107 protein-coding genes, 1 tRNA gene, 1 other RNA gene and 1 pseudogene (1 of these 110 running past the window's edge) are annotated in these 115,343 nt (G+C 30.0%); 35 read left to right on the plus strand and 75 right to left on the minus strand.

Annotation, left to right across the window (positions count from 1 at the left end):
- Nucleotides 1-60: 60 nt before the first annotated feature.
- Nucleotides 61-461: a transfer-messenger RNA gene (gene ssrA, locus ETU08_RS04020) on the minus strand.
- Between the two features lie 363 nt (nt 462-824).
- Here ssrA and ETU08_RS04025 point away from each other — a divergent pair.
- From ETU08_RS04025 to ETU08_RS04040, 4 genes are all read left to right on the plus strand, one after another.
- A complete protein-coding gene (locus tag ETU08_RS04025) occupies nt 825-1,265 on the plus strand; it encodes a BT0820 family HAD-type phosphatase (protein WP_146261736.1) in 441 nt (146 codons plus the stop codon).
- Nucleotides 1,262-2,071, plus strand: a complete 810-nt coding sequence (gene map / locus ETU08_RS04030) for a type I methionyl aminopeptidase (protein ID WP_146261737.1) — start codon at nt 1,262-1,264, stop codon at nt 2,069-2,071. Before ETU08_RS04025 ends, map begins: the two co-directional genes overlap by 4 nt.
- Nucleotides 2,072-2,092: 21 nt before the next feature.
- The gene (locus ETU08_RS04035; RefSeq protein ID WP_146261738.1) at nt 2,093-2,875 is read left to right on the plus strand and encodes a class I SAM-dependent methyltransferase; all 783 of its coding nucleotides are present in this window, start codon (nt 2,093-2,095) and stop codon (nt 2,873-2,875) included.
- A gap of 125 nt (nt 2,876-3,000) precedes the next feature.
- Entirely contained in the window at nt 3,001-3,546 is a 546-nt protein-coding gene (locus tag ETU08_RS04040) for an RNA methyltransferase (protein WP_146261739.1), read from the plus strand.
- Between the two features lie 228 nt (nt 3,547-3,774).
- Here the strand turns inward: ETU08_RS04040 and ETU08_RS04045 are convergent.
- The 9 genes from ETU08_RS04045 to rsfS form a co-directional block, all read right to left on the minus strand.
- Nucleotides 3,775-3,848, minus strand: a tRNA-His gene (locus ETU08_RS04045).
- A gap of 38 nt (nt 3,849-3,886) precedes the next feature.
- Nucleotides 3,887-4,603: a bacillithiol biosynthesis deacetylase BshB1 gene (bshB1, locus tag ETU08_RS04050; RefSeq protein ID WP_146261740.1), complete on the minus strand. Its 717-nt coding sequence runs from the start codon at nt 4,601-4,603 to the stop codon at nt 3,887-3,889.
- Between the two features lie 19 nt (nt 4,604-4,622).
- Entirely contained in the window at nt 4,623-4,931 is a 309-nt protein-coding gene (locus ETU08_RS04055; protein ID WP_146261741.1) for a hypothetical protein, read from the minus strand.
- Nucleotides 4,932-5,076: 145 nt separating this feature from the next.
- Entirely contained in the window at nt 5,077-5,328 is a 252-nt protein-coding gene (locus tag ETU08_RS04060; RefSeq protein WP_146261742.1) for a type B 50S ribosomal protein L31, read from the minus strand.
- Nucleotides 5,329-5,395: 67 nt separating this feature from the next.
- Complete coding sequence (locus ETU08_RS04065) at nt 5,396-6,049, minus strand: phosphatidylserine decarboxylase family protein (protein ID WP_146261743.1); 654 nt, start codon at nt 6,047-6,049, stop codon at nt 5,396-5,398.
- Nucleotides 6,046-6,900 (minus strand): phosphatidate cytidylyltransferase, encoded by an 855-nt coding sequence (locus ETU08_RS04070; RefSeq protein ID WP_146261744.1) that lies wholly within the window; start codon nt 6,898-6,900, stop codon nt 6,046-6,048. Before ETU08_RS04070 ends, ETU08_RS04065 begins: the two co-directional genes overlap by 4 nt.
- 5 nt (nt 6,901-6,905) lie before the next feature.
- Nucleotides 6,906-7,490 carry a hypothetical protein gene (locus ETU08_RS04075; protein WP_185145277.1) on the minus strand — a complete coding sequence of 195 codons (585 nt, stop codon included), beginning with the start codon at nt 7,488-7,490 and terminating at the stop codon, nt 6,906-6,908.
- Nucleotides 7,491-7,600: 110 nt separating this feature from the next.
- Nucleotides 7,601-9,598, minus strand: a complete 1,998-nt coding sequence (gene ftsH / locus ETU08_RS04080; RefSeq protein WP_375762809.1) for an ATP-dependent zinc metalloprotease FtsH — start codon at nt 9,596-9,598, stop codon at nt 7,601-7,603.
- A 40-nt stretch (nt 9,599-9,638) separates the two neighbouring features.
- Nucleotides 9,639-10,010 carry a ribosome silencing factor gene (gene rsfS, locus ETU08_RS04085; protein WP_146261747.1) on the minus strand — a complete coding sequence of 124 codons (372 nt, stop codon included), beginning with the start codon at nt 10,008-10,010 and terminating at the stop codon, nt 9,639-9,641.
- Nucleotides 10,011-10,128: 118 nt separating this feature from the next.
- On the opposite strand from rsfS, the gene ETU08_RS04090 reads away from it, so the two are divergent.
- From ETU08_RS04090 to ETU08_RS04105, 4 genes are all read left to right on the plus strand, one after another.
- Entirely contained in the window at nt 10,129-10,830 is a 702-nt protein-coding gene (locus tag ETU08_RS04090) for a biotin--[acetyl-CoA-carboxylase] ligase (RefSeq protein WP_146261748.1), read from the plus strand.
- Nucleotides 10,831-10,921: 91 nt separating this feature from the next.
- Nucleotides 10,922-12,277 (plus strand): tetratricopeptide repeat protein, encoded by a 1,356-nt coding sequence (locus ETU08_RS04095; protein WP_146261749.1) that lies wholly within the window; start codon nt 10,922-10,924, stop codon nt 12,275-12,277.
- Nucleotides 12,278-12,300: 23 nt separating this feature from the next.
- A complete protein-coding gene (locus ETU08_RS04100; protein ID WP_146261750.1) occupies nt 12,301-12,939 on the plus strand; it encodes an acyl carrier protein phosphodiesterase in 639 nt (212 codons plus the stop codon).
- A complete protein-coding gene (locus ETU08_RS04105; protein ID WP_146261751.1) occupies nt 12,936-13,343 on the plus strand; it encodes a thiol-disulfide oxidoreductase DCC family protein in 408 nt (135 codons plus the stop codon). The genes ETU08_RS04100 and ETU08_RS04105 overlap by 4 nt, the downstream gene beginning before the upstream one ends.
- Here ETU08_RS04105 and ETU08_RS04110 read toward each other — a convergent pair.
- The 4 genes from ETU08_RS04110 to ETU08_RS04125 form a co-directional block, all read right to left on the minus strand.
- A complete protein-coding gene (locus ETU08_RS04110) occupies nt 13,340-15,166 on the minus strand; it encodes a chloride channel protein (protein ID WP_146261752.1) in 1,827 nt (608 codons plus the stop codon). The genes ETU08_RS04105 and ETU08_RS04110 overlap by 4 nt on opposite strands.
- A 17-nt stretch (nt 15,167-15,183) precedes the next feature.
- Nucleotides 15,184-16,005 carry a hypothetical protein gene (locus ETU08_RS04115; protein WP_146261753.1) on the minus strand — a complete coding sequence of 274 codons (822 nt, stop codon included), beginning with the start codon at nt 16,003-16,005 and terminating at the stop codon, nt 15,184-15,186.
- Nucleotides 16,006-16,092: 87 nt separating this feature from the next.
- Entirely contained in the window at nt 16,093-16,668 is a 576-nt protein-coding gene (locus ETU08_RS04120; RefSeq protein ID WP_146261754.1) for an SPOR domain-containing protein, read from the minus strand.
- 126 nt (nt 16,669-16,794) lie between these two features.
- A complete protein-coding gene (locus tag ETU08_RS04125) occupies nt 16,795-18,921 on the minus strand; it encodes a DUF5686 family protein (RefSeq protein WP_146261755.1) in 2,127 nt (708 codons plus the stop codon).
- 147 nt (nt 18,922-19,068) lie between these two features.
- On the opposite strand from ETU08_RS04125, the gene ETU08_RS04130 reads away from it, so the two are divergent.
- From ETU08_RS04130 to ETU08_RS04155, 6 genes are all read left to right on the plus strand, one after another.
- Complete coding sequence (locus ETU08_RS04130) at nt 19,069-19,986, plus strand: ABC transporter ATP-binding protein (protein WP_146261756.1); 918 nt, start codon at nt 19,069-19,071, stop codon at nt 19,984-19,986.
- Nucleotides 19,987-19,988: 2 nt separating this feature from the next.
- The gene (locus ETU08_RS04135; protein WP_146261757.1) at nt 19,989-21,299 is read left to right on the plus strand and encodes an ABC transporter permease; all 1,311 of its coding nucleotides are present in this window, start codon (nt 19,989-19,991) and stop codon (nt 21,297-21,299) included.
- A 4-nt stretch (nt 21,300-21,303) separates the two neighbouring features.
- Complete coding sequence (locus ETU08_RS04140) at nt 21,304-21,786, plus strand: VanZ family protein (RefSeq protein WP_146261758.1); 483 nt, start codon at nt 21,304-21,306, stop codon at nt 21,784-21,786.
- A gap of 1 nt (nt 21,787) precedes the next feature.
- Nucleotides 21,788-22,651, plus strand: a complete 864-nt coding sequence (dapF, locus tag ETU08_RS04145; RefSeq protein ID WP_146261938.1) for a diaminopimelate epimerase — start codon at nt 21,788-21,790, stop codon at nt 22,649-22,651.
- A 195-nt stretch (nt 22,652-22,846) separates the two neighbouring features.
- On the plus strand, nt 22,847-24,967 hold the full coding sequence (locus ETU08_RS04150; RefSeq protein ID WP_146261759.1) for a fibrinogen-like YCDxxxxGGGW domain-containing protein: 2,121 nt from the start codon (nt 22,847-22,849) through the stop codon (nt 24,965-24,967).
- Nucleotides 24,968-25,393: 426 nt separating this feature from the next.
- The gene (locus tag ETU08_RS04155; RefSeq protein WP_146261760.1) at nt 25,394-27,514 is read left to right on the plus strand and encodes a fibrinogen-like YCDxxxxGGGW domain-containing protein; all 2,121 of its coding nucleotides are present in this window, start codon (nt 25,394-25,396) and stop codon (nt 27,512-27,514) included.
- A gap of 194 nt (nt 27,515-27,708) precedes the next feature.
- Here the strand turns inward: ETU08_RS04155 and ETU08_RS04160 are convergent, their stop codons facing one another.
- From ETU08_RS04160 to ETU08_RS04185, 6 genes are all read right to left on the minus strand, one after another.
- Nucleotides 27,709-28,281, minus strand: a complete 573-nt coding sequence (locus ETU08_RS04160) for a hypothetical protein (RefSeq protein WP_146261761.1) — start codon at nt 28,279-28,281, stop codon at nt 27,709-27,711.
- Nucleotides 28,274-29,290 (minus strand): VanW family protein, encoded by a 1,017-nt coding sequence (locus ETU08_RS04165; protein WP_146261762.1) that lies wholly within the window; start codon nt 29,288-29,290, stop codon nt 28,274-28,276. The genes ETU08_RS04160 and ETU08_RS04165 overlap by 8 nt, the downstream gene beginning before the upstream one ends.
- A complete protein-coding gene (locus ETU08_RS04170) occupies nt 29,277-30,467 on the minus strand; it encodes an aspartate aminotransferase family protein (RefSeq protein WP_146261939.1) in 1,191 nt (396 codons plus the stop codon). Before ETU08_RS04170 ends, ETU08_RS04165 begins: the two co-directional genes overlap by 14 nt.
- Before the next feature lie 80 nt (nt 30,468-30,547).
- Nucleotides 30,548-32,077, minus strand: coding sequence for a hypothetical protein (locus tag ETU08_RS04175; RefSeq protein WP_146261763.1), 1,530 nt, complete (start codon nt 32,075-32,077; stop codon nt 30,548-30,550).
- The gene (locus ETU08_RS04180) at nt 32,077-34,632 is read right to left on the minus strand and encodes an Hsp70 family protein (RefSeq protein ID WP_146261764.1); all 2,556 of its coding nucleotides are present in this window, start codon (nt 34,630-34,632) and stop codon (nt 32,077-32,079) included. The genes ETU08_RS04175 and ETU08_RS04180 overlap by 1 nt, the downstream gene beginning before the upstream one ends.
- A gap of 19 nt (nt 34,633-34,651) precedes the next feature.
- A complete protein-coding gene (locus ETU08_RS04185; RefSeq protein ID WP_146261765.1) occupies nt 34,652-34,963 on the minus strand; it encodes a hypothetical protein in 312 nt (103 codons plus the stop codon).
- A gap of 354 nt (nt 34,964-35,317) precedes the next feature.
- Between ETU08_RS04185 and ETU08_RS04190 the strand changes: the two genes are divergently transcribed.
- Nucleotides 35,318-36,175 (plus strand): hypothetical protein, encoded by an 858-nt coding sequence (locus tag ETU08_RS04190; RefSeq protein ID WP_260391061.1) that lies wholly within the window; start codon nt 35,318-35,320, stop codon nt 36,173-36,175.
- Between the two features lie 71 nt (nt 36,176-36,246).
- Here the strand turns inward: ETU08_RS04190 and ETU08_RS04195 are convergent, their stop codons facing one another.
- The 11 genes from ETU08_RS04195 to ETU08_RS04245 form a co-directional block, all read right to left on the minus strand.
- Nucleotides 36,247-37,524, minus strand: a complete 1,278-nt coding sequence (locus tag ETU08_RS04195; protein ID WP_146261767.1) for a TolC family protein — start codon at nt 37,522-37,524, stop codon at nt 36,247-36,249.
- Between the two features lie 5 nt (nt 37,525-37,529).
- Complete coding sequence (locus tag ETU08_RS04200; protein ID WP_146261768.1) at nt 37,530-40,619, minus strand: efflux RND transporter permease subunit; 3,090 nt, start codon at nt 40,617-40,619, stop codon at nt 37,530-37,532.
- A 19-nt stretch (nt 40,620-40,638) separates the two neighbouring features.
- Nucleotides 40,639-41,754 (minus strand): efflux RND transporter periplasmic adaptor subunit, encoded by a 1,116-nt coding sequence (locus tag ETU08_RS04205; protein WP_146261769.1) that lies wholly within the window; start codon nt 41,752-41,754, stop codon nt 40,639-40,641.
- 120 nt (nt 41,755-41,874) lie between these two features.
- Nucleotides 41,875-43,242, minus strand: a complete 1,368-nt coding sequence (locus tag ETU08_RS04210) for a sensor histidine kinase (RefSeq protein ID WP_146261770.1) — start codon at nt 43,240-43,242, stop codon at nt 41,875-41,877.
- A gap of 4 nt (nt 43,243-43,246) precedes the next feature.
- Nucleotides 43,247-43,933: a response regulator transcription factor gene (locus ETU08_RS04215; protein ID WP_146261771.1), complete on the minus strand. Its 687-nt coding sequence runs from the start codon at nt 43,931-43,933 to the stop codon at nt 43,247-43,249.
- A 929-nt stretch (nt 43,934-44,862) separates the two neighbouring features.
- A complete protein-coding gene (gene aspS, locus ETU08_RS04220) occupies nt 44,863-46,617 on the minus strand; it encodes an aspartate--tRNA ligase (RefSeq protein ID WP_146261772.1) in 1,755 nt (584 codons plus the stop codon).
- A 97-nt stretch (nt 46,618-46,714) separates the two neighbouring features.
- On the minus strand, nt 46,715-48,253 hold the full coding sequence (locus tag ETU08_RS04225) for a dicarboxylate/amino acid:cation symporter (protein ID WP_260391062.1): 1,539 nt from the start codon (nt 48,251-48,253) through the stop codon (nt 46,715-46,717).
- Between the two features lie 25 nt (nt 48,254-48,278).
- Nucleotides 48,279-48,932 (minus strand): DedA family protein, encoded by a 654-nt coding sequence (locus ETU08_RS04230; RefSeq protein ID WP_146261773.1) that lies wholly within the window; start codon nt 48,930-48,932, stop codon nt 48,279-48,281.
- A gap of 248 nt (nt 48,933-49,180) precedes the next feature.
- Nucleotides 49,181-49,870 (minus strand): superoxide dismutase, encoded by a 690-nt coding sequence (locus ETU08_RS04235; RefSeq protein WP_146261774.1) that lies wholly within the window; start codon nt 49,868-49,870, stop codon nt 49,181-49,183.
- Nucleotides 49,871-49,938: 68 nt separating this feature from the next.
- A complete protein-coding gene (locus ETU08_RS04240; RefSeq protein ID WP_246118426.1) occupies nt 49,939-50,925 on the minus strand; it encodes a homocysteine S-methyltransferase family protein in 987 nt (328 codons plus the stop codon).
- 121 nt (nt 50,926-51,046) lie between these two features.
- Entirely contained in the window at nt 51,047-51,613 is a 567-nt protein-coding gene (locus ETU08_RS04245) for a YceI family protein (RefSeq protein WP_146261776.1), read from the minus strand.
- A gap of 225 nt (nt 51,614-51,838) precedes the next feature.
- Here ETU08_RS04245 and ileS point away from each other — a divergent pair, with 225 nt between their 5' ends.
- Genes ileS through ETU08_RS04260 form a run of 3 tightly spaced genes read left to right on the plus strand, consistent with a single transcriptional unit; the run spans nt 51,839 to nt 56,266 of the window.
- A complete protein-coding gene (gene ileS, locus ETU08_RS04250) occupies nt 51,839-55,234 on the plus strand; it encodes an isoleucine--tRNA ligase (RefSeq protein WP_146261777.1) in 3,396 nt (1,131 codons plus the stop codon).
- Between the two features lie 5 nt (nt 55,235-55,239).
- On the plus strand, nt 55,240-55,620 hold the full coding sequence (locus tag ETU08_RS04255; RefSeq protein WP_146261778.1) for a TraR/DksA family transcriptional regulator: 381 nt from the start codon (nt 55,240-55,242) through the stop codon (nt 55,618-55,620).
- A 1-nt stretch (nt 55,621) separates the two neighbouring features.
- Nucleotides 55,622-56,266 carry a lipoprotein signal peptidase gene (locus ETU08_RS04260; protein ID WP_146261779.1) on the plus strand — a complete coding sequence of 215 codons (645 nt, stop codon included), beginning with the start codon at nt 55,622-55,624 and terminating at the stop codon, nt 56,264-56,266.
- On the opposite strand, the gene ETU08_RS04265 is transcribed toward ETU08_RS04260, so the two are convergent.
- The 6 genes and pseudogenes from ETU08_RS04265 to ETU08_RS04290 all read right to left on the minus strand — a co-directional run bounded on the left by ETU08_RS04265 (nt 56,258) and on the right by ETU08_RS04290 (nt 63,405).
- Nucleotides 56,258-57,226: an acyltransferase family protein gene (locus ETU08_RS04265; RefSeq protein WP_185145278.1), complete on the minus strand. Its 969-nt coding sequence runs from the start codon at nt 57,224-57,226 to the stop codon at nt 56,258-56,260. The genes ETU08_RS04260 and ETU08_RS04265 overlap by 9 nt on opposite strands.
- 195 nt (nt 57,227-57,421) lie before the next feature.
- A complete protein-coding gene (locus ETU08_RS04270) occupies nt 57,422-57,952 on the minus strand; it encodes a KdsC family phosphatase (protein ID WP_146261781.1) in 531 nt (176 codons plus the stop codon).
- Nucleotides 57,939-58,718: a Rossmann-like and DUF2520 domain-containing protein gene (locus ETU08_RS04275; RefSeq protein WP_146261782.1), complete on the minus strand. Its 780-nt coding sequence runs from the start codon at nt 58,716-58,718 to the stop codon at nt 57,939-57,941. Before ETU08_RS04275 ends, ETU08_RS04270 begins: the two co-directional genes overlap by 14 nt.
- Before the next feature lie 10 nt (nt 58,719-58,728).
- Nucleotides 58,729-61,146, minus strand: a complete 2,418-nt coding sequence (gene pheT / locus ETU08_RS04280) for a phenylalanine--tRNA ligase subunit beta (protein WP_146261783.1) — start codon at nt 61,144-61,146, stop codon at nt 58,729-58,731.
- Between the two features lie 82 nt (nt 61,147-61,228).
- The gene (dnaN, locus tag ETU08_RS04285) at nt 61,229-62,344 is read right to left on the minus strand and encodes a DNA polymerase III subunit beta (protein WP_146261784.1); all 1,116 of its coding nucleotides are present in this window, start codon (nt 62,342-62,344) and stop codon (nt 61,229-61,231) included.
- Nucleotides 62,345-62,532: 188 nt separating this feature from the next.
- A pseudogene (locus ETU08_RS04290) lies at nt 62,533-63,405 on the minus strand (IS982 family transposase).
- Between the two features lie 280 nt (nt 63,406-63,685).
- On the opposite strand from ETU08_RS04290, the gene rpsO reads away from it, so the two are divergent.
- Nucleotides 63,686-63,955: a 30S ribosomal protein S15 gene (gene rpsO, locus ETU08_RS04295; protein ID WP_146261785.1), complete on the plus strand. Its 270-nt coding sequence runs from the start codon at nt 63,686-63,688 to the stop codon at nt 63,953-63,955.
- Between the two features lie 253 nt (nt 63,956-64,208).
- The gene (pnp, locus tag ETU08_RS04300) at nt 64,209-66,362 is read left to right on the plus strand and encodes a polyribonucleotide nucleotidyltransferase (RefSeq protein WP_146261786.1); all 2,154 of its coding nucleotides are present in this window, start codon (nt 64,209-64,211) and stop codon (nt 66,360-66,362) included.
- Between the two features lie 86 nt (nt 66,363-66,448).
- On the opposite strand, the gene ETU08_RS04305 is transcribed toward pnp, so the two are convergent.
- From ETU08_RS04305 to putP, 6 genes are all read right to left on the minus strand, one after another.
- Nucleotides 66,449-67,165, minus strand: a complete 717-nt coding sequence (locus ETU08_RS04305; RefSeq protein ID WP_146261787.1) for a toxin-antitoxin system YwqK family antitoxin — start codon at nt 67,163-67,165, stop codon at nt 66,449-66,451.
- Nucleotides 67,166-67,167: 2 nt separating this feature from the next.
- Nucleotides 67,168-67,845 (minus strand): hypothetical protein, encoded by a 678-nt coding sequence (locus tag ETU08_RS04310; RefSeq protein ID WP_146261788.1) that lies wholly within the window; start codon nt 67,843-67,845, stop codon nt 67,168-67,170.
- Nucleotides 67,846-68,036: 191 nt separating this feature from the next.
- The gene (locus tag ETU08_RS04315; RefSeq protein ID WP_146261789.1) at nt 68,037-68,573 is read right to left on the minus strand and encodes an O-acetyl-ADP-ribose deacetylase; all 537 of its coding nucleotides are present in this window, start codon (nt 68,571-68,573) and stop codon (nt 68,037-68,039) included.
- Nucleotides 68,574-68,577: 4 nt separating this feature from the next.
- Complete coding sequence (locus tag ETU08_RS04320; protein WP_146261790.1) at nt 68,578-69,105, minus strand: RNA 2'-phosphotransferase; 528 nt, start codon at nt 69,103-69,105, stop codon at nt 68,578-68,580.
- A gap of 107 nt (nt 69,106-69,212) precedes the next feature.
- The gene (locus tag ETU08_RS04325) at nt 69,213-70,211 is read right to left on the minus strand and encodes a bile acid:sodium symporter family protein (RefSeq protein WP_146261791.1); all 999 of its coding nucleotides are present in this window, start codon (nt 70,209-70,211) and stop codon (nt 69,213-69,215) included.
- Nucleotides 70,212-70,505: 294 nt separating this feature from the next.
- Complete coding sequence (gene putP / locus ETU08_RS04330; protein ID WP_146261792.1) at nt 70,506-72,017, minus strand: sodium/proline symporter PutP; 1,512 nt, start codon at nt 72,015-72,017, stop codon at nt 70,506-70,508.
- Between the two features lie 133 nt (nt 72,018-72,150).
- Between putP and xrtF the strand changes: the two genes are divergently transcribed.
- A complete protein-coding gene (xrtF, locus tag ETU08_RS04335; RefSeq protein ID WP_146261793.1) occupies nt 72,151-72,705 on the plus strand; it encodes an exosortase family protein XrtF in 555 nt (184 codons plus the stop codon).
- Complete coding sequence (locus ETU08_RS12100; protein WP_146261794.1) at nt 72,689-73,147, plus strand: exosortase F system-associated membrane protein; 459 nt, start codon at nt 72,689-72,691, stop codon at nt 73,145-73,147. The genes xrtF and ETU08_RS12100 overlap by 17 nt, the downstream gene beginning before the upstream one ends.
- On the opposite strand, the gene ETU08_RS04345 is transcribed toward ETU08_RS12100, so the two are convergent.
- Together ETU08_RS04345 and rlmB are read right to left on the minus strand one after the other, a co-directional pair.
- Nucleotides 73,122-73,400 carry a hypothetical protein gene (locus ETU08_RS04345; RefSeq protein WP_146261795.1) on the minus strand — a complete coding sequence of 93 codons (279 nt, stop codon included), beginning with the start codon at nt 73,398-73,400 and terminating at the stop codon, nt 73,122-73,124. The two genes, ETU08_RS12100 and ETU08_RS04345, sit on opposite strands and share 26 nt — an antisense overlap.
- A 41-nt stretch (nt 73,401-73,441) precedes the next feature.
- Complete coding sequence (gene rlmB, locus ETU08_RS04350) at nt 73,442-74,173, minus strand: 23S rRNA (guanosine(2251)-2'-O)-methyltransferase RlmB (RefSeq protein ID WP_146261796.1); 732 nt, start codon at nt 74,171-74,173, stop codon at nt 73,442-73,444.
- Nucleotides 74,174-74,256: 83 nt separating this feature from the next.
- Between rlmB and ETU08_RS04355 the strand changes: the two genes are divergently transcribed.
- The gene (locus tag ETU08_RS04355) at nt 74,257-75,357 is read left to right on the plus strand and encodes a hypothetical protein (protein WP_146261797.1); all 1,101 of its coding nucleotides are present in this window, start codon (nt 74,257-74,259) and stop codon (nt 75,355-75,357) included.
- Nucleotides 75,358-75,411: 54 nt separating this feature from the next.
- Here the strand turns inward: ETU08_RS04355 and ETU08_RS04360 are convergent, their stop codons facing one another.
- Nucleotides 75,412-75,705, minus strand: a complete 294-nt coding sequence (locus tag ETU08_RS04360) for a DciA family protein (RefSeq protein WP_146261798.1) — start codon at nt 75,703-75,705, stop codon at nt 75,412-75,414.
- A gap of 104 nt (nt 75,706-75,809) precedes the next feature.
- On the opposite strand from ETU08_RS04360, the gene ETU08_RS04365 reads away from it, so the two are divergent.
- On the plus strand, nt 75,810-78,305 hold the full coding sequence (locus ETU08_RS04365) for a M1 family metallopeptidase (protein WP_146261799.1): 2,496 nt from the start codon (nt 75,810-75,812) through the stop codon (nt 78,303-78,305).
- 94 nt (nt 78,306-78,399) lie between these two features.
- On the plus strand, nt 78,400-78,888 hold the full coding sequence (locus ETU08_RS04370; protein WP_311388679.1) for a dihydrofolate reductase: 489 nt from the start codon (nt 78,400-78,402) through the stop codon (nt 78,886-78,888).
- 1 nt (nt 78,889) lies between these two features.
- Here ETU08_RS04370 and ETU08_RS04375 read toward each other — a convergent pair whose 3' ends face one another.
- Genes ETU08_RS04375 through ETU08_RS04390 form a run of 4 tightly spaced genes read right to left on the minus strand, consistent with a single transcriptional unit; the run spans nt 78,890 to nt 81,624 of the window.
- A complete protein-coding gene (locus tag ETU08_RS04375; RefSeq protein WP_146261801.1) occupies nt 78,890-79,480 on the minus strand; it encodes a hypothetical protein in 591 nt (196 codons plus the stop codon).
- Nucleotides 79,481-79,534: 54 nt separating this feature from the next.
- Nucleotides 79,535-79,843: a CD225/dispanin family protein gene (locus ETU08_RS04380; protein WP_185145064.1), complete on the minus strand. Its 309-nt coding sequence runs from the start codon at nt 79,841-79,843 to the stop codon at nt 79,535-79,537.
- Between the two features lie 25 nt (nt 79,844-79,868).
- On the minus strand, nt 79,869-80,849 hold the full coding sequence (locus ETU08_RS04385; RefSeq protein WP_146261803.1) for a Gfo/Idh/MocA family oxidoreductase: 981 nt from the start codon (nt 80,847-80,849) through the stop codon (nt 79,869-79,871).
- A 25-nt stretch (nt 80,850-80,874) separates the two neighbouring features.
- Complete coding sequence (locus ETU08_RS04390; RefSeq protein WP_146261804.1) at nt 80,875-81,624, minus strand: RDD family protein; 750 nt, start codon at nt 81,622-81,624, stop codon at nt 80,875-80,877.
- Between the two features lie 47 nt (nt 81,625-81,671).
- On the opposite strand from ETU08_RS04390, the gene ETU08_RS04395 reads away from it, so the two are divergent.
- Genes ETU08_RS04395 through ETU08_RS04440 form a run of 10 tightly spaced genes read left to right on the plus strand, consistent with a single transcriptional unit; the run spans nt 81,672 to nt 92,617 of the window.
- The gene (locus ETU08_RS04395; protein WP_146261805.1) at nt 81,672-82,652 is read left to right on the plus strand and encodes a stage II sporulation protein M; all 981 of its coding nucleotides are present in this window, start codon (nt 81,672-81,674) and stop codon (nt 82,650-82,652) included.
- Nucleotides 82,630-83,607, plus strand: a complete 978-nt coding sequence (locus ETU08_RS04400) for a DUF7847 domain-containing protein (RefSeq protein WP_146261806.1) — start codon at nt 82,630-82,632, stop codon at nt 83,605-83,607. The genes ETU08_RS04395 and ETU08_RS04400 overlap by 23 nt, the downstream gene beginning before the upstream one ends.
- Nucleotides 83,591-84,376, plus strand: a complete 786-nt coding sequence (locus ETU08_RS04405) for a hypothetical protein (RefSeq protein WP_146261807.1) — start codon at nt 83,591-83,593, stop codon at nt 84,374-84,376. Before ETU08_RS04400 ends, ETU08_RS04405 begins: the two co-directional genes overlap by 17 nt.
- A 10-nt stretch (nt 84,377-84,386) precedes the next feature.
- Entirely contained in the window at nt 84,387-85,583 is a 1,197-nt protein-coding gene (locus tag ETU08_RS04410; protein WP_146261808.1) for a DUF4350 domain-containing protein, read from the plus strand.
- Nucleotides 85,584-85,589: 6 nt separating this feature from the next.
- Nucleotides 85,590-86,573, plus strand: a complete 984-nt coding sequence (locus ETU08_RS04415; RefSeq protein ID WP_146261809.1) for an AAA family ATPase — start codon at nt 85,590-85,592, stop codon at nt 86,571-86,573.
- Between the two features lie 2 nt (nt 86,574-86,575).
- A complete protein-coding gene (locus ETU08_RS04420) occupies nt 86,576-87,910 on the plus strand; it encodes a DUF58 domain-containing protein (protein ID WP_146261810.1) in 1,335 nt (444 codons plus the stop codon).
- A gap of 12 nt (nt 87,911-87,922) precedes the next feature.
- Nucleotides 87,923-89,095 (plus strand): ABC transporter ATP-binding protein, encoded by a 1,173-nt coding sequence (locus ETU08_RS04425; protein WP_221410536.1) that lies wholly within the window; start codon nt 87,923-87,925, stop codon nt 89,093-89,095.
- Nucleotides 89,096-89,115: 20 nt separating this feature from the next.
- Nucleotides 89,116-90,453 carry a hypothetical protein gene (locus ETU08_RS04430; protein ID WP_146261811.1) on the plus strand — a complete coding sequence of 446 codons (1,338 nt, stop codon included), beginning with the start codon at nt 89,116-89,118 and terminating at the stop codon, nt 90,451-90,453.
- Between the two features lie 42 nt (nt 90,454-90,495).
- The gene (locus ETU08_RS04435; RefSeq protein WP_146261812.1) at nt 90,496-91,929 is read left to right on the plus strand and encodes a sensor histidine kinase; all 1,434 of its coding nucleotides are present in this window, start codon (nt 90,496-90,498) and stop codon (nt 91,927-91,929) included.
- The gene (locus ETU08_RS04440; RefSeq protein WP_185145279.1) at nt 91,922-92,617 is read left to right on the plus strand and encodes a tRNA1(Val) (adenine(37)-N6)-methyltransferase; all 696 of its coding nucleotides are present in this window, start codon (nt 91,922-91,924) and stop codon (nt 92,615-92,617) included. Before ETU08_RS04435 ends, ETU08_RS04440 begins: the two co-directional genes overlap by 8 nt.
- Here the strand turns inward: ETU08_RS04440 and ETU08_RS04445 are convergent.
- The 25 genes from ETU08_RS04445 to ETU08_RS04565 form a co-directional block, all read right to left on the minus strand.
- Complete coding sequence (locus tag ETU08_RS04445; RefSeq protein WP_146261814.1) at nt 92,612-92,974, minus strand: YraN family protein; 363 nt, start codon at nt 92,972-92,974, stop codon at nt 92,612-92,614. The genes ETU08_RS04440 and ETU08_RS04445 overlap by 6 nt on opposite strands.
- A 1-nt stretch (nt 92,975) precedes the next feature.
- Entirely contained in the window at nt 92,976-93,350 is a 375-nt protein-coding gene (locus ETU08_RS04450) for a ribosomal maturation YjgA family protein (RefSeq protein ID WP_146261815.1), read from the minus strand.
- Between the two features lie 11 nt (nt 93,351-93,361).
- Nucleotides 93,362-96,454, minus strand: coding sequence for a UvrD-helicase domain-containing protein (locus ETU08_RS04455; RefSeq protein ID WP_146261816.1), 3,093 nt, complete (start codon nt 96,452-96,454; stop codon nt 93,362-93,364).
- Between the two features lie 176 nt (nt 96,455-96,630).
- Nucleotides 96,631-97,284 (minus strand): ABC transporter ATP-binding protein, encoded by a 654-nt coding sequence (locus tag ETU08_RS04460; RefSeq protein WP_146261817.1) that lies wholly within the window; start codon nt 97,282-97,284, stop codon nt 96,631-96,633.
- 8 nt (nt 97,285-97,292) lie between these two features.
- Nucleotides 97,293-97,970: a molybdate ABC transporter permease subunit gene (gene modB, locus ETU08_RS04465; RefSeq protein ID WP_146261818.1), complete on the minus strand. Its 678-nt coding sequence runs from the start codon at nt 97,968-97,970 to the stop codon at nt 97,293-97,295.
- Nucleotides 97,971-97,977: 7 nt separating this feature from the next.
- Nucleotides 97,978-98,772, minus strand: a complete 795-nt coding sequence (gene modA, locus ETU08_RS04470) for a molybdate ABC transporter substrate-binding protein (RefSeq protein ID WP_260391063.1) — start codon at nt 98,770-98,772, stop codon at nt 97,978-97,980.
- Nucleotides 98,756-99,664 carry a bifunctional molybdenum cofactor biosynthesis protein MoaC/MoaB gene (gene moaCB, locus ETU08_RS04475; protein WP_146261819.1) on the minus strand — a complete coding sequence of 303 codons (909 nt, stop codon included), beginning with the start codon at nt 99,662-99,664 and terminating at the stop codon, nt 98,756-98,758. The genes modA and moaCB overlap by 17 nt, the downstream gene beginning before the upstream one ends.
- Before the next feature lie 76 nt (nt 99,665-99,740).
- The gene (locus ETU08_RS04480) at nt 99,741-100,439 is read right to left on the minus strand and encodes an MOSC domain-containing protein (protein WP_146261820.1); all 699 of its coding nucleotides are present in this window, start codon (nt 100,437-100,439) and stop codon (nt 99,741-99,743) included.
- 1 nt (nt 100,440) lies between these two features.
- Nucleotides 100,441-100,890, minus strand: a complete 450-nt coding sequence (locus ETU08_RS04485) for a molybdenum cofactor biosynthesis protein MoaE (protein ID WP_146261821.1) — start codon at nt 100,888-100,890, stop codon at nt 100,441-100,443.
- 13 nt (nt 100,891-100,903) lie between these two features.
- Entirely contained in the window at nt 100,904-101,986 is a 1,083-nt protein-coding gene (locus ETU08_RS04490; protein WP_146261822.1) for a HesA/MoeB/ThiF family protein, read from the minus strand.
- A gap of 23 nt (nt 101,987-102,009) precedes the next feature.
- Nucleotides 102,010-102,240: a MoaD/ThiS family protein gene (locus ETU08_RS04495; protein WP_146261823.1), complete on the minus strand. Its 231-nt coding sequence runs from the start codon at nt 102,238-102,240 to the stop codon at nt 102,010-102,012.
- Nucleotides 102,230-102,805 (minus strand): molybdenum cofactor guanylyltransferase, encoded by a 576-nt coding sequence (mobA, locus tag ETU08_RS04500; RefSeq protein ID WP_146261824.1) that lies wholly within the window; start codon nt 102,803-102,805, stop codon nt 102,230-102,232. Before mobA ends, ETU08_RS04495 begins: the two co-directional genes overlap by 11 nt.
- On the minus strand, nt 102,795-103,121 hold the full coding sequence (locus tag ETU08_RS04505; RefSeq protein ID WP_146261825.1) for a winged helix-turn-helix domain-containing protein: 327 nt from the start codon (nt 103,119-103,121) through the stop codon (nt 102,795-102,797). The genes mobA and ETU08_RS04505 overlap by 11 nt, the downstream gene beginning before the upstream one ends.
- Nucleotides 103,109-104,296 carry a molybdopterin molybdotransferase MoeA gene (locus ETU08_RS04510; RefSeq protein WP_146261826.1) on the minus strand — a complete coding sequence of 396 codons (1,188 nt, stop codon included), beginning with the start codon at nt 104,294-104,296 and terminating at the stop codon, nt 103,109-103,111. The genes ETU08_RS04505 and ETU08_RS04510 overlap by 13 nt, the downstream gene beginning before the upstream one ends.
- A gap of 39 nt (nt 104,297-104,335) precedes the next feature.
- The gene (gene moaA / locus ETU08_RS04515) at nt 104,336-105,319 is read right to left on the minus strand and encodes a GTP 3',8-cyclase MoaA (protein WP_146261827.1); all 984 of its coding nucleotides are present in this window, start codon (nt 105,317-105,319) and stop codon (nt 104,336-104,338) included.
- Nucleotides 105,312-105,587 carry a DUF6755 family protein gene (locus tag ETU08_RS04520; RefSeq protein WP_146261828.1) on the minus strand — a complete coding sequence of 92 codons (276 nt, stop codon included), beginning with the start codon at nt 105,585-105,587 and terminating at the stop codon, nt 105,312-105,314. The genes moaA and ETU08_RS04520 overlap by 8 nt, the downstream gene beginning before the upstream one ends.
- Nucleotides 105,588-105,590: 3 nt before the next feature.
- A complete protein-coding gene (locus ETU08_RS04525) occupies nt 105,591-106,088 on the minus strand; it encodes a QcrA and Rieske domain-containing protein (protein ID WP_146261829.1) in 498 nt (165 codons plus the stop codon).
- A 21-nt stretch (nt 106,089-106,109) separates the two neighbouring features.
- Complete coding sequence (locus ETU08_RS04530; protein WP_146261830.1) at nt 106,110-106,679, minus strand: 4Fe-4S dicluster domain-containing protein; 570 nt, start codon at nt 106,677-106,679, stop codon at nt 106,110-106,112.
- Nucleotides 106,680-106,690: 11 nt separating this feature from the next.
- Nucleotides 106,691-108,913, minus strand: coding sequence for a molybdopterin oxidoreductase family protein (locus ETU08_RS04535; protein ID WP_146261831.1), 2,223 nt, complete (start codon nt 108,911-108,913; stop codon nt 106,691-106,693).
- A 30-nt stretch (nt 108,914-108,943) separates the two neighbouring features.
- Nucleotides 108,944-109,999: an MFS transporter gene (locus ETU08_RS04540; RefSeq protein WP_146261832.1), complete on the minus strand. Its 1,056-nt coding sequence runs from the start codon at nt 109,997-109,999 to the stop codon at nt 108,944-108,946.
- Between the two features lie 20 nt (nt 110,000-110,019).
- The gene (locus ETU08_RS04545) at nt 110,020-111,375 is read right to left on the minus strand and encodes an MFS transporter (protein WP_146261833.1); all 1,356 of its coding nucleotides are present in this window, start codon (nt 111,373-111,375) and stop codon (nt 110,020-110,022) included.
- A 21-nt stretch (nt 111,376-111,396) separates the two neighbouring features.
- Nucleotides 111,397-112,878 (minus strand): MFS transporter, encoded by a 1,482-nt coding sequence (locus tag ETU08_RS04550; protein WP_146261834.1) that lies wholly within the window; start codon nt 112,876-112,878, stop codon nt 111,397-111,399.
- A 27-nt stretch (nt 112,879-112,905) separates the two neighbouring features.
- Nucleotides 112,906-113,328, minus strand: a complete 423-nt coding sequence (locus ETU08_RS04555; RefSeq protein WP_146261835.1) for an RrF2 family transcriptional regulator — start codon at nt 113,326-113,328, stop codon at nt 112,906-112,908.
- 421 nt (nt 113,329-113,749) lie between these two features.
- The gene (locus tag ETU08_RS04560) at nt 113,750-114,754 is read right to left on the minus strand and encodes a cytochrome d ubiquinol oxidase subunit II (protein ID WP_146261836.1); all 1,005 of its coding nucleotides are present in this window, start codon (nt 114,752-114,754) and stop codon (nt 113,750-113,752) included.
- Between the two features lie 3 nt (nt 114,755-114,757).
- Nucleotides 114,758-115,343 carry the end of a cytochrome ubiquinol oxidase subunit I gene (locus ETU08_RS04565; protein ID WP_146261837.1) on the minus strand. The gene runs 758 nt beyond the window's last position, so 586 of the gene's 1,344 nt are visible here — the last part of the coding sequence; its start codon lies off the right edge, out of view; its stop codon occupies nt 114,758-114,760.

Consider the following 115,343-nt stretch of genomic DNA (forward strand, 5'->3'; position numbering starts at 1 on the left):
TATCTAATCTGTTGATTTTTAGCAACTTTAATGATAATTAAACTTAAGTAAAAACCAGCATAGTGGAGCTGGAGGGATTCGAACCCTCGTCCAAACAAGCAATACATAAGCTTTCTACATGCTTAGTGAATTATTGATTTTCGTTTGTAAGCTGAGAATTCACACCCCAATTACAACTTAGTATCTTAATTTTTAAATGAAATCCGATACCTACCTCATTCTATCTCTACCTTCCTGTGCCTCTAAATCAAACGCCGTAGAGAAAGGCTTTTGAGAGACATTTAGCTTCCCTGCCTTGCAGGGAAAATGCTTGGACTTACTGTAATTCAGTCGGATTAAGCAGCTAAAGCGTATTCTTCGTTGCCAGTTAAAGGTTTGTAACACTATTTTTACGAGATATTGTTACGTGGCTCGGCATGCTTACCTACCCATTGATCTTGCTGTCGAAACCAGTCAGCCCCAATAAAACTTTGCAAAAGTAAGATTTTTCTACCTATTTGTCTTAATTTAAAAAACAATTTTTTAATTTTTTAATTTTTTAAATCTACTAAATTCAATTTTATTAATTATTCATACAAATAGGAAATTTAATTATATAAAACTTTACTAAATTTTAATTAAAAATTATTCAAATAACATACTCCAATTCCTATTTATATTTTCAAATACAGATAATTATATTTAAATTAGGAATTGACTTTTTAGTAATGTTTTTTATAATTTTAAATGGGATTGTGTTTAGTGGGATAATATCTATTTTATAATATTAAACCTTAAAGAATTTATTTACATTTGTAATAATATTTGATTACGAAGCTTAAAGTATGAATAATAAGATTATAGCCATTGATTTTGATGGCACTATCGTAGAAGATAACTATCCTGAAATTGGTAGGCCCCTGCTTTTTGCTTTTGAAACTATGCAAAAATTACAATCCAAAGGCTATAGATTAATACTATGGACCTATCGTAGTGGTAAAGCATTGGAGGAAGCTATTGAATTTTGCAGGAAAAATGGCATTGAATTTTATTCTGTAAATTCTAGCTATGAAGGAGAAGTTTTCGAAGAATCTCAGAGTAGAAAAATAAATGCTGATTATTTTATCGACGATCGTAATTTAGGTGGTTTCCCTGGTTGGGGGGAGGTTTATCAAATTATAAAAGAGAAGATAGAATTTGGTATAGAAGGAAGACAAATCATCCCTTATTCCAAAAAAAAGCATAGAAGAAAGAAAAGTTTTTTATCAAAATTATTTGGATCATGATACAACTAAAAACGAAAGAAGAAATAAAATTAATGTATGAAAGTGCCCAAATAGTTTCAAAAACTTTGGGAATATTAACAAAAGAAATTTCCCCGGGGGTATCTTTAATTCATTTAGATAAAATAGCGGAAGAATTTATTAGAGATCAAGGTGCAGAACCGGGTTTTTTAGGCTTGTATGATTTTCCTAATACTTTATGCATGTCTCCGAACGATCAGGTGGTTCATGGAATTCCGAATAACTATACCCTTAAAGAAGGGGATATTATCTCCATTGACTGTGGGGCATTAAAAAATGGTTATTATGGAGATCAGGCCTATACCTTTTCCGTGGGTGAAGTTGATTCTAGTATACAAAAAATGATGGATATTACCAAGCAAAGTCTTTATGCTGGTATAAAAAAATGTAAAAAAGGGAATTGTATTGGTGATATAAGTTTTGCCATTCAACTAATTTGTGAAAATGCTGGTTACGGTGTTGTTAGAGAATTGGTTGGACATGGTTTGGGTAAATCCATGCATGAAGATCCACAAGTACCTAATTATGGAAGAAAAGGTAGTGGAGCTAGAATAGATGATGGTTTGGTGGTAGCTATTGAACCTATGATAAATTTAGGTACTCATAAAGTAAAATTTCATAAGGATGGATGGACGGTAACCACTCAAGATCATAAACCTTCTTGTCATTTTGAACATGATGTTGCTGTGGTGGATGGAATGCCTAAACTTCTCACCACTTATAAATACATTTACGATGCCTTGGGCGTTTATTCTAACGAAGAGGATGAATTTATCTTTAATCCTTAATCCATTCTTCCAATATTAAGAATGAATAAAAAAATTTTTAAATATTTTTTAAACTTATTTCCTAGACCTATTCTGATTAAATTTAGCTATGCCATTGCTCCGATAATTTCAATCTATTATAAAGGAAATAAGTATACGGACCCTATTGATGGGAAATCTTATCGTAAATTTCTTCCTTACGGCTATGGAAATGTTAGAAACAATGTCTTAGCACCTGGAACATTGTCTTTAGAAAGACACCGTCTTATGTGGTTGTATTTACAAAGGGATACCAATTTTTTTACTTCTAAATTAAAAGTTTTAAGTATTGCCCCCGAGCAATGCTTTTTAAAAAGATTTAAAAGTCTTACGAATATAGATTATATTACTGCGGATTTATACTCTCCCATAGTTGATGTTAAAGCTGACATATTAAATCTTCCTTTTAAAGATAATGAATTCGATGTGATTTTTTGTAATCATGTATTGGAACATATTGAAGATGATGCCAAAGCTATTTCTGAACTTTATAGAACCATGAAACCTGGAGGATGGGGCATTTTTCAAGTCCCTATGAGATCTAATGAAAAATATACTTATGAAGACTTTACCATAACTAAAAAAGAAGATAGAAAATTACATTTTGGGCAGTATGACCACGTCCGATGGTATGGTTTGGATTATTTTAAACGATTAGAGAAAGGTGGTTTTCAAGTTGAACAAGTAAAGTACTACCAAATTCTATCTTTAGAGGAAATTGATAAATATGCATTGTCTCGGAATGAAATTTTACCCGTAGTTAGAAAACCTAAATTAGTTTTATAAAATTTCAATAATCATATATTATTATTGAAATCTATAAATAAGTTTTATTTTATTAGTACGAATTATTTATACAATTTCACATAACATCCTTTAAATTGTTTTATTTTATAAATTACAAATATTATATGTCTTTAGAAAAAAAAACAGAAAAACTTAAATTAGATGCTTTAAATAGAAAATCTATTGAAGAATTCAAAACAAGTGAAAAAATTCCTGTAGTTGTATTACTGGATAATATTCGCTCCATGAATAATGTAGGTTCAGTGTTCCGAACTTCTGATGCTTTTTCTATTAAGAAGATATTTTTGTGTGGTATAACTCCTTGTCCACCTCACAGAGAAATACAGAAAACTGCTCTTGGGGCAACTGAAAGTGTTGATTGGGAATTTTATGAAGATATATTACAACTAATTAAAAATTTAAAAAAGGAAGGTTATTTACTTGTTGGTATAGAACAAGTAAAAGATAGTATTCTATTACAAGATTTTACTATTAACTGTAAAAATAAGTATGCTTTGATTCTTGGCAATGAAGTCGATGGAATTACAGATTCAATTCTGGATGAAATTGATCTGTTCGTTGAAATTCCTCAATCCGGAACTAAACATTCATTAAATGTTAGCGTTTGTTCGGGTATAATTTTATGGGAATGGTACAAGAACTTCATTTAATCAAATTTTTGCTAATTCATAGTGCTTATATAGCTCTTTAATTAAAATTTTTCTTGTAATTTTTAAAAATTTTAATTTTATATAAGTAATCACTATCTCATAAAATAGTTTCTCCAAATAATAATCTTATGTAATCATAGCATTCAATCATTTTTTAAAAAATTTTATTATTATTTGTATTTATAAACAAAAAGTGAGATTTATTTTATAAATCTCACTTTTTAGTAGGGTGACCAATGGGTCTCGAACCCACGACCTTCGGAACCACAATCCGACGCTCTAACCAACTGAGCTATGGTCACCATTTAGGATTGCAAATATATAAATAGATTTCTTATTATCAAATAAAATTATCAAAATCTTTTAATCCTATCCAGCTTGCACTGGTAAAACCCTCCCCAGCATCACAACCCACTAGCCTACCCAAATTTTCAGCTCTGTAAATAATACTTTTTTTAAAATTTAATGAGGTTATAGGTGTATCTAATTCTTTTGATTCTGGATCATAAAATTGGGTTTTATATGCTAAACATGCTTGGACTTTTATATCTAAAAACCCAGAAATATCAATAACAAAATCTGGTTTTAGTTCCTTCCACTGGATATAGTTGAACGTATGCTTAGGTCTCCACCTCTCTTGAAAATTTCCATCCAATATCGTTTCAATTTTAGCCAGTCCCGATAAAAAAATTGAATCATTTACCAGCTTAGCAGCCTTTCCATGGTCTGGATGTCTATCTTCTATAGCATTAGCAAGTATAATGTTGGGGCGATATTTTCTAATAATCTTTATAATCTCAAGTTGATGAAATTCATCGTTCGTAAAGAAACCATCTTTAAATTTAAGATTATCTCTATAAAATACACCTAAAATACGACTGGCTAAATCAGCTTCAGATTTTCTTGTTTGATAAGTTCCTCTAGTACCTAATTCTCCTTGAGTTAAATCTAGAATACCTACTTTATAGTTTTGAGAAATCATTTTTGCTAATGTTCCTCCACAACCTAGTTCTACATCATCCGGATGGGCTCCTATAGCCAAAATATCTAATTTCATTCAAATATGTTTAAATTATCTATAAAATAGATTTAACTTTATTCATCAATCTTTCTACTCTAATCTTAATTTCAGGATTATCAGATATTTGCCAAGCACTTATACTAAAAGAATTGCCCTTAGTTCTAATCATAAGTCCAAAATCAGAGTTATTTGATGTCCATATACCTGGTGAAGAGGGTTCGCCAAATTCATTCTTTACCATATTCTCAATTAGAAGTATTTTATCATTTGTTGACTGTATTTCTTGTCTATACTTATAACGATCTTGAGCAAAGGTTATCATTGAAAGTAAAGCGAAAAATATGATAAACAGTTTTTTTTTCATAAATACATTTTTTGTTAGTTATATACAAATTTCAAAAAATATGGAAAAATTTTGTACCTTTATTTTAAGGTCAATAGTTATGCCATAAAAAACCCATTGTTAATTTTATAACAATGGGTATAAATTTTATTTTAATTGAATAAAGCTATTTTTTATAACTTTTATATTTGTTAAAAAACTTATCAACTCTACCAGCTGTATCAACCAATTTAACTTTTCCTGTGTAAAAAGGATGAGAAGTACTTGAAATCTCCATTTTTATTAAAGGATATTCCACACCTTCATATTCAATTGTATCTTTTGTATCTGCAGCAGATCTACAAAGGAACATTTCTTCATTACTCATGTCTTTAAATACAACTAATCTATAATTATCTGGGTGAATTTCTTTTTTCATCTTTACTACGAATTTGGAATGCGAAATTATACTTTTTTTTATATATATACAAATACTATTTTAAATTTTATTTTAAACGTGCGATAATTTTCTCACCTCCATTCGGAATTTTATCACCAACCTTAACTAAAATATCTGTTCCTAATGGTAGAAACACGTCTAATCTTGAGCCAAATTTTATAAAACCATAATCATTTCCTGCAACAGCAGTATCTCCTATTTTAGGGTATAAAACTATTCTTCTAGCCATAGCCCCTGCTATTTGCCTAAATAAAATTTGCTGATTACATTCATTTTGTACCACAACTGTTGTTCTTTCATTTAACTCAGATGATTTTTCATGCCATGCTACTAAAAATTTCCCTGGATGATATTTGGTATAAATAACCTCACCACTTACCGGATATCTACACACATGAACATTCAAGGGCGACATAAATATGGAAATCTGAATACATGAGGTTTTTAAAAACTCTTTTTCATAAACTTCTTTTACAACAACAACTTTACCATCAACAGGTGCTACAATTTCATTGTTATTAGCTTTAATAAATCTTTTGGGATTTCTAAAAAACCATAGAATAAAAGCCAAGAGTGCAAGTGTTATTATAAAAATAATTACACTCCAGTATTTAAATAAATAGATTGAAACTAAATTTATTATTAGAAATAGAATAACGCTTATTGTTATTATTTCTGTCCCTGCTTTATGAAACCTCATATTTTAGATAATATTAAATAATAGGTAAATACTACTGGAACACAAATAATGTAGCTATCTAATCGATCTAGAAGCCCTCCATGTCCTGGCATTAATTTGCCTGAATCTTTTACCTTAAATACTCTTTTTAACTTTGATTCTGCTAAATCTCCAATGGGTGCAAATATAGATATTAATAAACTAATCACTATCCAATTTCCTTTTAATATTTTTAAATTGTATTCAATTAATATTCCCGCAACAAGTGTAAAAAATATGCCCCCTAACAATCCTTCAATTGATTTATTGGGAGATATTTTAGGAAATAACTTTCTCTTTCCAAATTTACTTCCTATTATATATGCAAAACTATCACTAACCCAAATTAGTAAAAAAATATAGAATACCTCAGAAGTGTAGTCTCTATAGCTGTTTGGCAATGCTAGTGATAAACCAAAAGGAACCCCTAAATAGGCTAAGACAAAAATTAATTTGGATGAATCTGAATACAGTTCATTGGAATACTTAAAAATAGTAACAATAGATAAAAAAAACAACAAGAGAGTTAACAAATAACGTATATACAATGACGATATGTAAAAACTATGGTTGAAATAATGGATGGATGAATAATAATATAATATGAATACAACTGCTATTGTCAATAATTTATAGATAAATGTTGAATACTTTAATAGTTTTATACATTCTACTAAACAACAAAGTAAAAACAGAGAGTTCAATATATAAAATAATAAACCTGCATTTATCTTAATATTAAAATATGTATATGAAAAATCCGAAAATATATTATTTGAACAAATAAAAATTAGGAATATATATATTAATCCTGAAAAAGTACGCGTTAACATTTAATTTAAGCTATATATGATTCTTCAACTAATAACAGATATAATTTTCGTGTGGTTGATAAACCACTAAATCCTTGAACTTGATTCCCATGTATTGTTGTAATGTTTGAGGGCAATTTTTGTTTTTTAGAAACTCTAATCTTTTCCAATCCTTCACTGGAAGAACTAATTATTTGGTCTGGACTTGCCCACACTATAATTTTATTAGGAAGATCTGATTTTTTTAGATGTGAAATTTGATCTGATGATACCATTACTGAACCATCTAAAGTTACTAAATATTCACAATTTATAAATGCTATGTCTTGCTTTCCATTACATATTGGGGTATTATTACAATCCAACACATTTAACATTGATATAAGTTTAGGATTCAGACATAATACTTCACTTATATCTTCAACGATTAATATATTTTTTAATGTTTGTAGTGCTTCACTTTCATCATCGTTATAAAAAAACATTCCTCCAGCACTTTTAAATTTTTCAACAAATATTACAGATTGATCTTCTTCTTGATTATCAATATTCCAGTCTAAAATTTCCTCTTTTTTTTTCTTTCCAAATATTTTATCTAAAAAACCCATCAATCCTGCAATATTTAATCTAAAAACTTAGTTTTCTAAATTTATATCATAAATTCATTAACCTTAACTATAAAATCTTTTACTGATACTTATAGAAAAGGTTAACGATATATTTATATATGGTAATCTGAAGAATTATTATTTTCTTTAGTTGTATTATTATCTTCTATTTCCTGAGAAAAGGTTTCATCTTCAAATTTTCTTTTACCAAAGATTTCTTCTAGATCATCTTTAAAAATTACTTCTTTTTCAAGCAATTTATTAGCCAATTCAGTTAGCTTATCCTTATTCTCAAGAAGTATTTCTTTGGCTCTTTCGTATTGATTTTCAATAATTCTTGAAATTTCTTTATCAATAATCTCGGAAGTTACTTCAGAATAAGGTTTAGTAAATCCATATTCATTCCCTGAACTGTCATAATAAGAAATATTGCCTATTTTTTCACTTAATCCATAAATAGTTACCATAGCGTTGGCTTGTTTAGTAACTTTTTCTAAGTCAGATAATGCTCCGGTAGAAATGTCACCAAATATTACTTCCTCTGCTGCTCTACCTCCTAATGTAGCACATATTTCATCAAACATTTGCTCTGTAGTTGTCAATTGTCTTTCCTCCGGAAGATACCATGCAGCTCCTAGTGAACGACCTCTAGGCACAATAGTTACTTTTAATAATGGCGCAGCGTGTTCAACCATCCAGCTAATTGTAGCATGACCGGCTTCATGGAAGGCTACTCTTTTTTTCTCGTGCGGTTTTATAACTTTATTTTTCTTTTCCAATCCTCCAATAATTCTATCTACAGAATCTAAAAAATCTTGTTTACCTACGCTTTCTTTACCCTTTCTAGCTGCTATTAAAGCTGCTTCGTTACATACATTTGCTATATCTGCTCCACTAAACCCAGGAGTTTGTTTAGCTAAAAATTCTATATCTAAATTTTCATCTAGCTTTAGTGGTTTAAGATGAACTTGAAATATTTCTCTTCTCTCGTTCAAGTCTGGCAAATCTACATATATAGATCTATCAAAACGCCCCGGTCTTAATAAAGCTTTATCTAGAATATCCGCTCTATTTGTTGCCGCTAAAACAATCACACTTGTGTGGGTTCCAAAACCATCCATTTCAGTCAATAACTGATTTAATGTATTCTCCCTTTCATCATTAGAACCGGTAATATTATTTTTCCCACGTGCTCTACCTATAGCATCTATCTCATCAATAAAAATTATGGCTGGGGATTTATCTTTGGCTTGTTTAAACAAATCTCTAACTCTAGAAGCTCCAACGCCTACAAACATTTCCACAAAGTCTGAACCTGATAATGAGAAAAAAGGAACATTGGCTTCACCTGCTACAGCTTTCGCCAATAAAGTTTTACCTGTTCCTGGAGGACCTACTAATAGCGCTCCTCTAGGTATTTTACCTCCTAATTTGGTGTATTTTTCAGGTGTTTTAAGAAAATCTACGATTTCTTCCACCTCTTCTTTTGCTCCTTCTAATCCTGCTACATCTTTAAAAGTTACTTTTGTATTATCATTCTCATCAAAAAGTTTGGCTTTGGATTTTCCTATACTGAAAATTTGACCTCCCGCTCCGGCGCCACCGCCCGCCATTCTCCTAAATAAGAAAAACCAAATTAATCCAAAGAATAATATTGGTATCAATAATTGTAACAAAATTCCGCTCCAAGGGCTAGAGTTTTCAAATTCAATTTTAGTTTTAAGACCTAATTTATCTACATCTTCATTGAATTGTTTTTCAAACAATTGTTTATCTCCTGCTACAAATGTAAATTGTGGACTGTCTGAGATTTGACCAAAGGGATTTAAACTTTGACTTTCCTTTCCTACAACTTCTGGATTTTTTTTAGCTTCATCGGTTAAATAAACTTTTACTTCTGATGTGGCATTAAGAAAAACCACACGACTTACAAACCCTTTTTCTAAATAGTTGAAAAATTTTGCTTGATCAATTTTTGTGTCTCTCCCAGAAAATAAAAATTCTTGCGAAAGCAATAAAACTGCAAAAACTATTAAAATCCCATAAAACCAATTAAATGTAAATGGCTTTTTATTTTTATTATTTTTTTTATTTTTATTTGTCTCCAAAATATTAACTAATTTTTAACTGTGCTTAAATAATTATAAAATGCTAATTTTCAACTGATATTTTCTTAACTTCCACATCTCCCCATAAACTTTCTAAATCATAATATTCTCTAAATTCAGGCTGAAATATATGGACTGCAATAGATACATAATCCATCAACACCCACTGTAAATTATCTTTTCCCTCAACATGCCATGGTTTTTCTTTTAAACTTGTCCTAACATTTCTTTCAATTGAATCTGAAATGGCAGAAACCTGAGTATTGGAAGATCCCGTACATACAATAAAATAATCTGAGATTCTGTTTTCTAATTGTGTAAGATTTAAAATAGTTATATCGTATCCTTTAACATCTTCAATCCCTTGAACTATTGCATTTAGCAACACTTCTTTGTCAACTTCTGTATTAATCATGCATTAATCTCTAATCTAAATATTATAATTTTTGAATTTTAGCAAAAATAGTCATTTATAATATTTAATTGTCTTTATTTTTAATAATTTTAACTTTATAATTTATATTTCAAATGTTATGCCACTAGATTATTTGTTACATACAAGCTCTACAAATGTGTTTTTAAAAGATAATTTGGATAATTATAAAGTAAACTTTTCTGGCGTGTACACTTTTAATCAAACTAAAGGCAAAGGAGTTAATGGGAGTTCTTGGCAGTGTGAAGCCAACAAAAATATAGCCCTGTCATTTTGTCTAAATCATAAAACAATGTCCAATCCTATAGATCTAAGTTTATGGGTTGCAGTAGTTATGAGAGATTGGGTTATGGATATACTTGAAAACAATGATGTTTATATAAAATGGCCCAATGATATTGTTGTCAATGAAAAAAAAATTTGTGGAATTCTAATTGAAAAACATAAAGAATATTATATTATTGGAATTGGTCTTAATGTTAAGCAAACAAATTTTAATAATCTTTATACCGCTACTTCACTTTTTAAAGAAAACAATTTAAAGGATTACAACTTACATCAACTTGTTGATCAGCTAATTAATAGTTTTAAAATTAACTTATCATTATTAAAAGCCCCAGATGTGCTTCTTAATACTTATAATGAATATTTATTTGGCAAGAATATAGGAAGGGAATTTATTATTAACGAAAAAGTAATTAAGGGTATTATTAAAGAGGTAGATCGAGATGGACTATTAAATATTCAATTCAATAATACCATTGAAAGATTTAGAATGAAAGAAATTTCTTTTATTTTGTGACTTAATGATTTTTCAACAAGTTATTATTTAAATAATTATAAATGAGATTTTTTAACTAATTTTACCTACCAACGATTAGAAATTAATATTTGTGGAAGACTTTTTTGATAATGATTTAGTTAATGAATTTGAGAATTTATTAGAGAATAATAAGTCAATTTATTTTGACTCTGATGAATTTAACGAAATTATCACTTTCTATTTAGATATTTATGATTTTGAATATGCGAATAAAGCATTGTTGATTGCATTAAATTTATACCCTGAAAGCCTAGATTTAAAAATTAAGCAACTGGAGTATTACGTGGGCGTAGAAGACCTTGAAACAGCTTCCTCTTTTATTGAATCATTAAAAGACTATTGTTTTAACAATAATGATTATTTAATAGCTTCTGCTAGATATTGGTCTTTAAAGAAACTACATCATAAGTCAATTGAACTTTATTTAACAGCTTTAGAAAACCATGAAGAAGAAAATTACATTTACAATTGTATAGGAAATGAATATCTGGAATTGAATAAACCTAAGGAAGCTTTAGAAGCATATAAAAGCGCATTAAAATTCAATTTAAAAGATGATTATGCATTATTGTCCTGCATTCATTGCTATGAAGTTAGTTTCGAATATAATAATTGCATAACATTTTTAAATGATTATATAGATAATAATCCTTACAGTGAAGAAGCATGGTTTCAGCTAGGTTTGCAGTATTTAAATATTAATAATTATAAACAGGGTTTAATTTCTTTTGATTATGTAATCATAATAAATCCTAAAAGTATTGCCGGTTATTCCCAAAAAGCTTTTTGTTACGAAAAGCTTGAACTTTGGGAGAAAGCAATAGAAACTTATGAAGAATCCTTAGCTTTTGATGATACTGCTGCTTTTACATTCTTAAAAATTGGCTTAGCTTATAATAAGTTAAAAAAACATGACCTTGCCATGAAAGCTTTTTATAAGTCTACTAAAGAAGATCCACAATTTGATAAGGCTTGGTTTGAAATTTCTGATCTTTTTGATCTAATGAATGACAAAGAAGAAGCACTTGTATTTATAAAAAAAGCTTTGGAAATTGAGACTAAGGAAGTAAGTTATTGGAAAAAATATGCGTACTTAAATGTACAGTTAGGAAATTACCAAGAAGCCTCTGATGCCTTTGAAATTATTATAGATCTAGAACCAGACACTTTTCATAATTGGTTGGCATACTCAGAATTATTAATCAATATGAAAGAATATTCTAAAGCGATTATAATTTTGAAAAATAGCTTAAAAACATTAAATAGAGCAGAAATTTATTATCAACTTGGAAATTGCTATTTTTTAATAAATGATATAGAAAAAGGTAATAATTGTTTAAAAATGGCACTAAAATTGAATCCTTATATTAATATTGAAATGAAAGAGAAGTATTCCATACTTTTAAAAATAATAAATAATTACTGAAGACTAATATTTATTAGTATTATATGAATATTGTAGCTCACCAATTTTTATCTTTTAATATACCCGATATTCAAATAGGTAATATTTTGGGTGAGGTTGTTCGTGGTAAAGATTACCAAAATTACCCACAATCTATAGCTACCGGAATTCTTTTACATAGACATATAGATTCTTTTACAGATAGCCATCCTATTGTAAAAGAAACTACAAGTATTTTTCATAAATCTTATGGTAAATTTGCACCCATAATTACAGATGTAATTTATGACTATTTTTTAATTAAAAATTGGCATCTGTTTTACAAAGAACCTTTTTATGATTTTAAAAATTCTTGTTACAACCTTGTCAATAGTTTAGAAATACTTGTTCCTAAAAACTTAGAAGTATTCTTGATCTCTTTGATTAATGATGACTGGTTTGATAAGTATAAATCCCTAGAAGGTATTGAATGGACTTTACATAATTTAACTAAAAGGTCAAAATTCAAACATCTTATTCAAGATATGGGATATTCTATAAAAGAAATTTATCTTCAAGAAAAGAACATTGAAAATCAATTTTTATTATTTTTCCCTGAATTAGAAGAGTATTGTAAAGAGTTTATTATTAGATTGATGCCTAATTATGAAAACTTAGTTAAGGAATATAGCGCTAAAAGATGATGAATAGTTACATTGTATTTTTTGATGGGATCTGTAACCTTTGTAATTCTTGGGTGAAATTCATAATTAAATATGATAAAAAAAATAGGTTTAAGTTCGCTTCACTTCAATCAGAAATGGGGCAAAACTTTTTAAAAGAGAGGAATTTATCTTCACATTCTTTTGACTCTATTATATTATATCAACCCAATTCTGCCTACTTTTTAAAAAGTGATGCTGTTTTACAAATTTTTAAATTGTTAGGTTTTCCTTTTAGTATTCTAAGTATATTTTACATTTTCCCTTCTTTTATAAGAGATAAATTGTACTCATTGATTGCAAAAAATCGATATAAATTTTTTGGTAAAAGTGAAAGTTGCATGATGCCGAATCCTGAATGGAAAGATAAATTTTTGACTAACTAATCTTCAGAAAAATCTATTATTAATTTTCTATACTTTTGAAGTAATTTGGATTTGGAAAGCATTCCTAGATATTTTTTATTTTTAACTACTGGCAAATACCAAACATCATAAGTATCAAATAAGTTGAATATTGCTTCGTTATCTCCTTTTAAAGAATTAATAACTGCTGAGGAAGGGGTTACTATATCTTTTACTTCCAAACCTTCATATTTTTCCTTATCCAACAATAGCCCCATGATTTCATCCAATTGAATAACTCCTAAATAATCTCCATTATCATCTTCTACTATAAATAAATTCCGATTTGATTTTGGAATTATTTCTTTAATAAAATCTACCAATTTCATGGTTGATTTAACAACTATAAAATCCCTTTCAATCAGATTATTTATATTCATTCTTAAAATAGCTTCTTTATCTTTATTATGAGTAATCATTTGATTCTCTTTTTTTAGATGATAGGTATAAACAGAATACTTATCAAATCTATATTTGACTAAATATGCTGTTGTAGCGGTAATTATAAGTGGAAAAAGTAAACTATAACCTCCCGTAATTTCTGCTATTAAAAATATAGAAGTAATTGGAGCATGCATAATACCAGCCATAACTCCAGCCATTCCAACCAGAGTAAAATTATGCTCTGATAATTTAATCAAGCTTAACTTAGTAATAATTTTTTCGAAAATATACCCTAAAACACCTCCGGTAAATAGTGCAGGTCCAAAAACACCACCAATTCCCCCTGAAGCTGTTGTAAAACTACTAGCTATAACTTTGATAAATAAAATTGATAATAGAAATAGTATTAAAAATAAATTATTATCCTTCCATGAATTAAATAACGAGTTTTCAATGATTACATTAGGTTTATCACTCATTAAATGCTGTATGCCAATATAACCTTCTCCAAAAAGTGGTGGAAAAATAAATATTAGTATACCTACACTTAAACCACCTATTATTGCCTTAAGATATATATTCTTTTTTTGCGCAAACCTTTTTTCAATATATCTACTAAATTTAATAAAGTATACGGCATAGAATCCACATATAATACCTAACAATATATAAAAAGGTATTTTAGATTTATCAAATGGTTCAAAAACTGCAAAATAAAAGGAAATATCATCTCCTAAAAAAAAGTAGGAAACTAGGGCTCCTGTAGTGGCTGAAATTAGTATGGGAATAATAGACCACATACTTAAATCAATCATTATAACTTCTAAAGAAAAAATTATGGCTGCTATTGGTGCTTTAAAAATTCCTGCAACAGCCGCTGAACATCCACAAGCAATAAATAAGGTTCTTAATTTAATGGGTAAATTAAATTTATCCGCAACATTTGCTCCTATTGCAGCTCCAGTATAAACAATAGGCGCTTCTAGACCAGACGAGCCTCCAAAGCCGACGGTAAGACTACTGGATACTATTGAACTATACGTGTTTTTAATATTTATTCTACTTTTATTTTTAGAAATTGCTGCTAAAACTTTTTCAACACCATGGCTAATATTTTCTTTTACAAAAAACTTTATGTAAATAACCGTTAAAAGAATACCAATGGCAGGTAGAAAAATTATCCAATAATTAGAATATGAAATACCATTTCTATGATAGATTAATTCTTCTGTAAAGCTTACTAGATTTTTTAAAATTACTGCACTTATTCCTCCAGTTAATCCTATGATAATGCTAATAATATATACAAATGCTTGGGGATTAGTAAGTAAAAATTTTCTTGCTAATAAATTAGCTTCAACTCTTATTCTTTTAAAAAGGAATATGATTATGAATAATTTATGTTTTTTTTTTCTTCTCATTTAATTACAACAAACCTTTATTCATTATTAATAATATCAGTTCCCAAAATGTTTTTATATACAACATAAACCATCACCAATGTATATGGAACAGATAATGCATAAAGTAGCATAAAGCCAAACAACTGCCCAATAATAGTACTTAATACAAAGGAAAGCAAAGAAATCATTAGCATTTTACCATAATTAATTTTAGCAATTTGTATGCTATATTTTAATGCTTTACCTAATGAAATATTGTTTATAGCAATAAAGGCTCCTGCCAAATATAAAAAAGGCGAAAAAATTAACATTGGAAGATAAAAAAATACAATACTTATGGCTATAGCTATATAATATATGACACCTAAAATGACCAAATTGAGAAACCTACGCCCTTCAAAATTTTGAATCAAATCTTTAAATGTAGCTAAACCTACTGTATCTTTTTTATAAGCACAATAAACAACTCCGGCTGAAAGTGGAAAAATTATAATTTTTGAAAAAATTAAGATTATAAATCTTTGCATAACGCAAAAATTACTTAAATAAGAAAAAAGTAAATTTCTTGTACCCATTAATGCCTCTTGACTTTTAACAATATCTCCTTTGGCAAATGTGTTAAGTAATACTATATAGGATTGATATATTGTACCGTCCAAATCTGCAAGATCAAAATAACTGGTAAAAAATTGGTATACCAGTACTAATACACTGGATGTAAATAGAACAGAGAATATACCAAGAAAAAGTGTCTTAGTAAATAGTGAGAATGTTTGTGATAATATTTCTTTTATAGGTAGTTGATATTTATTTTTCTTTAAGTATTGTATTTTTTTTTCTATTTGATCTACTATCATATATTAATAATTTTTTTATTCAATTTTTTAAAATATAAAAAATGACCAGAAAAACTGATCATTTCTATCAATTTATCTTATCCCTTTTTACTTTGCTCTGTTGCAGTAAATCCTCCAATTGATAACCATTGCAGAGGGATAGGTTTGACGTATTTTCTTTAAATCTGCTTGTGCAGATTCTTTTTTAAAATAATCTCCAGCTAAAAGTCTCCAATCTGGTCTCAAATAAGTCTTTTCAACTCTTAAATATGGGAATTTGGATCTAAAATCTGAAATCATTGTATTTATATCTTGTTCACTTTTAGCTTCTCCTACTTTAATCATATAGCCTGGGATATCCCTTCTTGAACCACATATATTCTTAGGATTTTCTTTATTGACAGTTCTAGTACTATTTGTATTTGAAGAACTAGGTTTAGTATTTACAACTTTAGAATTATCAATCTCACTAATATCACTCCTTGAAGTACTAACTTTAGCTGGAATATTGGATTTGGGAACTTTTCTACACAATTGATCTTCATTAATCAAATCAATTATCTCTTTATTAGCTTCAATCGTTAGAGATCCTCCAGTTGCCGAATCAACCCTAGTAATTTTTTCTTGTCCATTATAAAAATGAATACTAAGCAATAATAAAATAAAAAATAAAAATTTTTTCATTAACTTTAGTTGTTTATATACAAAATTAGTCTTTTAATTTAATTCACAAATATTTCCATTTAAATATCACTCATTAAAATATGATAATTGTACTTAAACATTTAGATATTTTTTTGGATTTAAAATTTAAAAGATAGTGAATGTTAATTTCATAAATAAATTATTATCAAAATTCCCTTCATTATATGCTCCTATTCTATAATAAAATCCTAACCCAAAATAATAGATGATTCTATTAAATTCAACGCCAATTTCTTGGTAGTATTTCTTGGGGGTATTAAAACTTCCTTTAAATCGATGTAAAACTGTATGATCTAAATTCCCAACTAATCCTTTGTATAGAAAGGAAATATCTATTTTTTTTAAATTAAATAAGTTTACATTTCTAATATTATGCGTCAAATATAAAGCCGTATATCTATCTGCAAAGAAATCTTCAGGGTTCATCGTTTCAAAAGCATGATAACCGAAAGAAGAAAATCTTTTCCAAATGTTACTTCCTTTCTTTGCATCACCAAAACTTCCAAACACATTCCATAAAGGCGTATCTCCGAATACTAAACCAGATTCTATAAATAAATTACTTCTTCCCCATGAATTGTTAATAGACATATCTAAAGATAAATTTAATTTATCATATTCTAAACTAGATCCCAATAAATTCCAAGCTCTTAAATAATTTAAATATAGATATACAGGTTTATCTTTTATAGTGATTTTCCCTTTCGGGGTTAGCATATATTCTGCAAATGGAGAATACTTTATCTTTAGTTCTGTAGTAAATTGATCAAACCAACGGGATTTATTAAAATTTTTATACGAATACTCATACTCCGATTTTTGTTCTTCGTAACCCAAGATTAAATTGGTCGTTATTTTCTTAAAAAAATCTTGTTGATAGGAAATTTTACCGCCTCTATATTTATAAAACACTGAATTTTGTATAAAATTCAGTTCCTGTTTTATATCCCTTAAACTTTCCGGGTATCTATTTATAGAGCGACTAAAGGGATTTACATCTGCAAAAATTTGTAAGTTTATTTTTCTTTCTACCTCCTTATTCAATAAAAATTCTGTACCTATACCTCCATTTAAATCTGTACTTTTTGTTCCATAACCTAAATACCCATACCATGAATAGTGGGGATTAAATTTAAAATTAGTCTTACCACCTAACTGAAATCTAAATCCCTCATAATCATTATAACTAGCAAGACTTAGCAAATTTAAATTTATCTTGCCTACCGGTAGTACTCCTCTATTTAAATTCTGAGATAAATTAATTTTTTTTTCTATGGGATATATATGAAACAAAGTAGAAAATTCATAGGTGTTTTTCTCTTTTTCAGTAAGTGGATAATTTCTATAGGTGGATAATTTGCTAAACGAATCTTTTGAATAATCCTCCATCAATTCATAGGTATAACCTTTAAATTCCTGCTTTGAAAAATTTTCTTTTTTTCTTAAGTTTTTCACTGAATTTTCAATTACAATCCAAGGCCCAACCATCTTTTTACTAACTTTTAATTCTCTTGGCAAAAAAGAAGCTAAATCAATAACTCTAAGTTTAATTTGATTGGATTGTGACGCAGTATACCAAATATTTTCGTAAGGTTTCCATAAATTCTCAAAGGTACGAGTGTACATTTCATTGTATTCTACCCCCGTATATTTGGTTACTGCATAAGTGGCTGAATCTATATATAGTGTCCCCCTCTTACCATTTATAAATAATTTTTTTTTGGCGGTGAATGAAAAAATATAGTTTTTTTTATCTTCAACCCAAGTGCTATCAATTAATCTAAAATTATATTGAGAATATTCATGGCTTAAAATTGAAGGAAATTCTTCTTGAAAATCAGCTTGCTTAAAAAGTTCTAAAAAAGGCTCTTTAAATCCAGATACCGCATCAGCCAAAATTAGTTTCTTGTCTCCCGAATTTTTCTCATGTTTAAATTTCGTAACCCTTTCCCCGATCAGAATTAATTCTTCTCTTGTATTTTTATTTCGATCTATGGAATCAATATAAGCCGATAAGTAATCGTCAATAAAATACTTTTGATATAAATCGTATTCATAAGATTCTAAACTTGACACACTATTGACATTCCTATTTTCTCTTACTTTCTCAAGTATTTTACTTGCATAATTTCCATGAAGAATTGTTTCTGCATTTGAATTATATTTTTTTTTATTCTGTGCTCCCACTAGGGTTGAAATAAAAAATATGAAATAGATAAAAGTATTATTCATGCAGAAGATTTTGCAATGCTCAAACGAGTTATTTTCTAGATTTTAACCTAATTTTTAAATCGTAACAAATATAAAATTTTAGTTTTAATTTAATTTTAAGATATAAAACTTTTAGTAATTTTGGCTATTGATTTTATTAGTTTCTTTATGAATTATTTTATTCAAGCAGAAAATATTACCCGAGCTTACGAAGATAAAGTGGCACTTGATAATTTTAGCATACAAATTCCTAAGGGTTCTATTTATGGAATTTTAGGTCCTAATGGGGCGGGCAAGACCACATTTATAAGAATCTTAAACCAAATAACTAAACCAGACAGTGGTAAGCTATATTTTAATGGTGAACCCTTACAACCTAAACATATAGCAGAGATTGGTTATATGCCAGAGGAGCGAGGACTTTACAAAAACATGAAAATTGGAGAACAAGCCCTGTATCTGGCTCAGTTGAAAGGCATGAAAAAGTCGGAAGCGAAAAGTAAACTTGAATATTGGTTCGACAAATTAAACATTGAAAAATGGTGGAGTAAAAAATTAAGTGAACTTTCTAAAGGAATGGCTCAAAAAATACAATTTATTGTAACCGTTTTACACGATCCTAAATTACTAATTTTTGATGAACCTTTCAGTGGATTTGACCCTGTTAACGCTAATATTATAAGGGACGAAATTTTAGAACTAAAACAAAAAGGAACAACTATTTTATTCTCTTCTCACCGAATGGAATCGGTTGAGGAATTGTGTGACTATGCAGCTTTAATAAATAACTCTAAAAAAATATTAGACGGATCTTTAAAGGATATTAGAAATAAATTCAAAAAGAATAAATTTAATATTTCTCTTACTGAAACTTCAGAAAATGAAATAAAGTCCCTCATTAATGAACAAGAAATAAACAATCTTACGTTTTCAGATGGGATTTACAACTTTTCAATTCAAATTCCTACTGATAAAAATTCGAATGCTATAATTAACGAATTATCTAAAAAGGGTACTATAATTTCCTTTTTTGAAGAAATACCAAGTATGAATGAAATATTTATTAATGCTGTAAACTCAAAATAACTATGAGAAATATTTTCTTAATCATGCGTAGGGAATTTCTTGTACAAGCAAGAAAAAAATCATTCATTGTTATAACTGTTCTTGCTCCTATACTTTTACTTTTAGCAGGAAGTGCCATTTCCTATGTTTTCAAAGCTGATGATCCAATCTCTAATATTGCGATTATTGATGAAAGCCAACTATTTAATAACAGCTTTAAAAATACTGATAAAGTTTTTTACGAATACCACACTTCAAATGATTCCAATGCGTTAAAAGACTCTCTAACTAAAACCAATCATTTAGATGCCATTCTTCAAATTTCAAAAGATCATAAAGATCCTCTTTTATTAAACATTGAAGATAAAATTAAATTATATTCAAACAAGACCTTAAATCAATCCTTACTACATACTTTAGAAAATAATATTAATAAAACCATTGAATACAACCGTAAGTTACAACTGGGCATTAGCCAATCAAACATTGATCTTATAAAATCTAATATATCTTTAACTAGCATTAATCTAATAAATGGGCATACCAATGCAAATACAACATTAAAAGAGATTATATCCTTATCTCTTATGTATATCATACTTATGTTTACAATTATTTATGGCACTAGGGTGATGAGAAGTATTATGGAAGAAAAAAATAATCGAGTGGTTGAAATTATTATTTCTTCGGTAAAACCTTTTGAATTAATGTTAGGTAAAATTCTAGGTACAACTTTAGTTGCTCTTACCCAATTTTCAATTTGGATTTTAATAACTCTAAGCATTATTTTTATTGGTAATTATTTACTAGGAGATAGTGTTATAGTTACACCTCAACAGAATATATTTCATGCGATTTTTAGTTTAGAAACTCAGCTGCAAATAAAAGAAGCCTTAACTAATTTATTAGATTTGAATATTCCTTTAATCGTATTTATTTTTCTATTTTATTTTTTTGTGGGATATCTATTCTATAGTTCTTTTTTTGCTGCAATTGGAGCAGCAGTTGATAATGACACAGAAACTCAACAATTCTTACCCATAGTAGTAATTCCATTACTTATTGGGGCTTACGGTTCCATAAGTATTATAAACAATCCAGATAGTCATGTAGCTTTTTGGCTTAGCATAGTGCCATTTACAGCCCCTATGGTTATGGTTACACGGTCTTTTTACGACATACCTACCGGTGATTTACTTCTATCTATGTTTTCGATGATTATTTCTGTATTTATAATGATTTCCATAGCAGGAAAAATATATAGGATTGGAATTTTGATTTATGGAAAAAAGGTTACGCTAAAAGAAATTATAAAATGGATCAAACAATCCTAATGAAGTGAAGAATTTTTTATTAAATAAATACCCTAAGATTCAATTAAAAGTAAAACTCTTAGTAAAATTTCTATTCATTTTTTATTGTATTTATTTAATTTACCTTTTATTCTTCGGATTTGGAAGACCACCCTTATTTAATGATACCAAAGCTGAATACAATCTAAGACCCTTCCATACTTTAAAATTCTTTTTAAATTTAGATAAAAATAAACATTGGGAATATTTTATGATTAATATAGCTGGAAATATTTTCATTTTTATTCCCTTGGGTTTTTGGCTATCTTCAAAAGTAAAAGAATTTTTATATTTTAGTATATTCTTTATAATTATCATATTCGTAATTGAACTTTTACAATATATAACCCAAACGGGTACTGCTGATATTGATGATATTCTACTAAATTATATAGGTGGAATTGTAGGATTTTTACTTTTAAATTTCTACAAAAAGCATATTTTTGAATTTAATTCTACAAAAAAATAAAATGACTATAAATAGTTTTGTAAAAACCCAAGGACTAGGAAATGAATATATAGTACTTGATGAAAATAATATAACTTTCCCTTTAACAGAAAAAGCAATTCAAACCATCTGTAATGTAAACTTCGGTATAGGATCTGACGGTATATTAGTTAAAACACATTCTAAAAAAGCGGATATTGGTCTTAAAATATTTAATCCTGATGGTTCAGAAGCTGAAAAAAGTGGAAATGGATTAAGAATCTTTTGTAAGTATGTTTTTGATTATAAAATTTTATGTAAAAAACAATTTACTGTTGAAACAAAGGGAGGCATAGTGAATGCTACAATACAGGAAACTCATAATAATAGAGCCTCTATAGTTACGGTTGATATGGGAAAAGCCATTTTTTCTTCTCCTCTAATTCCTACCTTATTTGAGTGCCAAGAGGTACAGGATCAAAATATTCAAATTGAAGATAAAAACTTTCAAGTAAATTGCGTATCACTAGGAAATCCACACTGTGTAATTCTAAAAGAAAATTTAGATGTTGACGAAATAAAAAAATATGGTCCTTTAATTGAAAATTATTCAAAATTTCCTAATCGAATTAATGTGCAATTTGCTAAAATTATAGATCGTAAAAATGTTGAAATCTTAATATGGGAACGTGGTGCAGGATTTACCTTAGCTTCTGGAAGCTCCTCTTGTGCCGTAGCTAGTGTTTTAAGAAAAAAAGGGCTTATAGATCATTTAGTTACCATACATATGCTCGGAGGTTACTTAACCATAGAAATTAGTGAGGAATTCAATATTCGGATGACTGGAGAGGTCAAACAAATTTGTGATGGAACTTTTCATGAAGAATTAATAAATAGTTTTGTCTGATTTTAGAATATATTTTTTTTAAGCAAAAAATAAATTATTAATCGATGATTAAATATAAGAATTTAAAAAAAAATTATATAAAGAAATAATATTAGCATTAATATTTAATTTATTGTAAAATTTATCAATAAAAAGCATTTTTGTTTACATTATTTTAACTAAAACAGTAATTTTGTTAAAATAATTTTAAAATATATGCGATCTATTTTACTAGCACTTTCTATAACTTTTTTAACTTATATACAGGGGTGGGGGCAAATAGGTATAAACACAGATGTTCCAAATGCAACACTTGACATCGTAAATGGCAATGAAGCTGTCCCCCCAGGGGTCATTGCTCCAAGAATATCATCGGAAGATTTGTATTCCATCGCACATACATATACCAAGGAACAAAACGGGGCCATTGTATATATAACAACGCCATATTCTGGATCTGACGAAAGCTTTAAATTGGTTGACTCTCCCGGCTATTATTACTACAATTTTTCAAAATCCATGTGGATTCCTTTCGGAGGTGATACAGAGCCTTGGAATAATATAGAAACAGCTACCACAGCAACCTCAAATTCACAAAACATATATCAACTCGGCAGTGTTGCCGTAGGAAACTCATCTATAGACAAAAATGCTCAGCTAGACATTTCTTCATCCAGCAAAGGAGTATTGATTCCTAGACTTACCATTTCTGAAAGAAATGCAATAAAAGAGCCTTCCAATGGTTTATTAATTTTTAATAATACAACCAATTGCCTAAATTATTTTGTAACAGAAATAAGTAAATGGCTAAGCCTATGCGGAGATCTTGGCCCTGCGAATCTAAGCTTATTAAGCTGTGATGCTCCTACTGGCCCACAGGGAAAATATAAGGCTGGAACGAATATTACTGGTAACACTACCAATACCTATACCGTTGTGGTTAAAGTTGATGAACCGGGTTCTTATTCCATATTGGTCAATACTACCAATGGATATTCATTTAGTAACTCAGGAACATTTACTCAAACCGGTGAATTTACTATTGTTTGTACCGGTCAAGGCACACCATTAAAGGAAGGCCAAGATATTCCAACAATTATGATTAATGGGGCACCTTCAATAATAAATTGTAAATTGCCTCCTATATCCGTAGATCCAGCAAGTGCAAAAGTTACAATTTCCGAATGTGAATCTCTTAAAGCTACAGGTAATTATTTTTCTGAAGAAACATTATCCTCCTCTACAAATTTTATAGATATACCAGTAACTGTAATTGGTGAAGGAGCTTTTATAATGGAGACTAATTCCGTTAATGGATTTGTTTTTTCTTCTAATTCTATAATTGTAAGTCCTGCTACAAAATCTATTAGATTATATGCTACAGGTGTACCCACCAACACTGGTAATTATACATTTAGCATAAATGGATATACGTGTACATTTAATATTCTCGTTACTACTAATTTAGGCACCTTTAAAAAACCTGCAGATAGATGCTCTAGCATACTTGAAAAAGATCCTAGTTCAGTGGATGGTTACTATTATATTAAGGGTGGAACAAATTCCTATAAAACTTATTGTGATATGACGGGAGGAGGATGGACTCTAGTTAAATCCTATTCTGAAAAAGCCGTTTTAAACAGTGGTACCAAGTGGACAGCCAATGCTGGTTTTAATATTAATGACCCTACAAATGTAATCACTACTGAAACGGGTGTGGTAGATCTTACTGCCTTTAGACTACCATTGTCCGTGGTTCAATCCATATCTAGCGAGAATAAATATAAATTTCTAATTAAACAAGATATTAATGCTGCTCCTTCTAAGGATCTCTGGGCTGTAGATAACTACTTAATTACTAATATTATCTCGGGTGGAAATCCAACTACAGGAGATTATACTTCTCCTGGATTTACATCAGAAGGAAAACTTTTTAGTTATTCTTTAACAAAACCAACAGCAGGAAACAGAATTCATATTTACAATGGAAAAAGCTATACCAATGCCAACGGCTTCTGGAATCAAGGCTTTTTTGCTGGATTTTATGGTGCTAATGGAGGCGCTAGCTCTTCAACTTCTGAATCATTAGCCTTTACAACTCCAGATGGAAGTGTAGATTACGTTTTTCCGTATTATATTAATGATTTGTGGACTTTGTACACTCCGGAGAATCAATTAAATCATCATATTGGCAAATGTAGAGTAGCTAATAATTCAACTTCTGCGGAGGGTCCCGATTATGGAGGCCTTGCAAACTGTTCTGGCAACCTTAACTACAGAACTCCACATACCTTCAATAATGGAGAGGGAAGAATTATTCAGTCTTACATAAAATAAATTATATCTCTATAAAAAAGGGCTTTATTCAAATAAAGTCCTTTTTTTTATTTTAATGCATTTTATTATAGAATTGAAAAATATACTATCACAGTATTCTATTATAAATTCATAAACAAAATCTATATGTAAAATAAAATTATTGCTAGAACTTGAATTAATTATTGAAAAATATAATTTTATGATTAAACTCTAGATAAATATACCAAATAATCTTTTTTTTAAATATTTGATAATCATAATTAATTTAAAATTTTTACAATATTTTAAATTGTTCACAAAATAACTAATAAATATTTTTGTATAAAATATTTATTAGTTATTTTAATTAAATCATTCACTGTATTTAGTATTTTATGTTTTATTATAAATAACAATAAATAATTATTTTATATTTTTATGGTATAAACTCAAAAGCATTAATTTATGAGACTAATTTATCCTTCAATTTGTATAGCACTGCTTTATTCATTTCAACTTCGGAGCCAAGTAGGCATAAATACAGATATGCCGAATGCGACATTTGAAGTAATGAAAGGAGAAGATCTAGTTCCACCTGGAGTGATCGCTCCAAGAATTTCTTCGGAAGAATTATCTACTTTGGGGTATTTATACACTGAAGCGCAAAGTGGAGCTATCGTATACATCACCACACCATTTCCTGGTACGGATGAAAAATTCAAATTGGTGAATGCTCCCGGATATTACTACTATAATTTCCCAAGATCCATTTGGATACCCTTTGGGGGAGATACACAGCCTTGGAATAATGTAGACCTTGCTACTACTGCTACTTCTAACACGCAAAATATATATCACCGTGGAAATGTTGTTATTGGAAACTCTGTTATTGATAAAAATGCTCAGTTGGAAATTGCATCTTCGAGTAAAGGAATTTTAATTCCTAGACTTACTAATTCTGAAAGGAATACCATAAATGATCCTGCCAATGGCTTAATTATTTTTAATACTACTACCAATTGTTTAAATTATTTTTCAACTGACGCAAACAAGTGGTTAAGTCTTTGTGGTGATTTTGGACCTGCAAATCTAAATCTTGTAAATTGTGATTCTCCAACAGGCCCAAAAGGCTCATTTAAAGCTGGAGTAAATACCACTGGTAATTCTGGTAATGCCTATACAGTTGTAATAAATGTAAATGAACCTGGCTCTTATTCAATTGAAGTAAATACGGACAATGGATATTCTTTTAGGAAGACTGGTACCGCTACACATACAGGTGAATATACAATTGTGTGTGAAGCACAGGGTACTCCTATGAGGGAAGGAAGCGATATACCTACAATTACTATAAATGGTGTATCCTATACAACAAATTGCTCATTACCTCCTATAACTGTTGAACCAGCCAGTGCAAAAGTTACAATTAATGATTGTAGCTCATTAACCCCTGTGGGAGATTATTATTCTAATGAATTATTATCATCATCAAAAAACTATATAGACATTCCAGTTACAGTGACCGGAGAAGGCTCCGTCATACTAAAAACAAATTTAGAAAATGGGTTTAGTTTTTCTTCAAATTCTGTCACGGTTAATCCATCTACAAACACGATTAGGCTGTATGCTTCAAGAGCTCCTATAAATACAGGAATTACTTCCTTTACAATTGAAGGATACAGTTGCTCTTTTAATGTAAATGTTACCTCTAATTTAGGTTCCTTTAAAAAACCCGCGGACAGATGTTCAAGCATATTAGCTAAAAACCCAAATGCAGCCGATGGTTTTTACTTTATTAAAGGCGGAACTGATTCTTATAAAACCTATTGTGATATGACGGGAGGAGGATGGACTTTGGTTAAATCTTATTCAGAAAAAGCTGCTTTAAACAGCGGTACCAAGTGGACTGTCAATGCAGGCTTTAATGTTAACGATCCTACCAATGTGATCACTACTGAAACCGGCGAAGTGGATCTTACTGCTTTTAGACTACCTTTATCAGTGGTTCAATCTATCGCTTCAGAAAATAAATATAAATTTTTAATTAAACAGGATATTAACGCTGCTCCTTCCAAAGATGCTTGGGCTGTGGATAATTATTCAATAAATACTGTTTTTTCCGGGGGTAATCCAACCACAGGAGACTATACATCCGTTGGCTATACTACAGAAGGAAAACTTTTTAGTTATTCTTTAACTAAACCAAGCACACAAAATAGAACACATATTTATAACGGTACTAGTTATAACAATGCTTATGGTTTTTGGAATCAAGTCTTTTATGCCGGTTATTACGGTGTTTGGGGAGGAGCCAGTAGATCAACCACTGAAACATTGACTTATACAACACCAGACGGTGGAACAGATGTGGTTTACCCATATTACATTAACGATTTATGGACGTTATACACCCCTGAAAATCAATTAAATCACCACATAGGAAAATGTAGGGTAGAGAACAATTCCAGTTCTGCAGAAGGCCCTGATTATGGGGGACTTTCAAGTTGTTCTGGTAACTTTAGTTATAGAACACCACATTCCTTCAATAACGGAGAAGGACGTATAATACAATCTTATATTAAATAAATAATAACAATTAAAAAAGGTCTTAAAATTTATTGAGACCTTTTTTTTATAAATTTTTCTATTTCTTGTTTAAACTTGTCATAATTTCCCGAAGGAATTACAGTAACATTTTCAGCAGGCTTTATACCACATGCATCTGATATAATGACGGGAATACCTCTTGCTATCGCTTGAAGTATAATTCGAGGTGAATGTTATATATAGGCTGGATAAATGATTAATTCTATATTTTTAAAAATATCTTTAGAATCTGCATATTCAATGTATACATTATTCCAAAAAGATTTAGTTTCCATAGCATCTTTTTTAATCACTAATGGTAATTCAAATTCTTGCACAATTTTTCTTACTTCAAATGCTCCTTTTCTTGCAAGAGAAGATCCAGGAAATAAAACTTTTAAACCTTTCTCTAAAGTTATATTTTTTTCAATATTTATAGAACAGTTAAGAAGTATACTTTTTTGAAAGAATAACTCTGAAATTTTTCTATGAGGAGTAACTATTTTTCTAGCTTTTTTCAGTCCTTTATCCTCGTTAATAATAATAGAATTTGGAGCTCTATACTCATTTAATGTATTACTTTGCTGGTGTATATCATAAATTCCATCTAACTTTTTTTGTAAAATATCAATAGGATATCTATACATAAGAACATCAAAAGTCCTACCTCCCGTAAGATTATATTCAATAAAATAGGGTAATATATTTTGAGAAATAACTAAATGAGTAGTTTCAATTGGTATTAACTTTTCAATTTTTTCAACCACCCCCCCTATTCTTTTCTAATGATAATTTAAAAATATTTCCTTTTTTAAATTTACATTTTATGCATTGATAAATCTCTATTATGGAATAAGTAATTACTTCACCTTTATGAATAGTCCAAGATTTATTATCATTTTTTATTTTTTGTCTTTTAAAGAAAGGTAAAATTATAGTGGAATTATCCTCACTATAATTATTTATGTAATTCTCATACTCTGATGAATATTCATCTATAACATAGGTTGTTTTTGAAATGTTTTTTATATTTATTTTTGGATTATTAAGTATACATACTTGATTACCGCAAGTATAACAATCATTAATGATAGAGGTTTTTAAATAATTGTTATCTTCTATATCTCTCCGTACATTGTTTACTTTATTATAACTCTTAATAGTAACAATTAGTTTTTCTGATGTCATTTCCACCTCAATTCTAAAGGATTGAGTCGATAAAAATCTTAAATCTATATAATTCCATTTTACTGTAGCATCTCTATCTACTTCTGCTAATGAGCCTTCAACCACTAAAGAATGTCTATGACGCTCCAAAATTTTAAAATTTGCTTTTATAGCGGCATCGTACAATGCATTTGAAAGCTGGCATAATCCTCCTCCAATGGTGGGTAACAAACATCCTTCTCTTATTTCTCTTCCTACGACAAAGCCTCTTGATTTAAGAGGTTTACCTATATACTTCCAAAAACTAAAAGTTTCTCCTGCTGGTATTTCTAATCCGTTAATTTTTCTTGAAGCTATTCTAAGATTATGAATTTTCCCCGCTGTAAGTATCCTATGCTCCTTCTTTTCATTATTCGTCCATAAATCACTTTTTGAAATAGAAACCACTGGTAAATTTTTGAATTGATTTCCTACAGGAAATTTCTTTATTCTATGGAATTTATTTTGAAAATTTCTTTTTAAACACAATAAATTGGTTTTAACATAAAAAAGAAATGTCTTATACCTACTATGTTTTTGGGCTAATACATTTGCATCATGCTCTTTCATTTAAAACCTCATTGATAGATGCCAATATAATCTCGCAACCTTTTTCAATTTCTTCTTTAGTGATTGTTAAAGGAGGAGAAATTCTCATATATTCATTTCTGTACAATTGCCAAAAAACAATTAACCCGTTTTTCATGCATCTTTTAGCTACTTCTAATGTAAATTCAGGTGATTCAAGTTGAACCGCTAACATTAATCCTCTTCCGTTTATGGATCGTATACACGTATGTTGTAATTTTTCTCTAAATAACTTTTCTTTTTCATGCACCTGATCCATTAAATCTGTCGTTAATAATTCGTGCATTACAGCACATGCAGCGGCGGCTGGGACAGGATTTCCTCCAAAAGTGGTAATGTGTCCCAATTTTGGATTATCTGCCAAACTTTCCATCATTTGCTTTGATGTTGTAAAGGCACCAATAGGTATACCTCCTGCCATACCTTTACCCATCACTAAAATATCTGGGACGATATCATACCACTGAAAGGCAAATAATTTTCCGGTCCTACCAAATCCGGGTTGAATTTCATCTAAAGCCAGTAAAGCTCCTACCTCTTCGCATCTAGATTTAAGTTTTTTTAAATAATTATTTTTTGGAGTTAAAAAACCAGCAGCTCCTTGGATCGTTTCAACAAATACACCTGCTGTTTTTGAAGTAATTTTTTGTAAATCTTCTTCCTCATTAAATCTTATAAAATCAATTTGTGGCAATAAAGGCTCAAAAGGTACTTTATTTGTATCCCTTCCGGCTAAACTTAAAGAACCTTGTGAATTGCCGTGGTAGGCATCAATAAATGATATTATTTGTTGTCTTCCCGTATAACGTTTCACTAGCTTCATAGAAGCCTCAATAGCTTCCGTTCCGGAATTTACCAAATAGGTAGTATGCAACGGATCCGGTAAATTTTCTGCCAGCATCTTACATATCTGAACTGGTTTTTCCATTGCATATTCACCATAGACCATCACGTGCAAATATTTATCTACCTGGTCTTTAATTGCCTTAATTACTTTAGGGTGAGAATGCCCCAAGGTATTGGCAGATACACCAGCTACGAAATCTAGGTATGCTTTTCCATCTTTACCATATATGTAATTCCCTTCTGCCCTATCAACCTCAAAGCCTGAAGCAAAAAAAGTGGTTTTAGCTTGATATTTAAAAAAATCTTTTTGCAAATCTTCCATTCGTTTATTCTATTATTATAATCATATAAAAATAAGGGATATAACTTTTACCTAGCTATTTTTGTATTTTTTTATTCTTCCGGTAAATATTGATAATTATAGATTATTTTATTTTGTACCATAAACATTTTTTTAGGTGCAATCCAATCATATTTACCTACTACATAAAAGTAACTACGATTATTTGAATCAGTTTCAATGATAACTGATAAATCATCTTTACCCTCAGGATGATCAATATCTATTATTTTCCCTGATTGATTAAAATTTATTTTTCTTAAAGTCAAATCTAAAGAGTCTGAAATTAGTATTGGTATATAATTCTTATTTTCTTTATGTAATAATTCATGGTATTTATTTTGTAAACTAAATATAAGATCCATTACATTGCTATTAACTTTGACGGATAAGTTCCTTCCAGCCTCCACCTTAAAATCTACCAAATCATTGTCATTATCTGGGATAGAAATGATTAAAGGATATTTTGAGTTATTTACAAATTGAACAGATGATTCTTTTTTTTGATTTAACTTATTTTCTAAAATTAAAAAATATTTAACATCCTTATGCATTACTATTTTACTATTTTTAACCACTTCAAGTGAATCCCAATGAATAGTGGATAGCTTATTTCTATTTTCAATAAATATTTCTTTTTCAAAGTTTACTTCCTCTTTAAAATTTTTAATACTATTCTTTTCTTTATCAGTAAAAACTCCTTTATTAATTACTGACAAAAATCTTATTATTATAAATAAAGCAAGTATAAATCTAATTATATCTCTCTTTCTTATATTTCTTATATTTCTTATAGAGATATTTTTTTTCTTATATATTTTATGATTCTCAGAAATTAATAGTTTTAAATCCTCATTAATATTTTGAATAAGTTTTAATTCTTTAATTATTTGATAGCATAATTTTTTATTTTCAAATTGTATTTCTACTGAAAAATTTATTAATTCAGTAACTAATTTATCTATTTGGTCGTTCAGTGATTCAGGTAGTTTATTTACAAAGTTTGAAAATGGTTCATTTAACCAATCATTGATCTGTGGTAACTTAGTTACATAAGTATTCTTATTAACATTCTTAAGTATATGAGTTTTGTCAATCAAAAAATTTTTAAGACTTTCAGTCGCTAAAAATTCATCTTCAAGTGTATCAATAAAAACAAAAAAATCTAGCCATTCGTTAACGAGTTTAAAATTTTTACTACTTAAACATTTTTTAAATACTTTATTTATTGAATATGCAAAATAGGGAGAAATAAAAGGTTTAAAATTACAATTTTGTTTATTACATAAGCTTATCCATTTCCCTAAAATGGGAAGATTTATTTCTTGCCTTTCTAAAAAATTTAGTAAACTTTTGTTTTCCCAAATTTGAAGATGAAAATTAAATCTTTGCAAAAAATCATCTCGCTCTATTTCTTTAAATATTTGGTCTTTTGAATAATCAAGATTTTCTAAGGTAATGTAGCCTTCCTTTGCAAAGGAGAATTCAAGACCAATAATTTTTTTTACTTTTTTTATATCTAAGGATTCTTTATAATCTATATTACAATATTCAAAAAGCCTTATAGGAGATTGATAGTTCATTAGCCAATACCTGTACCTTTAAATTTTTTGTTATCTTCTTGTTTATAGTAATCACTTTGTTTGGTGAGATATATTAAATCAATCATTAATCTTTTAAGTTCTTTATAATGGCTGTATTTAATAGCATCTTCCCCTGCTTTGATCAACTGTTGGGCTGCTTTGTAATTTTTATATTCTTCTGGTTGTAGTGATTGTAATGCATAAAAACGTCCGGTAATATAGGTATAGGTGTTCCACAATATTTCCCATTGTAGATCTTCTAATAATTCTATGTTTTTTTGTAAAAATGATGAATTTTTTGATTTTAAAATATCATTTTCTTTTTCAATTATCTTAGTATATCTTTGGCTAAGAATTTCTTTATTTTCATCGGCCGAACTTAATATTTCTTCAATGTATTCTTTAATTTCTATATACTTAAATTGTAAGTTGCTTAATCGTTCTTTTCCTCCTATTTTATCAACTTCCTGAGAAATTCTTGCCATAGTATCTGCCAGTATATAACGTTTATCTGTAGCATCATTTTCCTTAAGAGTCATTAATTGTTTTCCACTTATTTCTAATTTTTTAAGGAGATTTTCTAATTCTATAGCCCAAATTTCATTTTGGTTAAAATTGAAATCTTTTAGATTTTTTCTGAGCTCTTTTTCAAGGTCTTGGTATTGTTCTTTTAACCGTGATATACTTATGTGTTTTTCAGATATAGAAAAATTATTTGTAAATTCCTGCTGAGTCATTACTAAAAAGGTATTTACTTTTAACTCTCTATCGTCGGAAATTGAAATTTGAATTTCTATATCAGAACCTTTAATAAGGTCTGAAGTTAAGTCTTTTCCTGTGATTTCAATACAACCAATGGGAAGGTTTGAGATAGCTCTTGCAAACCGATCTCCTTCTAATAAATTTATAACTATACTATCTTCAGAACCCTTTACAACTGTCTTGGATACTTCTCTATATAAGGTTTTTTTTAAGGGTAGTATACTGTTTTTTTCAAAGATTACTTCTAATTTAGTTTTATAATTTTCTTGATCGTCAATTTCTATGCAAATATCTTTAGGTAAAGGTTGTCCCAATATGTGGAATTGTCCTTGATTAATGGAAAACTCTTCCGTGAAAGAATTTATTTTCTCTCCATTAGAAGAGTAAATTTGCATTATAAAATGGTTGAGTGTATTGGTAAGAAGGGGTAAAAATTCTGTGAATTTAGATTTTAGAGGGATTAAGCCGGTATCAAACCCTCCATCCATTCGCATGATTCGATAATTTAATCCTTGATAATCTCCTTCTACTTTTACCAACAATACCTCTTCCTCCTCCTTACTCATTTGACTAAATCCTAAGTTCAGTTTAATATTTGGTTTCTCCTCTTGGGGGTCACCAAAATTTTCTAAATTCTCTAAGAAATCATTACTTTCTTGATTATTAATAACCATTTTCACTTTTTCTGTAGGTGTGTAAAACTTACTAGCAGCATAAAAACAGGCTCCAACTGCTACGGCTGTAGTAGGATCAATACTATTATTTACTGGTATTCCAGTTTTTATATTTAGCTGTTCTCTTACCCATGGAATATAAGTACTTCCTCCTACCAAAATTATTTCATGAATATCTTGCGGTTGAAGGTTATTTCTGTTTATAATGGTTTGTAACATTTCCAAGGTTTCTTCGATTTTAGGAGATATTAATAAATTAAAATCATCGACTGAGATAGGAAATGTTAAATCATAAAATACACCATCAATTTCCATAGATAAATCTATTTCTGATTTTGCTTGTGTAGATAATTCCTTTTTAACTTCTTCTGCTAAATAGAGTAAATGATAATAAATTTTTTCGTACTTGCCGTGCTTAGTCATTAATTGTTCAGCAAAATCAGATATTCCTGTCTTTTCTACTATTTTTGGAACTATTAAATGTTCAATGATTAAGGCATCAAAATCTACACCTCCTAAAAAATTATTTCCCTCATGATCTTTAATCTTCATTTCACCCTCTTTAATTTGAACCAAAGCTATATCAAAGGTTCCTCCTCCTAGATCATATACCAACCAATTCCCTTCTTTATCTTCCTTGGAATTATTAAAGTAGGCTAAACTAGCAGCTATAGGTTCTTGTAATAAAAATACTTCTTCAAACCCGGCTAATTTTCCTGCTTCTTTGGTTGCATTGGTTTGCATGGTATCGAAAGAAGCAGGAATGGTAATTACTACCGCCTCTGGGATCTCGTTAGTGTGTATAAAATTCTTTAATTCTCTTAAAATAAATGCTGAAAGCTCAATGGGAGTTACATTTTCATCTAAATTTACTACGTAAAACCGATCATCAGTACCCATTCTTCTTTTAAAGCCACTAAAAACATTTACCGGATCTTTAACAATATATTCTCTTGCTTTATCGCCTACTAGTGTACGTTCTTTTCTAAAGGCAACGACTGAGGCTAATGTATCTTTATGTCCTATAGGGTTTTTATATAATACAACTTTACCTTCCTCGTATTTACCTATTAATGAATTAGTTGTACCTAAATCTATTCCAAAATTTACAGTTTTCATAATAATGACTTACTAATAATTATTTATTTTCAACTAATACAATTCCTTTTTGAACTAAAGTAACTCCTTGATTCTGTTGTTTATAAATAATTGGTTTTATTACCTGAGTAATCTTCATATTTGTTGATTCTTTACCTACAAGGTTAGCTTCACAATCTGTACGAGTTTCCGAATATTTTTCTCCTAAGGGTACAATAATTTTATAACCTTCATCTTCAAAAATTGATAACATTCGGTTAACATTTCGCTCAATCTTACTGTATAAATTTTCTTTTTCAGCTTTTTGCTTAATTTCAATAAGTTGATTAATTAATAGAATAGAGTTATTCATAGTATGTACGTTTTGATTACAAAATTACTTAATTCATTTTTTACATTTTAATTTAATACTAATAAAATAAATGATATCACTTATAAATGCTTTTTATTAGGTGAAAAAAATTTAAACTATACAATTGCAACATAATTTTATAAAAAAATCTAAATAAAGATGAATAACTTTATATGTTTAAGAATATTTACTTTCATCTAAACACAATATCTACTATTTAACTTTATATATTTTGTAACTCACAAAAATTTAAAATGTTTGTAAAGACAATATTGTATAATGTTAAAGATTAATTCAATTAATACAATATTTTTTATATTTTTGTGAAAAATATAAAATACTATAAAAAAATTATTGTTATTCACATTAATTATTAATTTTTATTTAATTTCTTGTAAATCAGGAGACAAGAATGAATCTACTAAACAAGAAGAAATTACTTACAAAAAACCAACCCCACCTAAATCAGAAGGTCCTATAAGAGTTTTATTCGTGGGTAATAGCCATACAGAGTTTATAATTAGCTATCCAAAAATTCTTGAGGCCTTAGCCAAAGCCAATGATAAAAAAGTTGAAATAGAAACATTATTGGAAATGGGTGTAAGCGTTGATAAAATTTTATCTTATAATAAAAGCAAAGCTGAAAAGTTATTTGCTAAGAAGGATACAGATGGAAATTACTTCGATTATGTAATTATTCAAGAATCTACTCCTGTTGCTATTGATGAGACAGATGAATATCTAAATGACAGTAAAAAAGTAATTGAGCTTATTTCAAAAAACAGTCCAGAGGTTGCTACATATATTTATGAACTAGCTTCTCCATTTAATGTTACAGATAGTGATTTTAATAGCATTAAAGATCATTTAAGCAAACGTGCACAAGAGGTTGCTAAACAATTGACTAATGCTGAGGTATTACCTATAGGAACTATATTAGCTTCTGCCTACAACAATGATAAGGGTTATACTGCTGTAAAAGATGGCAAAGACCTATTACGTAATACAGATAATTCTAAACACCCTTTAAATGATGCTGGCTTTTTAAATTCTATTGTAATTTATAAATTTTTATTTGGAGAAACTCCTAAAATCCCTAATCAATTGCCTTTAGCTAAGGGAAATGAGCCGGGTAATTTTATTTTACAAGATGTAGATAAAGCAGTATCTAATCCGAAAGCATTAGAAGAAATTGCTGCTTCTTTTAAATAATATTTTTACTAGAATACTAAAAAAAGCATTAGGAATTAGTTCCTAATGCTTTTTTTAGTTATAAATATTTATTAAAATTCAATATCCCATATTCCTGATACTCTTTCCAATTCAATTAAGGAAGATGCGTAGTTGAAAATAGTTTCGTAATAGCTTTTTTGTACATCATTATGGGTTCTTTGCGCATCTAACAACTCCAATAATGATGTCTCTCCTCTTTGATAACTATACATTTTACCTTTTAAAATTTCTTCAGCCTGTTTTAACAAATGATCTTTAAATTGTTTTACTTGTTTTTGAGAGGTATTATAATTATTATAGGCTTGAGTTATTTCTGTTTGAATTTGTAATTCAATTTGTTTGTATTCAAGATTTGATTTTTGTATCGTATATTCTGCAATCTTTTTTTCTCCTTTTCTATTATTAAGAAAACGTAGTGGAATATTTAATCCCGCAACAACCCCTGTATGATAAGGAGATGGAGCTTCTTCATTCGTGGCTTTACCATTGAGCTGTAGTCCAGCACTTATTCCTAGATCCATGATTCTATTGGCATTGGCTAGTTTTAACATTTCTTCTGAAACTTTTACATTTTGTATCCCAGCCATTGCGTCTGCTCTATTGTTTTGCGCTGTTGTTATTAATTGCGAAAGATCAAAATTTCTATCAAATTTATTTAAGTCCCCTTCTGTCATCCACCATTGATCTGTTTGAGATTTTCCCATAACCAGGGATAAATTTATTATCGAATTTTGCCACTCCGTTTCTGCTTCATAAATCTCATTAAGCATAGACTGTGCTTCAAATTTACTTTGTCTTGCATCAATATGCGCGATTACACCTAGCTTATAACGTAAACTGTCAGACTTTGCCAATTGTTCTAACATATCATAAGATCTTTTTTGTACGTCTAATAGTTGTTTGTTTTGCAAGGTTTGTAAGTAAAGCAATGTTGCATCTGCTCTAAGATTATTATAAAAATTTTGTAATAAATACTTGTTTAGCTCCACTTCACTTTTAGCTAGATTAATTCTAGCTTTTCTTTTGCCTCCTAATTCTATGGTCCATCCCAATCCTATTTCCATAGAATTCCCCATGCTTTTATTATTGCTTCCTCCCTCTAAACCAAGTTCTACATCTGGAATTATTTTAGCAACATCAATTTCAGCTTCTGCTAAACTTACATTAAATTTTTCGGCGGCATATTCCAGATTATTTTCCGCAACTTGCTTTATAAACTCGCTATAGGTAATTATTTGACTTTCTACTTCTTGCCGTGTTTGCGATTGAGTGTGTAAAATGTTTATTAAAAACGAAGCTGTAAAAAATATGGATTTTATTATTTTCATACCGTTTAAGAAGTTTTAGTTTTGTTTGGGTCAAACCTTTTTTCAATCATATAATATAAGGCTGGAAGTGCAAATAAGGTTATTATAGTTGAAAATAACAATCCGTAAACAATTACTGTTGCTAAAGGTCTTTGTACATCTGAACCTATACCGGTAGCCAATGAGGCCGGAAACAGTCCTAATACAGCTACGGTAGCTGTCATTAACACTGGTCTAAAACGGTGCTTTGCTCCCTCTATGACTGCTTGTAAAAGATTTATTCCTTCTTTTCTAAGAACATTAATATGCGAAACCATAATTACCCCATTTTGAATAGCTATTCCTGATAGGGCAATAAACCCTACGGCTGATGATACATTTAGCGTCATTCCTCTAATATTAAGCGCTAACATACCTCCAAATAAAGCCATAGGGACAATACTCAAAAGTAAGGCGGCTAGGCGGAATTTGCCAAAGGCGGCATATAGCATTACAAATATTATGGCTAACGTTATAGGAACAATCACTGCTAAACGTGCATCTGCTCTGTTTTGATTTTCAAATTGTCCACCCCATTTGATATGATATTTTTTGTGATCATATTTTACTTGTTCTTCAATCTTTTTTTGGGCATCCTTTAAAAGTTCACTTAAATCCCTATTTCTTATGTTTAATTTTACAGTTAAATGTCGTTTATTCATTTCTCTGGTTATGGTACTCTCGCCGGTACTTAACTTTATATCTGCCACTTGTGATAATGGAATTTTTGCTCCGGTGGAAGATGTTAACATTAAGTTGGCTATTTTATCCGGTGAATTTCTACTTTCTTCGTTGTATCTACAAATAATATCATACACTTTGTTCCCTATGAAAATTTGAGAAATTGCTTTCCCTCCAATAGCAACTTCTATTAGTTCTGCTACATCGGAAACATTTAACCCATACTGTGCAATCTTATCTCTATTGGCTACAATTTGTAATTGTGGTAAAGGGGGTTCTTGATCTATGGCTAAATCAACGGCACCATCTACAGTTTTTAAAGTTTTCATAATATCCTCTGAAATCCTACGAGTTTCTTTAAAATCATCTCCATATACTTTAACAACTAGTTCACTATGTGCACCTGAAATTTTATCCATTACTCCATCAATCATGGGTTGCGAGAAACCAACGGTATATCCGGGCATTTTTTCATATTCTTTCTCCAACTCATTAATTAAGTCGTATTTGGTTTTTCCTTTGGGCCATTCTTTATAGGGCTTTAAGCCTACTGAAACTTCAAAATGAGAAGCGGTCCAAGGATCTGTTCCATCATCATTTCTTCCAGCTTGAACCATTACATAGGTTACTTCTCCATATTTCATGGTTTTAGCTCTTAGTTCATCACTTAGTTCTTTAGATTTTTCTAATGAAATTCCTGGAGGTAATTGAACTTGTAACCATATGGAACCTTCATCTAACGGCGGTAAAAAATCCTTCCCAACTATATAAGTAAGCCCCCCCGTAACTAGAAGAACTATGGATAAGGGTATAAATATTTTCTTTGGCTTTTGCATAATTTTTTTTATGCAATTGTGATAAATGTTGGTTAGCTTTTCAAGCCAACGATTATGATAAATTTTTTGAGGTTTTTTATAAATTACATATGCTAAACCGGGGATTAATAGTAGTGCTACCAATAAAGCTCCAAATAAGGCGTAGCCTACTGTAAATGCCATAGGTGTAAATAATTTTTTTTCTACTCTTTCAAAAGCAAACAAAGGTAGGTAGGCTGTAATTATAATAAGTGTGGAGAATAAAATAGGCTTAGCTACTTCCGTTGCTCGCTGAGCTATGGTTTTCTCTTTAAAAGTTTCATTTGGGTGTTCTTCTCTTCTCTTCAGTATAGTTTCCATCATAACAATCGCTCCATCTACAATTATCCCAAAATCTATGGCTCCTAGGGATAATAGGTTGGCAGGAATATTAGTAAAATGCATTAGAATAAATGCAATTAATAAGGAAAGAGGTATGGTTATAGCTACCAACAATGCACCTCTCCAACTTCCTAAAAAAACAATTAAAACGATTACAACTAGGGTTACTCCTTCTAAAAGCGTATGAGAAACCGTATTTAATGTAGTGTTAACCAATTCGGTTCTATCCATGAATGGGTGAATTTTAACTCCTTTGGGTAAAGTTTCATCGTTTAATTCATGAATTGCTTTATGAACTTCTTCTAGTACTACGGATGGATTTTCTCCTTTTAATAGTAGAACTACTCCTTCTATGCTTTCTGAATAATTCCTATTTTTATCGGTATATCCTAGTATTCCTTTTCTTTCAATATTTCCATACTTCAAATCTCCAATATCATTTAGCAATACAGGAACTCCATTTTCTGATTTAACAACTATTTTACCTAAATCTGATAAATCTTTGACTAATCCTATGCCTCTGATTACATATCCTAAATCTCCTCTAGGCAATACACTGCCTCCGGCGCTAACATTGTTATTTTCAATGGTTTCAGTAACCTCTGAGAGGGTTAAATTGTATTGATCTAATTTCTGTGGATTTAGTTCTATTTGAAATTGGGTGGTAATACCTCCAAAATTAGTAACATCTGCGATTCCAGAGACTTGTTTAATTCTTGGAATAATAACAAAATTTTGTAAATCCGTAAGTTCTCTTAGATCGTGGTTGTCACTTTCAATAATATATCTATAGATTTCCCCAATAGGCGAAGTTAAAGGATCTAATTCAGGAACAGCACTATAGGGCAATTCCACTTCATTTAATCTTTCCTGTATTCTTGTTCTTGCCCAATAATCTTCCACTCCGTCATTAAAAACTATGGTAATTATAGACAAACCAAAGGTACTTTTACTTCGCATAACATTCATTCCTGGAAGACCATTTAAAGCTCTTTCTATAGGTATGGTTATTTGCTGTTCAACCTCTTCGGCTGCCAATCCAGGAACTTGAGTTACTACCTGAGAGGTAACATCTGCTATGTCTGGATAGGCTTCAATGGATAGCTGTTTCCATGAATAATACCCAAAGGCTGCTAATAAACTGAATAATATTACCATTACCCAGCGTTTATCTATGGCTGTTACTATTATTTTATACATCGGTCTTATTCTTTATAGTTTATTGCGCATCTAATAAATAAATGCCTCCTTCATTTACATACGTATCTCCAGGTTTTAAGCCAGATTTTATTCTAACTTTATCTTCTGATATGTTTTCTGTGACAACTTCTTTTTTAATGTACTTATTCTTCCCTACTTGCACATATACAAATTGATTTTCGCTATTTTGTAATATTGCTTTTGCAGGTACAATTATGGCAGAGGTTGGAGAATCAGAAAAAAGAACATTAACATACATTCCAGGTTTTAAATTTCTATCTGAATTATCGCTTTCCACAAAAACTTCAACACTTCTGGTACTTTCATCTATCATTTCATTAATGTGATAAATCTTACCATACAAGGTTTCTCCGGGCAAGGCTTCTGTCTTAATTTCCACCTTTTTTAAATTATGCAAAAAGCTCATGTTTTTTTCTTTCACTTGCCCTACAATCCACACTTTACTTAGTTCTGCTATTTTCACTATAGGCTCAGAATCTTCTTTAAGATACTCTCCCATAATAATATTATTAGTAACTATTTCTCCGGCAATGGGTGAAGTAACTACTAATGGCTGCCCCAATGACATATTAGAAAGATTAACATTGTATGTTTTTAATGCTGCTACTGCATTTTCAAGTGCCGATTTTTTAGTTAGAACGTCTGTATGAGCTTCTTCTAACTCTCGTTTTATACCTACCCCATGATTAAAAAGATCTTGTTGACGTTTTAAATTGGTCTGTGCCAAAGCCAATTCTTGTTTAGAATCAAAATATTCTTTTTGTGCATTAAAAAAATCAGGAGAACTTATTGAAAATAACGGGGCTCCTGCTACCACTTTTTCACCAAGATTTACATATGATTTTAAAACCCTACCTGAAAAAGGGGGTAAAATTTCTGCATAATTGGTTGGTATTGCACGCACTGTTCCAACTGTACTAATACTAGGGCTATATTCTCCAACGACTGCTTTTTCAGTCTTAATTTTGGGTATTATATTAGAACCCTCTGGAAGTACAAGGGTTTGACCTTCAATTATGAAATTTTTAGGAGTTTCTTCATAGGTACTTTTGTGGCATGAGAATAAGACTGTCACTACTGCTAACAGTATACTTATATTTATTTTTTTTATCATAATCCTCCTAATCTATTATTGTTTTCGCAATCAAATATTTAATCAATTGCAAAAGTAAGTAGTATTCGATAATTTCTTATAGGAAGTCTTTTAAAAAAAAATTAGAATTTTATTAGAAAATTATAGATGAGAAAGTATAACTGTAAATGTGGTTCCCAAATTTATTTTGCTTGAAACAATGATTTCTCCACCATGAAGTTTTATTATCTTCTCGGCTAAAGATAAGCCTATTCCACTCCCTTGCGCCCATTCTTTATTGTTTCCTCTATAAAAGGTTTTAAAAATTTTTTTTATTTCTTGCCTACTTATACCTATACCTTCATCCTTGAAACGAATTTCAATCTTTGAGTTAACTATTAGTATGCTTACTTGTGTTTTATGATCTTGAGAAAATTTACATCCGTTTTCAATTAAATTTGCAAAAGCAACTTTTAAAAGATATTCATTCCCATTTACATGAATCTCATTTTCTTCGTGAAATTCATTTTCAAAGGAAAGATTGATACGATAGTTATTATTTATTCTTTTTACTTGTTCACAACTATCCAATAATATTTCATCTATTCGTACAGGTTTAATAGCTATTTGTGAAGGATCGTAACTTGCTTTGGCAAAATCCAATAAATTGTTGGACAGTTTTACTATTTTATTTGCATCCATCCATGCTTTATGCAAAGTGGTTTGATAATCTTCTGTAGTATTTTCTCTTTGTAGTGCTATTTCTATTTCTGTAATTATAGCGGCTAAAGGAGTTCTTATTTCGTGTGAAATATTGGAAACAAATTTTTTTTGGGAATCAAAAGAATTTTCTAACCGATCCAACATTTGATTGAAAGTTTGAGCCAATTTAGTTAATTCATCTTTGTTCTTATTGATCTTTAAACGATAATCCAAACGATTGGCTGAAATTTCATTTATATTATCCGTCATCTCCGTTATGGGTTGAAAAATTCTCTTTACAAAATAATAACCGGTGAGGTAGATAAAGAAAATGGAAATAACTATTAAAAAAATAGAGTTTTTTAATAATAGATGAAGTTCCTTGTAACCAAATTGATCGTAAGCAGCCGCTGTAATTATATAGGTTTTGTTTTTAAATTTATGTTTTAAACCTATCACCTGCCACTGATCTTGATAAAATTTAAGTTCTCCTTTAACCTTAATTTCATCTAACATAGAACGAGTTTCTTTCACAAAATCTATATCTATTGCATCGTGATAAACAAGTGTATAATTTTCATCGTATATGGCTACTTCTACCTCATCTATAATTTGAGAATTATTGTAGTATATATTTTGAAGTATTTGAGGAGGAACCTTTGCATCTATAAACAAATTGAATTTTGTAATCGCTTCCTTGGTAAGTAATTCGTAAAATTCATTACTTCTATTTTTTTTGGCTGTAAAGTAAATAATTACTGAAAAAAAAATTAGAATACTTACTGAAATAAGTGTAAATAATAGAGTTAATCGATTACGAATTTTCATTCCTCTATGCTTTTAAAATGAATCCCATACCTGACTGGGTATGCAACAATTTTTTATTGTATCCTTTGTCTATTTTCTTTCTTAAGTAATTTATATATACATCTATGAAATTTGTACCCGTATCAAAATAGGTTCCCCAAACTTTCTCGGCAATTTCTAATCTTGGAATTACTCTGCCTTGGTTTTTTAGAAAAAATTCCAATAATTTAAATTCTTTAGGAGTTAATTTTATTTCAATATTACCTCTTTTTACAATCTTAGTTTGTAGATTCATTTCTAAATCTTCACATTTCAATAAAAAATTATTTCCTAATTTTTCATGTCTTTTTAGTAAGGCACGAATTCTTACAACTAACTCACGAATTTCAAAAGGTTTTACCAAATAATCATCTGCGCCAGAATCAAATCCTTCTACTTTATCGTCTGTAGTCCCCAGCGCCGTTAACATTATAATGGGTAAATATGGCTTGATATTTTTTAAAGTTTTACAAATTTCCAGTCCGTTTTTACTGGGTAATAATATATCTGTTATCACTAATTCGTAGTCTTTGTTCAAAGCTAGTTCTTCACCTACTATACCATCAAAAGCCTGTGTAATTATAAACGCCTCTTCATCTAAAGCTTTTTTTATAAGTTCAGAAATTCTTATATCGTCTTCAATTAGTAGTATGCTTGCTGTATTTCTAACCATTTACTGTTTTGGTATACGCAAATTTGATTATAAAAAAAAACATATCCAACGAGTTGGATATGTTTTTTTGAGTTTAAATAGATTAGATATCTTTACTTATTAATGAATTTTTCATTTTTTATGAAAACATCCCTCTAATTGCATCCTCAAACATTATAGAATTTTAAATTATAAAACCAGATGTTATAAAATTTTTGGTAAAGATATATTAGTATTATATAAACAAAAGACGAAATATTTGAAGTACTTAAGAATCCATTTTAATAATTAAATCCATAAATATTCCCTGAATAAACTTAAAATAATAACTATCAATCATTTATATTTTGTAATGATTCATATGCATCTCTATTTGCTATTACCTCATTTCTTAAGATTTCTTAAAGCAATGTCATACTATGTTTTCTTCTTACCAATATATTCGAAGCTGAACTATAAAAAATACTGCTTGCTCTTTTGCAATTTATTATAAGGCTACAGCAAGCACCTCATTTTTTTTTGAAGCCACAAAAACTTTTTTAAAAATATTTAGCGACAAGAACTATTCTTTTAGTTCTAAAAAATTTTATCTATATCAAATGTGAAAGGATACATTTCATAACACTTCCAGTAGCCATTTTAAAATTATTATAACTGTTATAAAAGTTATAACTTATTAAATTTCCAAACATCTCTATTACTAAAATTTGTTTCAACTAAATCAAATTACATCAATTCATTTAAACTATTCTTTTGTATACATGGGATTTATATTTCTATATATAATATATTTTACATATCCAGTAAAAAATTATATATGGGGGTGAATATTTTTTAATTTAAACTTAGAATTGCATAAGAACAGTTGATAGTATAATTATAAGATACAAAATTTTACTTTTTTTATTAATGCTTAATTATTTTCTAAAAAAAATGTTTTTAAAATTAAATTATATATTTACTTTATTTAAAATTCCTAATTCTTTCATTTGCTCTTTACTAATTAGGGAAGGTGTATCAATCATAACGTCTCTTCCTGCATTGTTTTTCGGAAAAGCTATATAGTCTCTAATGACTTCCTGCCCGCCTAGAATTGCCACTAACCGATCAAAACCTAAAGCAATTCCTGCATGCGGTGGTGCTCCGAATTTAAAAGCATTCATAAGAAATCCAAATTGATTATTAGCTTCTTCTTGAGAAAAGCCCAACAAGGAAAACATTTTGGACTGAAGTTCATCATTAAATATTCTTACAGAACCACCTCCTATTTCATTTCCGTTTAAGACTAAATCGTAGGCATTTGCTCTAGCTTTACTTGGATCTGAGTCTAATAAAGTAATATCTTCTTCTTTAGGGGAGGTAAAGGGATGATGCATAGCTACGTATCTATTTTCATCTTCATCCCAATCTAAAAGTGGGAAATCTATAACCCATAAAGGAGCAAAATTTTTGGGATTCCTAAGCCCCAAACGTTCTGCCATTTCCATCCGTAATGCACTTAGCTGTGGTCTAACTTTTTTTGAAATACCCGAAAGAATCAACATTAAATCACCAGGTTTTGAGTTAGACTTATTTAAGACTACTTTTAATTGATCTTCCGTATAAAATTTATCAATAGAGGATTTTATGGAACCGTCTTGATTATATTTTATATAAATCAAACCATTGGCACCTACTTGAGGTCTTTTCACCCATTCCGTTAATTCATCCAATTGCTTCCGAGTATATTTTGCGCAATTTTCAACATTTATACCTACTATTAATTCAGCTTCATCAAAAATCTTAAATCCACTATTTTTCAATTCTTCGTTAAATTCTATAAATTCCATTCCAAAACGAATGTCTGGTTTATCGTTGCCATATTTCTTCATGGCTTCATCATAGGTTATTCTTGGAAATTTTGGTATATCAACCCCTATTAATTCTTTTAAAAGGAGTTTAGTTAATCCTTCAAAGGTATTTATTATATCTTCTTGATTAACAAATGACATTTCGCAATCCACTTGCGTAAACTCAGGTTGCCTATCGGCACGCAAATCCTCATCTCTAAAACACTTTACGATTTGGAAATACTTGTCTAATCCTCCAACCATCAACAATTGTTTAAAAGTTTGAGGGGATTGTGGCAAGGCGTAAAACTGCCCCGGATTTAATCTTGAAGGGACTACAAAGTCTCTTGCCCCTTCCGGGGTAGATTTAATTAATACAGGAGTTTCTACCTCTATAAAATCATTTTGAGCTAAATAATTTCTTATTAATTGTGCTACCTTGCTCCTAAATATAAGATTTTCTTTTACAGGATTTCTCCTTATGTCTAAATATCTGTATTTCATTCTTAACTCCTCTCCTCCATCGGTTTTATCTTCAATGGTAAATGGTGGAACTAAGGATGAGTTTAAGATTGTTAATGTCTTTGTAAGAATCTCAATCCCACCAGTAGGTATCTGAGGATTTTTACTGGATCGTTCGATAACTTCACCTTTGACTTGAATGACAAATTCTCGACCAAGGGTTCTAACTTGCTCTAATAATTCTTGATTTGATCTTTCTTCGTCAAAAACTAATTGGGTAATTCCGTAACGATCTCTAAGATCTATCCAAGTTACGTATCCCATATCTCTTACAATTTGAACCCAACCACAAAGTGTTACAGTTGTCCCTATATTTGATTCGTTGAGTTCTCCGCAATTGTGTGTTCTGTACATTCTTTTGATTCTTTTTTTTGGGGTTTGAGGTATAAATACAAAATTACATATATAATACTATATATGTAATTTTAATTAAGTCTATTAATATATACGTTTAAGATTTTATCTGCTCTTGTTCTAAGTTTTGAGTTTCTCCGTACGGATCAAATTCGCCTTCCCATTTAGCTACTACAGCAGAGGCTAAACAATTCCCAATTACATTTACCGTAGTTCTAGCCATATCCATAAGTGTATCTATCCCTAAAATCATAAGTATTGGCCATTCCGGCAATCCAAAAGAGGCTGCAGTTCCCATAAGAATTACTAACGATGCTCTTGGCACACCGGCCACCCCTTTACTCGTAACTATTAAAATTAATACCATCAGGATTTGATGTTCAAAAGTCATATGCATTCCTGCTGCTTGCGCAACGAATACACTTGCTAGTGATAAATACAAGGTTGTACCATCTAAATTAAAAGTATAACCTGTAGGCATAACAAAAGCTATTATTTTTCTGGGTACTCCTAATTTTTCCATGGCTTCCATAGCTTTTGGCAAAGCTGCCTCTGAACTAGCTGTAGAAAAGGCTATGGAGGCAACTTCTCCAATTTCTCTAAAGAAGCGTTTCATTGGCATTTTTATAAGCAATGCGATAGGAATGAAAACCAATAAAACAAAAACAATTAAAGCTCCGTATAAAGTAAGTAATAATTTCAATAAAGGAAGCAGTGCATCCAGTCCCATATGTGCCACGGTATAAGCGATTGAACCTAAAACACCTAAAGGAGCAAAATACATAACTACGTTAGTGAATTTAAACATGGTTTCTGCCAAGCTATCCGTGAAATTCACCATAAATGCTCTCTTTTTTTCTTCAACCATAATTAATCCTATTCCGAAGATAATACTAAATACTACGATCTGTAATACTTGACCTTCTGCAATGGATTTTGCAAAATTTTCAGGGAATATGTGTAAAACTATGTCTTGCCAAGTTTGGTGTGCAACTTGTGGCAATTGAGTATGTCCTGTTTCAACATGCTTAGTTCCAACCCCTGCTTGGGTAAGGTTTATAGCAGCTAAACCAATAAAAAGTGCTATAGTGGTTACCAATTCAAAATAAACCAAAGATTTCCATCCCATTCTTCCTACTTGTTTTAGGTCAGAATGCCCTGCAATACCATGTACTAAGGTTGCAAATATTAATGGAGCAATTAAGGTTTTTATAAGCTTTAAAAATATTTGACTTAGTATTTCTAAATTTTTACCTAAGGTTGGAAAATCAAAACCTATACAGGCTCCTAAAATTAAGGACACAAATATCCAAGTTGTCAAATTTTTCTTATTTATACCATAAACTAGTAATGCTACTACTGCAATCCATCTGCAATAAAATAATAAGGATTCAGATAATCCTCCAAAAAAGATATAGTAAGAATAAATCATAGCTATTGCAAATACAAAAAATATAGGTATAACCTTTGAAATTTTCTTGGATAAGTAGTAAATTAATGCGAATACTAGTATGAACGTTGATATAAAAAATCTTGCTAAAGATGTATCACCAAATAATAAATGACGTACAGAAATAATTATATTTATGGCTAGGAATATTAAAATTAAAAACGTATATAAACTTCTTTTTTTCATATTAAACATATATTCAACAGATTACTTATTTTTTATTTATGATTAATTTATTTCGAATTATCTCAATGATGCCTGGAAGCAATGAAAAAACGATAATAAATACTATTAAAAATTTTAGATTTTTTTGAATCCAAGGTATATTTCCTACAAAATATCCTAAGAATATAAATATGGATACCCAAATGACTCCACCAAAAATATTATACCTTACAAAGAATTTATAATTCATTCTTCCCATACCAGCCACAAAAGGAGCAAAGGTTCTAATTATAGGCACAAACCTTGCTAGTATAATAGTTTTACCTCCGTGTTTATCGTAAAATTCATTGGTTTTTTTCAAATAACTTTGCTTGAAAATTTTAGAATTCGGGTTACTAAAAAGCTTATGTCCAAAATATTTGCCGATTTCAAAGTTTATAGAGTCTCCTAAAATTGCAGCAATAACCAACAAAATAGTTAATAAATAAACATTTAATCCATTATCTTCTATGGCTGCTAAAGCTCCTGCGACAAAGAGCAATGAGTCTCCCGGTAAAAAGGGGGTTACCACTAAACCGGTTTCACAAAATATAATTAAAAACAGGATGAGATAAACCCATAACCCGTAATCTCTTACTAAATCTCTTAAATGAGCATCAATATGTAAAATAAAATCAATTAAGACATAAACGAATTCCATGTAAAGTAATTTTATAAAAATTAAGACGGTATCCTTCTAAAGAAAGTTTTAATTTTTACAAATATAATGAAATCATCTACTTTTCCAAATTATACGCTAAAATTGACAAAATTTTAGTCTTAAATTTCATCTAAAAACTTTAAGTAAATTTTTGCATTGTTTGTATATCAAGTAATAATTATTAGATTTTAAATAAAAAGAGTTGGAAATTGAAATTTCCAACTCTTTTTATTGTTGTTAAGCAAGTACTATTTACGAATTGCTTCTTGGTAACGCTTATTTACTTCATCCCAATTGATGATATACCAGTAATTCTTTATATAATCAGCCCTTCTGTTTTGGTAGTTTAAATAATATGCATGTTCCCAAACGTCTAGACCTAAAATTGGAGCGCCATTGACATCAACCACCCCTAACATTAATGGATTGTCTTGATTCGCAGTTGAGGATATTTTTAAATTTCCATCTTTATCTATTAGCAACCATGCCCAACCAGATCCAAATTGACTGGCGGCTGCTTTGTTAAATTCTTCCTTAAAAGCTTCCACAGATCCAAATTGCTTTTTAATTTCTTTTACAATAGGGCCTCCAATTTTTGATTTTTTTTGAGGGGTTAACACTGACCAAAATAAGGAATGGTTATAGTGTCCTCCACCATTATTACGAACTGCCATACGAATTTCTTGAGGTAAATGATTGATATTAGCTATTAACTCTTCCAAAGTCATACCTGAATATTCCGGATATTTTTGTAAAACATCATTAAGATTTTTCACATAGGCTGCATGGTGTTTGGAATAATGAATTCGCATCGTGGTTGAGTCTATACTCGGTTGCAATTCATCGTACTTATAGTTTAAAGTTGGTAAACTAAATTGTGCAGATAACTGTAAACTTAATAATAAGATACTAATAAAAAAAATGTTACTAATTTTCATTGGACTATTTTTAATTTAATCCCAAATATACTTCTTTTTATCTTTTTTATCTTTTTTATCTTTTTTTCTTATAACGTACGAGGTTTATACTTTGCTGCCATTTCTGCAAATAATTTAATATGTGCGGGAGTTGTTCCACAACACCCTCCTAATATATTTACAAGTTGATTTTCCATATACACTTTAACTTTCTCAGCCATCATTTCCGGAGTCTCGTCATATCCTCCCAAAGGATTGGGTAAACCCGCATTGGGATGTGCGCTTATAAAAAATGGACTTTTATTCGATAATATTTCTAAATATTGAAAAAGTTGATCTGCTCCTAAAGCACAATTGAGCCCGATAGACAATAAAGGTATATGGGATATTGAGGTTAAGAATGCTTCGGTGGTTTGTCCAGATAATGTTCGCCCAGCAGCATCAGTTATAGTTCCAGATGCCATTAGAGGAAGTGATTTTTTAGCTTCCATAAAGGCATCTTCTATACCAAAAAATGCAGCTTTGGCATTTAAAGTATCAAAAATTGTTTCTACCAATAATAGGTCTGCTCCTCCTTCTATAAGAGCCAAGGTTTGTTCTTTATATATGTCAGCAAGAAAATCAAAATCTACCTCCCGATACGCAGGGTCATTTACATTGGGTGATATAGAGGCCGTCTTAGATGTGGGACCTATAGAACCCGCTATAAAAAGTGGCTTATTTCCATATTTCTTATAATATTCCTCTCTAGCTTCATTCGCTACTTTTACAGACTCAATATTTAACTCCCGAACATACTCTTGCATATCATAATCTGCCATAGATATTCGGTTAGAATTGAATGTATTGGTTTCTACTATATCTGCTCCCGCTATAAAATATTCTAAATGAATCTTTTTAATAATTTCTGGTTGCGTGATGGACAATAAATCATTATTCCCCTTTATATCTTTATGCCATGTTTTAAATTGACTACCCCTAAAATCTTCTTCTTTCAACTGGTATTGCTGGATCATAGTCCCCATGGCTCCATCTAAAATCAATATCTTTTCTTTTAAAATATCTTCTATTTGCATAAATTTATTTTTCATCCCTGTTAGCCAATATAAATAAACCACGACTTACCAAAGGGTTAAAAGCAAAGATAAAATTTATACCGCATCCAAAGAATTTATTAAAAACAAAATTTTCGTTAATTTATATTTGATCAAATTCTAAATCTAATAGAATTTCAATACTTTTATCCACTACAGAAATTCCTTGAGGGTTAATTTTATTGTAATTAACCCCAAAGTCTTCTATATTAATTGATGTTGTCATTTCTAAGTGAATAGAATTCTTTATCGAGTTTTTTGTTCCATTTAAATATGTCTGATTAAAAATTATTTTCTTAGTAATACCTTTAATAGTTAATTCTCCTATTAATTTTTTACCTAGAAATTTAGATGTACTTGAAAATGTAATTCTAGGAAATAATTTAGAATTTAAAAAATACGGAGATTTCACATGCTCATCTCTAAAATGCATATTGGACTTTAGTGATGAAGTATCAACAGTAAAATAAAGTTCTAAATAATCTAAATTACCCGTTGGTGAGTATAAAGTAGCTTCAAATTCAAAAAACTCAAATTCTAATGTTGAAATTCCATTATGTTTAACGTAAAATAAAAAATTTGAATTGAGTTTATTCAATCCCCATTCTTTTGAATATATTTCATTGTAATTTACAATACACAAATCCTGATTAAATACATCAGACCCCATAAAATTATTCGTTTTTTAGTGATAATTCTATTATAATATTCAAAAAATATTCCATGAATAATTATTTACCATCCACTATAAAAATCTTTTAAATTCCTTTTTACAAGTTCATGAAGGAATCAAATTGATTTATATAAAAATTAGAATAAAATATTACCTAATTTCAATGATTTTTTTATTATATATTTGCAAATTAATTTTTCACACCTAGGCAATAATTGAAGAATGAGTAATAAATTTCAGGAATATAAAGGGCTTGACCTAAATAAATTTGCTAATGAAATTTCCAATTTTTGGAAAGAAAATAACATTTTTAAACAAAGTATTACTTCTAGAGAAGGAAATCCACAATATGTTTTTTTTGAAGGCCCTCCTTCTGCCAATGGTATGCCAGGGATTCATCATGTAATGGCTAGAACCATTAAAGATATCTTTTGTAGATACCATACATTAAAGGGAAAGCAAGTTTATAGAAAAGCAGGCTGGGATACTCATGGATTACCGGTTGAATTAGGGGTTGAAAAAGAATTAGGAATTACCAAGGAGGACATTGGAAAAAAAATATCTGTTGAAGATTATAACAAGGCTTGTAAAGAGGCAGTGATGCGCTACACAAGTGTTTGGAACCAATTGACTGAAAGAATTGGGTATTGGGTGGATACTGAAAACCCTTATATTACCTACGATCCAAAATATATGGAAAGCGTATGGTGGTTATTGAAACAAATTTATAATAAAAATCTTCTATATAAAGGTTATACCATTCAACCTTATTCACCGAAAGCTGGAACCGGTTTATCTTCGCATGAATTAAGTTTACCCGGAGCCTATAAAGATATTACGGATACAACGATTGTTGCTCAGTTTGAAGTCATTAAAGAAAGTACCACTTTGTTTAATGAGGTAGACGGAGCTGTTTATTTATTAGCTTGGACAACTACTCCATGGACGTTGCCTTCTAATACAGCATTAACGGTTGGAAAAAATATAGATTATGTTTTAATTCAAACCTTTAATCCATATACATTTAAACCTATTCAAGTAATTCTAGCAAAATCTTTAGTAAGCAAGCAGTTCAATAACAAGTTTTTTGAAACTGATTCTAATACAGATTTTGAAAATTTTAAACCTGAAGATAAAAAAATTCCTTATAAAATTTTATCTACTTACAAAGGAGAGCAACTTTTAGGTATTAGATATAAACAATTGCTTCCATGGGCAACTCCATATGAAGATGCTGAAAAAGCCTTTGTAGTAATTAGTGGAGATTTTGTAACTACTGAGGATGGAACTGGAATTGTACATACAGCCCCTACATTTGGTGCTGATGATGCCAAAGCGGCTAAAGCTTATGGAGTTCCTCCAATGCTTGTATTAGATGAAAATAATAACCCCGTACCTTTAGTAAATTTACAGGGTAAATTTATTGACCTATTGCCTCAACCTTTTGGTGGAAGATATGTAAAGAATGAATACTACATGGAGGGAGAAGCACCTGAACGTTCTACAGATGTTGAACTGGCTATCCTTTTAAAAACTGATAATAAGGCTTTTAAAGTAGAAAAATATACACATAGCTATCCGCATTGCTGGAGAACGGATAAACCAATATTGTACTATCCTCTGGATTCATGGTTTATAAAAATCCCGGAAGTTAGAGATCGTATGGTTGAATTGAATAAGTCCATAAACTGGAAACCAGAAGCTACGGGTGCTAAGAGATTTGGTCATTGGTTAGAAAATGCCAATGATTGGAATTTGTCTAGATCCAGATACTGGGGAATCCCATTGCCTATATGGAGAACGGAAGATGCTAAGGAAGAAATTATCATTGGTTCATTAGAAGAACTTATGATTGAGATTGATAAGTCTGTTAAAGCAGGTTTTATGGACAAGAATATTTATGATGGATTTGTTGCCGGTGATTATTCTGAAGATAATTATAAGCAAGTAGATCTTCATAAGAATATCGTAGATCAAATAATATTAGTTTCAGAAAGCGGAAAACCGATGAAACGTGAAACTGATTTGATTGATGTTTGGTTCGATTCGGGTTCCATGCCATATGCTCAATGGCACTATCCTTTTGAAAATAGGGAAATGATTGATAATAAAATTTCTTATCCGGCAAATTTTATAGCAGAAGGCGTAGATCAGACTCGTGGTTGGTTTTATACCTTACATGCTATTGGAACTATGGTTTTTGATAGTTTAACCTATAAAAATGTTATTTCCAATGGCTTGGTGTTAGACAGCAAAGGAAATAAAATGTCTAAGAGTAAAGGAAATGCGGTAGAACCTTTTGAGACCTTGGATCAGTACGGTCCTGATGCTACTCGTTGGTACATGATATCAAACGCACAACCTTGGGACAATTTAAAATTTGATCTGGAAGGAATTGATGAAGTTAGAAGAAAAATATTTGGAACTTTATATAATACCTATTCTTTTTTCGCTTTATATGCAAATGTGGATGGTTTTGTTTATAAAGAAGAAGATATAATTTTTCCTGAAAGAAATGAATTAGATCAATGGATATTGTCTGAACTTAATCTATTGATTGAAACCGTTGATAATTTTTATGCTGATTATGAGCCTACTAAAGCTTTAAGAGCAATTAATACTTTTGTTATTGATAATTTAAGCAATTGGTACGTACGTTTGTCCCGAAGACGTTTTTGGAAAGGTGAATATTCTCAAGATAAAATTTCTGCTTATCAAACCCTTTACCATTGTTTGCTTACCGTAGCTAAATTGATGTCTCCGGCCGCACCTTTTTACTCAGATCATTTGTATAGAGATCTAAACTCTATCACTCAAAAAGAAAATTTCATTTCTGTTCACTTATCTGAATTTCCTGTAAAGGTGAACTCAAATATTAACCAATCTCTTCTAGAAAGAACCCATCTAGCTCAACAAATTACTAGCATGGTATTTTCTTTAAGAAAAAAGGAGAATATTAAAGTGCGTCAACCTCTTCAAAAAATAATGATTCCAATTTTAGATGAAAATCATAAATCGGATTTAAAAAATATTATTCCTATAATCAAACAAGAGGTAAATGTAAAAGAGGTTCAATTACTTAATGCTAAAGAAGCTTCTGATTTAATTGTAAAAGCTGTTAAGCCAAACTTTAAAGCTTTAGGACCTAAATTAGGGAAAGATTTAAAACAGGTAACTCAAGAATTACAGAATTTAACGAATACCCAAATTCAAGAATTTGAATCAAATGGAAATATAACTATTCATGGTTATGTTTTAACTCTTGAAGATGTAGAAATTAGAACCCAAGATATCACTGGTTGGCTTGTTGCTACAGAAGGGAGATTAACCGTTGCATTAGATATAACAATTACTCCAGAATTAAAATCAGAAGGTATTTCTAGAGAATTGGTAAATAGAATACAAAACTTGAGAAAAGATAATGGTTTAGAAGTAACCGATCGAATTTCCTTAGAAATCCAAGCGGATCAAGAAATAAGAGCTGCTATTGAGCAAAATAAAGAATATATTTGTTCTGAAACATTGACCGATCAATTCCTATTTAAGGACTCCATTATTAATGGTACAGCACTGGAATTAGACGACTACCAAGTTTATATAATCTTAAAAAAAATATAATTATTATGGCTGAAGATAGATTAAGATATTCAGATGAGGAATTGGAAGAATTCCGTAAATTAATTTTAGATAAAATTGAAATCGCAGAGAAAGATTTAGTTATGTTAAAGGAATCTTTTGTTAATGATTTAAATAACGGTACAGATGATACTTCTCCTACATTTAAGGCCTTTGAAGAAGGATCTGAAACTATGAGTAAGGAAAGTAATGCACAGCTTGCATCAAGACAAGAAAAATTCATTCGAGACCTAAAAAATGCTTTAATACGAATTAATAATAAAACTTATGGTATTTGTAGAGTTACCGGAAAGCTCATTGACAAAGAAAGATTGAAAGCAGTTCCTCATGCAACTCTAAGTATTGAAGCAAAAAATATGCAATCCTAACATGAAAAAAGTTCTTTGGATTACTTTTATCATATTATTTATTGATCAAGCTTCAAAAATTTATATAAAAACTCATTTTCATTTGGGAGAACAACTTCCTATAATTGGAAGTTGGTGCAATCTTACCTATGTTGAAAATCCAGGAATGGCTTATGGCGTTCAATTGGGTGGATTTTTAGGTAAAATTGGGTTAAGCATTTTACGTTTGGTTTTAATAAGTTTTATGGCTTATTATATAAGTAAGTGGGTAAAAAAAGCAAATTCTTGGTATTTTATTATTCCTGCCGGATTAATTTTTGCAGGTGCCATTGGAAATTTAATCGATAGTATTTTCTATGGTGTTATGTTTGATACAGGGACCACTTATAATGCTTTAAGTCAATCATGGTCAGAATATCATGGAATTTCAAAATTAGATTTTAAAGGTTATGCTCCTTTGTTTGGTGGATGCGTGGTAGACATGTTTCATTTCCCAATTATTGATACACATTTACCTAGCTGGGTTCCCATTTGGGGAGGAAATAGAATACAATTTTTTAATTATATTTTTAATGTTGCAGATTCCTCAATAACCATTGGCGCAATTCTATTAGCATTAATATATTTCTTCAAACCAAATGCTTTACCTAAAGAGTGGCTAAAATAATTTGAAAAATAATTTATCTAATTTTTTTATGCCTTCTGCAAAAATTATGGCAAGTATTAGATTGGTAATAAACATCATTGGTAACAATGTTGCCCAATCTAATATATTTCTTAATAGATAAACAAATAGGAATATTATTGAAGCACTAATGCCTTGTGCAAAATAGTAGTAAATAGCATTTTTTCCTATGTATATTAAAAAATTGCTCTTATGAATAACTATTTTATCTTTAAGATATAATATAGCTGTTAAGGAAAATAATGAATACAACAAATAAATAATGTTAGGTGGAAATTTATCTATATTGTCTAAATATATATCAATTCCTAGTATATAAAAAATTATAAAATATGAGCTTACTAGAGCTATTGTGAAATATAGATAAGTTATTTTAAAATTTTTATTTTTAAAATAATATCCTAACATAAATATAAATAGATAAAATACTACATAATCTATATCTCCTGACTCATACCTATAAATCCATGTTAAAAAATTAATGAGCGTAAATAATATAATCAATAAAGGTAAGTAATATTTTTCAGCTATAAATTTTAATACTAATTGAGCTGTAATCGCAACAAAAAAATATATTTTAAGATACCACATAGAACCCATAACAACAGGTAAAGGAAAAGAGTCTGAGTAATCGTGTACCCACCAAAGCAAAAGTTTATATACGTCGATTTTCTGTGTGTATATGGCATGTATAAAATAGATTAATGTTACAAAAAACATGTACGATAACTGTAATTTGCCTAACCTAATAAAATTCTTTTTAATGTTTATTGATGTGGTTAATCCACTTAATAAAAAAAATATGGGTACATCAATGAGCAGGCTAACACTTCTAAAAAAATCTGGAACATAGGAAACGCCAGACCAAAAACTAGTATGAATAAAAATTACTCCAATACAAGCAATTCCTTTAATGAGATCGATATAAAGATTTCTTATCACGCAGATTTATAATAATATTGCGCAAATATATTATATAAAATAATTAATAAAAATTTTTATTCGTCTATTTGATTAATTGAAATATAAAATATCCTTTAAACAAGTGTATCTTAGATTTTCAATAGCTTTAAAGTTTATAAACTAATTTTTATTTATAATAATTTATAATTAAAGTTAGCATTTGATATAATTACATTAAATTGAAGCTATATCGTTTTGTGTTTCTAAATAATCCCAATCTCCTCTCACTCTTAAAACCTGTTCAATTACATCTCTTACGCATCCTTTACCACCTTCGAGTGGCGATATATAATCAGCAACAGTCAAAATTTCCGAACAAGCATCTTTAGGAGCTGCTCCAACTCCAACTCTTGACATAACTTCGTAATCAGGCAAATCATCTCCCATGTATAGTACCTGATCAGATTTAAGATTATATTTGTAAATAAAATCTTCTAAATCTGCCCATTTATACGTGGAATTTAAATAGATATCTGTGATTCCTAGATAATTTAAGCGCGAAACTACGGATGCATCTCTTCCACCTGTAATTATGCCTATCTTATATCCTTTTTTTAAGGCAAATTGTAAGGCAAAACCATCTTTCGTATTGGTACTTCTAATCATCTCCTTATTCATAAGAATTATACTTCCATCTGTCATCACTCCATCTACATCAAATACAAATGAAGTAATAGAATTTAGTTTTTCCTTATAATTTTTCATGATATAATTTTATTATTGACTCTGTTAATAAATTATAAATTTGGAATAATTTTGAATCTGTAGCCTCTAGAATAGATAAATGCTTTTCTATCACTGATTTATCTAATCTTCTCGCAGGTCCCGTTTGTGCATCATAGGGAGATACACCATCTACTAGTTTGTCTACACCTTCTTTAATGATTGATTTTAACGCATCAAAAGGTATCTCTTGTTTTTTACAAATTTCTTCTGCAATTAAATATAGATGATTTGTGAAATTATTTGCCCAAACTCCAGCCATATGAATCTTCATTCTTTTTTCATAATCAACAAGATAAGATTCTTCTGAAATCCTTTCAGCTAAAGCTAGTAAAGCACCTTCATCAGACGAATTTTCTGCTTCAATGAAAAAAGGTATTTTATCATATTCCAAAGATCGTCCTTGCGTAAAGGTTTGCAGTGGATAAAAAACTCCTTTTCTATATTTCCCTTTTAAAGCAGATATAGGGGTTGATCCAGATGTATGAACTACTAAACAATCATCAAAAGGTATGTAATATGAGATCTCTGATATAGCATCGTCAGAAGTACAAATAATATATATATCCGCCTTTTTAATTTCTGAAATTTTATCTGTATAACTTATGTTGTAATTCTCCGCTAAAAGTTGGGCTTTAGATAATGTTCTATTAAATATTTGTACTAGGTTTACCGTATTTTCCAGTAAAGCTCTTGTTAAATGATAAGCTACGTTTCCAGCTCCTACAATTACAACTGTTTTAAACATTTTTTAAATTTTAATTTCTTAATTCAGCTTTAAATTCCCTTGAATAAATATTAATTAAATTATTCATAACAGCATCAATTTCCGCATCGGTAAGGGTCTTTCTCTCGTCTTGGATGATAAAGTTTAAGGCGTAAGATTTTTTTCCAACCGGTAATTTTTCACCTTCATATACATCGAAAAGATTTATTGACTTTATAAGTATTTTTTCTTCATTAAAGGCTGTTTTATAAAGATCAAAATAATTAACATTTTTATCAACTAATAGAGCTAAATCTCTGCTTGATCCGGGGAATTTTGAAATCTCTTCAAATTTCAATGCTTTTCTTTTAGTTGATAAATCTAATATATTATCCCAATCCAATTCAGCAAAATAGACTTCATTTTTAATTCCAAATTCTTTAAGCTGACTAGGAGAAATAATAGATATTTCTCCTAAATAGGTATTATTCATACTTAGCTCAATACCTTCATCATATAAATTGGAATGAATAGGTTTTTCACTAGGTTGTATTCCTAAAGAATTTAAAAGTTGATAAACTATACCTTTTAAATGAAAAAAAGAGCTTCTATTCTCTTTAGATATCCAATTGTTGGATTGAAAATTACCAGATAATATTAAACCTAACTTTTTATTTTCAAGATAGTTATTTCCAGAAGTTTTAAAATAAACTTTACCTAATTCAAATAATTTAATTTCTTTTTGATTTCTATTATAATTAAAAGATACCGTTTGTAGCATTCCGTAAAGTAATGTTTGCCTCATTACAGATAAGTCTGAACTTAAAGGATTAAGTAATTCTACATAATTGGTATCTTCCATCTTTTTAGTAGTAATGGAATTATTTAAAACCTCATAAAATCCATTAAATTTCAGTAAATTAGTTATACTATCTTCTAAAAGATCTTCCTCATTCTGTTGATTATTATCATAGGTGAATGAAAATTTTTCTGGTATGTCTATATGATTGTATCCATATATACGAGCGACCTCTTCTATTACATCAATTTCTCTAGTAACATCAACTCTATAGGTTGGCACATTTAAGTCTAACACATCATTTACATCACTTATAATAGTAAAATCTAATGATTTTACTATTTCTTTTATTTGATCTCTATGTATTCGCTTACCTAATATTTGATCAATTTTATGATATCTTAGTACTGTATTAACTTCTTTTATAGGTTGAGGATATTCATCTATAATTTCGCCAACTAAGGTTGCATTAGCCAGTTCTTTAAATAATTCTGCAGCTTTTTTTAACGGTAATAAAGTATTGTTAGGATCTACTCCTCGTTCAAAACGAAAAGAAGAATCTGTACTAATTCCTTCTTTTTTAGATGTCTTTCTAATGGATATTGGATTAAAATAAGCAGACTCTAAAAAAATATTTTTTGTGGTGCTACTTACACCTGATTCTAAACCACCATAAATTCCTGCAAGGCAAAGTGGTTGATCTTCGGAATCTTTAATCACTAATTCTGTTCCATCTAGATTTCTTTCCACATTGTCTAGAGTAACGAATTTAGTTCCTTTTTGAACACTACCTACTTTAAGTTTATTTCCCTTAATTTTATCAGCATCAAAGGCATGTAACGGTTGCCCATAAGAATGAAGAATATAATTTGTAATATCTACAGCATTATTAATTGGTGTTAATCCAATTGTTCTTAATTTTTTTTGCAACCACTCTGGAGAAGGTTTAATTTCAACGTCTTTTAAATATATACCTGTATATCTTGGACATAAATTAGCATCTTCAATCTCTACTTGAATAGGATTGTAATTTTCTTCTTCCAGTTTAAATTCTTCTATGGAAATTGGTAATAATTCTGATTTTATTTTTCTACTTTTTAAAGCTGATGCTAGATCACGAGCGACACCAAAATGACTCATTGCATCTGTTCTATTGGGGGTAAGACCAATTTCTAGTGTATAATCACTTGAAGTAGTTAAAATTTCTTTGATAGGCATACCCAATTTTATATGACTATCCAAAACCATAATACCCTCATGGCTCTCACCAATTCCTAATTCTTCTTCTGAACATATCATTCCAAAAGAATCTTCACCCCTAATTTTACTTTTTTTTATTTTAAATTCATTACCTTCTTTATCACAAAGAATAGTTCCAATGGTAGCTACTGGAACTTTTTGACCAATATCTACATTAGGAGCACCACAAACAATTTGAAGTATCTCATTTTCATTAATTTTTACTTGTGTAATCTTGAGTTTATCTGCATTAGGGTGCTTAATACAATCGATCACTTCTCCTACAACAACACCATTAAAATTAGATTGTGTAGATTCTACTTTATCAATACCTTCAACTTCTAATCCTATATCTGTTAAAACTGAAGCCACTTTTTCTACAGAAAGATCAGTTTTAATATAATCATTTAGCCAATTGTAAGAAATTTTCATTACTCTATACTATTTAAATAAAAAATTCTTATGCAAAAGTAAAATTTACATAAGAATTTTAAAAATTATTATTTTAATTCTTTTATTGATTCAACATTACAGGCATTACTAACATCAAAATATCCTCATTATCGTCTTTGCCATCCACCGGCTTAATTATACCTGCTCTGTTGGAAGTTGACATTTCGAGCGTAATATCTTCTGAAGAGATGTTATTTAACATTTCATTTAAAAACTTGGAATTAAAGCCTATCTTTAATTCTTCGCCATTGTAATCACAAGGAAGACTCATTTCTGCTTTATTCGCAAAATCCAAATCTTCTGCACTTAATTTTAATAAATTACCGTTCAAAACTAAACGTACCTGTGAAGTAGATTTATTTGAGAAAAGAGATGCTCTCTTTAATGAACTTAAAAATAGCTGTCTGTTTATCGTTAAAACATTAGGATTTTCTTTAGGTATCACAGCATCATAATTGGGGTACTTACCATCAATCAATCTGCATACCCATTGGGTTTCACTATACGTAAATCTAGCATTTGTATCATTAAAATCAATCAATACTTCATCATCATATGCAGCCAGTGCATTTTTTAATAAAATTAATGGCTTTTTAGGCATAATAAATTCAATTGGTTCTGCTGAAACTGAGTCTCTGCGTGTATATTTTACCAAACGATGTGCATCAGTTGCAACAAAACAGCTTTCTGATTCATTAAATTGGAATAATATACCTGTCATTACCGGGCGCATAGCATCATTACCCGTAGCAAAAATGGTATTATTTATTGCTTCAGCTAATACTGAAGCTTTAATTTTTAATGACTTTTCAACTTCAATTTCAGGAATTGAAGGATACTGATCCACATCATCCAACGCTATGAAATAGTTGTCTTTTTCATCCACGATTTCCAGCTGATTCTCTTTCTTAGAAAAAGTTAAAGGTTGTTCAGAAAAAGTTTTTATAATATCTGTTAGTAACTTAGATGGCACGGCAATCCTATCTTTATCTTCACTTTGAACTCCTATGCTAGTCTTCATAGTTGTTTCACCATCTGAACCATAAATAGTTAAACGACCCTCGTCCAAATCAAATAAAAAATTCTCTAACACAGGTAAAGATGAATTACCTCCGGTAACTCCACTGATAAGTTGCAATGCCTTTAATAGATCACCACTTGAAACAATAAATTTCATATTCGAATCTTTGTTAAATTCCTTAATCTTTACAAAAATAGTTTTTTAATAACAAAAACCACTTATTATTTTTTATTTTTTTCTTAATTTAAGGATTTCAATTCTAAAATTGATTTCTAAAAGTTTTAAGTTAAATCTATCTTCTTTATATTTTTTATAAACTAATATTAAAGATACCCGCGGTTCAATTAAGCAATTATGGTTTTTAAGATGTTAATATTTCGATTATTTAATTTGTTTATCAGTTGTATAACAGTAATCGCCATTATTTTAGATAATATTCTGTTTTTAAATTTGTCAAAAGATTTAGCGTAGTTTCGGCGAATCATAAATTGGTCGCATAATTGAGAAAATAATGTTTCAATGCGTTTTCTTGATTTTCTAAACAGATAAGTCTGTGGCTTATAGTCTTTTTGATTGCTACGCATTGGAACTTCAAGTTTGATTTGATTGTTGGAAAATAAATCTCTCTGATAATCAATGCTTAAATAGCCTTTGTCTCCTAGAATTGTACAATCAGAATACATCGATTTTATGTTTTTAAGGTAATGAATATCATGTATTGAAGCCTGTGTTAAATCAAAATCGGTAAATACTCCATCAATAGTACAGACAGCATGGAGTTTGTAACCATAATAATGATTTCCTTGAGAAGCACAATAACCTTTATCCGGTGCTGTCAGGTAGGTTTCTTTACAGATAGAATTTCTCAAACTACGACTTAACTTAAAGACCTCTAGGGGCATACTATCTACTATATATAAATCTTGTTTACCAATGCTTTGTACCAAATCTTTTCGTAATAATTCTCGATGATAAAACAAACCTCGTTTTCTACGATTATAAACACTTCTTTATACTCTTGAATTCAAATTATCAGGGAGTTTCCTAAATAAATCCCTCTCTGAATCAACTCCTATGAACTCAGAAGTTAAGTCTATAGCTATCAACTCTATATCTGATAGTTTAGGCTTGCGTATTTGATTTCTAAAGTTCATTGTACTTTCTATGGATTGTAAAGTTTCCAATATTTTTTCGTAACTTCGAGTGAAGTTGTTCATGTATTTAATCGTTTGGTAGACAATTAAATATAGTCATTTAATTGAAAATGAATAACTTTTATTTTATTATTCTAAATGAACCACGGGTTAAGCTATCTTTATTTATTATTGATACTATGTTTGATAAGATATTTAAATAGCAACTTGTGTTATTTAAAAGATTGAATTTATATTTTCACAAAATCCATAACTATCTCCAAATAAAAAAGATTAGTTATTACTTAAAAAATTTATATATTTGTAAAACGTATGCATAATAATCATTTAAAAAAATATTGGAATGTATCTAACAACAGAAATTAAAAAAGAAATTTTCGCTAAACACGGTAAGAATGAGAAAAATACGGGTAGCGCAGAAGGGCAAGTTGCCTTATTTACTTACAGAATTAATCATTTAACTCAACATCTTAAAAAAAATCATAAAGATTTTAATACAGAAAGAGCTTTAGTTGCTTTAGTGGGTAAAAGAAAAAGTTTACTAGATTACCTTAAAAAGAAAGACATCAATCGATACAGAGCTATCATTGCTGAATTAGGTATTCGTAAATAAATCATATAGAGGCAATTATTTTAAAATTGCCTCTTTATTTTTAAACGTAAAAGAAGAAAATTTCCTATTGTATTTTTTAGTGAGTTCTAACCATTTATTAAACACACAGAGCACTGAATTCTATTAATCTTAATATTATTTTAATAGACTTGAGTGTTCTCTATGTTTTCTGGTAAGTTTGCTAAAGTGAAATGCAAAAAGTCATTTATCTTCTTTTTTATTATATAATATTTTAATTTAAAGAATTAGTTTTATGGAAATTCCAAAAGCAATTACTGAGAAAATTATTCTAGATGATGGTAGAGAAATCATTTTAGAAACCGGAAAGTTAGCTAAACAAGCAGATGGCTCTGTTGTAGTTAAATGTGGAGGAACTATGTTATTAGCTACTGTAGTTGCCGCAAAAGAAGCAAATCCTGGAGTAGATTTTTTACCTTTAACTGTAGATTATAGAAATAAATTTTCTGCAGGCGGACGTATCCCCGGAGGATTTATGAAAAGAGAAGGTAGACCTACCGATGAAGAAATTTTAACCATGAGGTTGGTGGATCGTGTACTACGCCCACTTTTTCCTAATGATTTTCATGCTGAAATTCAGCTCATGATTCAACTTATATCTTACGATGGTTCAATACTACCAGATGCTTTGGCAGGCTTAGCTGCCTCAGCTGCAATTGCTATTACGGATATACCTTTTAAAGGTCCTATTTCTGAAGTTAGAATTATTCGACAAGATGGAAGATATACTATAAATCCTAGTCTAGCTCAAATGAACCAAGGGTTTGATTTAGATATTATGGTAGGTGCATCTAAAGATTCAATTGTAATGATTGAGGGGGAGATGTCCGAAATTTCTGAAAAAGAAATGATTGAAGCGATTGCACATGCTCACAACGCAATTAAAGAACAAATTGTAGCACAAGAAAAATTAGCTTCTAAAGTTGAAAAGTCTTTGATTAAACGTGAGTATTGTCACGAAGAACATGACGAAGATCTAAGAAAAGAAATTACTGAATTTGCCTTTCAAAAAGTTTATGACATTGCTAAGAATCCTTCAGATAAACACGAAAGAAGTGATAAATTTCATGCTATCTTAGAAGGATTTTTATCTAAATATTCAGAAGAAGAAAGATCTGAAAAAGAATCTTTAGCATCTACTTATTTCCACGAAGTACAAAAAGATGCAGTAAGACAGCTAATCTTAAATGAAGGTATTCGTTTGGATGGAAGAGATACCAAAACGATTCGCCCTATTTGGTGTGAAGTTGATTATCTTCCTGGCGCGCACGGTTCAGCAATATTTACACGAGGAGAAACTCAATCTCTAACCACTGTAACTTTGGGATCTTCTTTAGATGCAAACCGAATTGATGATGTAATTTTTCAACATGAAGAGAGATTTTACTTGCATTACAACTTCCCTCCTTTTTCAACGGGTGAGGCAAGACCTGTACGTGGTGTCTCTAGGAGGGAGATAGGACATGGAAACTTAGCCCAAAGAGCTTTGAAACAGATGATTCCTTCAGATTCTCCGTATACTATAAGAATTGTTTCTGATATATTAGAATCCAATGGTTCTTCCTCCATGGCTACCGTCTGCGCTGGTACTTTAGCGTTAATGGATGCTGGTATACAAATTAAAAAACCTGTTTCTGGAATTGCAATGGGGTTAATTACAGATAAAGAATCTGGAAAATGGTCTGTTTTGTCTGATATACTAGGCGATGAAGATCATTTGGGAGATATGGATTTCAAGGTTACCGGTACTGCTGATGGTATAACCGCTTGCCAAATGGATATAAAAATTCAAGGATTATCTTTTGAGATTATGGAACAAGCCTTGAATCAAGCCAGAGATGGCAGATTACATATCTTAGGTAAAATCCTTGAAACTCTTCCTTGTCCTAATTCTCAATTGAAACCTAACGCTCCTAAGTTAATTCGTTTAGAGATCCCTAAAGATTTTATTGGTGCTATTATTGGTCCTGGAGGAAAAATTATTCAACAGTTACAAAAGGATACTGAAACTATTATAACTATTGAAGAAAGTGATGACCTGGGCAAAATAGAGATTTCTGGTGTGGACCAAACTAAAATTGATGAGGCTATAACTAGAATTAAACAAATTGCTTTTGTTCCGGAAGTTGGAACCATTTACAAGGCTAAAGTTGTTTCTATTAAGCCTTTTGGTGCTTTTGTTGAAATTTCTAAGGGAACCGAAGGTTTAGTTCATATTTCAGAATTAGAATGGAAGAGAGTTGAAAAGGTGGAAGATTCTGTAAATTTAGGCGATGTTATTGAAGTAAAATATTTAGGTATGGATGATAAGAAAAAAATGAAATTATCTAGAAAAGCTACTTTACCTAGACCGGAAAGAACTGATAAAAAGGATAAAAACGAAGAATAATTCATTCTTCAATTAAAAAACGGTAAATATTAATTTACCGTTTTTTTTAATTTTCCGGTTATTAGTTTATGTTCAAATTCTAAGGTCTAATTCATATTTATTTTTTTTATGAAAACTTTGGTAGAATCGTCTTTATAAAAATATACATTTGCATATAAATATTTATTACTAAAATTGTCATAAAAATATTCTTTAATCGTATCTTGAAAACTTCCATTTTTTAAATATCCTTCTATATTTAAAACACCATATCGATCATACTTTTTTAAATACCCGGTTCCTTTCTTACCTAAATCTACAAAATACAAGGTATCTCCATTAGGCTTTAAGGCTAAGAATTTATTTATAAGATGATCATTAGAATCTATAAAATATTGTAATGTTAATTTTCCTTTATAAAACTCCTTTTGCTTCCCTATTGGATGATTTTTTCTAAAATTTAAAAGAGATAACGTATCTCCATTAGAATCAAATTCTAAAGAAACACCGTCTCTTTCTCCCAATTGATTAAAAGTAATATACTCAGAAAGTGTTGTTCCGTAAAAATATTTTTTCCATATACCAATATGTTTTCCGTCTTTTAATTCTCCTTCCTCAAAAGAATTAATGCCTCCATAACCATAAATTTTAACAAATCCATGAAGGGAATTATTTAAAGAGTTTATTTCTATAGAATCTTTTTTAACAGTAAAAGTAGAATCCGTAAAAAATACGATTTTAATTGGTGCCTGGCTCTCTTCTTTTTTACTACATGCAAATAAAAAAATACTGATAGCTAGAAGAAATAAAAAACTTCTATTCATAATTATTGAGCTCTTAAAAATCTAATATTTGAATTTTCAATCTCTCTAGTATCACCAAACATTCCTTCACATTTTTCCGTTCCAAAATCGGTAGTACCTCTGCCTGCACCTCTTGAGCAAAAATCATCATCAAAAAATAATTGTCCTCGATGAACTTTAGTTACTATTTCCACATGAGTACCTCCAAAAGCAGCAATATCTCCAGCCAGTAAATTTTTTTTATCAATTAATTTCATTCTTGAACTTTCTCCATTCCATATTTGTTTGGCTGATAGGTATTTTCCTGAAACTACTGTATTTATACCAGCAAAAAACAATGCTTCTCCAACGAAGAGATTACAAGCCCAACCCTTATTACCCCCATAAATATCTACTAAATAATTGGAATTCCACTTATCATATCCTTTTTTAATTGAATCATAAGCATTTTTATTTACATTATATTCATTTACTCCTGAAAGTAATAATATATATTTTTTCTGTACTATATTTAATTCCCCACTACTCCACCATTTTTCAAAAGATGATTTTATAGGAAAAAAAAATGGTTTTTTAGAACCTCCTAATAATAAATTTTTAGTTAGAAAATATCCTTTCCCGCTATAAAAATCTTTATAAGAATTGATTATAATATTATCTTTAGCTAACTTTTCAGTTGATTCTACAATTTTTGAATTCATAGAGTTGAATTATGAATTCAGCAAAGATATATGTTTTATGTTATTTTTTTATATATTAACAATATGTTTTAAATATTTATTGTAATTTTAGATTTATTTTATATTAATAATATTATTAAAAATAATAGTTTTTAATTGATATTTTTTATTACAAACGAACTTTATTTAAAAAATTACTATTAAAATCTCTATTAGTGTGTTAATTCAATTCTTCCTCTTAAATTATCTCTGTAAAGTTGTTCATTTTCTTGATCCAAGCAAACAAAATAAACTTTAATTAAACTTGTGTTTTCTTTTTCCAAAAAGTTAATGACTGAAGAAATTGCTATTTCAGCAGCCAAGGGTTTAGGAAATTTATAAATCCCTGTACTTATATTAGGGAAAGCGATAGATTTCAATTGCAATTGATTCGCTATTTTTAACGAATTAGTATAGCATAAACTTAATAATTCCTTTTCTTTATTTATTCCTCCGCTCCAAACTGGACCTACTGTATGAATGACATAATTGGATGGCAGGTTACCCGCAACTGTATATACAGCTTCTCCTACTTTACATCCGCCCTGTCTTGATCGAATTTTTTTACATTCTTCCAAAATTTCAATCCCTCCTTTTCTGTGTATTGCCCCATCTACTCCACTTCCTCCTAATAATGACGTATTTGCAGCGTTAACTATTCCATCTACTTCTATATTCGTAATATCTGCACTACAAACTTCAATTTTCATTGTTTCAATATTTTTCTTTAAAAATACATTTTATATCCACATAATCTGTTAACCAAACTCCATTTTCTGAACAGTGAAATATAATTCCATCTTTATATATTTGGTTTGAACATATGGTTAATACGACAGTCTTCCCATGCCTACACCCTACTTTTAATGCAGTGCTTTCATCTACACTTAGATGCACAAATTGCCGACTCATTTTTTGGATTCCTTTTTCATTTATAGAAGGAAGAAATTTTACCACTGTTCCGTGATATAGGTATTCGGGCGGGCATACAGACTTAAATTCCATATTTATAGATATGGAATGTCCTTGATTGGCTCTTATTTTGGTTTGATCTTCATTAAAAGAATATCTTTTCTTCTCATTGGTATCAACAATTTCTTCTAAATCTTTCTTTGTGAAATTTACATTATTCATCACTGATTTTTGGATTAAATCATCAACATCTGCCCATCCGTTTTCATCTAAATTCAACCCTATTTTTTTAGGTTCATGTCTTAAAATAAAACTTATAAATTTTCCTATTTCGGTTTTATTTTTTTATTCATAAGTCAATATAAAATATTAATTATATTTAATTTATTCTAAAAATTTCGTATTTTAAATTACAATCTTTAGCTACTAAACTCCATTTAATAATTAAGTTTACTTTTATCTTTAACTTGTTTGGCTAATTTTTGAGCTATAATACTTACCACAATAAGTTGTAAAGCATGATACAACATAGTAGGTAATAATATAACCCCTAAGGACATTGAATTAGGAAATAAGACTTTAGACATAACTGTTCCATGTACTAAAGATTTTTTGGAACCACAAAAAGTAGCTGTAATTTTATCTTCTCTATTGAAATTTAATAATCTAGATAGTAATGTTATCAAGTAGTAAGCAATAAAAAATAACACAACCATACCTGCCCCACATAAAACTAATTTGGTGATACTAAATCCATCAAAGGCATGTTGTGTAAAAGATTCACAAAAGGCTGTATAAACGATGGATAATATTATGGCTTGATCAAACTTTTTTAACCCTTTATTATATTTTTTAGCAAACTCTCCTAAATATTTGTTGAGTATAATCCCTATAATTACTGGAATAATAACTTGTATAACCAATTGAATCATTACGTGCCCTAAGGCTGGACTGTTATTTTGTCCTGAAATTACTAATCCAACCCACAAAGGAGTTACAAAAACCCCTAATAAACTTGAGATACTGGCATTGAATATAGCTGCAGGGATATTTCCTTTAGCAATTGATACCATTACCACTGAAGATGAAACAGTAGATGGTAAAGCTGCTAAATAGAATATACCTAACCATAATTGTTGGTTTTCAGCACCTGTAAACAATCCTCTTAAAGGCAAAATTAATAATGGGAATACTATAAAAGTAAAAAGATGAATTAAGATGTGTAATTTCCAATTTGATAGACCTGCTTTTAAATCCGATAAACTTAATCTTAATCCATAAAATAAAAATATAACAGATACTCCTATATTGGTTAAACTTTTTAATGAAAATGTTCCTTCTGAAGAACCTAGCGATGGAAAAAAATAGGCAAGAATGATCATTAAAAGGAGTAATATTAAAAACTCGTCAATTCCAATTTTTTTCAATGTTTTCATTACTATTTTATAATTTTTAAAAAGTTTATTAATTTTTAATATGAGTTTCAATGGAACGAAATTTCGAAAAAATTTATATATTGAAATCTAAGATGAGAAAGTAACAATTATAAATTTACATCTCTTAAAATTAATGTTTATAAAATAAATTTTAGATATTTTACGACAATAACTACTATTATTTATACAATATAATCAATTATTAAATTTTATATAAATATTTTTACTAGAACAATTGAGCAATAAAATAATTTTTCTAAAGTTCAAATAAATAAGCTTATTAAAAATAATTAGTTAATTTTTGTACTTCTCTTCTAATTCTACATCCATTTTATCATAGGTATCTATAATCTCTTTTTTAGGCTTTTCAGTGCAAAGGCTTATTATAATGATCATTACTAACGAAAGAAAAAATGATGGAATTATTTCATAAATCCCTGTTTTAGCATATAAACCTGCATATACCCAAACTAAAACTGAGATTCCTCCAGTTAGCATACCAGCCAAAGCTCCCCAGACATTGGTTCTTTTCCAAAATAAAGAAAGTATAATTAACGGACCAAATGTTGCGCCAAAACCAGCCCAAGCATTACCTACTAGATTTAAAATGCTATCTCTGGGAGTAAGCGATAATATAAAAGCTAAAATAGCAACCCCTAATACTGAAAGCCTGCTAACTATCATCGCTTGCTTTTCTGTGGGTTTTTTATTTATAAATGCTTTGTATACATCTTCTGTAATTGAGCTTGATGTAACCAAAAGTTGTGAAGATATAGTACTCATAACCGCAGCTAAAATAGCCGAAAGTAGAAATCCTGATATTAATGGATGAAACAATACTCTTGCAAAATAAATAAAAATTGTTTCAGCTTTTTCTTTAGACGAATCAAAAATCATCATACTATCAACATCATATTTATGTAAATAAGCAATCCCTATTAAACCCACGAGTAGCGCTCCCCCAACCGTAAAGATCATCCAACTTATACCTATTCTTCTAGCCTTAATTAAATCTTTCACTGAGTCGATAGCCATAAAACGAACCAGAATGTGGGGTTGTCCACAATACCCCAACCCCCAACACAATAAGGATAATATACTTACTGCTGTTGTACCAGTAAATAAATTTAAGTAGGTGTCATTTTTGTTTTCGATGATTTCCAGCGTATCTATAGGTCCACCTAAAATCACAACCGCAACAATAGGAACAGTAACTAAAGCTAATACCATTATTGTTCCTTGTACAAAGTCCGTAAGACTAACGGCAAGAAACCCTCCTAAAAATGTATATACAACTACTACCAAACTAGTAACACACAAGCCTACATTGTAATGCATACCAAAAGCAAACTCAAATAATCTTCCCCCAGATACCATACCTGCAGAAGTATATAAAGTAAAGAAAATTAATATTAAGACAGACGATATAATCCTTAAGAGCCTTGATTGATCTTGAAATCTATTTTCAAAAAACACAGGTAAAGTAATGGAATTACCTGCCAATTCTGTATAAATCCTCAATCTAGGCGCTATATACAAATAGTTTAAATAGGCTCCCAATGTAAGACCTATGGCAATCCAAGAAGCCGACAATCCGGAAATATACATTGCTCCAGGAAGCCCCATAAGTAACCATCCACTCATATCTGCTGCACCGGCAGATAAAGCTGTAACTGCAGCCCCCATTTTTCTACCTCCTAATAGAAATTCTTCAGTATTAGCCGTTGACTTTATATAGGCATAAAAACCTATGACCACCATTAATATAAAGTATAGACTAATTGATATTAGCTCGTATAAATCCATTTTTCTTTGATTAATAAAGATTTTTACAAATTAAAAAAAGAATTCTAAAATCTAAGTAATTTTTAATGAATATTTTGTATATATATCTATAATTTCTTTTTCTTTCTTACATTTGCTATTATAATTCATCCTTATGAAGGAATATAAATCTATTCTTATTGTTTTAGTTAAATTTTTCTGTGTTTATTTAGTTTTAATAGGTCTTTATTATTTATACTTAAATTTCTATCAAAATAAACTACAAACTTGCGATCCTTATACTGAAATTGTAGCTAAACAATCTGCTACTTTATTAAATTTTGTATCGGTAAATAGTATGGCAATACACATCAATCATAATAATTTTATGTTTTTTGCCATAGATAGTAAAATCAGTAGTATTGTTAACGAAGGCTGTAATGCATTATCTGTAATAATACTTTATATAGCTTTTATCATCGCTTTTGCTAATACTTGGAGAAATACAACCATCTTTTTACTATCCTCAGTCTTAATTATATATATAACAAACCTTATTAGAATTGCTTTTTTAAACTATATATTTCACACCTTCCCCAGTTATTCAAATTTAGCACATGATTATATATTTCCGGTTATTATATATGGAATAATAATATTTTTCTGGATGGTGTGGATTAAATTTTTTGTTTTAAATAAACCTGCCTACGTAAATGATAAAAACAATTAAAATCTTTGGAATTATAATTTTTATTTTAGGTTTAATCTTAGTTAGAAAATATGAAAGTTCTCTCTTTTATGATCCTTTCTTAGAATTTTTCAAAAAATCAAATTTTAATCATTTATCACCCCCAAACTTCCATACAATACGTTTATTTATTTCCTTATCATTAAGATATAGTCTCAATTTAATTCTAAGTCTATTAATTATTTATTTATGGTTTGGCGATAAAAAAATCAGCGTTTTTTCCTTTTATATATTTACGATAGGATTTGCGATATTTTGCGCGTTATACTTTGTTTCAATATACACAAACTTTAGTTTAGGCTATATGCCTACCTTTTACATACGCAGAATATTAATACAGCCTATATTTCTATTGATATTAATCCCCGCCATTTACTACCATAAACATTTAAAGAAAACTAATTCCCCAAATTATTCTCGGTAGAATTCTCAGTTATTTGGTTGGTTTCAGTAGCAACTTTTTCTGATAATTTTTCCTTTAATTCTTTTCTTTTAATACTTTGAGATTTACCCATATATCCCCCAATAGCCCCTAAAATTAATCCTAAACCCGCACCAAATAAAGATCCGATAACTAACGGAAAGGTAAATATTGGATCCGTACCGTTATGTTGTAAATATGCAATTGCTCCTCCAATGATTAAACAAAGAATACCTATTATAATTGAACTTTTCATATTTTGAATTTTTATTTTATATGTAAATTTATAAAATTTTATTATATATTTTGTCTTACTACTTCGTAAAGAAATACTCCACAAGCCACAGAAACGTTTAGCGAATCTGTCTTTCCATACATAGGTAATTTCAATTTTTCATCGGCATTTTTTAAAATATCTCTAGAAATTCCTTTTTCTTCATTCCCTAAAACTATGGCTATTGGTAATGCTAATTTTTCTTCATAAATATTTTTATCCGTCTTTTCAGTGGCACAAACCGTTTTAATTCCGCTTAATTTTAAAAACTCCAATGCTTTTAAAAGGTTCTTTTCTTTACATATTTTAACATTAAAAAGAGCGCCAGCTGAAGTTTTTATAGAATCTGAATTTACTGGAGCTGAACCTTCATTTGGTATTACGATAGCATCAACGCCAACAATTTCTGCTGTTCTGCATATGGCTCCAAAATTTCTTACATCAGTAAGGTGATCTAACATTAATATAAATGGCATTTTACCCTTTTCAAACAATTCTGGAATTACATCCTCTAATTTATAAAACTGTACCGGAGAAAGAAATGCACATACTCCTTGGTGATTTTTCCTCGTAAGTCTGTTTAATTTTTCAATAGGTACATATTTAGCTTTTATACCTGCTTCGCCTAACTTTATTTTTAATTCTCTAATATTATCTCCTAACAAACCATTTTGAAGAAATACTTTATCAAAAACTTTCCCTGCCTCAATCGCTTCTATTATAGGATGAATACCGAATATAAAATCTTTTTCCATAAATTAAATATAAAAGTAATCTTTTTATTAAGACAAAAAAATTAAAAATTAATATTATTTTAGCAGAAATAAATCTTATTGTCATGTGGAAAGTATTTAAAGTTAATAATCCTGAATATTATATTATATTATTTTTCAGTTTATTTTATTATCTATATGAATTGAAAGAACATACACCTTTAAGTTTTAATTATCAATATTTCTTATATGATTATAATTTTGGATTTATAAAAAGAGGTCTTATAGGGCAGCTATTAAATTTAACTTCAATATCATTAACTATAGAAACATTTATAAAAATATCCACACTATTACTATTTTTAGTTGCAATTTTATTAGTCAAAATTATAGATACAGTAAATTTTAAAAATAAATTTTTAGGATATTTTTTAATCTGCTTTTTAGTTGTCAGTCCTTCTCTAATTAAAAACTTATGGTACGATTTAGGAAGACTAGATATTTTTGGTATTCTTTACTGTTTAATATTTTTATTACCACTTAATAAGAAGATAATAGATATATGTTTTATTATATCTCCAATGGTTATTTTTATACATGAAGGTTTTTTATTATTATGGCTTCCCTCTTATTTTGTTTGTTGGCTAATAGCTAGTGATTCAAAAATTAATAAAAAGAATTTATCTATATTTTCAGTTTTTATTTTCTTTTCATTATTATCAATTTTAATAAATATGTTTTTTGGAAAACTTACTATCAATTTTCAAGTGTTTGAAAATTATATTATTAATAAATCTAATGGAGGGGTTGATATAGAAAAAACTGTTTTATCAAATAAAGTTTATAATGAAATGAGAAATTCAATGATTAATAATTTTAGTCACAAAAAATTTTGGATATTTGGAATAATTAATGTCATTACTATTTCATATGTAATAAAATTATTTTTCGTAATTTTAAATATAAATAAGTTCTATTTCAATTTTATTTTCATACCCATATTTTTTACCTTTCTAATGTTTTTTTTGGGTCTTGATGCTCTACGTTGGTTTTCAAATATGTGTTTTTCTTTGTATATAATATTCCTTTCCATATTATTTAAAAATAGAAATAAAATTAGAGGGTATGAATTTAAGACTGAAGATCAGAATAAATTCTATTTTTTATTATTCATTTTATTAATTATGATTCCGTTTACTAAATTAGGATATCAAATTGATTTTTAGCAAACTAGCAATTTATATAAGTTCTGAAATACATAATGACATTACAACATAATATCAGATAAATTTAATCTTTGAAAATCTATTTTGTGCAATTGCTTTATTTATCTCATTGTAAAGTTTTTCTTGATTAAAATTCAATTCATTTCTTATAACTGCTGAATCTATTTGTATATAAAGAATTTCATTATCTATAAACATCCTTGTAGTATGTTCAAAAATTGAAGGCCCCATCAATTCTCTCCACAAATTTTGAATTTCTACAATCAATAATTTTTCCTCTATACCTAAAACTTTAATTAAGTTTTTTATTGCAGAATTGCTGGTTTGTTCTTTCCTTCGTATACTCATATTGATCAATGAAACTAATTTTTATAAAAAAATAGAATCAACTTAAATTTACTTGTAATAATTTAATTATTTTTATAGCTAATTTAAAGAAATATAATACATATATGTATACTAAAAACGCGTTATTAGGGAAAAAATTAGTTTTACTAATTTCCCTGTTTACTTTTTTTTTAGTGGAGGCTCAGGATTATTCTGGCTATAATCCTTCATCTACAATGATAAACGATTTAGTTCATACTAAATTAAAGGTTGGTTTTGATATCCCCAACGAAAAATTATTGGGGGAAGAGTGGGTAACACTTAAACCGCATTTCTACCCTACCGACTCTTTAACTTTAGATGCTAAAGGAATGGAAATTTCAACAGTTAAATTAGCCAATGGTAAGGATTTAAAATATTCCTACCAAAATTCTAAGTTAAAAATTCAATTAGACAAAACTTATAAGAAAGGGGAAGAATACGAAATTTATATAAAATATACGGCCATTCCTTCTACAGTCACACAAAAAGGTAGTGCCGCCATTAATTCTGCAAAAGGATTATATTTTATAAATCCTAGAGGCGAGGAAAAAGATAAACCTACCCAAATCTGGACACAGGGAGAAACTGAAGCTAGTAGTTGCTGGTTCCCAACCATAGATGCGCCAAACCAAAAAACATCTCAAGAAATATATATTACCGTTCCTGACCAATATGTTACATTATCTAATGGAGTTTTAAAAAGTGGCATAAAAAATTCTGATGGTACTAGAACGGATTATTGGAAATTTGACCAAAAACATGCTCCTTATTTATTTTTTATGGGTATCGGTGATTTTGCAGTGGTGAAAGATAAATGGAAAAATATTCCTGTTGAATATTATGTTGAAAAAGAATTTGAGCCTTACGCTAAACAAATTTTTGGCGATACTCCTGATATGATTGAGTTTTTTTCCAATAAATTGCAATACCCTTATCCATGGGAAAAATATAGCCAAATGGTAGCGCGCGATTATGTTAGTGGCGCCATGGAAAATACTACCAGTACCTTACACGCAGAAAATGCTCAACAAAAACCGGGTCAATTGATAGATAAAAATAGTTGGGAACCTGTAATAGCTCACGAACTTTTCCACCATTGGTTTGGGGATTTAGCTACCAATGAAAGTTGGGCTAACTTACCCTTGAATGAAGCTTTTGCAAATTATTCTGAATATTTATGGCTAGAACATAAGTATGGAAAAGATTATGCTGAAGAACATCGTGCCGAGGAACTTGACGGTTATTTAAATGGAGGGGAGAATTTTACTAAAGACTTAATTCGCTTTCAATATAAAGACAAAGAGGATATGTTCGATGCCGTTAGTTACAATAAAGGTGGATTGGTTTTACATATGCTAAGAAATTACTTGGGAGATGATGCATTTTATGCCGGAATGAATCTATATTTAAACCAAAATAAATACAAAGCGACGGAAGCTCATCATTTACGTTTAGCTTGGGAAGAAATTAGCGGAAAAGATTTAAATTGGTTTTTTAATCAATGGTTTTTTGGTAATGGACATCCCAAACTAAAAGTTTCTTATACTTATAACGATACTAAGAAATCTGTAACTGTTACAATTACCCAAACTCAGGAACCTAAATTTCAATTCCCACTGGATATTGATATTTATGAAAACGGCAAAGCCAATCATCACCAAGTTTGGGCTAAAGCCACTGAAACAAATACCTTTGAAATACCTTCCAAAACAAAACCTCAATTGGTTAATGTAAATCCAGACAATATATTATTGGCTGAAATAACTATGGAAAAAACTCCTGAGCAATACATTTATCAGTATAAAAATACACCAGAGTACTACTCAAGAAAAGAAGCCATTAATAAACTGGCTGATTTGCAGACTTCCAACCCACTAGCTTTAGAAACTTTACTGCAAGCTGCTTCCTCTGACCCTTTTGAAGGTCTTAGAGTTTTTGCCATTTCTCAATTAGATTTAACAAATCCAAAGGTGAAGCAAAAATCTGCCTCGGTTTTAGAAAAAATTGCTACTTCTGATAAGAAAACTTTAGTGCAAGCAGAAGCTATTAAACAATTAGGTGAATTAGATGCGGCGAAATATTTAAATTTATTTAAGAAATCTTTTGAAAGTCCTTCTTATGGAATTAAAGCGGCAGCCATAGAAGCTAGTGTAAAAGGAGATAAAGCTTTGGGTAAAGAATTGGCGGATAAAGTGGATGATAAAAATCCTGGAAAAGATTTAGAGCTTGCTATTGCAAAAGCTTTAATTGCAAACCAAGACAATTCTAAACTAGATTTAATATCTAAAAATTTCTTAAATCTACTAATGTATGCAAAATCTCAACAAGAAGCAGATACTTATTTTGCTATACTTAGAACTATTATGAGTGGAGATTACCCAGTTGAAACTAAAAACATTGTAGATTCAATTGTTAAAATCTATCCACAAGCAAAAAAATATAGTTTTGGAGATCTTATGAAACAAGTGATGGAAGCTTCTTTACAGATGAAGCAAGGAGCTTTAAATATCAATCCTTCTAACAATAGTTTAAAGAAACAAGTTTCAATGATCTCTGAGGGATTAAATAAAATGATGTAGAATAAAAGATATTTCTTTAATAAAAATGGCTTTCTAAATGAAAGCCATTTTTATTTTCTAACTTTACGTTTAATTTCAAAGAAGCCTATTTATAATGACGATAATTGTAGCTATGGATGAAAACCAAGCCATTGGAGGTAATAATCAACTTTTATGGCATTTACCCAGCGACTTAAAACACTTTAAAAAATTAACGCAAAACCATGTTGTAATTATGGGTAGAAAGACTTATGAATCTTTAGGAAAACCTTTACCCAATAGAACGAATGTTGTAATTACCTCTAATCCGAAATTTAAAGCTGTTGAAGATGTTATCATACATCATTCTATAAAGGAAGCTTTACAATTTGCAAAAAGTAAAGATGATAATCCGTTTATTATAGGTGGAGGAATCCTCTATAAGGAAACTCTTAACCTAGTTGATAATTTAGAAATTACGCTTGTAGAAACTAAAATTGATCAGGCGGATACTTACTTTCCTTCTATTGATTATTCTCAGTGGAAAAAAACTAAGGAAGAGTTTCACCCAATGGATGAAAAGCATAGTTATAGCTTCCGTTTTATAAGTTTTGAGAAAAAATAAATTATTTTTTACTTTTAGTAACTTCCCAACCTTTGTCTTTTTTAAAATTTAACAGGAATGTCTGCGTGATAAATGTAGTATGAGGATTGTTATCCTCTGATAATATTGAAAAAACGGTATTGGCTTTGTGTAAATTAAGGATTGCTTTTCCAGATTTTTTTCCAGTTAGTTCTATTTTTGGATCATCTTTTTTATCCAATTGATATTCTATAGACTTAACTTCAACTTGATTTTTTTTCTGATTTAATACCCATGGCTTTGCCTTATCGGTAAGCTTCACCTCATAAGTTAAAATACTATCTTTGCTTAAAAATTTCTTTTTTTGTTTAATAGCCTCAAAAGTAATATAGCCTTCTTGTGCTAATTTCTTATAGGCAGACAATTCTCTTGAATCTTTATTAGGACTAAATTTTACTTCTCCCAAGGACATCGTTACGGTTTCGTAAATAGGATTGACTTTTAAATACTTGTCAACCGCATCCCAAGCATTACTTTCAGATAAAGTAGCTTTATCACAGCTTACTCCTAAAAAAAAGAACGAAAAAATGAATAAGCTAAAGGTACATTTGCGTAAAATTTTATAATTTTTCATATAGTAAATTTTAAAAATATCTAATTAATAGCAAAAATCATGCATTTTATAGGTTTAAAATACAAGATATCTATTGCCAAAGATGTTATAAATAGCTCCAAATAAAATACCAACCCAAAAAATTATTCCAGCAACTATCGTCCACACACAAATAACTCTTGTTAATATAGATGCCCTTCTAGATTTAGCATATTTTTTCTCTTCCCAATATTGATTGACTCTTAAAGAATAAAAAAGTGAAAAAACACCTATAGGCGCAAAACATACAATGGTTGATATGATGGCTAAAGCTAAATAATTATCTGGAGGCTTCTGATCTCCCAGAATTTTATCAATATCCTTATCTATGTTTTCTTCTTTCAATCTAAATAATAATAGAATGTTTTTGCTAAATATTTTTAATGCTATTGTCAATTTGGCGCATAATTTCCATTGCAATTTCTAATGCCTCTTTTCCTTGTTCAAGAGGAATCTGCACAGGCAGTTTTTTCTCAATAGAGTCTGCCAATGACTCTAATTCATCTAAAATTGCATTATTTGATTGTACTTCTGGATATTGGAAAACGATTTTTCTTTTATCTCCATTTGAATTTTCGATAATCATATCAAACGGTTGAATTTCTTTAGGAGCATCTTCCATTTTTATTATTTCAGCTTTTTTTTCTAAAAAATCAATGGAAATATAAGCATCTTTTTGAAAAAACCTGCTTTTTCTCATATTTTTCATGGAGATTCTACTGGTAGTTACATTGGCTACACATCCGTTCTCAAATTCAATTCTTGCGTTTGCAATATCAGGAGTATTACTTACAACGGCTACTCCACTAGCATGAATATTTTTAACTTTAGATTTTACTACGGATAAAACAATATCTAAATCATGAATCATCAAGTCTAAAACCACGGGCACATCTGTTCCTCTTGGATTAAATTCTGCCAAACGATGAATCTCCATAAACATGGGGTTAACGATAAATGGTTTGGAGGATATAAATGCAGGATTGAACCTTTCTACATGTCCTACTTGTGCTTTTATATTGTTTTGCTTAGCCAATTGAATCAATTGATTGGCTTGCTCCAGACTATTTGTAATGGGTTTTTCAATAAAAAAATGTTTACCTGCTATAATCGCTTTTTCTGCATATTCAAAATGTGCAAATGTTGGAGTAACTATATCTAAAACATCAATTTGGTTCAATAGCTCATCAAAATTCTCATAATATTTATACCCAAATTCTTGAGCTAAACTTTCACCTGCTTCCATATCTAAATCATGAAAACCTATTAATTGGTATTTGGATGATTGTCTTAATAATTTTAAGTGGATTTTCCCTAAATGTCCTGCTCCTACCAATCCTACTTTTAGCATAATTTCTTTAAATTTAAATAATTACTTATTGTTGAGAAAAATACTGATAGTCTTTGATTACAGTTTGAACATAATCCATATCCGTCAACTCCGGTTTGCTCTCATGAATAACACTTTCAATTTTTTCTCGAAGCTTTGAAAGCATACTGTAATCTGATGTAGCCTTGATTCTTGTTAAGGTTTTTGAAATTATTTGTATATCGTTGTCAGACAATTGTAATACTTGTGTAAAAGTTGGTGTATAATTTTCATCTATCTGGGCTAAGATGGTTTGATCTATTTTCATTTTTGGCTTCGTGGATATAACAACGGTTTTCGCCACTAAATCAGCAACCCTTTGTCTTTTTTCAGTGGTCCCCATCACAACCAACCCAACTATATAATAGAATAAGCTATCTATAATATTTAATAACCAACGTATAAGATAGGTACTAAAACCAGCTTCTGATCCATCTACTTTAACGATCTTCAATTTCATTATTTTTTTCCCGAATGTTTGCCCCTGCATAAAATAGGGGGCCCATAGAGAATAAAAAAACACAGGAATCATCATTACTAAATAAATAGTTATTGCTATAGCTCCATCATTTTCAATAAAAAATTCAAGATTATCTTCATACCAATACGCAACACCTATAAATATAGCTAAGCAGAACAATAAATAACCTAAAATAAACAATGTATCTAAAATTTTTGCCACTACTCTCTCTCCAATATCAGCCAAATTATAGTCTATGGATACATTTTGAGAAGTATTGATTTGAGCTCCGTTCATTGTATATTAATTTTTTTGTAATATTGCAACAAAAGTACTATTTTTTAATGAGAGAAGCTGCTTTTATAAATAAAAACAAACTACAATGGAGCAATTTTGAAAATGCTTTAAAGAACAAAAAAAAACTTCGTCCGGATGAATTAGCTGATTTGTACTTGCAAATTATCAATGATTTAAGCTATTCCAAAACCTACTATTCTAAAGGCAATACAACAATATATTTAAACGATTTAGCTAGAAAGGCTCATTTCTATATTTATAAAAATAAAAAGGAAAAATCTAGTCGCATAATCACTTTTTGGAAGTATGAACTTCCTTTACTCTTTAGTTCTTACCAAAAAGAGTTTTTATTGTCTTTGATTATTTTTTTATTGTCTGCCGCAATTGGATTATTTTCTGTTTATAAAGATTTAGATTTCGCACGTGTAATTTTGGGAAATGGCTATGTTGATATGACGATCAAAAATATTAAAATAGGAGATCCTATGGCAGTTTATCATCAAACTTCTGCATGGACTATGTTTTTAACTATTACTACTAACAATATTAGAGTTGGTTTCATTTCCTTTCTGGGTGGAATTTTTACGCCAATTTTTACAATTTACGTATTATTTCAAAACGGTGTTATGGTTGGAACCTTTGATGGATTTCTCCTTCAATACGGCGTTGGGTTAAGAGCTAACTCTATTATATGGGTACATGGAGTCTTTGAAATTTTTGTAATTATTGTTTGTGGTGCTGCCGGATTAATTTTGGGCAATAGTATATTATTCCCTAAAACTTACACCCGCTTACAGTCTGTTCAAAAGGGGTTTAAAGACGGATTAAAAATTACTTTTAGCACTCTGCCCTTCTTTGTTTGTGCCGGTTTTTTAGAAAGTTTTGTAACTCGCTACACTTTGATGCCATTGCCTGTAGCCATAAGCATTATTATTGTATCTTTAGTAATTATTATTTTTTATTATATAATTTATCCTAGACTACTAAGAAAAAAATTTGACAATCATGAATTCAATCCAAAAATTTGATTTTGTTGAGAATCGCTCATTAAGCAAAATTATTACCGATTCTTTTCGGTTTGCATGGCTAAATTTAAAATCACTATCCATAAGCCTATTTTATATTTGCTTTATTCCTATACTTATTTATGGTTTAACTTCATACTTATATTTTAACGATTACTTTTCTTCTACATTATCTTTTAATAACACAGAAGGATTTGAGAATTTAAATTTTCATAATTTTATTTTAGAAATTCAAAATTCGGGATTAATAAGATCATTTTCTTATCTTTCTTTAACATATATTGGTGCGTTGCTTCTTTCCATGTTTATTTCTATTGTCAGTTTTAGTTATATAAAATTATATCAAAACGTGTCTGAAATAACCCCTTCTTCTGTTTGGAAAACTTCTAAAAAATATTTTCCAAAAATTTTATTTTACAATGTTTTATTGATTCTAACAATAATTATAGGAAATTTAATTTGCCTTATCCCCTTAATGTTGTGGAAATTAGGAATAATTGTAACCATCTTGCTTTATATTATATTTACATTTCTCATTTTTTATCTATATATAAAGATCTTATTTAGCCCTCTGTTTATAATTCTAGAGGATAAGGGTGTTTGGGATTCAATTAAAAATAGTTTCAACTTCACTAAAAATATTTTTTGGGAAACCTTTTTATTCTGTTTAATTTTTGGTATTATAACTTCAATGATTTCTTCCTTGTTTAAGCTACCAGGCACTATTCTATTGTACATAAGCTCAATTTTAGGAATAATTAATGATAATGATCCGTCGGATAATGCAACGGTTCTAAGCAGTTTATTAATAGGCTTGGGGGGCGCTTTTGGATTTCTTATGTATTCTTTAAAATATATTGGCACTTGTTTTTTTTATTATAGTACGAAAGAAAAAAGACAAGGCTATAATACTTATAAAGAGTTGGATAAAATTGGAGTGTATGAGGCAGAGGTTTAAAATACGAACTACGAATTTATCTAATAGATTTGTACAAATTACAGTTGTATTATTTTTATTATTCCCTACTAAGAAATTACCAGCTGTAACTGATTCTATTCTACACGATCAAAGTAAAATAAGCCCCATAAATGATCTTCCGGAAAAACCCTCTAACATCTATACTGGAAAAGATTTCATTTATGAAATCCCTCAAAAAGATTCTGATTCTGACTCTAATTTTTTATCCAAATATTTTAATTGGATAGTTCAAAAAATATTTAATTTTATTAAAAAACTTTTCAACTTTAATACAGAGCAGAATCAATTAAGTAGTAGAAATCTTTTGAACTTCATACTATTATCATTGCTTGCAATTTTACTAATCGTAGGTCTCCTATTTCTAATCAAGAAATTTAGAAAAACTATTGGTAGAAATGATGAAGATATTCTATCCGCCGAAGAAGTTGAGAAAAACATTGATACTATAGACTTTGAACAATTCATAAACAAAGCGGTATCAGACAAAAATTATCGGTTAGCTATACGTTTTTATTATTTAAGAATTTTAAAATTAATGGCGAATAAGAAGGTAATTGAATACCATAGGAACAAAACCAATTATGACTATTTTTATGAGATTAAAAATTATGATTTAAAAAATTTATTTCAATCAACTTCTAAAACTTTTGATTATTCTTGGTATGGGGATTATTCTCCAAGGGAATCGGATTTTTTACTTGCGAAAAGTAAATTTTTAGAACTTCAACAAATGATATCTAAATTATAAACTTACTCTCTTGAATAAACATTTAAAGATCTATATAGGCATTTTTATTATCGTTATTGGTGGGCTGATGTATTTAGAATACCAAAAGCCTAAGCCTGTGGACTGGACGGAAACATATTCTTCTAAAGATAAAATTCCTTTAGGTACTTATGTGCTTTTTCAGGAATTTAGCAAACTTTTTCCACAAAAAATAGTAACCTCTATTTCTGAAACGCCTTCAGCCTATTTATTTGAAAACGAAGAAACCTATGATTCTAATTCTTTATATTTTTTTCTTAATAAAAATTCTACAATCTCTGAGACAGATTTAGAATACTTAAATGATTTTGTTAATGTTGGTGGAGATGTTTTTATTATTTCCAATCATCTACCTGAAGAGTTAGAAAAACAACTTAATGTAGAAACTGATATTATTTACAATTCTAACCGTTTAAAGGATCGAGTAAAGTTAAGACTGGTTAACCCTAGCTTTGAAAAACAAGAATACACCTATAATAAGGTAAACCCATTGACCTATTTCTCTAAAATTGATACTACCAAATCGGTAATTTTAGGGGAGTTGACCCAATCAGGAAATAGAAAGGCTAATTTTATTAAAACTAAATATGGAGAAGGTAATTTCTATATCCATCTACTCCCAGAAGCCTTTACAAATTATTATCTATTGAATGATGATACTTATACCTACGCCATTCATTCACTTAATTATATTGACAAAAAAAATATTCTTTGGGACGAACAAAATAAATCTATAAATTCCGTACAGAAGGGAATTCTTATGTATATTTTTTCTTCTCCTGCTTTAACTTGGGCTTGGAGAGTTCTAATTCTAGGATCTATCATCTATGTTTTATTTTTAGGAAAAAGGCTTCAGCGAATTATTCCTATTGTAAATCCTTTAAAAAATACTACTGTGGAGTTTACTAAAACCATAGGAAATATATATTTCAACCAAAGAGAACATCAAGATATTATTAATAAAAAAATTACTTATTTCTTATATTTTGTTAAAGAAAAATATTTTTTAAACACCGCATTTATTGATGAGAATTTTTCTGAAAAACTTCATACAAAATCTGGAGTTTCTAAAGAGATTACTGATAAAATTGTATCGCTCATTCAAAAAAACAGAGATTCAAAATCATCCACGGAAAATGATTTAAAACTAATTAATCAAACTATTGACTTATTTTATACTAAAATTTAACCCTACATGGAAAACGATAAATTTCAATACACAAACAGGATTGACTTGTCCTTATTAAAAATTTCAGCAGATAAAATTCGAGCCGAATTAAAAAAGATTATTGTTGGTCAAGAAGAAGCTATAGACTTGATTCTTACAGCCATATTGGCGGATGGACATTTACTACTGGAAGGTGTTCCTGGAGTAGCAAAAACAGTTCTTGCCAAACTTATTGCCAAATGTATTTCTGCACCTTTTAGTAGAATACAATTTACTCCTGACTTAATGCCCTCAGACGTTATCGGTTCCTCAATATACAATGAAAAAACGACAAATTTTGAATTTAGAAGAGGTCCAATTTTTTCAAATATTGTATTAATCGATGAAATTAATCGTGCACCAGCCAAGACTCAATCTGCGTTATTTGAAGTAATGGCAGAGAGGCAGATTACTGTAGATAGCCAAACTTATTTTTTCCCTCGTCCTTTTACCATTATAGCAACACAAAATCCAGTAGAACAAGAAGGTACTTATCGGTTACCGGAAGCTCAATTGGATCGATTTTTATTTAAAATTGAAATTGATTATCCAAAATTGGAAGAAGAAATTAATATTTTAAAAAATCACAATCAAATTGAATCACAAAATGAAACTGATTTAGTGCAAGCGGTAATTTCTGCTGAGGATATTATTAATTTTCAAAATTTAGTGAAAAAAGTGCATGTTGAGGACTCTATCATTAATTACATCGCCAAAGTAGTAACTTCCACTAGGAACAATGCCAATCTTTATTTAGGAGCATCCCCTAGGGCTTCTATTTCAATTTTAAATACTTGTAAATCCTATGCAGCCTTACAAGGAAAAGATTTTGTTACTCCGGACGATGTAAAATATCTTGCCCCATCGGTACTCAAACATAGAATTATACTAACTCCGGAAAGAGAAATGGAAGGTCTAACACCTACTTTAGTGATAAAGCAAATTATTGACGGAATTGAAATACCTAGATAGTTGTGTTAAAATTTTTTAAATCTTTATATCTTACCCAACGATTATTTCTAATATTATTAGGATTTGTATTAGCTTTTATTTTAGCTAATTTTATAGAACCTTTGTTTATTCTAGTTAAATATCTTTTCTTACTATATTTTTTAGCAATTATTGCAGATATGTTTTTATTGTATCTTGTAAAAAATGGTATTCGAGCCAATCGTTTATTGCCTGAAAAATTTAGTAATGGGGATGATAATCCTGTACATATCACTTTTGAGAATTTGTACAACTTTCATGTTTCATTATCAGTCATTGATGAGATTCCAATTCAATTTCAAATAAGAAATTTCTTATTCAAAGTAAAGTTAAAAAAAGGCGAGTGTAAAGAATATACGTACCAAATTCATCCTACGAAACGTGGAGTTTATAAATTTGGAAAATTAAATGTATATGCAGAAAGCATACTGGGACTTGTAAAAAAAAGATATATTTTTGAAGAAGGCAAAGACATAGCCGTATATCCTTCCTTTCTACAGCTTCAAAAATACGACTTATTGGCTTTCACCAACCGTTTACATGAATATGGGGTTAAAAAAATACGAAAGGTTGGTAATACTATGGAATTTGAACAAATCAGGGATTACGTTTATGGTGATGATATTAGAAACATCAACTGGAAAGCAACAGCTAAACGAAATCAGTTGATGATTAATCAATTTCAGGATGAACGTTCACAACCGGTTTACTCTGTGATTGACAAAGGTAGAGTAATGTTAATGCCTTTTAATGGTCTTTCTCTTCTTGACTACTCTATCAACGCAAGTTTAGTGATTTCCAATGTAGCCTTGCAAAAAAATGACAAAGCGGGACTGTTTACATTTTCAAGAAAAATTGAAAATAAAATTGTTGCTGAAAGGAGAAAATCTCAAATGGAGCTTATCTTAAATACTTTGTACAATATAAGGACTGATTTTGCTGAAAGCGATTTTGGTAGATTGTATGGAAATATTAAGAGAACTATCAATCAAAGAAGTTTAATCCTTTTATTTACAAACTTTGAAAATATGGATTCTATGCAACGACAGCTTCCTTATCTAAAAGCGATTGCTAAGAATCATTTATTGATTGTTATATTTTTTAAAAATGTTGAATTAAAAAAATTGATCCATCAACCTGCAAAAAATACCAGAGAGATTTACCAAAAAGTTATTGCTGAAAAATTTGCTTTTGATAAGGAATTAATTGTTAAAGAATTAAAAAAGAATGGGATACAGTCTATTCTTACAGAACCTGAAAAACTTACCATTAATACCATTAACAAATATTTGGAATTAAAGGCACGCGGTACTATTTAAAGACTACTTACTATGAAAATAACTACTGATATAAGCTCATTTGAAAATCAATACAAAGAAATTGCAAATTTTATTCAATTTGAAGATTTCCCTCTTGCTTTAAAAAGAATCATTGACTTAACGTTAGACACCGAAGAAATTAGCTTTTACAGGGAAGCTCATGATCTTCTGGCTTGGAATGATTATAATGAATCTAATTTAGATGGCAAAAAGGAAAAATATAGCTTATTACTTAATCAGCTATATACTTTTCTAGTAAAAAAACCTATAGTTCCTTCCACTGACTTATTAGAAATAAAAAACTTAAAAAAAGCTTATAGCAAGTCTTCGTTTGCCTTAGGTCCTATTTCTTTTAAACTTAAAGAAGGAGAAATAATAGGTTTGGTAGGTGAAAATGGCAATGGAAAAACAACTTTACTTAGAGCTCTATGCGGAGAACTACTTCCAACAGACGGTGAGATTAATTATCACTTTCATTACCAAAATAATTATGATTTAAGAAGCCGCTTGGTTTACATACCTCAAAGATATACTTCTTGGCAGGGAGCTATCCTCGATCAATTGCGTTTTGCGGCTGCCTCTTATGGAATTAAAGGCGAAGAAAACTTGCTTTTGGTTGAGCTTGTTTTAAGTAGACTGGGACTAAGAAATTACCAAAATTTGCAATGGAAAAACTTATCTTCCGGTTATAAAATGCGTTTTGAACTTGCACGAATGCTTATACGTAAACCTAAATTATTATTAATTGATGAACCATTGGCAAATTTAGATATCAATGCTCAACAAACTGTTTTGAATGATTTTAAATCCATTGCTAAATCTCCATTCAGACCTTTAGGCATTATTCTAAGTTCTCAGCAATTGTATGAGGTTGAAAAAGCAGCAGATCAAGTAGTTTTCTTGAAAAATGGAGAAAAAAAATATACTCAATCTAAAATAAATTCTGAAAATTCAACCCACCATGAATTCATAATTGAATTTGAAACTGAATGGCAATATGAAAAATTATATCCAATATTTTCTGCCTTAGAAATCACTAAATTACAATTCAACGGCGGATCCTTTTTGGGATATTTCCCTAAAACTGTAACTATGAATCATTTTTTACAGCTTATTATAGAAAATAACATTCCTATTAAATATTTAAGAGATATTTCTAACTCTACCCGTCGTTTTTTTGTTTAAACTACTACTAAAATTTAATTATGTTAAAAAAATTACAATCTAATTTATTGGTAAATCATCCATTACTTTGGAATCTTAAATTAGTTCCTATACTTATACTTATAGTTATTTTTAATATACTCTTCTTTTTCTTAGGTTATTTTTCTACAAAATTTACCTTTAATAACTATACTAGATTTCCTTATGATCATTACAATGAGCCAAACTTTCCTTTATATGGTATTGCTATACTTTCTTCTTTGCTCACCCTCATAGTTTGGCTAACCTTTTATTTAAAAAATAATGGATTTAAATCTTTATATCCTAGAACTTCCTTTTCTTTATTTAAGGAATGGATCTTATCTTATTTTATTATTATAGGCGCTTTCCTATATTGCTTTTCCTTTTATCAAGGATCCTTAACCAAAACTAGAAGCTATGCATCATTAGAAGAAACTAATAAAACCTTAGATTTATTAGTGAAAATTAATTATTTAATCCCTAATGTGTATTTGAATGATTACAACGATATTGAAAGTGGTAATTTCCCTAATTCCTTATTATCCTTAAAAAATTACCAATATACCCGTAAAGATTCAATATATAGCCATCAGGTGCATGAATGGCTAATCAAGGAAAACAAAGACAGTATTAAAAGTACCCTAAATTCATTTTTAGATCTACATAAAAAACACCATTTAAAGACTAATTTAACTACTGACTCTTGGATAAAATTTTATTATCATCCACCCGAATATATTTTAGATTCTTATTTAAAACTAGATAATTATAAAGATAATTATTATTATTTCAACCATGTATACCATAATATTTTTGAGGCCTATAATTCTTTAGAACCTGTTTTAAAGTTTGTATTAATCACGTTTTATATTGCATTGGTATTCTCTCTTATTATTTTTTCTATTCGAGTTACTCATGCAAAGGCTTGGATCACCTCATTTATTATATTAGGATTGTTGATTTTTACCAGCGGCATCTTTATGGCAATTCTAGATTTTATATCTTTTGGCTATACCTCTCAAAATTTATATACTTATTTCTGGCTTCTAACTTTTTTAATTCTTTTCCTACATCTTGAAAGTAAAATATTAGGTAAAAATAAAACTAAAGGATTTTCCTCTATCTCCTTAAATTTAGTCCTGTGGATTTTCCCCTTTGTACCCTATATAATATTTATAATTTTCATGAATTGGTGTAAAAATTTATCTCCCATTGAAAATAGGTCTAGTTCTTGTATATACTCCTACTTTAGTGAAAATTTAGATAAATTTTTATGGCTAAATTTGATTTTAAGTATTGTAGTCCTGTTCTTTTTTGTAAAACAAATAAAGGTATGGAAATCTTTGCCAGAAGAATAAATTATCAATTGTATTATTAGTAAACATCTATTATATATTTTTATGTATAAAAGGTTCCCTCTTTCACTTCGTATTTTTTTAGTTATAATACTGGTTGTCGTTAGTAGTATGTTTGCTATGGGATTGATTACATTTTACCAATATGTAAGAATTGCTAGGGAATACAATAATAAAAAACTTGAAAGAAAAGAACAGTTAATTGTAGAAACTTTTGACTATCTACTATCCAAAAAAAATACAGCATCCAGTGAAGTAAAAGATAAAATTGGGAATAAAATTTATGAAATTTCAGACATTAATAATCTTGATATTAATTTTTATTCTTTAAACGGAAATTTTCTTTTAGGAAATAAAATCCCTGATGCTTCCACAAAATTTATTCCTAAAGAATATTTAAAAAGTCTTAGTATCAATAATGATCGCATAAAGATTAATAAGAAATCGGCACTTACCGGAGAAAACTATGCTACCATCTACCGCTATATTTATAATAACAATTATGAGCCTATTGCTATCATAAATTTCCCTTTCTTGCATGATGAATTCTTCTTAAAAAAGGATTTCCATACTTTATTGTATCGATATTTAGTAATCATGTTAATAGTTTTGGTAGTTAGCGGTGTTTTTTCATGGTTTTTCTCTCAAACTTTAACACGAAAAATAAAAGATCTAGCCCAAAGACTTAGCGATACTGGAGCATTAACCAACAATCGACCTATACTATATAATTACATAGACGAAATAAGTCCATTGGTTAAGGCTTACAACATAATGTTAGTAAAGTTTAAAGAGCAAACCGATGCTCTTATAAAATCTGAGAAAGATAGTGCTTGGCAGCAAATGGCTAGACAAGTGGCTCATGAAATTAAAAATCCGCTAACCCCAATGAGGTTAGAAATTCAAAGTTTTCAATTAAGATTTAATCCTGAGGATCCTGAAATTAAGGATAAATTAAATAAATTAATTCGTTCATTGATTACCCAAATAGATACCATTGCTTCCATAGCTGAAGCTTTTTCAGACTTTGCAAAAATGTCAATCAAAAAAGATGAAAAAATCAATGTTTTAGAAATTGCAAAAAATTCATTGGAAATTTTTCCCTCTCAATACATTGAGATTGTTGCAGAAGAAAATATTATACTAAACTTTGATCCAAATTTATTAAATCGTATACTTACCAATCTGGTAAAAAATGCTTTTCAGGCAATTCCAGAAAATCAAACACCAGAAATTGCTGTAAAAATAGCTCAAGACAATTACAATGTATATTTTTTTGTCATTGACAATGGTACTGGAATTCCTGAAGAAATTCAATCTAAAATTTTTACTCCCCAGTTTTCTACCAAATCTAGTGGTAGTGGGCTTGGTTTAGCCATTATTAAAAAAATTATTGAGGAGTACAATGGTTCCATCAATTTTACCTCTGAAGAAGGGGTAGGAAGTGTATTTAAATTTGAAATACCCAAAGGTGAATAATTGTTTTAAATTTAAAAAATTTACAATTAAACAGGAAAATTCTGTTTTTAAAGTGGGTACCGATGGCGTTCTACTGGGCTGCTTGGCAAATATTAGTAATGCCTATAATTTACTGGATGTAGGTACAGGCACTGGCTTGTTATCCTTAATTTCTGCGCAAAGAAATCCTTCTATTTCAATCATAGCTATAGATTCTGAAGTAGAAGCTGCTTCCCTAGCTAAAGAAAATTGTTCTAAATCTTCTTTCTCTAAAAATATTAGAGTTATTCATGAGGATTTAAATAATTATTCTTCTGATTTTCCTTTTGATTATATAATTTGTAATCCTCCATTTTTTAAAACTTCTAAACAATTGCATCAAAAGCACCCTGTGGCTAGACATCAAATAAAATTTTCTTATGATTTACTATTTACTAAAGCAAAAGAAATTATAGCTAAAAATGGGAAACTGGGGCTAATCTTCCCTATAGATGGTGAGAAAGAAGTTTTAAGTAAAGGCGAAAGTAATCATTTTTATCCTGAACGAATGGTTTATATTTCTGGAATTAAAAATGGGAGATTTAAAAGAATTTTTACGGAGTTTTCTTTAAATAAAAAGGAAATATTAACAGATAGTATATATATAGAAGAAAGTCCCAGAGTATGGTCTTCAAAATACAAGAATTTAACTACCGATTTCTATTTATAAAATTGCTTCAAAGGCATCTTCAATATGGTTTACTTGCCAACGATTCTCATTTCTAATAAGTGAAATAATATCAAACCTTACATTGATTTCCTCCGGATAATTTTCTGCATAACGATTGGCTGCATCAATCAGCAACTTCTTTTTAAATACATTTACTGCTTCTTCCGGGCTTATTAAAGAATTTCCAGATCTGCCTTTAACTTCCACAATAACCAAATAAGAACGGTATAGGGCTATGATGTCAATTTCTGCCTGATGAAACCTCCAATTGGTTTCTAAAATAGAATACCCTTTATTTCTAAGATATTTCTGAGCTTCTTTCTCTGCTTCTTTACCAAAGTCATTATGTATAGCCAATTTATTTTTGTTTAAAAATTTTCTTTTCTATAAAATAACAACAAATACATCCGAACGTATAAGCAATCATATCTTCCCAACTGAATGAAGTTCCTAAAATAATTCTTACCACCTTATTCTTTATATCTAGAACATCTGCCAGTCTTAAATATTGAGTGAACTCTACCAGATAAGCCAGTAATAATGTTGCTATTATCAACGGTAAAGTTTTAGTTGGCAAGAAGGTTTTAAATGCATAAAATACTAGAAATACAACTAAAAAATCTCCACCATAGGGACGAATAAATGAATCTTTTACATAAATACCAATTACAATCTCTATTAATAAAAAAAATAAAAAAAGGAGAAAAGCTCGTAAACTAAATGTAAATTTCATAGTGCCCGTATTTATAATTTTATAATCTCTATTTCTGAGTTTAACAAATATATTAATTGTTTACTATTAATTCTTTTCCCCATGGATAGCAATGCATTTTCGTAGGATTCGATTTGCTTTTTATGCTTAGATAGCTTTTGCCCTGTTTTAAAATCTAATATATGAAACTCACCGTTCAATTCAACCAATCGATCCGGTCGATAGAATTTATGCTCCCAAAGTATTTCCTGTTCTTTATATATTCTAACCTCCTCACTAAAAAAGATTTTTAAATCTTTATGAATAACAAGATTCGTAATTAGCTCTTTAACAATTGGTAAATTCTCTGATTCTAATACCCCTTTATAGATATATTTTTTTAAAATTAAAGGTAAATCCTCTAAAGTTTCTATCTCTGCTAATATTGCATGTATTGCATTGCCATATTGTATTTCTTTATTCTCTTCTCTATAGAATTTGTGAATCTCTGAGCTTACTTTTAATTTTTGATTCCAACTTCCAGAATACCACTGAATCATTTGATCTTCTATTGGATAATCTTTATCCTTAGGTTTAAGATTTGTAAAATGAGTGTTCGGATATAGTTCAATAACTCCCTTCGCTTCATGTCCTTGGTTGGCTAAAAAACTAGAAATGGAACTTATAGATTTTTCAGATTTCTGCTCAATTAATAAAAATAATTGTTGAACGGCTCTAGTGGTTGCTACGTATTCTATGCACAATTCATCAATCTTTTTTTCAAATTCCTGTTTATCTATTACTTGTTTAATTTCTTCGTTTGTTTCATCTAAATTGGATTTACTTGAGGTGTAGTATTTATCAAAACCTTCGTACAAATCTTCCTCTAAAGGAAACCAATATTCTTCACTATTCGACTTTCTTTTTTCATAACGTGGATAAATAACTAGAGGAAATTCTAATCCCTTGGATTTATGTATAGTCATAATCTGGATAGCATTTCTATGTTCTGGGAATCTAATGGATAATCCTTTACTTTTTATTTCCCAATGTTCTAAAAATTCTGATAAACTTAAGACAGAATTTTTTTCAAATTGTAATATCATATCCAACAATGCTGATATGTATAAGTCTTCTTTACTTCCGAAGTTTAAAGAATTAATAAATTCTTCTGCAAAATCATAAAAACTTAAATTGTTGGATTGCTTATTATGTATTTGTAGGTTGAATTCTTCGCTCAAGAATTTAAGTATCTCTGTGAAACTTAGATTTTGAAGTTTTAAAATTTCTTCCGTAAAATCTTGTATTTTTATTTTATCTAACTTATATAGCTGATATAGCATTCGTATTAAAGGCACTTTATCCTCGGGTTTTTCAATCCAGCGAAAGGCATATATGATTGCTTGTATTGCTGGAGATGAAGCAACTAGAAGGGCTTCTTCTGTAAGTATGGGATAACCTTTTTCAATTATTTTTTCTACGATTGAGTAGCTATGGTTCTTATTTCTTACTAGTATTACAATATCTTGAAAGGCAAAGCCATTACTTAAAGATTCCTCTATAATTTCCACCACTCTTTCTGACATAAAATCATCCTCTTCTTCTTTGGGGGGTACAAAGGATACTTGAACCCTACCTCCTTCTTTTTGAAAAGAAATTTGTTGCAATTTATTTCCAAATAAATCTTTGTAATCGGGATTTGAAAGTTCTGTATTCGCTAAAAATTGATAGTATTGATTGTTAAAATCTACCACATTGGGTAAGCTTCTATAATTATTCTGTAAATTTTCAATTTGTATGTTTTTTTCTTCGGCGGATGATATAAGATCAATCAAAATTTCGGGTTTGCCTGATCTAAATCTATAAATAGCTTGTTTGGGATCTCCTACTAAGGTGATTGATGTTCCATCGGATACTTTTGCATTTTCAATTAAGGGCAAAAAATTATCCCATTGCAATTGGGAAGTATCCTGAAATTCATCAATAAAATAGTGATTGTATCTACCTCCAAGTTTTTCATAAATAAATGCCACTGGCTCCTCTTTTAAATGCCTGCTGATTAACTTGTTTACATCTGAAAGAAATACCACATCGTTCTCCTCTTTTTTTTGGTCTAAAAAGCCTGTAATTTCAGATTGTAATTCTAGGGTAATTAGATTTTTTCGAACGGATTCATCAATTTTAATTCTATTAACCAGCTGTTTTATTTGATTAAAAGCCTTTATCATTTCTGGAGCTATAAGCTTAATATCATCCTCTTTAGGGGATTTCGCTTTTGCATATTTCTCTTCCTCACAAAATTTTTTATAGTTAGCAGATTCAAAATTTAGAAATATATTCCCTTCTAAAGCTATTTTATAAAAAGCGGCTCCCATTCCATTTTTTCCTTGGTAAAAATCAGAAGCTTCCAAACCATGGGTTTGTATTAAATCAACAATTTTCTTAGCAATATTTATTACTTCATCATGATTGCTTTTTATTCTTTTTACCAGTATTTGATTGAGTTTTTTAAAATCTTCAAAATCTTTTTGGGTTACCGATTCTAGATTCTCCAAATGCATTTCCTTAAGAAAATTTTGGGAAGAGCTTAATAGCTCTTTTCGGATATCTGTGGTTGACTCATTTTCAAACTTCCAAAAAATATAGTTTAAAATTACTTCTGCAAAAGGATTCTCTGTACCCAATTGATAGACCAATTCGTCTATGGACTGTTTTAAGTATTCGGAAGCATCTAGTTCAACAGAGAAAGAATATGAGAGACCTAGTTCTTTAGTAAAAGATTTCATCAATCGAAGATTGAATTTATCTATAGTGCTAACGCTTAGTAATGAATAATGATGCAATAAGTAAGAAAGTGTCTTGTAGGCTCTTTGATTTAAAATTTCCAGGCTTATTCCTAACTCCTCAGAAATTAATTTTAAAACAATATTTTCTTTGTATTTTGTTTTATCAGAAAATTCCTTTAACCAGTTAAGAATCCTCACTTTCATTTCGTTAGCCGCCTTATTGGTAAAAGTTACGGCTAAAACCGATCTTACCGTGTCTAAATTTTCATCTTTTAATAGTATAGTAACAAGCTTCTTTACCAATGTAAAAGTTTTCCCTGCTCCAGCAGATGCATTGTATATTGTATAGTTTGTTTCCATAAGTGTTTTTTCACTGGCTAAAACAAAAGTAATTAAATTGTTTGGGCTTAGAATTTGAACTAATAAAAAATTTTAACTATAAAGTTAACCTCATCAATCTCAAAAAATATAAATTATTTTTTACATAGATTTATTTTATTATTTTTTCACAGCTCACTCTATCAATTTCTTGATATTTATTTTTTTAATAATTCTACCTTATCATTATTAAACTGTAGTATATAGGTCGATAGCTTATGAATTTCGTCTTTATCGTGGCTCACAAAAAAAATAGTGGGTTGTAAGCTTTCGTAAATTTTAAGTATTTCCTCTTGTAATTTAGTACGCATGGGAAGGTCTAAGGCAGATAAAGGTTCATCTAAAAGGAATAACGAAGATTCTGTGGCTAATGCCCGCGCTAAAGCTACTCTTTGCTTCTGTCCTCCGGAGAGTTGGTGAATTCTTTGCTTGCGCAAGTTTTGCAAGTCCATGATTTTTAAGAGCCGATGAGTCAACTCCGGGTTATGTTTATGGCTTCTGCCAAAATCTATGTTTTGTTCTACGTTCATATTGGGAAAAAGGGCATAATCTTGAAACATAAAACCCAGTTTCCTTTTTTGTGGTGGTACATTCATTTTTTTTTCTGAATCAAAAAAAACTTGTTTTCCAACTTTTATTTTCCCCCTCTCCGGAGTTTCCAATCCGGCTAGTATACGTAAAAATGTAGTTTTGCCTGCGCCTGAGGGTCCAGATAGACCTATGATTTCTTTTTCAGGAATCTCTGTATTTATACTAAGATTTTTTTTACCGTTGGGGGTTAAAAAAGAGTATTCTAGGTTAATTTGAATCATGAGCTAGATTATAGGGTATTGATTTTAAAATTTTTGTTTATACTATAAATCAATACCAATAGAAAAAAAGAGATTATAAAAAGTACCAAGGAATATTGATGAGCGGCTGGGTAGTTTAGGGCTTGTACTTCATCATAGATTGCTATGGAAGCTATGCGGGTTTGTCCCGGAATATTCCCTCCCACCATTAAAACTATACCAAATTCCCCTATGCAATGGGCAAAGGTGAGTGCTACACCGGTGATAATAGAGGATTTTATATTGGGTACTAGAACCTTGTAAAAGGTCACCCAAGAAGATTTACCCAAGGTGTAAGAGGCTTCTTTGTAACTTTTAGGCAAGGAACTAAAACCATTTTGAATGGGTTGTACCATAAAAGGTAATCCGGCAAGGATACTTGCAATTAAGATTCCCTGAAAAGAAAACGCCCAACGTGTATTTAAATATTGATCCAGAAAGCTTCCTAAAATATTTTCCGGGCTAAAAGCAACCAGTAAGTAATACCCCATAACGGTAGGAGGTAGTACCATAGGCATACAAATGAAAGCTTCTATAGGTGCTTTAAACTTAAATTTACTATACGTAAGCCAATACCCTATGGGTAAGGAAATTACCAGCAGTATTATTGTAGTTGAAATGGCTAATTTCCCTGTTAGAACTAAAGTATTTAAAAAGTCTGAATTCAATTATTTATTATTTTTTATTGGCTAGTCCATACCCATACTTCTCCCATAGGGAAGAACATTTTGGGCTTATGATGTAGTTTAGAAAAATTTTTGCTTGTTTATTATTTTCCTGTCCTTTAATTAATACAGCAGCTTGAGCAATCGGTGAAGCTTGATTTTCCGGTATTACATAGTACTTTCCTTTTTCTTTCATTTGTGGCGCTAAGGCTAAAGAAAGAGCAATAAATCCTACTTCTGCATTGCCAGACGAAGCAAATTGTGCGGTTTGATTGATGTTTTCTCCCCAAACTATTTTATTTTCTATTTGATTATAAAGGTTTAATTTCTTTAAGAGATTTACAGCGGTTTCTCCGTAAGGGGCTTGAGAAGGATTTGCAACGGCTATTTTTTTTACTTGTGGAGAGGTTAGAATGGATAAACCTTTACTGACCTCTATAGAGGAACTCCACATCGCTAACCTTCCGTAACAATAATTTATAGGTAAACCCTCTGCCATCCCTTTTTTTACTATACTTTCAGGAAATTTGGTATCTGCGGATAAGAATAAATTATAAGGGGCTCCATTTAAAATTTGTTGAGTTAAAGTTCCTGAAGATCCATAAATCATTTGCAATTGTACTTCTGGATTTTCTTTGATATACTGCTCTTTAATTTCATCCAATACATACCTTAAATTGGCGGCGGCTGCAATGGTTACTTTCTGCTCTTTAGGACTACATGAAATTATAGTTAGAATTGCAGATATGAATAGAATAATTTTAATCTTCATAGATGTAAAAATAAAATTAGTGTTGACCTCCATTTCTAATTTTAAACAGATGTAAGAGAGATGGAAATAAAGCTTCCATAGACTCTTTTGCTCCGTTGGTAGATCCGGGAAGCGTAACAACCAATGTTTCTTGAATTAACCCGGCAACGCTTCTGGATAGCATGGCTAGGGGAGTTCTATCTTGTCCGTAAGCTCTCATGGCTTCCGCTACTCCTGGTATTTCTTTTTCTAGTAAGGGTTTAACCGCCTCCGGGGTTACGTCTCGTTGAGACAATCCCGTACCTCCGGTAATCAAAACCATATTTACTTCTTGCTCTGTATATTTTTTAATCTGATTTTGAATTTCGGTTACTTCATCAGGTATAATGATATAATCGGATATTTCAACCTCACAATTTTCTAATTTTTCTATTATTACCTTCCCTGCTCTATCTTCTTTTTTTCCTTGGGAAATACTATCGGAACAAACAATAACTGAAGCGGTTAAAGGTGGGTTAAATGTCTCTTTTCTATCGCTTTTTCCCCCTTTCTTCTCCACTAATCTTATATTTTGTATTTCTATATTTTTATCCACCGGTTTTAACATATCATACATTGTAAGTGCAACTACTGACGAAGCATGCATGGCTTCTACTTCTACTCCGGTTTTATAAATGGTATGAATTTCTGTTGTAATGTAAATGGTTAAGTTTTTAATTTCAAAAGATATAGATGTGTACTCTATAGGTAAAGGATGACAATCTGGAATTACATCACTGGTTTTTTTAGCGGCAAATAAACCGGCAGTTTTTGCCATTTCAAACACATTGCCTTTGGGTACTTTATTTTCTTGTATTGCTTGAATGGTTTCAATTCTACTTACTTTAACTTCTGCTTGTGCGATAGCTTTTCGTAATGTATTTGCTTTTGCTGTTATATTTACCATAATTGATAATCTTCTATAATATTTGTTTATAAATGCTCGTATTTCTAAACGTATATTTTATATTTATTCTACTTTTTTAATTATTCGTATGAGTATAAAACAATCTTTTCTCCCAATTTTCTATTATCCCCGTATCTATTCTTTTCTTTAAAATTCTTTTCCAACTTTCGGCCAATGGCTTTAATTCTATCATCTGATTTAATTCAGGAATATTTATGTCTTCAAGATATAAAACTTTTAATATTCTTGTTAAAGAATATTCCGGGTGGGGTCTGGCATCCAATTCAAAAATATCTCCTGCCTTAATTTTTCCTTCTTGAATAACACGGTAGTACCAACCTGTTTTTAAAGAATTTTGGACTTGCACTGCCATGTTTTCTATGCCAAATCTAAAATTTAGTTTCCAACAGGGCTGTCTGGCTTGGCTTACTTCAATTATACAACTGCCTAAACGATATACATCCCCAATACAAACCATATCTTCATTCATGCCTAGGGAAGAGATATTTTCGCCAAAGGCTGCTGGTGAACTTAGCAGGGGTTGATTCGGATATTTTTGTTTCCAATAGGAATAATTCTCAAATGCATATTGATGTAGGGCTTTATCTTTTCCTCCATGGTTTTTTTTATCTGCTTGGGAATCTAAAATTAGTCCTTCTTTACGTACGTATTGAGATTCTTTTATCTCATGTTTATTAATCGCACTGTAATATCCCGTATTTGCTAAGGATGCTTCTTTTCCTATATGCAAAGATTGTATAATGGGCAGATCCATGTTACTTATTTTCTTTCCAGTGATAGGATTGGTTGTTATATATTTCCTTTCCCCAAATGGGTAATTCTTTCTTTATTCTTTCTACCAATTCCTCACAAGCTTCCATTGCTGTTTTTCTATGCTTGGAGGAGGTAAACACAAATAAACAAATTTCGCCTTTTTTCACTTTCCCTAAGCTGTGATACAGATGAATACAAACCAATTCGTGCTTGGAAAATATTTCTTCTCTTAGAATCGCTAATTTATTTATGGCCATTTCTTTATAGGCTGTAAAATGGATGGCTTCAACTTCTGTATCTCCCTTTTTATCTTCTCTTACTTGTCCTAAAAAAAGGCTGTGTCCTCCTATATTGGTTTTGGCACTATGTTTACGGATGCTCTCTGAAATAAATTCCGGAGGAATCGCTCCGTCTATAAAAGGATCTATTTTTCTATTTTTTTTATCATTCATGGGAATCTATTAATTATAATATAGTTTTTATTCCTCCGCTAACTTGTTGTATTTTTTTATCAGGATATTGGGCTTTGGTTATTTCAAGTGCTTTTTGACTTCTAATCCCTGATTGGCAAATAAATATAATCCGTTCGTATTTTTCAAGTTCTTGAAACTCATTTTTTAACCGCTCTAAAGGGATGGATTTGCATTTTTTCAATTGAATTCTGGGCATTTCATCCTCGTTTCGAACATCTATCAATAGCGCTTGATCATCTTTAAGTAAATCTTCCAATTCTCTTAAGCTTTTTACATCCGTATCTTGCACTAATTTACAAGTTTCTGAATAATTTTCTGGTTTTAGTTCCTCTTGGGTTTGGGGAGAAGTATTGAGTTTTGATTTTGGATATTTAATAATGGAGGTATGATAATCCAACATATTAATAAGTAATAATTTATGAATCAATACATCGCCTATACCGGTAATCAATTTTATTACTTCATTGGCTTGCATCGTACCGACCATGCCCGACAAGGTCCCTATAACTCCGGCTTCATTACAATTTGGAATTTCGTCTGGTTGAGGAGGAAGTGGAAAAAGATCTCTGTAATTGGTCATCCTGTCTTCTTTTTCTATGTTAAAAACCGCTACCTGACCTTGGTATTGGTAAATTGCTCCATAAACTAAGGGTTTCTTTTGTAGATAACAAACATCACTTAACAAGTAACGGATAGAAAAATTATCTGTACAATCTACGACAATATCGTAGGAATCAATGATTGAAAATACATTTTCTAAAGTTAATGGATAGGGATAAGCCTTTACTTTTAAATTGGAATTTAACTTTTCAAGCTTATCTTTAGCTACTTCTGCTTTTAGTATATCTATGTCTGATTCTTCAAACAAAATTTGCCTATGTAAATTAGATTCTTCTACTTTATCATAATCCACAACCCCTAAAGTACCCACGCCAGCTGTAGCCAAGTACTGCAATACAGGGCAGCCCAACCCTCCAGCTCCGACAACTAAAACGCTAGCATTCCATAATTTTTTTTGTGCTTTCTCTCCAAAATTCGGGAGAATGATTTGTCTATTATAACGTTGTAAATCCATCTCAATTTTTGATCTAAGAATTTTTATCCTCCTGAGTAAGGAGGTAGCAAAGCTATTTCTGCGTTTTCTGGAATCGTATCAGAATCTTGTTTAATTTCTTCGTTTATCACAATTAAATAAGTGGAGGTTTTTAATTGCGGAAATTTTTTCTCCAGTTGATTTCTTAATTCTATAACAAAATTTTCTTCTTTATCTAAATGATATTCTTCTGTTTTAAATATATCTGTAAGTTTTCCAAAAATTTTAATCTTCATGTTTAAGTATTTTTTCTACATATTTAAATTCTTCAGGGGTATTTACATTCACAAATCTATTCTCCGAGATTATTTCATTCAATTCAATACAATTACAACTGACTTCTTCTAAAAATGTTTTCATTTTTAGTTCTCTTTGCTTAATTTTTTGTTCTAATATGGAAAGTAAGCCTGGCGAATAAATGCCCAATACTGGAATTAATCTTTGATTGTAAGTAGCTATTGTGGTTTGTCCTTTTTGATGGCTCTTAATAAGTATGCCAATAACTTCAGTTGAAATTAAGGGCATATCACAACTGATAAAAAAAGTATCAGCCTTAAATTTAGTTAAAGATGCATAAATTCCACCTATTGGACCATGGTTAGTCTCTATATCTGGAATTAAAGGCAATCCCAAGGATTCGTACTTTAAATTATTAGTATTTATATAAATGCTAGTAAAAAACTGTGACAATACCTGAATTGTATTAGCAATTAATGGTTTATTACATAAAGGTTTTAAACCTTTATCTTCCCCCATTCTAGAGCTTTTTCCTCCAGCTAAAATGACTGCATTAATTCGCATTTTTATCTTTAAATTGATTAAATTCTTGGTTAATTTTTCTAAATTTTTCCAATAATCTTTTTCCTTCCTTTGTTAAAAAAGTTCCTCCTCCTTCTCTACCTCCTACATTCTTAATTACTAAAGGCAAGGGTGCAAACTGATTCATTTCTTGTACCATGCCCCAAGCTTTCCTATAAGATATATTTGTACTGCGTGCTGCCGCTGCTATTGAACCTGTTTTTTCTATAAATTCCAACAATAATGCTCTACCTCTACCAATTTTAAGTCCTTTAGGGGTTTCCAACCAAATATGTCCTTCAATTCTTAAATCTTCCATAGGGTTACTTCTTCATTTTCTTCTATTAATCGGGGATCTCCATGAAGTTCTACTAAGCAATTGGCTTTCGTAAAAGCATCCATTTTATAAGATTCTTGTGTTGGCAATAGACAAACTTTCCCTTGCTTATATATAGCCTTTAAAAACAAAGTAAGAGTATTTTCTTTCTTATAGGCAGTTGCTAATCTTGCCGTTCTTTTAGATTTATTGAAATTTAAATTTCCTTGAATGCCCTCTAGAAATGGACGGACATACTGATAAAAATTAATCAATACGGATGCTGGATTTCCCGGTAGTGCAAAAACATATTTATTCTTCTTTTTTCCAAAGAATATGGGTTTCCCTGGTTTCTGTTGTATTTTGTAAAATAGTTTTTCTACTCCACTAATTTCTAAAGCTTCTTTTACAAAATCGTAATCTCCTACTGATATACCTCCAGTCATTATCAATATATCTACTTCTTCCCAAAAATCTTGAATGGTTTCAATCGTTGAATCTTTATCGTCTAGAACTTTAACTATTTTATGAGGTTGAATGTTTATATCTTGTAACAGGGCTTTTAGAGCCTGAGAATTACTTTCATAAATCTGCCCCTGTTGCAAGGGTTTTCCTGCTTCAACCAATTCATTTCCTGTAACTATAAGCCCTACTTTAGGAAATGCATATACAGGTAGCTGTGTAAAACCAAATCCGGCAAGAAAGCCTACAATACCAGAATTTATAAATGTGTTTTTAGGTACGAGTAAATCTCCTTTTTTAGTTTGTGAAGCTTTCAGCCTCACATTCATTCCTTGGAATATTTTAGAATCTTGTATCTGAAGTTCTCCTAAATTTTCCTTGATTTTTTCCTGCATTACTACAGTATCTGCTCCTTTAGGGATCGGTGCACCGGTATATATACGAGCTACTTCTCCCTTTTTTAATATGGGTAGATCTGTCGCTCCTGCTTGAATGGTATAACTAATTTTTAGTGGAATTTTCTCTTTATATTGTTCATAGTTAAATGCATATCCATCCATGGCTGAATTGTCAAATGAAGGCACATCTAAAGGAGCATAAATATCTTCCGCTGTATAATGATACAATGCTTCTTCTAAGTTTTTTTTAACTATAGAACCTTGATATATTTCGCTTTTAACAATATCTTTTGCTTGGGAAACGGTAATAAAATTCATTTTCAATAGGTCAAATTTGTCATAACGATAAATAAAAAATTATCCTCCTATTTTAATCATACTTCGATTATTTAACTGATCAGGATCAAATTCTTTGAGTTGATTTAGTTGCCCTCCTACTTTCTCATGTTTTTTGTAAATGCATTTTTCTATAAGGGGTTTAATGTCTTGCTTATTTCTATAAGCACCCAAAAGATCAAACTCTTCTTTTCCAAAAAGGCAATTTTTCATTTTACCGTCGGAAGTTAATCTCATTCGATTACAACCTTCACAAAAGGGTTGGCTTACTGTGGTTATAAAAGCAAAAGTACCTTTGGCTCCTTCCAACTTGTATTTTTTTGTAGTATCAAAAACTTGATCTTGGATTTTATTAAATCTATGCTTTTCAGCAATACTGCTTAACATTTCAGACATGGATACTACGTTTTTTTTATTCCAATGATTGCCATCAAAAGGCATAAATTCAATAAATCTAACTTCTATTGGATACTTCATGGTTAGATTAACAAAATCATTGACTTCTATTTCGTTAATCCCTTTCATTACTACTACATTCAGTTTTATATGAAAACCATTCTCTATAAAAGTAAGTAAATTTCTCCATACTTTATGAAATGCATCACGCTTAGTTAGCTTGAAAAAAATTTCTGGATTTAAGCTATCTAAACTAACATTTATGGTTAGAACATTTGTATCTTTTAATACGCTTTCATATTTGTCTAACAATACTCCATTGGTGGTTAAAGCAATTTGGACGGGTAACTGAGAAATTTTTTCAACAATGGTAGCAAAATCATGCCTTACCAAAGGTTCTCCACCGGTAAGGCGAATTTTATTCACTCCATAATCAACGAAGATTTTGGATATTTCAAAAATTTCATCTGCCTGCAATTGTTCCTTGGAGGGTAAACAATGTATATTTTCTTCAGGCATACAATAGATACATCGAAAATTACAGTTATCGGTAAGTGATATTCTTAGATAACTATGTTTTCTTCCGAATGTATCCGTTAAATTATTCATATTGATTCTCTGACTTTTTATTTTCTTTATTTTTTATTGAAGCCGGTAAATATTTAAGTAAAAATAAACTGGATATAAATAAAAATAAAGAGGCTATAAAAGTAGCCCATGCAAATCCATGGTTCCCATCTAAAGCATTATTTAAAGCTCCATACATTAACCAGATTTGAAGGGCTAATATAAGGATAAAAATTACAATTATTGCAGAAGTTAGGGTATTCATTCTGCTTGGATTTACGGGATTGTTTACCTTGTGTTTTTTTTTCATCACTTATACTTTTTCTTTTACATAGATTTTCCCGTCTTTTATTATTACGGATAATTGAGGCAAGGGTCTAGGCGGTGGACCTTGCAAAACATCTCCAGTTTCTGGATTGAAAAATCCTTGATGGCAGGGGCAAACAATCTTATTGATTTCGTGATTGTATAAAACGGCACAGGATAAATGTGTGCATTTTTGTTCAAAACATCTCCATTTGTCTTCTCCTAAATGGATGAGTATGTAAGGCACTTTGTGATTTTCTTTAATTGTGAAGGATTTCATTTGACCGATAGGAACTTCTGAAGTTTCACATACATAAAATTCTTCTTCTACTTCTTTTTTGGATGGTAATAGGGATTTAGCCGCTATAAACCCATTGCCAAGTGCTAATCCTCCAGATAATAAACATAAAAATTTAGCAAATTCTCTTCGGGATACATGGGTAGATTCTTCTTGTCTTACAGGAAAATCAGATTTCCATATAGGTTCTTTGTTATCTTTTGACATGTTTTTTTATTTCTTATGTAATTAGTGAACTTTTAACTCTTTGCTGCCTTTGGGCATCATAATATTTACTTTAGTAACAACTTCTTCTTGACCAAATATAAATTTATTTACCGGGGTACTATTCGGTCTTTTTTCCTCTATTTCTTCTCTAGTCCCATAGAAAAGAGCTCCACTAGGACAAACGGTGGCACACATAGGTTTTAGTCCTGCACTTGTACGATCGTAACACATGTTACATTTCATCATAAGCTCTGCTTCTTCTATTTTTTTAGGAACTCCGAAGGGACATGCCATTACGCAGTTGGAACAACCAATACAGCGAGCCGTGTTGGCTGAGTGTAATACTCCAAAGGAATCTTTGGTAATAGCATCGGCAGGACATACATTAGCACAAACTGGATCTTCGCAATGCATACAAACTTGTACAGTAGTTTGTACGGTATGTTTTCGATCTACATAATGAATATGTATCATACTTTCTTGACCATTCGTTTCACATTCTGCACATGCCATCTCGCAGGAGTGGCACCCAATACACCTCTGCATATCTACAAAAAATTCCATGTTTTTATTATATTCTGTAGTTGTCATTTTTTTTTATTTTAGTTGTCTAAACTTTGAAATGCATCTGATTTTTGAGAATCAGGGGCTTTTTCATTGGTATTCATAATTTTGCAAGCACACACTTTAAATTCAGGAATTTTAGATAGAGGATCTAAACTTGAAACGGTTAACTGATTGGCAGAATGTTTCCCTCCCCAGTGGTAAGGGATAAATATAGTATCTTCTCTTATCGTATCAACAACATTGGCAGGCAAAGTCATTTCACCTCTTCGTGTTATTACTTTTGTTAAATATCCATCTTGAATTCCATATTTTGCCGCTAATTTTGGATGGATTTCCATGAGTGGCTCCGGATACTGATCTACAAGTTTACCAATTCTTCGTGTTTGTGTTCCACTTAAATATTGTGAAACAACTCTACCTGTAGTTAAGATGATTGGGTAATCTTCATCAATCATTTCTGAAGACTCTTTATAGGTTACTGGGTTAAAATGAGCTTTACCATCCGGAGTTTTAAACTTTAAATCTTCCCAAAGCCTTGGAGTTCCAGGATGATCTAATGAAGGACAAGGCCAAAATACTCCCATATTTTTTTCTACTTTTTCGTAGGTAATTCCATAGTAATCAGCCGTTCCTCCTTTGGATGCTACTCTTAGTTCGTTGAAAATATCCTCTGCATTTTTATAATTAAACTTACTTTCTTCTCCTAATCGTTTGGCCAATTCTTTTAAAATATCACTATCTTTTCTCGCTTTTCCTGGAGGGGTAATGGCTTGATTAATTCTAACTACTCTTCCTTCGGCTGTTGTTACGGTTCCTTCTTCTTCCTCTTGTAATGAACCTGCCAGTACTACATCTGCATATCTTGCTGTTTCACTTAAAAAGAAATCTATGGCTACGTAGTATTCTAACTTTTCTAAAGCTTCTCTTACATAATTATTATTGGGTAGGGATACTAATGGATTAAAGCAAATGGAGATCAACCCTTTAATTTCTCCTCTGTGTATAGCATCAATGATTTCATAGGCACTTAATCCTTTACCGGGCAAATCTTTTTCTTCAATTCCCCAAACTTCTGAAATGTATTTACGATGTTCTGGATTTTCAATATCTCTATTTCCCGGAAGTTGATCGCATTTGTGTCCATGTTCTCTTCCTCCTTGTCCGTTTCCTTGCCCTGTTATTGTTGCATAACCACAATAAGGCTTTCCAATTCTACCTGTTGCTAAGACTAGATTTATAACTCCTAATACATTGTCAACCCCTTTGGTATGATGCTCAATTCCTCTTGCATGTAGAAAAAAGCTAGTTTTTGCTTTCCCCCACATCTCGGCAGCTTTGTATATTTTAGCTGCTGAAATTCCTGTTATTTCTTCTGCCCATTCTAAAGTATAATCTTTAACTACCTCTATTGCTTCCTTAAAACTACTGGTATGTTTTTCAATAAATTCTTGGTCTATCCAATCGTTATCTACCAATATTTTTAACATAGCCCCGTAGAGTGCAGAATCTGTTCCTGGACGTACATCCAAATGTAAATCCGCTGTACGTGCGAATGGTACCATTCTTGGATCTACGACAATTAATTTTGCTCCATTATCTCTTGCTTCCCAAAGTGGGTGAGTTAAAACAGGGAAAGTTTCACTTACATTGGCTCCTGCTACAATAATAACTTCTGCATGCTTAAGGTCAGACCAATTATTGGAGGCTCTATCCAAACCAAAGGCTTTCTTATTCCCGGTACCAGCACTAACCATACAAAGTCTACCATTATAATCCAGATTTTTAGTTTTTAAAGCAACTCGAGCAAATTTACCAACCATGTAACTTTTTTCATTGGTTAGCGAAACACCTGATAACATTGCAAATGCATCCTTTCCATATTGGTCTTGAATTCTATTAATCTCCGCTACGGTTTTGCTCATCGCTTCCTCCCATTCGATGGGTTGAAATCCTACCCCTTCTACCCTTTTCATTGGGGAAAGTATACGATCTGGATGATTATTTTGAAGATACCTTTGTACTCCTTTGGGACATAATCTTCCTTCGTTAAACGGGAACTCTCTCCAAGGTTCAAATCCTACCACTTTGTTGTCTTTAACCTTTAGTTGTATCCCGCATTGCATACCACAAAAACAACAATGTGTTTTTACTAATTTATCTGGTTCCTCAACCCCTTTAAATCCTTCTTTAGGTGTATATTGTTTATGTGGACCAAACTCTTCAATAATTTTTTTATCGCTTACCGGTATTTTAGACATTTTCTTTCTTTTACTAATTTATTATTTTTATTATCCAAAAAAACTTCCCGCTTCTTCTCTTGCTTTTAAATGAGCTTTTGCCAACATACATCTTTTTCCTTCGGGGCTATAATCTAAATGACTTTTTCCATTGGATAATTTAAAATTAAAGCCCAACTCTTGGGTTACTGTTTTTAAATCATCAATATGCATTTGAGTAGCAAATTCTTCTTCCGTATAAGGACATTTTGCTAAACCATTTTTAATGCCTTCTGTTTTATAAATATTAGCACCTAACTGCGCTGGACGTTGAAAAATATGAAAAAATTTCCCAAATGGAATCCACACCAAAAAGAGTATTACAGTAACGGCATGTGTAACAGACATAAACTGATTCGTTTTACCTTCCAAATATGTATAGTCAAACGTAATTCCTATACCGGTTACCGAGATTGCTATTAGCAACAACAAGGGTAACCAATCTCCATCAAAAGTTTGGGTTGCTATTAATCCTCCATGAGTCATTCTTCTTTTCATCATCATAATTGAACCTATTATAACCAATACCGAACACCACACCAAAGCATGAAATATAAGAAAGGCTATGAATGATCCTAATTGAAAATCCATCATTTTAAAACCAAATAAATGAGCTTCATAGGTAGTAAGTGACCCTGATTCTAAGGTAAAATGTATCCATCCGAAGGTTAAGGGAAAAGTGATAGCAAAGGCTAACATACACCCGGTTGCTAACAAAAAATGACCGATCCATCTTGTTCTTCCTCTTGGATAAATAAATTTTTGAAAAAGTATGTTTTGAAAAAACAATCTTAATCCTCTTCCTATATAGGCTACAAAATATTTACTAAAAAGAAATTGCCAGGATCTTTTCCAATACATTTTCGTTGGAGGTCTTTGCAACCAGATAGAATATCTATAGGTTATGCCAAAGATGGCGAATACCGCTCCAAATAAATATGCGATTAAGGCAGCGTCAAAATTTTGCAAATTTCTTGATCCAATAAAAACCATAACAATGGTTAAAATTGAAGCTATTATGGCTTTAAGTAATGCCGATTTGTTTAGGTTTTGAAACAAATGAAACATAATGTATTTATTTTATTTTATTAACTTGGTCTTTCAGCTCCTTTTCTTTGATAATAATACCAATTCACCCATGTTGCTATCATTGAGAATATTAATACGCCCCAGAAAAATCCGTTTGCACTTTTTCTTCCTGCTAGTTCTGATGCATGCAGTTCTGAGCCTAGGATCAATGAAAAAATAAAAGGTCCATAGGCTGCAATAGCCGCAGTCCAACCTATAACTCCTGCTGCATGTACTGCGTTACTTTTAAATATTATAGGAAATTGTCTAAAAGTTCCAGCATTTCCTATGCCTGAGAAGAAAAATATTGCCAACATCATTGCTAAAAAGCTAGGAAATTGTTCCATGGAAGTCGGTGAAACGGAACCCATAAATATCATAACTCCAATACAAATAATAAAACCAACTCCTGTAATGGTTGTTAAGATTGCTCCTCCTACTTTATCTGCAACAAAACCAAAAGCTACACGACTGGCTGAACCGATTAAAGGACCGTAAAAAGCATATTTTAATGGATCGGGTGCGCCTGGAAAATCGCCGTATAATGATTTTATCATTAGTGGAAATGCTGCAGCTAGGCCTGAAAATGTACCAAAAGTCATAAAATAGGTAATGGTACAAAACCAAGTATGTTTTTGTTTAAATATACCCATTTGTTCTTTAAATGATGACTTTAAGGGTATACTTTTTAAGCCGAACCAACAAACTATAGTCATTACGATCAACAGAGGTACATATATTAAAGCTGTACTTTGCAAATATATTGGCTTAGATATTACTTCCTGCGTAACTGAATTTGTAGTTTTTAGTATTTGAGGTGCTCCTACTATGGCTACTCCTAAAAGGGCTGGTGTAAGAAATTGAACAATGCTTACTCCAAAGTTTCCTATTCCTGCTTGAATTCCTAAGGCTGTACCTTTTAAACGAGCGGGAAAAAACATGTTGGTTGATGGCATAAAGGAAGAAAAATCTCCTCCGCCAAAACCCATAGTAAATGCGAGGATAGCAAAAACCCAGAAAGGCGTTGATGGATCCATAACTGCAAATGCAATTCCTACTACGGGTATTAATTTTATTAAGGTTGAAATTGTTATGGTATGTCTTGTTCCATATATGGGAATTAAAAAGGTATGAACAATTCGTAAAGTTCCAGCAGCTAATCCCGGCAGAGAAGCCAACCAAAATAATTCTTTTTCTGTAAATTTAAAACCTACGCCGGTTAATTTAGTTACAATCCCACTCATTAAGTACCATACTATAAAAGATAATGTAAGTGAAATGGTGGTAATTATTAAAGTTCTCCAAGCAATTTTTTTTCCTTTTAATTCCCAAAAGTTACTGTCTTCAGGGTTCCATTCTTTAAGCCATGTAGCCATAGTTTTATTCTTTTTGTTTATTTATTTTTTTTCAATGTCTTTAAATATTTCAGGCATTTTCTCTTTGTTCATTTTTACTATAACTCTATGCATGCATATTAGACATAGCAGTGAAATTATAAAAATAAACATCCATGAACTGGTCCAAAGGCCTGTATAATTTAAAAGATACCCAAAGATAATAGGTCCTATAAAGCCTCCTAATCCTCCAATTAATCCAACCATACCTCCAACCACTCCTACTTCATTAGGAAAATATTCGGGAATATGTTTGTATACAGCAGCTTTTCCTATTCCCCAAGAAATCCCTATGCAAATAACTAAAGCTAAATACATCCACATATTAGCTTCAAATTTTATTCCAGTTATACCTTTAGCTAATAATTCTTTTTTATTGACCTTTTGATTCTCTTTCACCAAAATTTCCTGCCATGTGTTTTTTTCTGGTAAAAATCTTGTTTGATCTTTGAGAACTTCTTCCTCTTTATTTTTTACTTTATACTCTTTATTATTTACTAAAATTTTATCCTTATCTATGTGTGTAACTGTTCCAGCATTTGTAGATAAAATTCCCTGCCCTTGTGTGTAAATATCCATTTTAGGAAACATGAGAAGAAAACTAAAGGCTACTGAGGAGCCTAATACCCAGTACATTACTTTTCTTGCCCCATATTTATCGGATAAATATCCACCAAATGCTCTTACCACTCCTGATGGTAAGCTAAAGAATGATGCAAACATACCTGCCATTACTAAAGTTGTACTATAAACATTCATAAAATTGGGTACTAACCATTGGGAATAGGCCACAAAAAATCCAAAAACTAATAAGTAGTAAAGCCCAAAACGCCAAACTCTTCCTTTTTTTAATGGACTTAATAAGCTTGACATTGTCTTAGAACTGCTCTGAGGTTTTTTATTTTTGGCTAGCAGAATGTATAATATACTTAAAACTATAAGTGTAAATCCATATATAAGTGGTAAAATTTTCCAACCATTCTCCAAGTTATTTTTAGAAAGATAATTTAAAAGTGTTGGAGCTAAAAATGTTGTGATTGCTGCTCCCGCATTGCCCATACCGAATATACCTAAGGCTCTCCCTTGCCACTCTTTGGGATACCAAACAGAGGTGTATCCTACGCCTACAGCAAAGCTTGTACCTACTATCCCAAATAAAAAGCTTAAGATAGCAAATGCTAAAAAACTTTTAGCCAAAGGTAGTATAAATAAGGGGATTGAACAAAAAATGAGCAAAATAATAAATACTTTTTTCCCTCCAAATTTATCCGTCATTATCCCTACTGGTAATCTTAACAATGATCCTGTTAAAACGGGAATTCCTAATAACCAACCTATCTCTACTACTGAAAAGTCAAAAATTCCGTTCTCTACTAAGTAGGTAACTAAAACTCCATTAAGCGTCCAACATGCAAAACATATAGTGAAGGCTAAAGTATTTAAAGCTAATATTATATGGGATTGTTTTAAATTTGATTTAGGCATATGAATGAAAACTTTCTATGTAATTAACTATTTTAGTTTTAAATTTTTTAATCGATCTTTTATATCTTTTAAATTAGTTTCTAAAACATCTTTTTTAATCTGTTCTTTAATTTTATAATATTTATGATGTAGTGGACATGGATCTTCATTGGAGCAATCACTTAAACCAAGGACGCAACGTGTTACAGATTTGCTTCCATCTATAGTAATAACAATGTCTAGTATTTTAATTTCACTTGAATCTTTTCCTAAAGCAAAACCTCCATTTTTACCTTTCATCGATATTAATAAGCCAACCTTAGCCAATTGTTGCAATATTTTAGCGGTAAAGGGTTCTGGAGTTTCTAATGCCTGACTAATTTCTTTAACCTGTGAATAATTATCTTTATGATTTTTTGAACTTAGATAAATCATAATTTTTATTGCGTACTCACTGGTTTTTGAAAACATTCCCTAATAATTTTTAAACTTAATTACCTGCAAATATAATTTAATAATCTTAAAAGGATATATTAAGATATTAAAGTCTTATTATCTTTTGATTAATTTATACTTGTTCTAAATAAAACTTTTGTATTATATATATAATTATTATTTGTGATTATTAAACATCTTTTTAATCTATAGTATCAATTAAAAGTATGTCATTGATATAATTTTATTGCTTATACATCAATCTTTTAAAAGATTGATTGATGCATTTGAAAATTTATAAAGGTTATTTTAGTTTAAATAAACACTATTTTAAAACTTTCTATAATTCAATTTAGAATTAATCTTATTGTCTCAATTTAAATCAAATAAAAAGCAAAGCTATATTAATTGATAATTATTTTTTAAAAAATATAACAGTCAAATTAACAGCATTCAATTATCTTTTTTTCTGAAAGGAATAGATCAAATGAAATACTCCTGGTAGTATAAAAATACTTCCTAAAATCAATGCCCAAGCCAACATTTTAATAGTTTTGGGTTCATTTTCTCCACTTAATAAAGATAGTGACCCTTGTTTTAATAACACTAAATCTGGGTAATGACCATAGGTTACTGCCAATAAAATCATAATTACTTGAAAACCGGCTAATATTCTTATAGCAGAATATTTATTTTTATAAATACAATAAAAAGCCCCAATGGCTGAAAGGGTGGCAAAAAGCACTGCTGCCCAACCTACTACTCCTCCATATATCCACCTAATCAAAGGTAAATTTTGGTAGCCTGCGCAGGCAAATACTAGTCCTCCTGAAAGGATTACAGAAATAAGAAATATTTTTACTTTTTTACCTATATATTTTTTTTCTTCTTCGTTCTCAATTTGAGAAATTGTATAAGAACAGGCTAAATAACCACAAATACAGCTGGTGAAAACTCCTAAGGCAATTCCAAAGGGTGTTAACCAACTCCAAATGTAAGCTGTTGAAAATTCAGTGGCTTCCGTATTTATAGTTCCTGAAACAGTTGCTGCTGCTATTATTCCTAAGAAGAAAGGAGTTATAAAACTTGAATATATAAAAATTTTATTATAAACTTTGTGCCAATTGTCTATAACAGCATCGTAATGCCTAAACGTAAAAGCTGTACCTCGTGCAATGATTCCTAATAACATAATTAGTAGTGGAATATGTAAATACGTAGATAGGGTAGAATAAATTTGAGGAAATCCCACAAAAAGTATTACTATAACGATTATTAACCACATATGGTTCGCTTCCCAAACCGGCCCCATTTCACGGTACATAATTTTATGAATTCGTTCTTGGTTCTTTTTATTTGAGAATAGCTCTGCTATACCTACACCAAAATCTGCCCCACCCAATAACAAATAAAGGGCTATTGCTGTCCAAAGGAAAAATATAACTACATATAGATCAAACATATTTTATTTATTTGTAGGTTTATGAATAAATTTTGGATCTGTTTCATCGTATAAATAGGGCACCATCTTTATCTGTCTATACAACAGAAAAATAACAATTAAAGAAAGTGACATAAAAATAAGAGTGAATAAATAAAAGGTATAAGCGATTCCAGGCATCGGAGTTACAGCTTCTGAGGTTCGCATTATTTTATATATTATCCATGGTTGCCTACCCACTTCTGTAACCACCCAACCTGCTTCTAAAGCTATATAGCCTAAAGGTGCTGCCATAACAAATAGCTTAATTAACCATTTTTTTGATAGCCAAGATTTTTTCTTTACTATGGCTAAAAGGTATAAAATTGATATTATCATTAGTGCTACGCCAAGCATGATCATAATTTGAAAGGCATAGTGAACAATAGCTACCGGAGGTCGGTCTTGTTCCGGAAAATCTAATATTCCTTTTACTGGTGCATTAAAATCACCATGTGATAAAAAACTTAATAAACCAGGTATTTTTATTGCGTAATCAACTTTATGTTCATTTTCATTTACTATTCCTCCTAAAATAAAATCTGCATTTTTTTCTGTATGAAAATGCGCT

The organism is Apibacter muscae (genome assembly GCF_007845635.1).
Classification (GTDB): Bacteria; Bacteroidota; Bacteroidia; order Flavobacteriales; family Weeksellaceae; genus Apibacter; species Apibacter muscae.

What these genes read in the sequence shown, in the direction of transcription:
- ETU08_RS04065 (WP_146261743.1), bottom strand. Translation starts at nt 6,049, where the DNA reads ATGAGGTTTCATAAAGCAGGGACAGAAATAATAACAATAAGCGTTATT.
- ETU08_RS04165 (WP_146261762.1), bottom strand. Translation starts at nt 29,290, where the DNA reads ATGAAAGAGCATGATGCAAATGTATTAGCCCAAAAACATAGTAGGTAT.
- moaCB (WP_146261819.1), bottom strand. Translation starts at nt 99,664, where the DNA reads ATGGTAAATATAACAGCAAAAGCAAATACATTACGAAAAGCTATCGCA.
- ETU08_RS04510 (WP_146261826.1), bottom strand. Translation starts at nt 104,296, where the DNA reads ATGAATTTTATTACCGTTTCCCAAGCAAAAGATATTGTTAAAAGCGAA.
- ETU08_RS04230 (WP_146261773.1), bottom strand. Translation starts at nt 48,932, where the DNA reads ATGGAATTCGTTTATGTCTTAATTGATTTTATTTTACATATTGATGCT.
- rlmB (WP_146261796.1), bottom strand. Translation starts at nt 74,173, where the DNA reads ATGGAAAAAGATTTTATATTCGGTATTCATCCTATAATAGAAGCGATT.
- ETU08_RS04130 (WP_146261756.1), top strand. Translation starts at nt 19,069, where the DNA reads ATGAATTATTTTATTCAAGCAGAAAATATTACCCGAGCTTACGAAGAT.
- rsfS (WP_146261747.1), bottom strand. Translation starts at nt 10,010, where the DNA reads ATGATTAATACAGAAGTTGACAAAGAAGTGTTGCTAAATGCAATAGTT.
- putP (WP_146261792.1), bottom strand. Translation starts at nt 72,017, where the DNA reads ATGGATTTATACGAGCTAATATCAATTAGTCTATACTTTATATTAATG.
- ETU08_RS04360 (WP_146261798.1), bottom strand. Translation starts at nt 75,705, where the DNA reads ATGAGTATACGAAGGAAAGAACAAACCAGCAATTCTGCAATAAAAAAC.
- moaA (WP_146261827.1), bottom strand. Translation starts at nt 105,319, where the DNA reads ATGAATAATTTAACGGATACATTCGGAAGAAAACATAGTTATCTAAGA.
- ETU08_RS04215 (WP_146261771.1), bottom strand. Translation starts at nt 43,933, where the DNA reads ATGGTTAGAAATACAGCAAGCATACTACTAATTGAAGACGATATAAGA.
- ETU08_RS04180 (WP_146261764.1), bottom strand. Translation starts at nt 34,632, where the DNA reads ATGAAAACTGTAAATTTTGGAATAGATTTAGGTACAACTAATTCATTA.
- ETU08_RS04260 (WP_146261779.1), top strand. Translation starts at nt 55,622, where the DNA reads ATGAAAAAAGTTCTTTGGATTACTTTTATCATATTATTTATTGATCAA.
- ETU08_RS04560 (WP_146261836.1), bottom strand. Translation starts at nt 114,754, where the DNA reads ATGTTTGATCTATATGTAGTTATATTTTTCCTTTGGACAGCAATAGCC.
- ETU08_RS04035 (WP_146261738.1), top strand. Translation starts at nt 2,093, where the DNA reads ATGAATAAAAAAATTTTTAAATATTTTTTAAACTTATTTCCTAGACCT.
- ETU08_RS04120 (WP_146261754.1), bottom strand. Translation starts at nt 16,668, where the DNA reads ATGAAAAAATTTTTATTTTTTATTTTATTATTGCTTAGTATTCATTTT.
- ETU08_RS04405 (WP_146261807.1), top strand. Translation starts at nt 83,591, where the DNA reads ATGAGGCAGAGGTTTAAAATACGAACTACGAATTTATCTAATAGATTT.
- ETU08_RS04205 (WP_146261769.1), bottom strand. Translation starts at nt 41,754, where the DNA reads ATGATAAAAAAAATAAATATAAGTATACTGTTAGCAGTAGTGACAGTC.
- ETU08_RS04485 (WP_146261821.1), bottom strand. Translation starts at nt 100,890, where the DNA reads ATGAATGATAAAAAAAATAGAAAAATAGATCCTTTTATAGACGGAGCG.
- ETU08_RS04555 (WP_146261835.1), bottom strand. Translation starts at nt 113,328, where the DNA reads ATGTTTTCAAAAACCAGTGAGTACGCAATAAAAATTATGATTTATCTA.
- ETU08_RS04530 (WP_146261830.1), bottom strand. Translation starts at nt 106,679, where the DNA reads ATGACAACTACAGAATATAATAAAAACATGGAATTTTTTGTAGATATG.
- ETU08_RS04070 (WP_146261744.1), bottom strand. Translation starts at nt 6,900, where the DNA reads ATGTTAACGCGTACTTTTTCAGGATTAATATATATATTCCTAATTTTT.
- ETU08_RS04415 (WP_146261809.1), top strand. Translation starts at nt 85,590, where the DNA reads ATGGAAAACGATAAATTTCAATACACAAACAGGATTGACTTGTCCTTA.
- ETU08_RS04495 (WP_146261823.1), bottom strand. Translation starts at nt 102,240, where the DNA reads ATGAAGATTAAAATTTTTGGAAAACTTACAGATATATTTAAAACAGAA.
- ETU08_RS04390 (WP_146261804.1), bottom strand. Translation starts at nt 81,624, where the DNA reads ATGAACGGAGCTCAAATCAATACTTCTCAAAATGTATCCATAGACTAT.
- ETU08_RS04135 (WP_146261757.1), top strand. Translation starts at nt 19,989, where the DNA reads ATGAGAAATATTTTCTTAATCATGCGTAGGGAATTTCTTGTACAAGCA.
- aspS (WP_146261772.1), bottom strand. Translation starts at nt 46,617, where the DNA reads ATGTACAGAACACACAATTGCGGAGAACTCAACGAATCAAATATAGGG.
- ETU08_RS04100 (WP_146261750.1), top strand. Translation starts at nt 12,301, where the DNA reads ATGAATATTGTAGCTCACCAATTTTTATCTTTTAATATACCCGATATT.
- bshB1 (WP_146261740.1), bottom strand. Translation starts at nt 4,603, where the DNA reads ATGAAATTAGATATTTTGGCTATAGGAGCCCATCCGGATGATGTAGAA.
- ETU08_RS04125 (WP_146261755.1), bottom strand. Translation starts at nt 18,921, where the DNA reads ATGAATAATACTTTTATCTATTTCATATTTTTTATTTCAACCCTAGTG.
- ETU08_RS04275 (WP_146261782.1), bottom strand. Translation starts at nt 58,718, where the DNA reads ATGTTTAAAACAGTTGTAATTGTAGGAGCTGGAAACGTAGCTTATCAT.
- ETU08_RS04200 (WP_146261768.1), bottom strand. Translation starts at nt 40,619, where the DNA reads ATGTATAAAATAATAGTAACAGCCATAGATAAACGCTGGGTAATGGTA.
- ETU08_RS04150 (WP_146261759.1), top strand. Translation starts at nt 22,847, where the DNA reads ATGCGATCTATTTTACTAGCACTTTCTATAACTTTTTTAACTTATATA.
- ETU08_RS04355 (WP_146261797.1), top strand. Translation starts at nt 74,257, where the DNA reads ATGTGGAAAGTATTTAAAGTTAATAATCCTGAATATTATATTATATTA.
- ETU08_RS04370 (WP_311388679.1), top strand. Translation starts at nt 78,400, where the DNA reads ATGACGATAATTGTAGCTATGGATGAAAACCAAGCCATTGGAGGTAAT.
- ETU08_RS04315 (WP_146261789.1), bottom strand. Translation starts at nt 68,573, where the DNA reads ATGAAAATTGAAGTTTGTAGTGCAGATATTACGAATATAGAAGTAGAT.
- pnp (WP_146261786.1), top strand. Translation starts at nt 64,209, where the DNA reads ATGGAAATTCCAAAAGCAATTACTGAGAAAATTATTCTAGATGATGGT.
- ETU08_RS04195 (WP_146261767.1), bottom strand. Translation starts at nt 37,524, where the DNA reads ATGAAAATAATAAAATCCATATTTTTTACAGCTTCGTTTTTAATAAAC.
- ETU08_RS04435 (WP_146261812.1), top strand. Translation starts at nt 90,496, where the DNA reads ATGTATAAAAGGTTCCCTCTTTCACTTCGTATTTTTTTAGTTATAATA.
- ETU08_RS04430 (WP_146261811.1), top strand. Translation starts at nt 89,116, where the DNA reads ATGTTAAAAAAATTACAATCTAATTTATTGGTAAATCATCCATTACTT.
- ETU08_RS04210 (WP_146261770.1), bottom strand. Translation starts at nt 43,242, where the DNA reads ATGAAAATTCGTAATCGATTAACTCTATTATTTACACTTATTTCAGTA.
- ETU08_RS04055 (WP_146261741.1), bottom strand. Translation starts at nt 4,931, where the DNA reads ATGAAAAAAAAACTGTTTATCATATTTTTCGCTTTACTTTCAATGATA.
- ETU08_RS04245 (WP_146261776.1), bottom strand. Translation starts at nt 51,613, where the DNA reads ATGGGGTCTGATGTATTTAATCAGGATTTGTGTATTGTAAATTACAAT.
- pheT (WP_146261783.1), bottom strand. Translation starts at nt 61,146, where the DNA reads ATGAAAATTTCTTACAATTGGCTAAATGATTATATTAAAACTGATCTT.
- ETU08_RS04490 (WP_146261822.1), bottom strand. Translation starts at nt 101,986, where the DNA reads ATGGATTTACAACGTTATAATAGACAAATCATTCTCCCGAATTTTGGA.
- ETU08_RS04480 (WP_146261820.1), bottom strand. Translation starts at nt 100,439, where the DNA reads ATGGATCTGCCCATTATACAATCTTTGCATATAGGAAAAGAAGCATCC.
- xrtF (WP_146261793.1), top strand. Translation starts at nt 72,151, where the DNA reads ATGAAGGAATATAAATCTATTCTTATTGTTTTAGTTAAATTTTTCTGT.
- ETU08_RS04305 (WP_146261787.1), bottom strand. Translation starts at nt 67,165, where the DNA reads ATGAATAGAAGTTTTTTATTTCTTCTAGCTATCAGTATTTTTTTATTT.
- ileS (WP_146261777.1), top strand. Translation starts at nt 51,839, where the DNA reads ATGAGTAATAAATTTCAGGAATATAAAGGGCTTGACCTAAATAAATTT.
- ETU08_RS04240 (WP_246118426.1), bottom strand. Translation starts at nt 50,925, where the DNA reads ATGCAAATAGAAGATATTTTAAAAGAAAAGATATTGATTTTAGATGGA.
- ETU08_RS04375 (WP_146261801.1), bottom strand. Translation starts at nt 79,480, where the DNA reads ATGAAAAATTATAAAATTTTACGCAAATGTACCTTTAGCTTATTCATT.
- ETU08_RS12100 (WP_146261794.1), top strand. Translation starts at nt 72,689, where the DNA reads ATGATAAAAACAATTAAAATCTTTGGAATTATAATTTTTATTTTAGGT.
- ETU08_RS04270 (WP_146261781.1), bottom strand. Translation starts at nt 57,952, where the DNA reads ATGAAAAATTATAAGGAAAAACTAAATTCTATTACTTCATTTGTATTT.
- ETU08_RS04460 (WP_146261817.1), bottom strand. Translation starts at nt 97,284, where the DNA reads ATGATTCAAATTAACCTAGAATACTCTTTTTTAACCCCCAACGGTAAA.
- map (WP_146261737.1), top strand. Translation starts at nt 1,262, where the DNA reads ATGATACAACTAAAAACGAAAGAAGAAATAAAATTAATGTATGAAAGT.
- ETU08_RS04365 (WP_146261799.1), top strand. Translation starts at nt 75,810, where the DNA reads ATGTATACTAAAAACGCGTTATTAGGGAAAAAATTAGTTTTACTAATT.
- ETU08_RS04175 (WP_146261763.1), bottom strand. Translation starts at nt 32,077, where the DNA reads ATGAACTATCAATCTCCTATAAGGCTTTTTGAATATTGTAATATAGAT.
- ETU08_RS04550 (WP_146261834.1), bottom strand. Translation starts at nt 112,878, where the DNA reads ATGCCTAAATCAAATTTAAAACAATCCCATATAATATTAGCTTTAAAT.
- ETU08_RS04105 (WP_146261751.1), top strand. Translation starts at nt 12,936, where the DNA reads ATGATGAATAGTTACATTGTATTTTTTGATGGGATCTGTAACCTTTGT.
- ETU08_RS04450 (WP_146261815.1), bottom strand. Translation starts at nt 93,350, where the DNA reads ATGAAATTTACATTTAGTTTACGAGCTTTTCTCCTTTTTTTATTTTTT.
- ETU08_RS04025 (WP_146261736.1), top strand. Translation starts at nt 825, where the DNA reads ATGAATAATAAGATTATAGCCATTGATTTTGATGGCACTATCGTAGAA.
- ETU08_RS04235 (WP_146261774.1), bottom strand. Translation starts at nt 49,870, where the DNA reads ATGAAAATTAGTAACATTTTTTTTATTAGTATCTTATTATTAAGTTTA.
- dnaN (WP_146261784.1), bottom strand. Translation starts at nt 62,344, where the DNA reads ATGAAATTTATTGTTTCAAGTGGTGATCTATTAAAGGCATTGCAACTT.
- dapF (WP_146261938.1), top strand. Translation starts at nt 21,788, where the DNA reads ATGACTATAAATAGTTTTGTAAAAACCCAAGGACTAGGAAATGAATAT.
- ETU08_RS04535 (WP_146261831.1), bottom strand. Translation starts at nt 108,913, where the DNA reads ATGTCTAAAATACCGGTAAGCGATAAAAAAATTATTGAAGAGTTTGGT.
- ETU08_RS04255 (WP_146261778.1), top strand. Translation starts at nt 55,240, where the DNA reads ATGGCTGAAGATAGATTAAGATATTCAGATGAGGAATTGGAAGAATTC.
- ETU08_RS04525 (WP_146261829.1), bottom strand. Translation starts at nt 106,088, where the DNA reads ATGTCAAAAGATAACAAAGAACCTATATGGAAATCTGATTTTCCTGTA.
- ETU08_RS04400 (WP_146261806.1), top strand. Translation starts at nt 82,630, where the DNA reads ATGAATTCAATCCAAAAATTTGATTTTGTTGAGAATCGCTCATTAAGC.
- mobA (WP_146261824.1), bottom strand. Translation starts at nt 102,805, where the DNA reads ATGCGAATTAATGCAGTCATTTTAGCTGGAGGAAAAAGCTCTAGAATG.
- ETU08_RS04040 (WP_146261739.1), top strand. Translation starts at nt 3,001, where the DNA reads ATGTCTTTAGAAAAAAAAACAGAAAAACTTAAATTAGATGCTTTAAAT.
- ETU08_RS04060 (WP_146261742.1), bottom strand. Translation starts at nt 5,328, where the DNA reads ATGAAAAAAGAAATTCACCCAGATAATTATAGATTAGTTGTATTTAAA.
- ETU08_RS04115 (WP_146261753.1), bottom strand. Translation starts at nt 16,005, where the DNA reads ATGATAGTAGATCAAATAGAAAAAAAAATACAATACTTAAAGAAAAAT.
- ETU08_RS04505 (WP_146261825.1), bottom strand. Translation starts at nt 103,121, where the DNA reads ATGGAAGATTTAAGAATTGAAGGACATATTTGGTTGGAAACCCCTAAA.
- rpsO (WP_146261785.1), top strand. Translation starts at nt 63,686, where the DNA reads ATGTATCTAACAACAGAAATTAAAAAAGAAATTTTCGCTAAACACGGT.
- ETU08_RS04155 (WP_146261760.1), top strand. Translation starts at nt 25,394, where the DNA reads ATGAGACTAATTTATCCTTCAATTTGTATAGCACTGCTTTATTCATTT.
- ETU08_RS04110 (WP_146261752.1), bottom strand. Translation starts at nt 15,166, where the DNA reads ATGAGAAGAAAAAAAAAACATAAATTATTCATAATCATATTCCTTTTT.
- ETU08_RS04385 (WP_146261803.1), bottom strand. Translation starts at nt 80,849, where the DNA reads ATGCTAAAAGTAGGATTGGTAGGAGCAGGACATTTAGGGAAAATCCAC.
- ETU08_RS04545 (WP_146261833.1), bottom strand. Translation starts at nt 111,375, where the DNA reads ATGGCTACATGGCTTAAAGAATGGAACCCTGAAGACAGTAACTTTTGG.
- ETU08_RS04325 (WP_146261791.1), bottom strand. Translation starts at nt 70,211, where the DNA reads ATGAAAACATTGAAAAAAATTGGAATTGACGAGTTTTTAATATTACTC.
- ETU08_RS04425 (WP_221410536.1), top strand. Translation starts at nt 87,923, where the DNA reads ATGAAAATAACTACTGATATAAGCTCATTTGAAAATCAATACAAAGAA.
- ETU08_RS04310 (WP_146261788.1), bottom strand. Translation starts at nt 67,845, where the DNA reads ATGAATTCAAAAATTGTAGAATCAACTGAAAAGTTAGCTAAAGATAAT.
- ETU08_RS04540 (WP_146261832.1), bottom strand. Translation starts at nt 109,999, where the DNA reads ATGTTTCATTTGTTTCAAAACCTAAACAAATCGGCATTACTTAAAGCC.
- ETU08_RS04345 (WP_146261795.1), bottom strand. Translation starts at nt 73,400, where the DNA reads ATGAAAAGTTCAATTATAATAGGTATTCTTTGTTTAATCATTGGAGGA.
- modA (WP_260391063.1), bottom strand. Translation starts at nt 98,772, where the DNA reads ATGGAGGTCAACACTAATTTTATTTTTACATCTATGAAGATTAAAATT.
- ETU08_RS04455 (WP_146261816.1), bottom strand. Translation starts at nt 96,454, where the DNA reads ATGGAAACAAACTATACAATATACAATGCATCTGCTGGAGCAGGGAAA.
- ETU08_RS04090 (WP_146261748.1), top strand. Translation starts at nt 10,129, where the DNA reads ATGCCACTAGATTATTTGTTACATACAAGCTCTACAAATGTGTTTTTA.
- ETU08_RS04185 (WP_146261765.1), bottom strand. Translation starts at nt 34,963, where the DNA reads ATGAATAACTCTATTCTATTAATTAATCAACTTATTGAAATTAAGCAA.
- ETU08_RS04225 (WP_260391062.1), bottom strand. Translation starts at nt 48,253, where the DNA reads ATGAAAAAAAGAAGTTTATATACGTTTTTAATTTTAATATTCCTAGCC.
- ETU08_RS04520 (WP_146261828.1), bottom strand. Translation starts at nt 105,587, where the DNA reads ATGAAAAAAAAACACAAGGTAAACAATCCCGTAAATCCAAGCAGAATG.
- ETU08_RS04395 (WP_146261805.1), top strand. Translation starts at nt 81,672, where the DNA reads ATGAGAGAAGCTGCTTTTATAAATAAAAACAAACTACAATGGAGCAAT.